This window comes from Croceivirga sp. JEA036, assembly GCF_011882165.1.
Taxonomy (GTDB): domain Bacteria; phylum Bacteroidota; class Bacteroidia; order Flavobacteriales; family Flavobacteriaceae; genus Croceivirga.
Map to the genome: position 1 here is coordinate 634,386 of NZ_JAATON010000001.1, position 115,343 is coordinate 749,728.

103 protein-coding genes and 1 tRNA gene (2 of these 104 cut by a window edge) are annotated in these 115,343 nt (G+C 35.4%); 47 read left to right on the plus strand and 57 right to left on the minus strand.

What is annotated here, in order from left to right; genetic code table 11:
- Positions 1 to 656: the 3' portion of an aminotransferase class IV gene (locus HCO57_RS02420; RefSeq protein WP_167987689.1), read on the plus strand. The gene continues 193 nt to the left of window position 1, outside the view; the window shows 656 of its 849 coding nt (coding positions 194-849); the start codon falls outside the window, past its left edge; its stop codon occupies positions 654 to 656.
- Here the strand turns inward: HCO57_RS02420 and HCO57_RS02425 are convergent.
- The 5 genes from HCO57_RS02425 to HCO57_RS02445 all read right to left on the minus strand — a co-directional run bounded on the left by HCO57_RS02425 (position 643) and on the right by HCO57_RS02445 (position 5,169).
- Positions 643 to 1,203: a YqgE/AlgH family protein gene (locus tag HCO57_RS02425; RefSeq protein ID WP_136950088.1), complete on the minus strand. Its 561-nt coding sequence runs from the start codon at positions 1,201 to 1,203 to the stop codon at positions 643 to 645. The genes HCO57_RS02420 and HCO57_RS02425 overlap by 14 nt on opposite strands.
- Positions 1,204 to 1,318: 115 nt before the next feature.
- Entirely contained in the window at positions 1,319 to 1,591 is a 273-nt protein-coding gene (locus HCO57_RS02430; RefSeq protein ID WP_136950087.1) for an HU family DNA-binding protein, read from the minus strand.
- 177 nt (positions 1,592 to 1,768) lie between these two features.
- Positions 1,769 to 2,725, minus strand: a complete 957-nt coding sequence (gene fmt / locus HCO57_RS02435) for a methionyl-tRNA formyltransferase (RefSeq protein ID WP_167987690.1) — start codon at positions 2,723 to 2,725, stop codon at positions 1,769 to 1,771.
- Positions 2,703 to 4,607: an ATP-dependent DNA helicase RecQ gene (locus tag HCO57_RS02440; RefSeq protein ID WP_167987691.1), complete on the minus strand. Its 1,905-nt coding sequence runs from the start codon at positions 4,605 to 4,607 to the stop codon at positions 2,703 to 2,705. Before HCO57_RS02440 ends, fmt begins: the two co-directional genes overlap by 23 nt.
- A 4-nt stretch (positions 4,608 to 4,611) precedes the next feature.
- The gene (locus HCO57_RS02445; protein WP_317171098.1) at positions 4,612 to 5,169 is read right to left on the minus strand and encodes an ATP-binding protein; all 558 of its coding nucleotides are present in this window, start codon (positions 5,167 to 5,169) and stop codon (positions 4,612 to 4,614) included.
- 89 nt (positions 5,170 to 5,258) lie between these two features.
- On the opposite strand from HCO57_RS02445, the gene HCO57_RS02450 reads away from it, so the two are divergent.
- The 3 genes from HCO57_RS02450 to murA all read left to right on the plus strand — a co-directional run bounded on the left by HCO57_RS02450 (position 5,259) and on the right by murA (position 7,603).
- Positions 5,259 to 5,546: a DUF493 family protein gene (locus HCO57_RS02450; RefSeq protein WP_136950083.1), complete on the plus strand. Its 288-nt coding sequence runs from the start codon at positions 5,259 to 5,261 to the stop codon at positions 5,544 to 5,546.
- A 69-nt stretch (positions 5,547 to 5,615) separates the two neighbouring features.
- Entirely contained in the window at positions 5,616 to 6,278 is a 663-nt protein-coding gene (locus HCO57_RS02455; protein WP_136950082.1) for a DUF4290 domain-containing protein, read from the plus strand.
- A 17-nt stretch (positions 6,279 to 6,295) separates the two neighbouring features.
- Positions 6,296 to 7,603 (plus strand): UDP-N-acetylglucosamine 1-carboxyvinyltransferase, encoded by a 1,308-nt coding sequence (murA, locus tag HCO57_RS02460; RefSeq protein WP_136950081.1) that lies wholly within the window; start codon positions 6,296 to 6,298, stop codon positions 7,601 to 7,603.
- Here murA and HCO57_RS02465 read toward each other — a convergent pair.
- The 6 genes from HCO57_RS02465 to HCO57_RS02490 form a co-directional block, all read right to left on the minus strand.
- Complete coding sequence (locus HCO57_RS02465; protein ID WP_167987693.1) at positions 7,600 to 8,028, minus strand: BLUF domain-containing protein; 429 nt, start codon at positions 8,026 to 8,028, stop codon at positions 7,600 to 7,602. The two genes, murA and HCO57_RS02465, sit on opposite strands and share 4 nt — an antisense overlap.
- 67 nt (positions 8,029 to 8,095) lie before the next feature.
- Positions 8,096 to 8,980, minus strand: a complete 885-nt coding sequence (locus HCO57_RS02470; RefSeq protein WP_167987694.1) for a VOC family protein — start codon at positions 8,978 to 8,980, stop codon at positions 8,096 to 8,098.
- Positions 8,981 to 8,988: 8 nt separating this feature from the next.
- Positions 8,989 to 10,419, minus strand: coding sequence for an amidohydrolase (locus HCO57_RS02475; RefSeq protein ID WP_167987695.1), 1,431 nt, complete (start codon positions 10,417 to 10,419; stop codon positions 8,989 to 8,991).
- 49 nt (positions 10,420 to 10,468) lie between these two features.
- The gene (locus HCO57_RS02480; protein WP_167987696.1) at positions 10,469 to 11,779 is read right to left on the minus strand and encodes a cryptochrome/photolyase family protein; all 1,311 of its coding nucleotides are present in this window, start codon (positions 11,777 to 11,779) and stop codon (positions 10,469 to 10,471) included.
- Entirely contained in the window at positions 11,779 to 12,471 is a 693-nt protein-coding gene (locus tag HCO57_RS02485) for an SDR family NAD(P)-dependent oxidoreductase (RefSeq protein WP_167987697.1), read from the minus strand. The genes HCO57_RS02480 and HCO57_RS02485 overlap by 1 nt, the downstream gene beginning before the upstream one ends.
- Positions 12,472 to 12,477: 6 nt before the next feature.
- The gene (locus HCO57_RS02490; RefSeq protein ID WP_167987698.1) at positions 12,478 to 12,969 is read right to left on the minus strand and encodes an SRPBCC family protein; all 492 of its coding nucleotides are present in this window, start codon (positions 12,967 to 12,969) and stop codon (positions 12,478 to 12,480) included.
- Positions 12,970 to 13,133: 164 nt separating this feature from the next.
- Here HCO57_RS02490 and HCO57_RS02495 point away from each other — a divergent pair, with 164 nt between their 5' ends.
- Together HCO57_RS02495 and HCO57_RS02500 are read left to right on the plus strand one after the other, a co-directional pair.
- Positions 13,134 to 14,306: a hypothetical protein gene (locus HCO57_RS02495; protein WP_167987699.1), complete on the plus strand. Its 1,173-nt coding sequence runs from the start codon at positions 13,134 to 13,136 to the stop codon at positions 14,304 to 14,306.
- A 76-nt stretch (positions 14,307 to 14,382) separates the two neighbouring features.
- Positions 14,383 to 15,225 carry a DUF2911 domain-containing protein gene (locus HCO57_RS02500; protein ID WP_136950074.1) on the plus strand — a complete coding sequence of 281 codons (843 nt, stop codon included), beginning with the start codon at positions 14,383 to 14,385 and terminating at the stop codon, positions 15,223 to 15,225.
- Between the two features lie 46 nt (positions 15,226 to 15,271).
- Here HCO57_RS02500 and HCO57_RS02505 read toward each other — a convergent pair whose 3' ends face one another.
- The 7 genes from HCO57_RS02505 to HCO57_RS02535 form a co-directional block, all read right to left on the minus strand.
- Positions 15,272 to 16,978 (minus strand): sodium:solute symporter, encoded by a 1,707-nt coding sequence (locus tag HCO57_RS02505; protein ID WP_167987700.1) that lies wholly within the window; start codon positions 16,976 to 16,978, stop codon positions 15,272 to 15,274.
- Positions 16,979 to 17,080: 102 nt separating this feature from the next.
- On the minus strand, positions 17,081 to 19,615 hold the full coding sequence (locus HCO57_RS02510) for a PIG-L family deacetylase (RefSeq protein WP_167987701.1): 2,535 nt from the start codon (positions 19,613 to 19,615) through the stop codon (positions 17,081 to 17,083).
- A 78-nt stretch (positions 19,616 to 19,693) separates the two neighbouring features.
- Positions 19,694 to 20,248 carry a mechanosensitive ion channel domain-containing protein gene (locus HCO57_RS02515; RefSeq protein ID WP_167987702.1) on the minus strand — a complete coding sequence of 185 codons (555 nt, stop codon included), beginning with the start codon at positions 20,246 to 20,248 and terminating at the stop codon, positions 19,694 to 19,696.
- Entirely contained in the window at positions 20,245 to 21,195 is a 951-nt protein-coding gene (locus tag HCO57_RS02520) for a septum formation inhibitor Maf (RefSeq protein ID WP_209065960.1), read from the minus strand. Before HCO57_RS02520 ends, HCO57_RS02515 begins: the two co-directional genes overlap by 4 nt.
- A 34-nt stretch (positions 21,196 to 21,229) precedes the next feature.
- Positions 21,230 to 21,829: a Maf family nucleotide pyrophosphatase gene (locus HCO57_RS02525; RefSeq protein ID WP_167987703.1), complete on the minus strand. Its 600-nt coding sequence runs from the start codon at positions 21,827 to 21,829 to the stop codon at positions 21,230 to 21,232.
- Complete coding sequence (locus HCO57_RS02530) at positions 21,822 to 22,349, minus strand: KdsC family phosphatase (protein WP_167987704.1); 528 nt, start codon at positions 22,347 to 22,349, stop codon at positions 21,822 to 21,824. Before HCO57_RS02530 ends, HCO57_RS02525 begins: the two co-directional genes overlap by 8 nt.
- Positions 22,333 to 23,091 carry a Rossmann-like and DUF2520 domain-containing protein gene (locus tag HCO57_RS02535; protein ID WP_167987705.1) on the minus strand — a complete coding sequence of 253 codons (759 nt, stop codon included), beginning with the start codon at positions 23,089 to 23,091 and terminating at the stop codon, positions 22,333 to 22,335. The genes HCO57_RS02530 and HCO57_RS02535 overlap by 17 nt, the downstream gene beginning before the upstream one ends.
- A 132-nt stretch (positions 23,092 to 23,223) precedes the next feature.
- Between HCO57_RS02535 and ccsA the strand changes: the two genes are divergently transcribed.
- The gene (gene ccsA / locus HCO57_RS02540; RefSeq protein ID WP_167987706.1) at positions 23,224 to 26,400 is read left to right on the plus strand and encodes a cytochrome c biogenesis protein; all 3,177 of its coding nucleotides are present in this window, start codon (positions 23,224 to 23,226) and stop codon (positions 26,398 to 26,400) included.
- Between the two features lie 43 nt (positions 26,401 to 26,443).
- Complete coding sequence (locus HCO57_RS02545; RefSeq protein WP_209065962.1) at positions 26,444 to 26,989, plus strand: hypothetical protein; 546 nt, start codon at positions 26,444 to 26,446, stop codon at positions 26,987 to 26,989.
- Between the two features lie 2 nt (positions 26,990 to 26,991).
- On the opposite strand, the gene HCO57_RS02550 is transcribed toward HCO57_RS02545, so the two are convergent.
- Complete coding sequence (locus tag HCO57_RS02550) at positions 26,992 to 28,275, minus strand: M14 family metallopeptidase (RefSeq protein ID WP_167987708.1); 1,284 nt, start codon at positions 28,273 to 28,275, stop codon at positions 26,992 to 26,994.
- 386 nt (positions 28,276 to 28,661) lie between these two features.
- Between HCO57_RS02550 and HCO57_RS02555 the strand changes: the two genes are divergently transcribed.
- Both HCO57_RS02555 and bshB1 read left to right on the plus strand, forming a co-directional pair.
- Positions 28,662 to 29,834 (plus strand): trans-sulfuration enzyme family protein, encoded by a 1,173-nt coding sequence (locus HCO57_RS02555; protein WP_167987709.1) that lies wholly within the window; start codon positions 28,662 to 28,664, stop codon positions 29,832 to 29,834.
- On the plus strand, positions 29,834 to 30,550 hold the full coding sequence (bshB1, locus tag HCO57_RS02560) for a bacillithiol biosynthesis deacetylase BshB1 (RefSeq protein ID WP_167987710.1): 717 nt from the start codon (positions 29,834 to 29,836) through the stop codon (positions 30,548 to 30,550). Before HCO57_RS02555 ends, bshB1 begins: the two co-directional genes overlap by 1 nt.
- A 19-nt stretch (positions 30,551 to 30,569) precedes the next feature.
- Here the strand turns inward: bshB1 and HCO57_RS02565 are convergent, their stop codons facing one another.
- The 3 genes from HCO57_RS02565 to HCO57_RS02575 form a co-directional block, all read right to left on the minus strand.
- Complete coding sequence (locus HCO57_RS02565; protein WP_167987711.1) at positions 30,570 to 32,663, minus strand: tetratricopeptide repeat-containing sensor histidine kinase; 2,094 nt, start codon at positions 32,661 to 32,663, stop codon at positions 30,570 to 30,572.
- 108 nt (positions 32,664 to 32,771) lie between these two features.
- Positions 32,772 to 34,652, minus strand: a complete 1,881-nt coding sequence (locus tag HCO57_RS02570) for a tetratricopeptide repeat protein (RefSeq protein WP_167987712.1) — start codon at positions 34,650 to 34,652, stop codon at positions 32,772 to 32,774.
- Positions 34,653 to 34,752: 100 nt separating this feature from the next.
- A complete protein-coding gene (locus tag HCO57_RS02575) occupies positions 34,753 to 36,744 on the minus strand; it encodes a sensor histidine kinase (RefSeq protein ID WP_167987713.1) in 1,992 nt (663 codons plus the stop codon).
- A 239-nt stretch (positions 36,745 to 36,983) separates the two neighbouring features.
- On the opposite strand from HCO57_RS02575, the gene HCO57_RS02580 reads away from it, so the two are divergent.
- Positions 36,984 to 37,059, plus strand: a tRNA-His gene (locus HCO57_RS02580).
- Between the two features lie 114 nt (positions 37,060 to 37,173).
- On the opposite strand, the gene HCO57_RS02585 is transcribed toward HCO57_RS02580, so the two are convergent.
- Entirely contained in the window at positions 37,174 to 38,727 is a 1,554-nt protein-coding gene (locus tag HCO57_RS02585; RefSeq protein ID WP_167987714.1) for a M28 family peptidase, read from the minus strand.
- Between the two features lie 156 nt (positions 38,728 to 38,883).
- Here HCO57_RS02585 and HCO57_RS02590 point away from each other — a divergent pair, with 156 nt between their 5' ends.
- Entirely contained in the window at positions 38,884 to 39,810 is a 927-nt protein-coding gene (locus HCO57_RS02590; protein WP_167987715.1) for a hypothetical protein, read from the plus strand.
- On the opposite strand, the gene HCO57_RS02595 is transcribed toward HCO57_RS02590, so the two are convergent.
- Positions 39,807 to 40,445 (minus strand): alpha/beta hydrolase, encoded by a 639-nt coding sequence (locus tag HCO57_RS02595; protein WP_167987716.1) that lies wholly within the window; start codon positions 40,443 to 40,445, stop codon positions 39,807 to 39,809. The two genes, HCO57_RS02590 and HCO57_RS02595, sit on opposite strands and share 4 nt — an antisense overlap.
- A gap of 57 nt (positions 40,446 to 40,502) precedes the next feature.
- Between HCO57_RS02595 and HCO57_RS02600 the strand changes: the two genes are divergently transcribed.
- The 9 genes from HCO57_RS02600 (at position 40,503) to HCO57_RS02640 (ending at position 50,072) form a co-directional block, all read left to right on the plus strand.
- Positions 40,503 to 40,925, plus strand: coding sequence for a PaaI family thioesterase (locus HCO57_RS02600; RefSeq protein WP_167987717.1), 423 nt, complete (start codon positions 40,503 to 40,505; stop codon positions 40,923 to 40,925).
- A 2-nt stretch (positions 40,926 to 40,927) separates the two neighbouring features.
- Positions 40,928 to 41,962, plus strand: coding sequence for a chorismate-binding protein (locus tag HCO57_RS02605; RefSeq protein ID WP_167987718.1), 1,035 nt, complete (start codon positions 40,928 to 40,930; stop codon positions 41,960 to 41,962).
- 44 nt (positions 41,963 to 42,006) lie between these two features.
- On the plus strand, positions 42,007 to 43,743 hold the full coding sequence (gene menD, locus HCO57_RS02610) for a 2-succinyl-5-enolpyruvyl-6-hydroxy-3-cyclohexene-1-carboxylic-acid synthase (protein ID WP_167987719.1): 1,737 nt from the start codon (positions 42,007 to 42,009) through the stop codon (positions 43,741 to 43,743).
- Between the two features lie 34 nt (positions 43,744 to 43,777).
- Entirely contained in the window at positions 43,778 to 44,119 is a 342-nt protein-coding gene (locus tag HCO57_RS02615) for a DUF2853 family protein (RefSeq protein WP_136950052.1), read from the plus strand.
- A gap of 58 nt (positions 44,120 to 44,177) precedes the next feature.
- Positions 44,178 to 45,017: a S1 RNA-binding domain-containing protein gene (locus HCO57_RS02620; protein WP_167987720.1), complete on the plus strand. Its 840-nt coding sequence runs from the start codon at positions 44,178 to 44,180 to the stop codon at positions 45,015 to 45,017.
- 155 nt (positions 45,018 to 45,172) lie between these two features.
- Positions 45,173 to 45,772 (plus strand): SPOR domain-containing protein, encoded by a 600-nt coding sequence (locus tag HCO57_RS02625; RefSeq protein ID WP_136950050.1) that lies wholly within the window; start codon positions 45,173 to 45,175, stop codon positions 45,770 to 45,772.
- 2 nt (positions 45,773 to 45,774) lie between these two features.
- On the plus strand, positions 45,775 to 46,683 hold the full coding sequence (menA, locus tag HCO57_RS02630) for a 1,4-dihydroxy-2-naphthoate octaprenyltransferase (protein ID WP_167987721.1): 909 nt from the start codon (positions 45,775 to 45,777) through the stop codon (positions 46,681 to 46,683).
- Between the two features lie 34 nt (positions 46,684 to 46,717).
- Positions 46,718 to 47,479: a LytR/AlgR family response regulator transcription factor gene (locus tag HCO57_RS02635; protein WP_136950048.1), complete on the plus strand. Its 762-nt coding sequence runs from the start codon at positions 46,718 to 46,720 to the stop codon at positions 47,477 to 47,479.
- A gap of 628 nt (positions 47,480 to 48,107) precedes the next feature.
- Positions 48,108 to 50,072 (plus strand): sensor histidine kinase, encoded by a 1,965-nt coding sequence (locus tag HCO57_RS02640; RefSeq protein WP_167987722.1) that lies wholly within the window; start codon positions 48,108 to 48,110, stop codon positions 50,070 to 50,072.
- 4 nt (positions 50,073 to 50,076) lie between these two features.
- On the opposite strand, the gene HCO57_RS02645 is transcribed toward HCO57_RS02640, so the two are convergent.
- On the minus strand, positions 50,077 to 50,871 hold the full coding sequence (locus tag HCO57_RS02645) for an SDR family oxidoreductase (protein WP_167987723.1): 795 nt from the start codon (positions 50,869 to 50,871) through the stop codon (positions 50,077 to 50,079).
- Between the two features lie 42 nt (positions 50,872 to 50,913).
- On the opposite strand from HCO57_RS02645, the gene HCO57_RS02650 reads away from it, so the two are divergent.
- From HCO57_RS02650 to HCO57_RS02665, 4 genes are read left to right on the plus strand one after another with little or no spacing between them, the layout of a single operon-like run.
- Positions 50,914 to 51,966, plus strand: a complete 1,053-nt coding sequence (locus HCO57_RS02650; RefSeq protein ID WP_167987724.1) for an o-succinylbenzoate synthase — start codon at positions 50,914 to 50,916, stop codon at positions 51,964 to 51,966.
- Complete coding sequence (locus tag HCO57_RS02655; protein ID WP_167987725.1) at positions 51,957 to 52,898, plus strand: CPBP family intramembrane glutamic endopeptidase; 942 nt, start codon at positions 51,957 to 51,959, stop codon at positions 52,896 to 52,898. Before HCO57_RS02650 ends, HCO57_RS02655 begins: the two co-directional genes overlap by 10 nt.
- Entirely contained in the window at positions 52,876 to 53,925 is a 1,050-nt protein-coding gene (locus tag HCO57_RS02660) for an AMP-binding protein (protein ID WP_167987726.1), read from the plus strand. Before HCO57_RS02655 ends, HCO57_RS02660 begins: the two co-directional genes overlap by 23 nt.
- A 38-nt stretch (positions 53,926 to 53,963) precedes the next feature.
- Positions 53,964 to 55,310: a M24 family metallopeptidase gene (locus tag HCO57_RS02665; RefSeq protein ID WP_167987727.1), complete on the plus strand. Its 1,347-nt coding sequence runs from the start codon at positions 53,964 to 53,966 to the stop codon at positions 55,308 to 55,310.
- A gap of 12 nt (positions 55,311 to 55,322) precedes the next feature.
- On the opposite strand, the gene HCO57_RS02670 is transcribed toward HCO57_RS02665, so the two are convergent.
- Positions 55,323 to 56,951: an acyl-CoA carboxylase subunit beta gene (locus tag HCO57_RS02670; RefSeq protein ID WP_167987728.1), complete on the minus strand. Its 1,629-nt coding sequence runs from the start codon at positions 56,949 to 56,951 to the stop codon at positions 55,323 to 55,325.
- Positions 56,952 to 57,027: 76 nt separating this feature from the next.
- On the opposite strand from HCO57_RS02670, the gene HCO57_RS02675 reads away from it, so the two are divergent.
- The 3 genes from HCO57_RS02675 to ettA are packed head-to-tail and all read left to right on the plus strand — an operon-like array spanning position 57,028 to position 59,958.
- Entirely contained in the window at positions 57,028 to 58,005 is a 978-nt protein-coding gene (locus tag HCO57_RS02675) for a Gfo/Idh/MocA family protein (RefSeq protein WP_167987729.1), read from the plus strand.
- Between the two features lie 50 nt (positions 58,006 to 58,055).
- Positions 58,056 to 58,232, plus strand: a complete 177-nt coding sequence (locus HCO57_RS02680; RefSeq protein WP_240729766.1) for a CAL67264 family membrane protein — start codon at positions 58,056 to 58,058, stop codon at positions 58,230 to 58,232.
- A 34-nt stretch (positions 58,233 to 58,266) separates the two neighbouring features.
- On the plus strand, positions 58,267 to 59,958 hold the full coding sequence (gene ettA / locus HCO57_RS02685) for an energy-dependent translational throttle protein EttA (RefSeq protein WP_167987730.1): 1,692 nt from the start codon (positions 58,267 to 58,269) through the stop codon (positions 59,956 to 59,958).
- Between the two features lie 59 nt (positions 59,959 to 60,017).
- Here the strand turns inward: ettA and HCO57_RS02690 are convergent, their stop codons facing one another.
- A complete protein-coding gene (locus HCO57_RS02690) occupies positions 60,018 to 60,821 on the minus strand; it encodes an MBL fold metallo-hydrolase (protein ID WP_167987731.1) in 804 nt (267 codons plus the stop codon).
- Between the two features lie 161 nt (positions 60,822 to 60,982).
- On the opposite strand from HCO57_RS02690, the gene HCO57_RS02695 reads away from it, so the two are divergent.
- Positions 60,983 to 61,870: a hypothetical protein gene (locus HCO57_RS02695; protein ID WP_167987732.1), complete on the plus strand. Its 888-nt coding sequence runs from the start codon at positions 60,983 to 60,985 to the stop codon at positions 61,868 to 61,870.
- A gap of 79 nt (positions 61,871 to 61,949) precedes the next feature.
- Here HCO57_RS02695 and fumC read toward each other — a convergent pair whose 3' ends face one another.
- A complete protein-coding gene (gene fumC / locus HCO57_RS02700) occupies positions 61,950 to 63,347 on the minus strand; it encodes a class II fumarate hydratase (RefSeq protein WP_167987733.1) in 1,398 nt (465 codons plus the stop codon).
- A 140-nt stretch (positions 63,348 to 63,487) separates the two neighbouring features.
- Between fumC and HCO57_RS02705 the strand changes: the two genes are divergently transcribed.
- On the plus strand, positions 63,488 to 63,661 hold the full coding sequence (locus tag HCO57_RS02705; RefSeq protein WP_167987734.1) for a hypothetical protein: 174 nt from the start codon (positions 63,488 to 63,490) through the stop codon (positions 63,659 to 63,661).
- A 53-nt stretch (positions 63,662 to 63,714) separates the two neighbouring features.
- Here the strand turns inward: HCO57_RS02705 and HCO57_RS02710 are convergent, their stop codons facing one another.
- The 3 genes from HCO57_RS02710 to prfB form a co-directional block, all read right to left on the minus strand.
- A complete protein-coding gene (locus HCO57_RS02710; protein WP_167987735.1) occupies positions 63,715 to 66,195 on the minus strand; it encodes a TonB-dependent receptor domain-containing protein in 2,481 nt (826 codons plus the stop codon).
- 1 nt (position 66,196) lies between these two features.
- Complete coding sequence (locus HCO57_RS02715; RefSeq protein WP_167987736.1) at positions 66,197 to 66,658, minus strand: hypothetical protein; 462 nt, start codon at positions 66,656 to 66,658, stop codon at positions 66,197 to 66,199.
- Positions 66,659 to 66,755: 97 nt separating this feature from the next.
- Positions 66,756 to 67,857, minus strand: a protein-coding gene (gene prfB / locus HCO57_RS02720; RefSeq protein WP_167987737.1) for a peptide chain release factor 2 whose coding sequence is annotated in 2 segments (ribosomal slippage) — positions 66,756 to 67,793 and positions 67,795 to 67,857 — 1,101 coding nt in all. Because the reading frame shifts where the segments join, the coding sequence is not laid out codon by codon here.
- Between the two features lie 86 nt (positions 67,858 to 67,943).
- Here prfB and HCO57_RS02725 point away from each other — a divergent pair.
- Both HCO57_RS02725 and HCO57_RS02730 read left to right on the plus strand, forming a co-directional pair.
- Positions 67,944 to 70,349 (plus strand): zinc-dependent metalloprotease, encoded by a 2,406-nt coding sequence (locus tag HCO57_RS02725; protein WP_167987738.1) that lies wholly within the window; start codon positions 67,944 to 67,946, stop codon positions 70,347 to 70,349.
- A gap of 8 nt (positions 70,350 to 70,357) precedes the next feature.
- On the plus strand, positions 70,358 to 71,380 hold the full coding sequence (locus tag HCO57_RS02730) for a threonine aldolase family protein (protein ID WP_167987739.1): 1,023 nt from the start codon (positions 70,358 to 70,360) through the stop codon (positions 71,378 to 71,380).
- On the opposite strand, the gene HCO57_RS02735 is transcribed toward HCO57_RS02730, so the two are convergent.
- Complete coding sequence (locus HCO57_RS02735; protein WP_167987740.1) at positions 71,377 to 71,679, minus strand: YegP family protein; 303 nt, start codon at positions 71,677 to 71,679, stop codon at positions 71,377 to 71,379. The two genes, HCO57_RS02730 and HCO57_RS02735, sit on opposite strands and share 4 nt — an antisense overlap.
- Positions 71,680 to 71,868: 189 nt before the next feature.
- On the opposite strand from HCO57_RS02735, the gene HCO57_RS02740 reads away from it, so the two are divergent.
- A complete protein-coding gene (locus tag HCO57_RS02740; RefSeq protein ID WP_136950029.1) occupies positions 71,869 to 72,972 on the plus strand; it encodes an OmpA family protein in 1,104 nt (367 codons plus the stop codon).
- 64 nt (positions 72,973 to 73,036) lie between these two features.
- Here HCO57_RS02740 and HCO57_RS02745 read toward each other — a convergent pair whose 3' ends face one another.
- The gene (locus tag HCO57_RS02745; protein ID WP_167987741.1) at positions 73,037 to 73,489 is read right to left on the minus strand and encodes a thioredoxin family protein; all 453 of its coding nucleotides are present in this window, start codon (positions 73,487 to 73,489) and stop codon (positions 73,037 to 73,039) included.
- A gap of 17 nt (positions 73,490 to 73,506) precedes the next feature.
- The gene (locus tag HCO57_RS02750; protein WP_167987742.1) at positions 73,507 to 73,833 is read right to left on the minus strand and encodes a YbaB/EbfC family nucleoid-associated protein; all 327 of its coding nucleotides are present in this window, start codon (positions 73,831 to 73,833) and stop codon (positions 73,507 to 73,509) included.
- Positions 73,834 to 73,893: 60 nt separating this feature from the next.
- Here HCO57_RS02750 and HCO57_RS02755 point away from each other — a divergent pair, with 60 nt between their 5' ends.
- The 3 genes from HCO57_RS02755 (at position 73,894) to HCO57_RS02765 (ending at position 78,508) form a co-directional block, all read left to right on the plus strand.
- Positions 73,894 to 76,026, plus strand: a complete 2,133-nt coding sequence (locus HCO57_RS02755; protein WP_167987743.1) for a S9 family peptidase — start codon at positions 73,894 to 73,896, stop codon at positions 76,024 to 76,026.
- Positions 76,027 to 76,087: 61 nt separating this feature from the next.
- Positions 76,088 to 77,128 (plus strand): PLP-dependent cysteine synthase family protein, encoded by a 1,041-nt coding sequence (locus HCO57_RS02760; protein WP_167987744.1) that lies wholly within the window; start codon positions 76,088 to 76,090, stop codon positions 77,126 to 77,128.
- 120 nt (positions 77,129 to 77,248) lie between these two features.
- Positions 77,249 to 78,508: an aminotransferase class I/II-fold pyridoxal phosphate-dependent enzyme gene (locus HCO57_RS02765; RefSeq protein WP_136950024.1), complete on the plus strand. Its 1,260-nt coding sequence runs from the start codon at positions 77,249 to 77,251 to the stop codon at positions 78,506 to 78,508.
- 1 nt (position 78,509) lies between these two features.
- Here HCO57_RS02765 and HCO57_RS02770 read toward each other — a convergent pair whose 3' ends face one another.
- From HCO57_RS02770 to HCO57_RS02780, 3 genes are all read right to left on the minus strand, one after another.
- On the minus strand, positions 78,510 to 79,364 hold the full coding sequence (locus tag HCO57_RS02770; protein ID WP_167987745.1) for a fructosamine kinase family protein: 855 nt from the start codon (positions 79,362 to 79,364) through the stop codon (positions 78,510 to 78,512).
- 3 nt (positions 79,365 to 79,367) lie between these two features.
- Positions 79,368 to 80,489 (minus strand): GNAT family N-acetyltransferase, encoded by a 1,122-nt coding sequence (locus HCO57_RS02775; protein ID WP_167987746.1) that lies wholly within the window; start codon positions 80,487 to 80,489, stop codon positions 79,368 to 79,370.
- A 62-nt stretch (positions 80,490 to 80,551) separates the two neighbouring features.
- Positions 80,552 to 81,517, minus strand: a complete 966-nt coding sequence (locus HCO57_RS02780) for a transporter (RefSeq protein WP_167987747.1) — start codon at positions 81,515 to 81,517, stop codon at positions 80,552 to 80,554.
- Positions 81,518 to 81,601: 84 nt separating this feature from the next.
- Here HCO57_RS02780 and HCO57_RS02785 point away from each other — a divergent pair, with 84 nt between their 5' ends.
- From HCO57_RS02785 to HCO57_RS02800, 4 genes are read left to right on the plus strand one after another with little or no spacing between them, the layout of a single operon-like run.
- The gene (locus HCO57_RS02785) at positions 81,602 to 81,862 is read left to right on the plus strand and encodes a DUF4834 family protein (RefSeq protein WP_136950020.1); all 261 of its coding nucleotides are present in this window, start codon (positions 81,602 to 81,604) and stop codon (positions 81,860 to 81,862) included.
- Positions 81,863 to 81,887: 25 nt separating this feature from the next.
- A complete protein-coding gene (locus HCO57_RS02790) occupies positions 81,888 to 84,320 on the plus strand; it encodes a YfhO family protein (RefSeq protein WP_167987748.1) in 2,433 nt (810 codons plus the stop codon).
- Positions 84,320 to 85,600 carry a glycosyltransferase family 4 protein gene (locus tag HCO57_RS02795; RefSeq protein WP_167987749.1) on the plus strand — a complete coding sequence of 427 codons (1,281 nt, stop codon included), beginning with the start codon at positions 84,320 to 84,322 and terminating at the stop codon, positions 85,598 to 85,600. The genes HCO57_RS02790 and HCO57_RS02795 overlap by 1 nt, the downstream gene beginning before the upstream one ends.
- A complete protein-coding gene (locus HCO57_RS02800) occupies positions 85,591 to 87,045 on the plus strand; it encodes an oligosaccharide flippase family protein (RefSeq protein ID WP_136950017.1) in 1,455 nt (484 codons plus the stop codon). The genes HCO57_RS02795 and HCO57_RS02800 overlap by 10 nt, the downstream gene beginning before the upstream one ends.
- A gap of 65 nt (positions 87,046 to 87,110) precedes the next feature.
- Here the strand turns inward: HCO57_RS02800 and HCO57_RS02805 are convergent, their stop codons facing one another.
- The 3 genes from HCO57_RS02805 to uvrA all read right to left on the minus strand — a co-directional run bounded on the left by HCO57_RS02805 (position 87,111) and on the right by uvrA (position 92,756).
- A complete protein-coding gene (locus tag HCO57_RS02805; RefSeq protein WP_167987750.1) occupies positions 87,111 to 88,325 on the minus strand; it encodes a hypothetical protein in 1,215 nt (404 codons plus the stop codon).
- A gap of 170 nt (positions 88,326 to 88,495) precedes the next feature.
- On the minus strand, positions 88,496 to 89,911 hold the full coding sequence (locus tag HCO57_RS16580) for a TPM domain-containing protein (protein ID WP_209065964.1): 1,416 nt from the start codon (positions 89,909 to 89,911) through the stop codon (positions 88,496 to 88,498).
- A gap of 64 nt (positions 89,912 to 89,975) precedes the next feature.
- A complete protein-coding gene (uvrA, locus tag HCO57_RS02815; protein ID WP_167987751.1) occupies positions 89,976 to 92,756 on the minus strand; it encodes an excinuclease ABC subunit UvrA in 2,781 nt (926 codons plus the stop codon).
- Positions 92,757 to 93,007: 251 nt separating this feature from the next.
- Here uvrA and HCO57_RS02820 point away from each other — a divergent pair, with 251 nt between their 5' ends.
- Both HCO57_RS02820 and HCO57_RS02825 read left to right on the plus strand, forming a co-directional pair.
- Entirely contained in the window at positions 93,008 to 93,589 is a 582-nt protein-coding gene (locus tag HCO57_RS02820) for an RNA polymerase sigma factor (RefSeq protein ID WP_167987752.1), read from the plus strand.
- 71 nt (positions 93,590 to 93,660) lie between these two features.
- Positions 93,661 to 93,804 (plus strand): hypothetical protein, encoded by a 144-nt coding sequence (locus HCO57_RS02825; protein ID WP_167987753.1) that lies wholly within the window; start codon positions 93,661 to 93,663, stop codon positions 93,802 to 93,804.
- Between the two features lie 30 nt (positions 93,805 to 93,834).
- Here HCO57_RS02825 and HCO57_RS02830 read toward each other — a convergent pair whose 3' ends face one another.
- On the minus strand, positions 93,835 to 94,500 hold the full coding sequence (locus HCO57_RS02830; RefSeq protein WP_167987754.1) for an endonuclease III domain-containing protein: 666 nt from the start codon (positions 94,498 to 94,500) through the stop codon (positions 93,835 to 93,837).
- A gap of 45 nt (positions 94,501 to 94,545) precedes the next feature.
- On the opposite strand from HCO57_RS02830, the gene bcp reads away from it, so the two are divergent.
- Positions 94,546 to 94,998, plus strand: a complete 453-nt coding sequence (gene bcp / locus HCO57_RS02835) for a thioredoxin-dependent thiol peroxidase (protein ID WP_167987755.1) — start codon at positions 94,546 to 94,548, stop codon at positions 94,996 to 94,998.
- A 28-nt stretch (positions 94,999 to 95,026) separates the two neighbouring features.
- Here the strand turns inward: bcp and HCO57_RS02840 are convergent, their stop codons facing one another.
- Positions 95,027 to 96,487: a TonB-dependent receptor gene (locus tag HCO57_RS02840; RefSeq protein ID WP_136950010.1), complete on the minus strand. Its 1,461-nt coding sequence runs from the start codon at positions 96,485 to 96,487 to the stop codon at positions 95,027 to 95,029.
- 75 nt (positions 96,488 to 96,562) lie between these two features.
- Here HCO57_RS02840 and HCO57_RS02845 point away from each other — a divergent pair, with 75 nt between their 5' ends.
- Complete coding sequence (locus HCO57_RS02845; RefSeq protein ID WP_167987756.1) at positions 96,563 to 97,339, plus strand: MBL fold metallo-hydrolase; 777 nt, start codon at positions 96,563 to 96,565, stop codon at positions 97,337 to 97,339.
- 1 nt (position 97,340) lies between these two features.
- On the plus strand, positions 97,341 to 97,835 hold the full coding sequence (locus HCO57_RS02850; protein ID WP_136950008.1) for a hydrolase: 495 nt from the start codon (positions 97,341 to 97,343) through the stop codon (positions 97,833 to 97,835).
- Here HCO57_RS02850 and HCO57_RS02855 read toward each other — a convergent pair.
- The 5 genes from HCO57_RS02855 to HCO57_RS02875 are packed head-to-tail and all read right to left on the minus strand — an operon-like array spanning position 97,832 to position 103,031.
- The gene (locus HCO57_RS02855) at positions 97,832 to 98,491 is read right to left on the minus strand and encodes an alpha/beta hydrolase (protein WP_167987757.1); all 660 of its coding nucleotides are present in this window, start codon (positions 98,489 to 98,491) and stop codon (positions 97,832 to 97,834) included. The two genes, HCO57_RS02850 and HCO57_RS02855, sit on opposite strands and share 4 nt — an antisense overlap.
- Positions 98,492 to 98,498: 7 nt before the next feature.
- The gene (locus HCO57_RS02860; protein ID WP_136950006.1) at positions 98,499 to 98,834 is read right to left on the minus strand and encodes a hypothetical protein; all 336 of its coding nucleotides are present in this window, start codon (positions 98,832 to 98,834) and stop codon (positions 98,499 to 98,501) included.
- Positions 98,834 to 100,087 (minus strand): dihydroorotase, encoded by a 1,254-nt coding sequence (locus tag HCO57_RS02865; RefSeq protein WP_136950005.1) that lies wholly within the window; start codon positions 100,085 to 100,087, stop codon positions 98,834 to 98,836. Before HCO57_RS02865 ends, HCO57_RS02860 begins: the two co-directional genes overlap by 1 nt.
- Positions 100,084 to 102,000: a BatA domain-containing protein gene (locus HCO57_RS02870; protein ID WP_167987758.1), complete on the minus strand. Its 1,917-nt coding sequence runs from the start codon at positions 101,998 to 102,000 to the stop codon at positions 100,084 to 100,086. Before HCO57_RS02870 ends, HCO57_RS02865 begins: the two co-directional genes overlap by 4 nt.
- Before the next feature lie 35 nt (positions 102,001 to 102,035).
- Positions 102,036 to 103,031 (minus strand): glycosyltransferase family 2 protein, encoded by a 996-nt coding sequence (locus HCO57_RS02875; protein WP_167987759.1) that lies wholly within the window; start codon positions 103,029 to 103,031, stop codon positions 102,036 to 102,038.
- A gap of 82 nt (positions 103,032 to 103,113) precedes the next feature.
- Between HCO57_RS02875 and HCO57_RS02880 the strand changes: the two genes are divergently transcribed.
- Entirely contained in the window at positions 103,114 to 104,526 is a 1,413-nt protein-coding gene (locus HCO57_RS02880) for a glycoside hydrolase family 71/99-like protein (protein ID WP_167987760.1), read from the plus strand.
- Here the strand turns inward: HCO57_RS02880 and HCO57_RS02885 are convergent.
- From HCO57_RS02885 to HCO57_RS02905, 5 genes are all read right to left on the minus strand, one after another.
- Complete coding sequence (locus HCO57_RS02885; protein ID WP_167987761.1) at positions 104,523 to 105,197, minus strand: SGNH/GDSL hydrolase family protein; 675 nt, start codon at positions 105,195 to 105,197, stop codon at positions 104,523 to 104,525. The two genes, HCO57_RS02880 and HCO57_RS02885, sit on opposite strands and share 4 nt — an antisense overlap.
- 38 nt (positions 105,198 to 105,235) lie before the next feature.
- Positions 105,236 to 106,240 carry an LLM class flavin-dependent oxidoreductase gene (locus HCO57_RS02890; RefSeq protein ID WP_167987762.1) on the minus strand — a complete coding sequence of 335 codons (1,005 nt, stop codon included), beginning with the start codon at positions 106,238 to 106,240 and terminating at the stop codon, positions 105,236 to 105,238.
- A gap of 64 nt (positions 106,241 to 106,304) precedes the next feature.
- Positions 106,305 to 106,574, minus strand: coding sequence for a hypothetical protein (locus HCO57_RS02895; RefSeq protein WP_167987763.1), 270 nt, complete (start codon positions 106,572 to 106,574; stop codon positions 106,305 to 106,307).
- Between the two features lie 157 nt (positions 106,575 to 106,731).
- Positions 106,732 to 107,376, minus strand: a complete 645-nt coding sequence (locus tag HCO57_RS02900) for a chloramphenicol acetyltransferase (RefSeq protein ID WP_167987764.1) — start codon at positions 107,374 to 107,376, stop codon at positions 106,732 to 106,734.
- Complete coding sequence (locus tag HCO57_RS02905) at positions 107,377 to 108,864, minus strand: S10 family peptidase (RefSeq protein ID WP_167987765.1); 1,488 nt, start codon at positions 108,862 to 108,864, stop codon at positions 107,377 to 107,379.
- 106 nt (positions 108,865 to 108,970) lie between these two features.
- Between HCO57_RS02905 and HCO57_RS02910 the strand changes: the two genes are divergently transcribed.
- Positions 108,971 to 110,107, plus strand: coding sequence for a Gfo/Idh/MocA family protein (locus tag HCO57_RS02910; RefSeq protein ID WP_167987766.1), 1,137 nt, complete (start codon positions 108,971 to 108,973; stop codon positions 110,105 to 110,107).
- A 24-nt stretch (positions 110,108 to 110,131) separates the two neighbouring features.
- On the opposite strand, the gene HCO57_RS02915 is transcribed toward HCO57_RS02910, so the two are convergent.
- From HCO57_RS02915 to HCO57_RS02935, 5 genes are all read right to left on the minus strand, one after another.
- Positions 110,132 to 111,943, minus strand: coding sequence for a cytochrome-c peroxidase (locus HCO57_RS02915; RefSeq protein ID WP_167987767.1), 1,812 nt, complete (start codon positions 111,941 to 111,943; stop codon positions 110,132 to 110,134).
- 8 nt (positions 111,944 to 111,951) lie between these two features.
- Positions 111,952 to 113,424 carry an alkaline phosphatase PhoX gene (locus tag HCO57_RS02920; protein WP_136949994.1) on the minus strand — a complete coding sequence of 491 codons (1,473 nt, stop codon included), beginning with the start codon at positions 113,422 to 113,424 and terminating at the stop codon, positions 111,952 to 111,954.
- A 120-nt stretch (positions 113,425 to 113,544) separates the two neighbouring features.
- Positions 113,545 to 114,306, minus strand: a complete 762-nt coding sequence (locus HCO57_RS02925) for a TIGR02757 family protein (RefSeq protein WP_167987768.1) — start codon at positions 114,304 to 114,306, stop codon at positions 113,545 to 113,547.
- On the minus strand, positions 114,303 to 114,812 hold the full coding sequence (locus tag HCO57_RS02930; protein ID WP_167987769.1) for a CPBP family intramembrane glutamic endopeptidase: 510 nt from the start codon (positions 114,810 to 114,812) through the stop codon (positions 114,303 to 114,305). Before HCO57_RS02930 ends, HCO57_RS02925 begins: the two co-directional genes overlap by 4 nt.
- 44 nt (positions 114,813 to 114,856) lie before the next feature.
- Positions 114,857 to 115,343, minus strand: the 3' portion of a protein-coding gene (locus HCO57_RS02935; protein ID WP_167987770.1) for an ABC transporter ATP-binding protein. It continues 173 nt past the right edge of the window; only the last 487 of its 660 coding nucleotides appear in the window; its start codon lies off the right edge, out of view — the gene reads right to left on this strand; it ends in the stop codon at positions 114,857 to 114,859.

A 115,343-nucleotide genomic window follows, 5' to 3' on the forward strand; every position in this document is an offset into this window, starting at 1 on the left:
TTACCATGGAATTTCTTGAAGAAGAAATACTAAAAACTCTTGATGATAAGGAAACTTCTACGTATTTGATACGAATATCTGTTGCGAGAAAAGGTGATAATGCGCTTAAAGCAACTACTAATAGGGTGGATTATACCATTACAGCAAAAGTATTGACCGACGCCTTTTACACCTTATCAGAATGTGATTTTGAAGTGGAGTTGTTTAAGGATCATTATGTAAATGCAGATTTACTGTCAACCATTAAAACAACAAATCAACTATTACCCGTAGTTGCTAGTGTTTTTGCAGAAGAAAATGGCTATGATGATTGTTTGTTGGTTAATCAGAATAAACAAGTGATTTCTGGAACCGAAGGAAACTTATTTGTTGTAAAGGGTACCCATATTAAAACAGCTCCACTAGCAGATGGATGCTTCAACACGGTTATCCGTAAGAAATTAATAGAGATGATAGGTGCTTTACCAGAATTTGAATTGGAAGAAGCTTCCATTTCACCGTTTGAACTGCAAAAGGCGGACGAATTGTTTTTACTCACAGAAGTATCTGGTGTACAGGCTATTACAAAATACCGTAAAAAAATATTCACAAATAAAATAGCGTCTGCTTTACAAGGTAAACTTAATGCGCATGTGCGTATGGCTAGTTTAAAATAGGATTTTCTGGAGCGTTAGACCAAATTAAGTAGTCTCCTCCAAGTTCCATCATTTTCTCCTTCCAGAAGGTAAGTGCTGCTTTGTTGATAATGTCACTACGGTAAACGTTACTGGTAACTACCCAAGATTTAGAACTTAGCTCTTGTTTTAACTGCAAAGAATCCCAACCAGAATAGCCTAAGAAAAACCGAATATCCTTAGCGGTTATTGTGCCATCATTTATTAAGGTTATGGTATTTTCAAAATCACCACCCCAGTAAATGCCATCGGCAATCTCTATGCTATTTTCTATAAACTGTGGTACTCGGTGTATAAAGTATAAATTATCTTGCTCTACAGGCCCTCCATTATAGACCTTAAAGCTTTGAGAAATCTCTGGAACAAGTTCAGAGATGTCATAATCTAAGGGTTTATTTAAAATAAAACCCACCGAGCCTTGCTCGTTGTGTTCTGCTATTAGGACGACACTTCTGTTAAAGGATACATCACCAGTTAGGGAGGGTTCCGCTATCAAAAGTCGACCTTTATGTGGCTCCGTGTATGTCATTTTTTGAGGTGTCAGTCAAATAAATGTAAGCTTTTATGTATTAAAATACAAAGGGGGTACAAAAAAAAAGCACCATATCTAAGATAAGGTGCTCATGATAAGAAATAATATTTTTTTAGTTTACAGCGTCGCTTAACTCAGAGCCTGCTTTAAACTTCACAACGTTTTTAGCTGCAATTTTGATAGTTTTTCCAGTTTGTGGGTTTCTACCTTCTCTAGCTTCTCTTCTAGAAACAGACCAAGAACCAAAACCTACTAAAGAAATACGGTTTCCTTTTTTCAAAGATCCTTCAACATTGCCCAAGAAAGACTCCAATGCTTTTTTGGCTGCTGCCTTAGTGATGCCTGCATCAGCTGCCATTGCATCGATTAATTCTGTTTTGTTCATAATTGAATTAAATTAATTGTTGTTAAAATTATTTTAATGCTGAACAAATTTATACGGATTTGCCACCGACGCAAGTAAAATCAAGGGAAATAGGCGTTTTTGTTGATAACTTAGGCCGTTTGTTAATAACGGTATCGACGAAATGCAATCCTTAGGCATCCTAGTAAACACGGGGGTTTACAAGAATTGGGCATCCGCATGGAATGTGAACCCATTTAATATGTCTTTAATTGCCATTTTCCGTTTCCCTGGTAATTGTATTTCTGTAGGTAAAATGTAGCCACCTTCTACCGCAATTTGTATTCCTTTTTTTGTGCTAATAACACTGCCATTTTCTAAATGATGTGTTTCCAAAATTTTATCGGCCTTGTAGATTTTTACAGTTATTTGTTCGTCTCCATTTTTTAAGTAAGACCAAGAAGCAGGGTAAGGACTTAAACCACGTATTAAATTATAAATAGTGTTAATTGGTGCATTCCAATTAATTTGGCAGGTTTCTCTAAAAATTTTAGGTGCAGCTTTCAGGGTTTTGTTTTCTTCTTGTAATGTGGTATTAACTGCATTGTTCTCAATAGCTTGGACGGTATTTAAAATAAGGTCTGCTCCTAAATGCATAAGTCGATCATGTAGTTCTCCTGCAGTTTCAGTGTCTCCAATAGTCGTTTTTTTTGCAGCAATTATTGCACCAGTATCTATTTTCTCGTCTATAAAGAAGGTCGTAACACCAGATTCTTTTTCTCCATTAATTACAGCCCAGTTAATAGGAGCTGCACCACGATATTGTGGTAAAATAGAGGCGTGCAAATTAAAAGTTCCGTATTCAGGAAGTTGCCATACTTGTTTTGGAAGCATTCTAAAGGCAACGACTACTTGCAAGTTGACTTTTAATTGCTGAAGTTCCTTTAAAAATGTTTCTGATTTTAGATTGGTGGGTTGTAATACCTTAATATTGTTTTCTAAGGCATATGTTTTAACAGCACTCATACTTATTTTTCTACCACGACCTGCTGGCTTGTCTGGAGCAGTGATAACACCAACTACATTGTACTGATTTTTAACTAAAATATCCAAACCCGCTACAGCAAAGTCTGGAGTACCCATAAATACTATTCTAAGATTTCTTTTTTTGCTCATAAACGCCATATCTATTATCTGGCTGTAAAGTTACATATCCATCTTCCAATAGTTGTTGTAGCTCTAGTAGAATTTCGGATTGGGTTGCGTTAAGCTCCCCAACAAGCTCCCGTGAGCTTAAAGCTTGTTTTTTAAGGATGGAATAAATTTGTCTTTTGAGACTAATAACGGTTTTATTTTGCTGCCTGCAAACATCACACGTACCGCATGGGGTTACCTGCTTTTCACCAAAATAATCTAAAACATACAATTGCCTACATATTTTTTGCTGTTCTAGGTAGGCTAGCATCTGCTGTAGTTTGTATGTTTTGGTAGCATTTAGTTGTTTTACTTTTTTAGCGAAAGTATTAATGGTTAAATCATCTTCTCTTGGCACTAAAAACTGAAGGGATAAATCTTCTTGAGCTGCTGTATAGGTTATAATTTGCTCTTGTGCTAATTTTTTGAGGGTATCCATTACTTTTGGTAAAACAGCTTCTGATTTTTTACTTATAAGTTGTGGATTAATTGTGGTTTCGTATTCAAATATACCCCCGTAAGTACGTAGTATACTTTGTACCACATTGGTAAGTGAAGGATGGTTGTCTAACCATTGAAATACACGTTCTTTAGTGCAGATAAACTGTATACTTGTTTTTACCTTATAATTTTGAGAAAGCAATAGGACCGAATTTTGGTCTAGCATTTGTAAACCAGCATATACTTTGCCCGGACGCAATTGGTATTGCTCGCAAAATGCATTTAGGTCTAAACCGTAGGTTTGCCCACTGCCTTCGCCATAAGCAATAAGTAAAAAGGAACATAGCTTGCGAAAAAGGAGTTTTAAAAAATCGACTTCTGGCAGATTGGTTAAAAATTGATTTTTAGTCCTAGAAATGGCATCCTCACTCGTTAAAATATAAGCAGCTGCAGGATTGCCATCTCTGCCTGCTCTTCCTGCTTCTTGAAAATAGTTTTCTAAACTATCAGGTATTTGGTAATGGATAACTAAGCGTACATCTGGCTTGTCCACTCCCATGCCAAAAGCGTTGGTGGCGACCATTACCCTAAAATCATTTTGTAAAAAATGCTGTAATTTCTTTGTTTTATCGCTCTGCGAAAGTCCTCCATGGAAAAATTCGGAAGCAATACCTTGCATTTTTAAGTAATTACTAATCTCTAGAGTGCTTTTTCTTGTACGCGTGTAAACAATTGCACTCCCGGTGGTGATGGTAAGTAAATGTTTTAGTTGAAAAAATTTGTCCTCTGCTTCCAGTACATGAAAAGCAATGTTTTTGCGCGCAAAGGAATCTTTAAAAATAGAAACATTCCTCAATTCTAAATGATTTGTTATGTCATTTACAACTTTAGGTGTTGCCGTTGCGGTCAACGCTATGATTGGCGTAATAGGATGTAGCTGCCGTAACACATTGCATTTTAAATAGGCAGGTCTAAAATCTTGCCCCCATTCTGATATACAGTGTGCCTCGTCCACAGCTATTAAATTAACCTGCATTTGTGCAATACGTTCTTGCACTAAGGATTGTTGTAACCGTTCTGGAGATAGGTATAAGAATTTGTAACCACCATATATACAATTGTCTAAAGTATGGTCTAATTCTTCAAAAGACATACCACCAATCAAAGCAGCACACTTTACACCTTTCTCTTTAAGGTTATTAATCTGGTCCTGAATTAAGGCAATCAAAGGGGATACTACAATACAAATACCTTCTTGCGCCAAAGCAGGTATTTGGTAACAAATAGATTTGCCGCCACCAGTTGGTAATAAAGCTATTACATCTTTTTGAGCTAAGAGGGCTGTTATAATGTTGTCTTGAGAACCTCTAAAATCTTGATGTCCCCAGTGTTGTTGTAAAAGTATTTTGGGATTTTCCTGCACAGCATTAAGTTAATGCATTTAGGACAAAATCTATACGTTTTGGGATAGAAGTTTTAGGAACCAAGATAATGTCATAACCAAAACGTTGGTAAACAGCCATTAGGTGCTCATGTAGTTCTTCGGCTTGCTCAAAAGTTTCCAATCTTTCGTTGTCAGAAACATATATTTCTTTCCATGGGGGTACCATGAAAATAGTATCATAGGTGTGCTTTTCGCAGGTTTTGGTAAAGTCCTCACCATAGGCTTGCTCAAAATAGTCCATGTAGCCCAATACGTCTGGCAAACCTCTATCAAAAAAACTAAGTGGTTCTTTGATGGTATCCGATTTTTGATAATGAGCCAGTCTACCTTCTAATAATTGCCTATTAAAAGCCATAGGGTCATCTACAAAAGTTAAAGGATTTACCGTCATAGCATCCGTGTTGCCCTTACTTTTGGCTTCTGCCGTCATAGTACGTATAATTTCATGATAACATGGATAACCTAGTTTTTCTAGCCCTTCTACTAAAACGGTCTTTCCTGTTCCTGGTGCTCCTGTGATAACAATTTTCTTGTGGTTCACAACAATTTTAATTTTTGACGCAAAGTAATGAATTTGAAACATGGGAAAAAAATTGAAGTATTGCCACTATCTTTGCTTAAAATTAATGTATGGACCAAAAGAAATCAGAAGAGTTTTATAACAGATTGAGGGAGCAACTGTGGGATAATACCTCTTGGCCTAGCAAATATTTATATAAATTTATTGTTCCCTCCAATTCTGACGGAGTGACGCAAATCAATACCATATTTGATAATATGGGAGCAGTAATAGGGTCTAAAACTTCTAGCAAAGGTACCTATACTAGCCTATCTATTACAGTGCAAATGAAAGATCCAGATGCAGTTATTGCTAAGTATAAAGAAGTAGAAGGGGTAAAGGGTGTTATTTCTTTATAAATAGTAGTTACTCCTTATAATTTTCTTATTTTGCAGCTAGTTTAATTACCTCCTTAAAAACTTTCCAGTTTGAATTTAGTAGAAAACTTAGAATATAACACGGAGCGTCCACAACTACATATTCCAGAATACGGACGTCATTTTCAGAAAATGGTTGATCAGGCAGTAGCCATAGAAGACCGTGATGAACGCAACAACGTTGCTAAAGCTATTATTAGTGTTATGGGGAATTTACAACCCCATTTAAGGGATGTCCCTGATTTTCAGCATAAGCTATGGGATCAATTGTTTATTATGTCCGATTTTAAATTGGATGTTGATTCTCCTTTTCCGATTACAAGTAAAGAAGTGTTACAACAGCGACCAGAACCTTTAAGATATCCGCAAAACCATCCAAAATATAGATTTTACGGTAACAATATCAAGAGAATGATAGATGTTGCGATAAAATGGGAAAAGGGAGATATGCGAGATGGGTTGGAATATGCTATTGCCAATCACATGAAAAAATGTTTTTTAACGTGGAACAAAGACACCGTAGAAGATAGAGTGATTTTTGAACACCTTAAAGAATTAAGTAATGGAGAAATAGATCTTGCTCCAGAAGGTGAAAGTCTTACCGATAGCGATCAGTTTTTAAAGAACAACGGTAAATCTAACCAACACCGTAGTAATGGTAGACACAACGGTAAAAAGAACCAAAGAAACAATAGAAATAAAAAACGCAACTAAAAAACCTACACCATTAAATGGGGACATTTAGAATCCAAGGGGGAAAAAAACTAAAAGGTGAAATAACCCCACAAGGCGCAAAGAATGAAGCTTTACAAATTCTTTGTGCTGTACTGTTGACACCAGAAAAAGTTACTATCAACAACATACCAGACATTGTAGATGTTAATAAACTTATCGCCTTACTAGAAGATTTAGGAGTTAAAATTCAAAAGAAAGGTAAAGGCTCTTACACCTTCAAGGCAGATGATGTAAATCTAGACTATCTACAATCAGAACAATTTAAAAAAGATGGTAGAGGACTACGGGGTTCTATTATGTTAGTAGGGCCATTGTTAGGTAGATTTGGTAAAGGATATATACCTAAACCGGGTGGAGATAAGATAGGACGTAGACGTTTAGATACGCATTTTGAGGGTTTCATAAAACTAGGGGCACAGTTTAGATATAATAAAGAAGAACATTTTTACGGGGTTGAAGCGGAAGAGCTGCAAGGTACCTATATGTTATTAGATGAAGCATCTGTAACAGGTACCGCAAACATTGTGATGGCAGCAGTATTAGCAAAAGGCACGACAACCATCTATAACGCAGCATGCGAGCCTTATTTGCAACAATTATGTAAAATGATGGTACGTATGGGAGCTAATATTTCTGGTATTGGTTCTAATTTACTAACTATAGAAGGGGTTGAGTGTCTTGGTGGCACAGAGCATACCATGTTACCAGATATGATAGAAATTGGGAGCTGGGTTGGTTTGGCAGCAATGACACGCAGTGAGTTAACCATTAAAAATGTTAGCTGGGAAAATTTAGGTCAGATTCCAGATGTTTTTAGAAAACTAGGAATTACTATGGAAAGACGTGGAGACGATATCTATATTCCAGAACATAAAGATGGTTATGAGATACAAAACTTTATAGACGGTTCTATCTTAACCATTGCAGATGCACCTTGGCCAGGATTTACACCAGATTTACTTAGTATTATATTGGTGATAGCCACACAAGCGAGAGGAGAAGTGGTTGTGCATCAGAAAATGTTCGAGAGTAGATTGTTTTTCGTAGATAAATTATTAGATATGGGTGCTAAAATTATCCTTTGTGACCCTCACCGTGCCACTGTGATAGGTCACGATTTTAAATCGACCTTAAAAGCAACTACCATGACCTCTCCGGATATCAGAGCTGGTGTATCTTTGCTTATTGCGGCCTTATCTGCAAAAGGAACCTCTACAATCCACAACATTGAACAAATAGACCGAGGTTACGAGAATATAGACGAACGTCTTAGAGCCATAGGAGCGGATATTGTAAGAGTTTAATTTTCTTGAAACAAGATTCGATGCACATTTTTAAAAAATGTAGTAGCGAATTCACTAGGTTTATTAAAGGCAGAAGACTTGCTAAAAATGGCGTCTATCTGCCTTAGTTTTTCATGCTTACTGTCCTCAAATTCATCAAACTCATGAAAAGCCATATCCCAGTTTAAAAATAAAGGGGTCTCTATATGTTGCTCTATTAAAGTAGTAACATTATAATGTCTTTTATCTAGTTTTATACTGTCATACAGCGCTAATAGAGCAGATTCTTCTCCTTCTAATAACTGTATAAACGTTTGGTTGTGGTATAAGAGACAGCCCGTTATATTATGGTTATTATTGAATGCTCTTGCTTTACTTAGCATTACATAAACTTCTGGTAAGGAAAATGATGGTTGCGCTACCGAACGGTAGATTAATGAGTACATATTTATTGGTATGTTAGGTCATCATAAAAATACAGATTTCTTATAAACTTAAACAAAACCTAACAAATTATGGTGCGTTATTTACCTCAATCCAGTAACCATCAGGGTCTTGCAAATAGATTTGTTTTACCCCATCAGAACGTATAGAAATTTTGTTTTTAGTGCCTGACCAATCGTAAAAACTTATTTGTAAGTGTTTTAGGTGTGAAACAAAAGTCTCTAATTGTTGGGTGGTTAAAGATAGGTGAATGCTTTTGTTTTTGGTAAAATTTGCGGCCTCTTTTTGTATTAAATGTAATTGTGCAGCTTCTTTTACCAAAAACCATCTAAACTTAGGATTGTTGTCTGGATGGGAAATTTCTTTTAACTGAAAAACTTCTTTGTAAAAATCTCCAGCCTTTTTTAAATCTTGGACTACAATGGCGTAATGATTAAAGTCGAAATAAAATTGTTTTCGCTCGGTAGTAAATTGCGTTTTTAAAAATGTTTGTTGCCACTTACCATCTTCTAAAATGCCTACAACAAACTCGTATGTATAGTCATCTATATAACGCCAATAATCTGTTACTTGGGTACCACCGTAATCGTAGATGTACACGATATCATTGTTGTATACTTCCACTTTTCCACGGGTAGTATTGCCTTCTACATCAAATTCCCAAAAACGTAAACGGCCCGTTTTGGTATCGTATTTTCTTATACCATGGCTACGTTGCCCATAGTTCTTTTGTTCAGGGTCTAAAAAGTCAGTGGTCTCTGTAATTATCAAATTGCTATCTAGAGCTATTTTAAAAGACATTTCTTGCTTAAAGGTACTTCCATTACCCCATGTTCCTTCTGCTTTCCAGATTTTATTTAAAAGTGGAGTAAAAGCTTTTAGAGGTTTATTTTCTTGTGCACTAAGGGGGAAAAGGCCCGCTAATAGCAGGCCTAGCACATAAATTCTAGTCATATAAAGTTTTAATTTTTGCCTATTGGCGGTGGACCATCTATCATAGCCTCGTATTTTTCTTCTCCTTTTCTTGTTTTATATTCTTCTTTAACTTGATTGACCAATTTAGGATTTTCAAACAAATCTACCATAGTCATAGCCATTGCTTTAGAAGCGTAAACCATTCCCTTATGTCCAATACTCATACCTCCACAAGCTACAACGGCCCAAGAATGCCATGGGGTATCTTTTGGTGCGACGGTAACGCTTAAATTAATGTTGGGTACATTCCAACTTACGTCACCCACATCTGTAGACCCGCCACCAGGCAGTTCTTCGGTTTCTCTTAATGGTTTTATACTACTATCCATGCCAACCTCTGGTTTTCCGGTTGCTTTTTGGATTGCTTTCCCAAATTCAATTTCATCTTCAGTATAGCTTATAGGACCTAAAAGTTCTAGATTTTTTTGCATAATGGCACCCCCAGACCTGTTGACCAGAGTTTCATAAATACCAGATACTAATGATATTTTATAATCTACATTAGCCATGATAGCTGCGCCTTCTGCCATCTTTTTTACTTGTTCATAGGTAGGAAGCATAACTTTACGTTTAGGATCCCGTACCCTGACCCAAATTTTAGAATAGTCCGGTACTACATTAACTACCTGACCGCCATCTTGTATATGGTAATGAATTCTTGAGGTTGGTTTTATATGTTCACGGTAATAATTAATACCAGTAGTATACAATTCTAAAGCATCAGAAGCGCTTCTACCATTCCAAGGGTCAGCAGATGCATGTGCTGCCTGGCCGTAAAACTCAACAATAAAATCAATTAAGGATAAGCCACTTTGTACATCTGCTTCTATGTTAGCGCCTGGGTGCCAGCTAATGTTTACATCCACATCATCCCACAGACCAGCCTCTACCATCCAAACTTTTGCAAAATATTTTTCTTCTGCTGGTGTACCTAAAAATTTTACGGTCCCTTTTAATTTTCCAGCTTCAATTTGTTCTTTAATGGCTATCGCAGCCCCTAAGCTTGCGGCACCGAACATGTTATGCCCGCATCCATGACCGGGAGCACCTTCCACCTTAGGATTCTTAGTTGGAGTAGTATTTTGAGATAGTCCCGGAAGTGCATCAAACTCCCCTAAAATGCTAATTACGGGTTTACCACTGCCATACGTTGCGGTAAATGCAGTAGGAATGTTGGCAACACCTCGTTCCACCATTAGTCCATTTTTTTCTGCATAGCTAGCTAGAAGTTCTGCTGATTTTGATTCTTCAAATGCAGTTTCTGCTAAAGCCCAAATAGAATCACTCAAGGTGATTAGGTGTTCTTTGTGATTTTCCACAGCACTAATTACAGCCTGTTTATTTTTACTCACTTTTTGCGCAGAGGCCATCAACGGCACTGCAAGTAGGAGTAAACCGAGTAGTTTTGGTGTTTTCATTTGCTATCGAGTTCTTTGGTTATCCTCTAAAAGTACCAAAAAATCCGATTTACCCCACGGCTTCTTTATAGACTTTTAAACAGCGTTCTCGTGCTTCTTTATGGTCTACCATTTTATTTGGGTAAGTCATTTCTTGTAAATCTTTGACCCATCGGTTAATGTATTTTTTATCCTTATCAAATTTATCTATTTGGGTCATAGGGTTAAAAATTCTAAAATAGGGTGCAGCATCTACACCGCTACCCGCAGCCCATTGCCAGTTACCTACATTACTAGACATTTCATAATCCAAAAGCTTTTCGGCAAAGTACGCTTCACCCCATCGCCAATCTATGAGCAAGTGTTTACACAAAAAGCTTGCTACCAACATCCGCACCCGGTTGTGCATGTATCCTGTTTCATTCAATTGTCGCATTCCTGCATCTACTAAAGCATATCCTGTTTTGCCTTCTTTCCATTTTGTAAATTCCTCCTCATTATTACGCCATTTAATACGGTCATACTTTGCTCTAAAAGCATTGTTTACGGTTTCAGGAAAATGCCACAAAATTTGCATAAAGAACTCTCGCCAAATTAGCTCGTTCCAGAAGGTTTCATTCTTTTCTTCTGTCGCTTTTTTAACCATTTTCCGTACACTTACCGTTCCAAAACGTAAGTGGGGACCTAACTGTGAAGTCCCTGTCTTTAAAGCTGGGAAATTACGAGTGTCTTCGTATTTCTGAATTAAATGAGGCGTTACTAAATAATCTGGTACTTTAATGGTAGCGGTTTTAAAACCGATATCACTCAAACTTAAATTTGGAAGTCTACTGTGGGCAATAAAGTTTTTAAAATTGTCTTTGGTATCATAGGCCACTAAATGTTTAGAACCGTTGAAGTTTTCCTTCCATTTTTTCATGTAAGGTGTGTATACCACATAAGGGTCGCCATCACCTTTGACAACCTCGCTTTTTTCAAAAATAACTTGGTCTTTATAAGTCTTAAAAGCTATCTGGTGCTCTTCTAATAGTTCTTTAATGTTTTGGTCCCTTTTTTTTGCATAAGGCTCATAATCATGATTCGTAAAAACAGTACCAATAGTATACTCTTTTAATAACTGTTTAAAAACCGTCTTTGGAGTATCGTGGAACATAGCAATACTGCTTTTAACCTTTTCTTGCAGGGTATTCCGCATGTTTTGAAGGGTATCAAAAATAAAGGTTACTCTAGCATCGTCTTTTGGTAATTGTTCTAGAATTTCTTTATCAAAAATAAATATTGGGAGAACAGGATTCTCGTCGTTTAAAGCATGGTAAAGACCTACATTGTCTTCCAGTCTAAGATCCCGTCTAAACCAAAAAATATTAACCTTATCTGCCATCAATTTACATTTAAAGTAGATAAGCCACCATCAATACCCATTACTTGTCCTGTTACCCAGGAGCTTTTATCAGAGATTAAAAATACAGCCAAATCTGCAATGTCTTCAGGTTTACCCACACGGTTCAACGGATGTCTTTTAGACATCATTTCTCTTTTTTTATCATTGTTTAAAAGTCTTGTGGCCAAGGGAGTATCTACTAGTGAAGGCGCAATGGTATTCACTCTGATTTTTGGCGCATATTCTGCCGCTAAAGACTTTGCAAAGCCTTCAATAGCGCCCTTTGCTGCGGCTACACTGGTATGAAACGGCATACCTGTGCCAACCGCTACGGTACTAAAAAAGACCATACTACTGTTTTCTGCCATTCTGGGCATAACGGTTTTTACAATGTTAACCATGGAGAAAAAATTAAGTTCCATGTCCTCTTTAAAAGTTTCTAAGGAAAGCATTTTAAAAGGTTTAAGGTTGATGGAACCTGGACAATAGGCAAATCCATGAATTTCTGATGGCAATTCTTCCTCGTTTAATTGGTCGGTAGTAGCATCAAAAGAAATGTGGTTTACATCTAAATTACCTAAATCCTCTTTAGTTCTAGAGGCTACATATACGGTATGGTTTTCTAATAAGGTTTTGGCCATAGCAAAACCTATACCATGAGAACCACCTATTAATAAAATATTTTTACTCATTTTTTTCTATTTAAAAGTTATGGAATTTTGATATCCTTCTAGATGACCAAACAATTCGTTCAATCGTTTTTCCCGATAATTAAAAATGTTTTGTAGTTGCTTTTTTACGATGATGGGGTGCATCAATCGTCCTAAAATACCGAGCGGAAGTTTATAATCTATGATGTCTTCCATTTCTACGCCACCATCTATTTTTTTTATAAAATGCTTATGGTGCCACAATGCATAAGGACCAAAACGTTGCTCATCTACAAAGTATTCTCCTTCTTTAACATGGGTAATTTCGGTAACCCATTTTGTAGGTATATGAGGAAAAGGATAGACTATATATTGAATGATTTGTCCCTGATACATATCCCTATCTGCGCCCGATAAAATTTTAAAGCCCATATGTTCTGGGGTAATCACCTTTAAGTTTCTAGGGTCAGATAAAAAGCTCCACGCTTTTTCCATACTAATAGGAAAACCTTGTTTTGCGGTTAAACGATAAACCTTCATGCAGATTTTTTTAACAAAAGTAGGGTTAATATTGTTTAACTAAAAATATTAAAAGTTAAACAATTTTGAAAAATCGATGTAATTCATCTTAATAAAAGAGCAGTTCTTCCGATGCCGTTGTAAAAGGCTAGGCAACCATTTGGTTTTCAATTATATTTACCCATATGAGAGGATTACAGCTACTATTTTGTTTAACAGCTTTATGGGCTGGTGCACAAACCAACATCAAAGCAATTGGAGACCTGCCAACGGAACTGCAAGAAACCTCTGGATTGGCTTATTGGGACAAGCAAGTTTTAAGTTGCAATGACTCTGGAAATAGTGCAGAAATATTTGTAATGAATCCTGAAACTTTAGAGATAACTGCACGCAAGACCTTAATGGCAGAGAATATAGACTGGGAGGCTTTGAGTATCGATGGTGAATTTGGATATGTAGGTGATTTTGGTAATAATCTTGGTACAAGAAGAGATTTAAAAGTGTATAAGTTTAGGTTGGCAGCTTTGCAAACGAGCAGCCCAATAGTCACGGAGACCATTGGGTTTAGTTATCCAGAGCAGGTTAACTTTGAAGGGCAGGAGCATAGTGATTTTGATGCAGAAGCAATGATAGCAACAGAAAATTATTTGTACATCTTCACGAAGCAATGGAAATCTATGAATACGGCGGTTTATCGTTTACCCAAAATAGCAGGTTCCTATCAGGCAGAATTTGTGCAAGAAATACCTATAAACGGTTTAGTGACAGATGCTACGTATGTAAAGGATGCTAACACAATTATCTTATTGGGATACACCAGTATACTTACACCTTTTCTTTTGAATGTAGAGTTGGATGAAAGGGGGCAATTTGTTGTACAGCAAGAAAAATTGCAGTTGCCGATAGGGATTGCCCAGACCGAGGGTATTACTAAGAATGCCAATCATACCTATTATGTAAGTTGTGAAAATTATCAAAATCCACCTTTTGTTAGCTCGGCCTCCAGATTATTTTCTTTTACGTTGGATAATGAGACGCTCGAAGAAGAAGATGTACCAGAAGATTTTGATGAAGACTTACCTAAGGGAGATGGGGAAGCTCCAGAAGAACAATTAAAGATTGAGCGTCCTCTGGCCTACCAGCCCATGGGAAATTCGGCTTTAGCTTTTAAAATGCCAGTTAACACATTAATACATGGTCTGTCTATATTTGATACCTCTGGGAGGCAAATTGCTTTTTATCAGAAGCAAGAATTAGAAGAATATACCATAAACACTTCTTTCTTAAAACCTTCCATATATTATGCTCAGTTTTATGCAGAAAATGATAGGTGGGTGATTCCTTTTCTAATTCGATAAAATTCTTTTAAGCTTTTCTTAACTTTTGTCAGATTTGTTAATAGCTAGTTTTGCTAAAAAGTAAAAAACACTACAAATGAAAAAACTAGCACTATTGGGTATGCTTTTAGGTGTAATCTTTTCTGGATTAGCACAAATTGCAACCCCACAACCGAGCCCATTATCTACTATGGAGCAACAAGTAGGTTTAACAGATGTTACGGTAGAATACTCTAGGCCTTCTATGAAAGGCAGAAAAGTATTCGGTAACCTAGTTCCTTACGATAAACTTTGGAGAACTGGAGCAAACAAGAATACTATTGTTACTTTTAGTGATGATGTAACTGTAGGAGGAAAGGCAATAAAAGCTGGTTCCTACGCTTTATTTACAAAACCAGGTGAGGCTGTTTGGGAAGTTATTTTTTATGCGGATACCAATAACTGGGGTACTCCACAAAATTGGGATGCATCTAAAGTGGCAGCTTCTGTAAAAGCAGAGGTTTATCCAGTAGAAATGCCGATTGAAACATTTACCATGACTATAGACGACATTCATAATAACGGAGCAATGTTGGGTATTTTATGGGAAAACGTATATGTAGGCGTGAAGTTTGATGTTCCTACACAAGAAAAAGCTATGAAGAGCATTGAAGCAGTGATGGCCGGCCCTAGTGGTAACGATTATTATGCAGCAGCTTCTTATTATTTGGAAGAAGGTAAGGATTTAAATAAGGCAAAAGATTGGATAGAAAAAGCAGTAGCAGCAAATCCACAAGCATTTTGGATGATGCGTAAGCAATCGCTAATCTATGCTAAATTAGGAGATACTAAAGCTGCAATTGCGGCAGCTAAAAATTCTCTAGCGGTTGCAGAAAAGGCTGGCAACGCGGATTACGTAAAAATGAATCAAGATTCTTTAAAAGAATGGGGCGCTAAGTAAGCAAACTATATTTTAAAAATAAAAAGCCCGGTATTTCCGGGTTTTTTTATGTTTCTACAGTATTACTTTTTAAAGTTCTATCTAGGATTTCTAAAGATAAGGCGAAAAGCATAACTAAAGCGCACCCAAAGGCATTTAACCATAAATAAGACATCCAATCTTGGTACCATCCAATGATGACAATTATCTGTGTCACTATAGCGGCTATAAAAACAGCATTGCCTTTTACAAATTTTACAAAGAAGGCCAAAAGAAATATACCTAGTACATTACCGTAAAAGATAGAACCAATGATATTGACAAGCTGTATCAAATTATCGAACAAATTGGCAATGTTGGCTACAACAATAGCAAGCATTCCCCAAATAAAAGTGAAGATTTTGGTCATTCTTATCTCTTCTGTCTGAGAAAGGTTTCTGCCAATATTTCTTTTGTATAAATCCAGCGCTGTAATGGTCCCCAAAGCATTAAGCTCTGACGCTGTAGAACTCATAGCGGCAGATAATATAACAGCTAATAGCAAGCCAATTAATCCCCTAGGTAAATTGGTTAGTATAAAATGGATAAACACATAGTCTTTATCATTAGTTTCTACCTGTGGAGCACCTTCTGCAATAAGCACTTTAGCGGCTTCTCTGTTTCTTTTATCTAGAGTATTAGCTTCTTTTAAGTTTAGTTTTGCTTGTTCTATGGCATTGTAGTCCTTTAATTTTAAGGCCGTTACAAAGTCGTTTTGTGCCATGCGTTTTTCCTTTTCTGCACTGAGATGTCCTTTTTCTAATTGGCGGTAATCTTCTGCCATATTTGAAGCTTTTATAGCCTCCTGAGCGGCAGGATTAAAATTTAAGGGCGATGGATTGTATTGGTAAAATACAAATACCATGACGCCTACCAAAAGGATAAAAAATTGCATGGGGATTTTTAGAATGGCATTAAAGATTAATCCCAACTGACTTTCCCGGACGCTTTTACCAGATAGATAGCGCTGCACTTGACTTTGGTCTGTGCCAAAATAAGCTAACATTAAAAAAAAACCACCTGTTATACCACTCCAGAAAGTATAGCGGTTCTGTGTGTCAAAATCAAAATTTAAAATTTCTAGCTTTTCGTTGGCTCCTGCTATTTTTAAGGCTTCACCAAAAGATACATCGGTAGGCAGGCTCCCTAGAATAAAGAAAAAGGCAAAAAACATACCCACCATAATAACAAACATTTGTTGTTTTTGGGTAATATTTACAGCTTTAGTACCCCCTGTTACGGTATAGATAATTACCAGAATACCAATAATAATATTTAAGGTACTCAAGTCCCAACCTAATACAGCAGATAGGATGATGGAGGGTGCAAAGATGGTTATACCTGCTGCCAGTCCACGTTGAATAAGAAATAAAATGGCAGTAAGTGTTCTCGTTTTTAAATCGAAACGACTTTCTAACATTTCATAAGCGGTGTATACTTTAAGTTTATGGTATAATGGAATAAATACCATACATATTACAATCATGGCGAGTGGTAATCCAAAGTAAAATTGAACAAAGCCCATACCATCATGGAAAGCTTGCCCTGGTGTAGATAAAAAAGTAATAGCACTGGCTTGTGTAGCCATCACAGACAAACCTATAGTCCACCATTTAGTATCACTGCCTCCGCGGACATAATCTTCAACGTTGGCACTGCCTTTTGTTTTGTAAACACCGTAAGCTACAATAAAGAACAATGTACTCGCTAGTACTACCCAGTCTATTGTACCCATATCTAATTATTGGCGTTCATAATGTAAATGAAAAGTAGAATGTAGAAAATATTAAAAGCCAACACTATACTGTATTCTTTTTTCCACACGTATGTTGTGCCTTTAATTTCCTTTTCTTCCATTATCGTTAGCATTATCAGATTTGCCTAAAGATAGCATATTTGCAAACAATTTATAAGCTCCAGGAACACCTGCTGGCAGTTCTCTGAAAAAGCTTAAACCAGTATATATGTAGTGACCTTTACCATAGGGTGCTACTAAGAGACTCCCTTTAGTAGCTTCTTCTCCTTGGTCTGCCATAGATAGGATAGGCGTAAATTCTTTGCTCCACTGATTGGGAAAATACAATCCCCTTTCTTGTATCCAACCGTCAAAATCTGTAGCCTCTATTTTGTTTGGCTTGTTCAAGATGGGGTGATTCTTAGCTAACAATTCAACTTTAGCATATTCATCAGTAACGCGGTCTCTAGAAATGGTAAGGGGGTAGGGAGCTATATTTTCAAATTGAGATTTCCAACGATTAGCCGTGTTGTATTGCACAATCATAGTACCACCATTTTTTACATAATCTAATAAAAGATTTTGTTTGTATTCTAAGGCATCTAAAACATTATAAGCTCGTATCCCTAATACAACACCATCCAAGTGCTGTAGATGCTCTGGTTGTAAGGTTTCTACGGTCAAAAACGTTACGTTATATCCAATTTGGCTTAGACTCTCTGGAACTTTATCACCTGCACCTACAATATAGCCGATATTCTCACCTGCTTTTTTAATGTTTAAACGAGCCACTTTAGCCTCCGACGGGAGTAATACAGATTGTTTTGGAATATGGTCATATTCAATCTCTACTAACGATAGATTATACTTTTGCCCATTTATACTTGCGATAGGTTGTATACTGCCTTCTGAAGTATTGATAGGTGGTGTTACTAGAAAGTTTAGTGTTTGTACTTCTCCTTTTTTAGATAAACTAAATGATTGTTCTCCATTGACCATCCATCCTTGTGGTACTTTCAACGACAGGTTGCCACTAACATTATCTTTACCGGCACGCACGTTAACAGCAACGTTTTTTGCATCGGTTGTTGCAAATAATATAACGTCTTCTGCAACGCTAGTGGTTACAGGAGGCAAGATAACAAATGGACTGTATAATTCTCCTTTTTCTGGTTTGTTAAAATGATGGACGACATCTCTGGTAACCGTTAATTCTTTTCCCTCAATGGAAAAATTAAATGTTGCTTGGTATGCCGCAGGAGTTTCTGGCAATCCAATAAGAGTTGGACTGGATACCTTGTACATTCCAAGTTCTCCTTTTTCTAAAAGCCAATACGGTGAAGTGTAATCGGTATTGTTGGGTATGGAAAATTTTATATCAAAGGTTTCCTTTTGATTGTCTTCTAAAACTTTGTTAACCTTTTTATTTGCTGCATTGTTGTTTAAGCTAACTGAATTCAATCTTATGTTTGTATTAGAACGGTTCACTGCTTCAATTTCTACAGTGATGTCCTCACCTGGACTTGCTGCGCCCATGGCTGTATCAGCCTCTATGTACAATCCTGCCGCTGCCAGTATAATATTTTCTAATAGAGGTAATTTTTTAGCTTTCCAAAATTCGTCTTTACTATTTTTAAGTAAATAATAGGCTGCCAATAAATCTGGTAAATGGATGCTGGGGTCTTTAAAATTGAAATCTTTTTCTACTTTGTTTAAAAGAACACCAATGGCTTCGCCATCTGCTAGTCTGGACCATGTAGTGTTAATACCTTCAAAAATATCGGTTTGCGAATTGGGTTTATCTCCCTTTAAAAATTCAACATAATCCGTTTCACTGCCACGAGTTCCCATTTGTCCAAATCCTTGGCACAAGTGTTGGCTACGCGCTAGAGAAGCAATCTCATTGTTACTCATTCCTAACTCTGGATAAAACACGCCAATATCCATAGAAATGAGGTTAGACTTGTCTGCAGCTTCAAAATTTTCTCTGCTGCCATAAAACCACCACGAAGTGTTAAAAAACAATCTTTTGGGTTGCCATGTAGAGACGGTCTGTAGTTGGTTAGGATAGTTTTGGGCATCTCCTGCTAAGTCAAAAGCTTCAAAGCTCAACATTGCAGAAGCGGTATGATGACCGTGTGTAGAACCCGGTGTTCTGTGGTCAAAACGATTTATGATAACATCTGGGCGTAATTGTCTTATCGCCAAAACAACATCAGATAGCACTTCTTTTTTATCCCAGATGGTCAGAGTTTCATCTGGATGTTTGCTGAAACCAAAATCAACCGCTCTAGAAAAACGTTGATGCCCACCGTCAATTGCTCTAGCGGCCAGTAACTCTTGGGTACGTAGAACCCCTAATAATTCTTTAAGTTCGGGTCCTATTAGATTTTGTCCGCCATCCCCTCTGGTTAGGGAAAGGTAGGTAGTGTTGGCTTTAACTTCATTTGCCAAATAGGCAATCATACGAGTATTTTCATCATCTGGATGTGCGGCTACATAGAGTACGTTGCCTAAAAAATTTAACCGTTGTAATTCGGTATAAATTTCAGAAGAGGTTAGTTTGCTAGGTTGCTGCGCTTGTAGTGAAGAAACTACAATAAAACAGAGGCATAAAAACGCTTTAAACTGCTGCATTATGGTTTTAGGTTTGGAATTTATCAAATATAAAAACTGTTAAAATTAAGGCTGGTCTATTTTAGGTTACTTTAACACCTATAAATGCTGCTCTAAATCTTGATCTGTGGCTACTTGCTTCTGTACTAAGAGTACGCCTTTTTGTAGAATTAGGTTGTTGGGGTAAGTCAATAGCTCTCCCGTATCTTCTTTTATTAGAATTAGGTTGAAGGCTTGTATATCTAAAATAACAGCCTCCTCTGGAAAATCTTTGTCTTGTATACGTATTCTATCTCCAATTTTATAGGGAAAATAAAAAAACAAGATTATACCAGCCGTTACGTTGCTTAGAATAGACCAGTTAGCAAATAGAGCAACACCTAATACAGCAAAAGCGGAAGAAATAACAATACCTACTTCTTTAAAATTTACGCCCCAAATTAGAATTAGCGCCACTGCTAGGACAATAAACAGGCCGAAGCTCACATAGCGAATTACCAAGCGTGTACGCATCTGGTTGATATCACTAATCTTACCAATTCTACGTACTGTTTTTATAGATAAAAATCGTAGAAATATAAAAATTATTAGGGCGATAAAAGTACCCCAAAGTTCATTATTATATTGTGTAAAAAGGTGTTCTAGAGTAATCATAAACCTAAACTATCTCTTAGAATAACATCCTTATTGCTATTCTGGCGCCAATAGGGTGTTTTTAATTGCTTCAACTTTTTGGCTTTACTAGTAATTTTGTTGGCGTTAGTACCGTAACCACTTACAAAGGTTTCTTCCCAGCCTACTATTTCATGTGGAAAAGCTGTGTTGAATTGTATTTTTAATTCACGCTCCTTATTTTGATAAGACAAAGTATAAGTACTTACACCTTCTTCTTTGCTTAAACTAGCATCAGCCATCAGAGCTTTCACTTCCTTATGTTTCAATCTAAAATATTCTAATGAGGGTAAAATTTCTATAGTTCCTACTGGCAGTGTTTCAGGATTTATGCGAATAATGTTCCAAATTTCATTTTCTAAATGTGTTTTGGGTAACTTTATTTCTTGGTCTGCTTCGCTCTCAAAATAACTGTGGCTCACCACTTCAAATTTATCTCGATTATTGAGCTGTGCATAAACTTGACCGCACCATTCTTGCGCAGAGAAACTCGTTTTTAAAGCGTGCTGGTTGTTATACACTGGGTAAAAAGTACTTGCCATGATACTATAAGGGTATATACCAGTAAGATAGTTTTTTGTGGTATTTAGTTTTAACACTGGGATATTATCTGCATTGTTCCCATCTGCTTTTACTTGCTTATTTGGTAAAAAAGGTTCCGTAACATAGATAAGTACAGCACTACCTTTTCTTAGTTCACCGTAACGGGCTTGTTCTAATACGTAACTGGTTATTTCTGCATTACCAGCATACCAATAATTTTTAAATTCTTGAGATAAAGGCTGTTTTGTTTTTTCTAGCGTTGTATCCACCTTCTCTGCTGAAGCGAGTGCAAATGGTTCTTTATCTTCTTGTTCCTTAAGTGATTGTTTACACCCAATAAGTAATACAGATAACAGCGTACTAAATGCGTAAAAAACAGTTTTCATAGCCAAAAATTTTCACAAAAGTAAGCGTATGGCTTTAGTCTGCCATGTCCATTAACGTTTTGTAAACTAGATGTGTGGGTAGGCCAACTACGGTATTGTAGCTGCCTCTAATCTCTTCAACACCAATGCTTCCTATCCATTCTTGAATACCGTAAGCACCCGCTTTATCGTAGGGTTTAAAGGTGTTTATGTAATACCCTATTTCTGCTGCAGTAAGTGTTTTTAACTTTACCTTGGTTTTGGAGTGCACCACTTTCTGTTCAGAAAGGGTGGTAAAACATACTGAAGTAATCACCTCGTGCCATTGACCAGATAGTTTATTAAGCATTTGTGTGGCCTCTTCTTCATCAGCAGCTTTAGCTAAAGATTCGTCATAACACCATACCACAGTATCTGATGTTAATACAATTTGATTGGTTTCTATTTGATTTTTAAATGCAGAGGCTTTAAGCACTGCTAGATAATCCGAAATTTCTGCGCCTTTAAGCTCGGGTGGGTACACTTCATCTACTGGTTTTACGTGAACAGTGTATGGAATCCCTAATTCTTCTAGGAAAGCTTTGCGTCTTGGAGAACCCGAAGCGAGTATAATTTGGTATCCCTCTAGTTTTTTACTCAGTGGATTCTTAATCATTCCCTGCATTAAAATTTAAATCCCAATCGCCTTTAACTTTAAGTACTTGTTCTATAATGTCCCTAACACAGCCGTCTCCACCATTTTTGTGAGACACATAGTCGCAAATGGCCTTCACTTCTGCCACGGCATTTTGCGGACATGTAGCCAGTTGCACTTGTTGCATTGGGGGTATATCTGGGAGGTCATCTCCCATATACAATATGTTTTCTGGTTTAAGATTGTAGATATCCATATACTCTTCCAAGGGTTCACTCTTGTAATGCGCTCCCAAGTATATGTCGGTAATACCTAAACCTCGTAGTCTACTTTTAACGCCTTCATTAGTACCACCGGTAATAATACAAACATTATAGCCTTTTTTTAAGGCTGTTTTTAAGGCCAAACCATCTTTAACGTTCATTTTACGCAACATTTCTCCAGTGGTTGTAATCATAACAGAACCATCGGTAAGTACACCATCTACATCTAAAACAAAAGTTGTGATGTCTTTTAAATATTCTTTATAGCTTTTTTTCATAAGTAGCAATAATACTTTCGCTCATTAATTGATAAATCTTTTTTTGTAAGGGTTCCGTTAACAATGCAATGTGTTTTTGCATAGTCTCAGTATCATTCCGCATCGCAGGGCCTGTTTGTGCTGCTTTGGGAGAAAGTGTTTCTAATTTTACAACAGTCTCTTTTATTAAAGGAAGTAAAATGGCAAAGGGTAAATCTTGTTCTTTGCATAATTCCTCTGCCCAATAAAATAAATGATTGCTAAAATTATTGACCAATACTGCTGCCACATGCAATTGCTTGCGTTGTTCACTATTTACCAAGTGTATGTTCTCCGTAAATTCTTGGGCTAACCGTTTAAGGGTTTCCAATGTTGTTTCCTCATTTGCTTCTAACAAAAATGGAATGCTTCTAAAATCTACTTGCTTGTTTTTGGTAAAGGTTTGCAAGGGATAAAACACGCCAACTTTTGAATTGTTTAAAACACTCATAGGCTGTGTGCCAGAGGTATGTACTATAATACCTTTAAGATGTTTTAATTCTTTGGAAACCTCCGCAATAGCACTGTCTTTCACTGCAATAATACACACATCTGCAGCATATAATTCTTTGTAATTAGTAGTTGTTGCAACTTCAGAAAAAGGTGTTAATGCTTCTGAACTCCTGCCAAAAACCTGTACCAATTTTACGGTATTACTGAGTAATAACTGATGGTATAAATGGCCGGCCACATTTCCTGTTCCTATAAGTACAACGGTAAGCATGTTCAAAAGTACAAAATAGAATAGGGGAGCTAAGAAAAAGATTAACACTTTTTTTGGATTGATATTGCAATGCCACCAAATGGGCAAGTGGCAAAAAGGCCGTATTTTTGCAAGCCAAAGAATACCACTTTTATGTTAGATACGCTTAAGAAGACACTCTTCTCTACACGATTAATGGCTGTTTTATTTATTGTTTTTGCTGCTGCCATGGCCATTGGCACTTTTGTAGAAAGTATGTATAGCACAGAAACTGCACGTATTTACATTTATAATGCGCGATGGTTTGAGCTAATCATGGTGTTTTTTGCGATTAATTTTATTGGTAATATTAAACGTTACCAATTACTAACCTGGAAAAAATGGCCAATTTTGGTATTGCACTTATCTTGGGTATTAATTATTGTAGGTGCTTTTGTAACGCGGTATATCAGTTTTGAAGGGATGATGCCCATTCGTGAAGGACAATCGGAAAACATTTTTTATTCTGATAAAACTTTTCTCACGGCATATGTAGAAGGAGAGATTAAGGGTGAAAGGAAGCGCAAAACCCTGGAAGACGAGCTCTTAGCTACAGAACAGGGGTATAGAGGTTCCTTGCCTTGGAAGGGAGATTTTAACGGAACACCATTTACCATTGCTTATTCTGGTTATATAAGAGGCGTTAAAAAAGGAATGGTGCCAGATGAAAACGGTAATACATACCTCCAAATTGTAGAAGCAGGAGATGGGCAACGGCACGAACATTACTTGGAAGACGGAAAGATTGCTAGCATACACAATGTGCTATTTGCGTTAAATAGAGAAACACCTGGGGCTATTAACATTTTTACTACAGATAGTACATACACTATAAAGTCCCCTTTTGAAGGAAATTTTATGCGTATGGCAGACCAATTTCAGGGTCATGTAACAAAAGATTCTTTACAGCCTTTACAATTACGTTCGCTCTACAATATGGCAAATATGCAATTTGTAATTCCAGAACCCGTGGTAAAGGGTACATATGGTATTGTAGAATTACCAGAAAATGAAATTACCAAAGAAAGCCAAGATGCTCTTATAGTACGTATTAGGGTTGGTGATGAAGAGGTAGAACAAAAAATAATGGGAGGTAAAGGTGGCATGCCCGTTGGCGATAAATTCACTGTAGGTAATTTGGATTTTAGGCTTCGTTATGGTTCAAAAGAACATAAGCTACCTTTTAATGTTAAGTTAAACGATTTTATCGCAGAAAAATACCCTGGCACAGTTAGTAGTTATAAATCTTTTATGAGTAAAGTGACCATAGAGGATGAACGCCCATTCGATTATGATATTTACATGAATCATATTCTAGACCACAAAGGATACCGTTTTTTCCAATCGAGCTTTATGCCAGATGAAAAAGGCACGGTTTTGAGTGTTAATCATGACCAATGGGGAACATGGATTACCTATGCAGGCTATTTTTTGTTGTATTTAGGATTGATGGGAATCATGTTTTTTGGAAAAACACGATTTAGAGACCTAAGTAAGCGTTTAGAAAAGCTAAATGAGAAGCGTAAAAATATGGCTACGTTAGCCTTACTTTTTGTAATTACCTTCGCTAATGCACAGCAAGAAAATCACGACAACCACAATCAACTGCCCACCAAAGCACAAGTAGATTCTGTAATTAAAGCCACAACAGTGAGCAAAGAACACGCAGATAAATTTGGCGCTTTAATTATACAAGATGAAGGCGGTAGAATGAAACCCTTAAATACCTTTACCTCTGAGCTATTACGTAAACTAAGTGGTAAGGCTAAATATGAAAATTTAGATTCTGACCAAGTCTTTATTAGTATGATGCTCAATCCTTCTGCATGGTATAATGTGGAATTTATCAACTTGGGCGAGTGGCAAAATGATAGTATTAGAAGAATAATTGGTGTACCTAAAACACAGAAAAGAGTAAAAGCAACTGATTTTTTTGATGCTGCAGGTATGTATAAGTTAAAGCCTTATTTAGAAGAGGCTACATCAACTACAAATCCAAATAAATTTCAGAAAGATTTTACAAAAGCACACGAGCGGTTTAGTTTATTGAACGCTGCTTTGAGCGGACAAGTTTTAAAGATATTTCCGCTTTTGAATGATGAAAATAACAAATGGATTTCTACCGTAGAATACCGCTCTGGACAACACCAGGTGCAAGATTCTTTGTATGCTAACTTTATGCAAAATGGTGTGCCATACTATTTAAATTCGCTCCAAGCAGCGATAAAAACAGGAGATTATAGTACTGCAGACCGTTTGTTAGAAGCTTTCTATCAAAATCAGAAAAACCACGGAGCAGAAGTGCTGCCTTCTAAAGAAAAGGTACAGACAGAAATTATTTACAACAAGCTAGACATCTTTAACAGGCTATATAAGTATTATGCCCTAATTGGTATATTATATTTTGTGGTATTAATCTTTAGAATATTTAAGGAGCGAGAATTTTTAAAGGCTGCGTCCTATCTATTTAAAGGAACTATAATTATTTTCTTTTTATGGCATACTGCGGGGCTAGTTTTACGTTGGTATATTTCTGGTCATGCTCCGTGGAGCGATGCTTATGAGAGTATTTTATATGTTTCATGGGCAACTTTAGGTATGGGACTTTTATTGGGCTCTCGTAAAAGTGAATTAACCTTGGCTTCCAGTGCTTTTGTAACCTCTATGTTATTATGGATTGCCCACCAAAGTTGGGTAGACCCAGCGGTTGCAAATTTAGTTCCTGTTTTGGATAGTTATTGGCTTATGATACACGTTGCGGTTATTGTAGGTAGTTATGGACCTTTAACGGTAGGCATGATTTTGGGAGTAGTTTCCCTTTTATTAATTCTGCTAACAACAGAAAAGAACCAAAAAAGGATGAAACATAACCTTAATGAACTTACCGTGATTAATGAGTTGGCCTTAACTGTGGGTTTAGTAATGCTTACCATAGGTAACTTTTTAGGTGGCCAGTGGGCTAACGAAAGTTGGGGTAGGTATTGGGGCTGGGACCCAAAAGAAACTTGGGCGTTAATTTCTATTATGATTTATGCTTTTGTACTCCACATGCGATTGGTACCTGGTTTAAGAGGTTTTTGGAAATTTAATTTTGCGTCTGTCATTGCTTTTGCAAGTATTATGATGACGTATTTTGGGGTAAACTTTTACCTTGTTGGTCTACATAGTTACGCCAGTGGAGACCAAGTGATTACACCTACGTTTGTTTATTACACTGTTTTTGGTGTATTTGTACTTGGAGCTTTAAGTTTGGTAAAGCATCGTAAATATTACGCCGGCAAAGCAGCATAGGTTTTTAGTCTATATGGTTTTTTAGTACTTTTCTAGTGTGAAAATGAAACTAAATACCAATACTTTATTAAGCCTTACAGCAATGCTTGTAAGTGTGCTTACGTTGGTTATTTTTATTTACCAGACCAATTTAATGCGCAAACAGAACTATATTTCTATTTTACCCTATGTGCAGTTTGCGGAACGAAACCATAGTTCTGGGAATGTGTATGAATTAAGTCTTAAAAACCATGGTATTGGTCCAGCCATATTAGAAAGCGTACAAATGATATATTACGGAGAGGTAGAATCTCTTACTACTTATGATAACTCCATAGTAACTTACCTAAAAAGTAAAAATAGTGCGCTAGATAGTTTAGATAATTTTACATTTTCTACTCTTAATCCTGGAATTGCCATACCTGCTAATCAATCCTATTCTTTTTTAAAAGTAGCGGAAAGTGCCAAGGATTATGCGTTAATTACAGATGCAATAGCAGAATTGTTGGCAGATGGCTTAGAATATAAAATAGTGTACAAGTCTATCCAAGATGAAAGATGGCAGATCAGAAGTAACCGACCATCGCAAGGTCCAGAAAAGTTAGAATAGTTTTACGGATACTCCTTAAGTAATAATTGCATCAATTCTTCTGCAGCAACAATTCCTTTTTGCTTTAAAAAAGGCCTAGGGGTATTATCTCCCAATTCAAATACTATTGCAGGCATATGGTGTGCTACATAAAAATAGGTTCTAGAAACCATGGTAGGTTCTAAATCTTTAGAAGGTTTTACATTCGTTTGTTTTTGCGGTAATCGTTCACTTATATTTTCTATCCAATTAAAAACGATGTTATTTTCAGGACCTGTTATGGTAGAATCTAATGGGTAATAAATATCATCCCAAGTAGAATGAAAGTCTGCGCCAAAAACAAATCGGTGGCCTTCTTTTTCTTTTCGCTTTAAAAAATCTCGTACGGCTCGGGTTTCTGGCTGATTGAAATTTTGCCAATCTCTATTTAGGTCAATTCCTCCCATGTTATGCCGCCAATGCCCGTTGTCTACCCCATCCGGATTCATTAAAGGAACGTTAAACACGGTAAATTTTTTTCTAAAGGTTTTGGCGAGTTCACTTTCTCCCGCTAGGGTTTCCATAAAAGATTTCATAGCTAGAAAACCAGTAACTTCTGGTGGATGCTGTCTAGAAATTATGAGTATTGCCTTTTTACTATTGTTTTGATTTAACTCTAAAAGATGAAGATCTCTATTTTCTGTAGTTTTCCCTATACTATAGGTTTTGGTAAAAGAATTTGTTGTTAAGGAATCTATCCACTGTTTTACATGGGTTGACGTGTATAATTCCTGTGCAGAAATCCAAGTAGGTTCCGGAGTTACTGTGACCTTAATTTCAATAGCTTCGGGAGCTGCTTTTATTCCAAAATCACCTTCTCCAGGGTTTATTTCTGTATAATTGACGCTATCTATTGCTTTAAATAGAATGCCATCTTTACTGATTTTTGGATAATATCTGCTGCGAATATCTTGATATGTCAATTTAATGATGACTTCCTTTTTGGTGGTGCTCCAAACCTTGAAAGCATACCAAGGACTTACATTTATTGGGGTGTTTTCCGCAGTTATCCAAATGGTATAATGGTCGTTGCCATCATGCACTAATCCGTTTAACCGAGCGCCATCAAACTGATTAGAAAAAAAGACGGTACTATCATTTAGACTCCATGTATTTTTATACTGTTTTTGCACAGGTTTACTCGTTGTAGGCACCACAGGCGATTTTCCCTGTCCTTGGTAACCACTAGGTTTTTCTACCAGTGGAGTAGCATTTTTACAGGCAACAACAATTATGATAAGAAATAGAAAGTACAGTTTGGTTTTCATGAATAGAACTTTAGATTTTGTGTACGTCATTTGCTAATCTAAGTAATATACTTTTTAGGATTGGCATGGAACTGAGAAACCGCTGTTTTTCTTTGCATTTTTGGGTATTCACAAGAAAAGTGAAGCAGAATTAACAGCATACTATAGAAATATAGGTCTCTATGTTATTAGGCACTATTTTTTAAAATTACCAGGATAGTCGTTTTAGTCCAAGAATTTAATTCAGCAAAGGCCGTAATTGAATGATTTATTATATGTACCATCGTCATTAATGGGGAGATTGTTTTAATAAATGCAATGGTAATTAGTTTAAGTCAGGATATTATAAGTAAGTAGAAAGTATATGCTTTTTCGTACTTTTAAAAACTCATTTAACGGATTACAGCATGAAACCAACTAAAAAAGGCTTAAATACCATTTGTACACATGTAGGGGAAGTAAAGGATGAACAGTTTAAGGGAGCAGTATCTCCTATTTATATGAGTTCTTCTTATGCTTATGAAGATGTAGATGTAAAACGATATCCAAGGTATTTTAATACCCCTAACCAAGAAGCGTTAAATAAGAAAATTGCAAGTTTAGAACACACAGAGGCTGCCATGATTTTTGGTAGTGGAATGGCGGCCATAAGCCATTCACTTATGGCTTTTTTAAATGCAGGAGACCATATTGTAATGCAGCAGACACTGTACGGCGGCACCTATAATTTTGCGGTAACACAGTTTGAAAAATATGGTATCTCATACTCGTTTACAGAGGGTTGGTCCGCTGAGGATTTTGAGAGCGAGTTAAAAGAAAATACAAAGGTTATTTATATTGAGACGCCTTCTAATCCACTATTGACCATAACGGACATTGAAGCAGTTGCTCAATTGGCAAAAAAGCGAGGCATCATAAGTATGATTGATAATACTTTTGCAAGTCCTGTGAATCAGAATCCAGCGGATTTTGGTATCGATATTGTGTTGCATAGCGCTACAAAATATATGGGAGGGCATTCAGATATTTGTGCTGGTGCTGTGGCAGCTACAGCGGAGCATATTAAAAAAATATGGGAATCCTCTATCTGTTTTGGTGGTAGTTTAAGTGACCAAACAGTATGGCTTTTAGAACGGAGTCTAAAAACCATGGGGTTACGAGTTAAAGCACAGAATGAGAATGCACAAAATTTGGCAGAATGGCTTTCAACGCAAGAAGCCGTACAGCAGGTTTACTATCCAGGACTAGAAACTCATCCAGACCATGAATTAGCTAAAAAACAAATGCATGGTTATGGCGGTATGTTATCTTTTGAGTTGACTGACGAAATAGACGCTACTGCATTTTTAAAAGCTTTAAAATTAATTAAGCCATCTATGAGTTTGGCTGGAGTAGAAAGTACCATGTTATTGCCTACAAAAACATCTCATTCCCTAATGACTCCAGAAGATAGAGCCAAGCAAGGAATAAAGGATAACCTTATCCGTTTTTCTGTTGGAATTGAAGATGCAGATGATATTAAAGAAGATATAGTACAAGCCTTAGCCGTTGTTGGTGTAAATACAGTGTTAGCATACTAATGAAGTTAGATATTTTAGTTTTTGGTGCCCACCCTGATGATGCTGAACTGGGCGCTGGTGGTACTATTGCAAAAGAAGTAGCCAAGGGTAAAAAAATAGGAATTGTAGATTTAACCCGTGGAGAGTTAGGTACAAGAGGTTCGGCAGAATTAAGAGATAAAGAAGCAGCTGATGCAGCAGAAGTTTTAGGTGTCACTGTACGCGAAAATCTAGCATTTGCAGATGGCTTTTTTACCAACGATAAAGAACACCAGCTGGCAATTATAAAAATGGTAAGAAAATACCAACCAGATATAGTACTTTGTAATGCTGTTGATGATAGGCATATAGACCACGGAAAAGGTTCTAAATTGGTTAGCGATGCTTGCTTTTTAAGCGGTTTAATTAAAATCGAAACAAATCATAATAATAAAAGCCAAGCGCCATGGAGACCAAAATTGGTCTACCATTACATACAATGGAAAAATTTGCAACCAGATTTTGTAGTAGATATAAGTGGCTATATAGAAATAAAAGAAAAAGCAATATTGGCGTATGGGTCACAATTTTTTGACCCTGAAAGTGACGAGCCAGAGACTCCTATTAGTAGCAAAAACTTTTTACAAAGTGTAACTTATAGAGCACAAGATTTAGGTAGGTTGGTAGGCGTAGCTTATGCAGAAGGTTTTACGGTAGAAAGAATGGTAGCTGTAGATAGTCTAGATAACCTTATCTAACGTTATATGCTAACTTTAACTAGCTAGCTTTTTTTAATATTTCTTCTACTTTAGGCACGGTAAAGAAAAATGTAGAACCTTTTTCTAAGGTGCTTTCTACCCAAATTTTACCGTTGTTCTTTTCTATCATTTCTTTGCATAATGAGAGTCCTAGGCCGGTACCTTTTTCATTATTAGTGCCATAGGTAGTATAATTGAGGTTGGGAGAAAAGATTTTTTCCTTAGTTTCATTATTCATCCCTATACCTGTATCTCTTACTTTTATAGTCCAGTAATTTAGATTTTCTTCTGACTCTAAGGATATTAAGCCGTTTTCTGGTGTAAATTTAATAGCGTTACTAATTAAATTTCTAATAACTACATCTATCTGATTTTCATCAATAAATGCAGTACTTTCTTTAGCAACTTCATTTATAATTTTAATGTTTTTAGTATCTGCAAGCTCTTGTAGAAATTGAACATTACCATTCACCAATTTATAAATATTGGTAGGGGATGGGCGGGTAACCGTTCCGTTAAGTTGTGTTTGCCCCCATGATAAAATGTTATTTAAAGTAAATAACATATGGTCCACATCTGTTTTAGCTCTTGCAATAAATTTCTTAGAGTCTTCTAAGGCAATATCACCGTTAACTAACATTTCTAATAACCCTTGTAGTGCGCCTATAGGACTCCGTAAATCATGCCCAATAATGGAAAACAATTTATCTTTTGTAGTATTAGATTTTTCTAATTCTTGTTCTCGTTGCTCTAAATAGGCTGTATTAATTTTTAAATCGTGATAAAGCTTTTTAAGCTTCTTTTGATTTACATATAAAGGAATGGAAAATCCAATCAGAATCACTACAATCAGAAAGCCTAGAGATACAAATATTTTTTGTCTAGCCATGTTTTTTTCATTCTCAGCTATTAAAGCTTCTTTTTGACGCTCATAATTCATTTGCGTCTTTAACATGGTAAGGCTTTTCTTGTTTTCTTCCCTAGTTAAGGTGTCTGTGAGTGACTTAAATACTTCGTGATAATAAAGTGCATTTTTAGAATCTTCTTGTTTCTTGTAATAAGAGTACAGCGTCTTCGCAGAGGCAATTTTACCTTCTAAATCATTTAGCTGATTGGCAGTATCAAAACTTTTTTGCGCATATATTTTGGAAATGCTATCCTTGTTTATACCTAAGTAAGATTCAGATAAATTATTGAGAACAAGAACTCTACCCCTTTCATCGTCTACCTTGTCTTCATGCAAAATACGGCTTTGGTCTAACCAATAAAGAGCCCATTGGTATTTTTTTTGCTTTATATATATTTCACCTTTTACATTGTATGCGTATGCTAACCAGTCGTATTCTTTCAACTTTTCAAAAGTATGTATACTTTTATTTAAATAGTACATGGCCTTTTCATAATCTTCCATGTCACTATATAAAGAACCCAAATTGCTGTTAGTTTGAGCAGAGGCAAAAGGGTCGTTTAGTTTTTCGTTTATGCGAAGTACTTGTTTATAATAAAGAAGGGATTGTTCAAATTCATTTTGATAAGAATACAAGCTAGCTATATTCTCATTTAAAACAGATTGCATGTCTAAAAAGTTGTTCGTTTTAGCAATGTCTAATCCTCTTAAATAACTATCTAAAGATTTTGCAAAATCCCCTGCATATCTATAATGAGAGCCAATATCATTAAAGATACTGCAGGTAAAATATTCTTGTTCTTCTAAGCCTTCTGCTATCATTAAAGCAGATTTTAAATAATATATGGCTTTTTCATCTTCACCCTTATCGGTATAATAAAGCCCAAAATTAACATAAGCTTTAGCTTTGCCTAATGAATACCTAATCTCGTCAATAATACCAATAGCTTCATTATTTAAGGCATAAAGACTATCTACATTTACAAAACGGTATGTTTTTGCCAATGCCACCAAAGAATTAACATATTCTATTTCATCGGCATCCGTTTGGAGTCTTTTAGACTTTAATAATTTAACCCGATGTATTAAGCTGTCTTTAGCACCCTTTTCTATAGCGGCTTTCGCTGGTTGGCAGAATATTACCAACAACGTTAATAGCACCATAATTTGGTTAAAGACTTGGGGTATGTTATTTAAAGTTTTCAATAGCTTAATTATACGGTAAACTTATACTCTTATAACAGATTAAAACAAATTATGTTGTGAACCCCCTTATTTTGTTTGTTTAACGCGGAAAACAGGGTAGTTTATCGATTAAATGATTCCTTTTTTAGATAAAGGGATATTTAATGTGATTTTTGAAACTAGCTGTTTTTGAGGGTAATGAATGGTAAAATCTATGGCGTTAACCGAGCAAATTTCTTTTATAAGGTCTAACTTTACCTTATAATTTTCTAGTGTCTTTACTTGTGGATTTTTTCCTGTATTTGTATTGTCTTCAAAAGACAAGATACAATGTGTTTGGTTAGTGTAACAGTGTACAAATATTTGTGCCTTTTCTTGTGATTTGGCAATCAATAATTGAATTATAGTTTTGACTAAAAGCTCTATATGCTGTTGGTCTAAAAATAAAAGTAACCCTTCTTTACAATCGTTTTTACATTTTAAGTTTAGTCCCTTGGTCTTGTATGGCTTTAATACATCAAAAAGAATGCTTTTTATTAAGTACTCTTTTTTATTGGGTTCAATACCTTTAAGCTTAAATTTTGCCCAGTATAGAACGTCTGTAAGGTCTACTTCGCTCTTAGATAAATTATCTTTTAGATAGGAGGTAAGTTCCTCCATTTCTTCTGCTACAATCTCTTTATTTTCATAAGTGCTCAGCACAATTTTTAAGTCATCTATTGTTTTTTCTAAATCTTTGCCCGCACTAAAAAAAATTTGATTTTGGTTTTGACTTTGCGTTTGTAGGCTATTTTTCGTTTTTAAAAGCGCATATACTTCTCTAAAAATTAGAAGGGCAATTAATAAAATTGTTAATAACAAACAGACTGATGCCAATGTAAAGTTGTTGTCATCTTTTACTACTGCAAAATTGTTGGCATCGTTTTTTTCTTGCTGTGCTTTTAGAGCAAGATCAGTTTGTAATAATCTTAAATTTAGAATACGCTGTTTTTTAGATAGTCTCTTATCTATGCGTTCAGCTTCTAATTTATGTTCAATAGCTTTTGTTTTGTTTTGTTTATAATTCTCTAGGAGAAAAAAGTTGTTATGGGCTAAGGATAGGTAGAGAGAATCATTAATTTTTTTAGCTAAAACCAAAGAACTATCTGCATAAAATTCGGCTTTCTTTAAGTTCCTTTTATCTAAATAAATTTTGGTGAGCAAATTAGCTTGTTTGAGCCAATCTCTATGGTTCTCTACAACATGTAGTAATTTCTCTGCTTTTGTAGTGTAGAAAAGTGCGCTATCTAAATTATTTGTTTCATAATGATACCTTCCATGAATGCCATAGCTACGAGCCATCCACAACATATCTTTTTCTGTAATAAACTGTTTTAAGCTGGCTCTAGCATAGCCTATAGCTTTTTCCGGTTTACCAGCATTAAGAGCATTTAATGCCATATTAGACTTACTGTAGGCTGCTTTTAAGGGCTCGCCAATAGAACGATACAGCTCGTCTGCAATTGTAAATTCTTTATGGGCATCTTCTGGCATATCTACCACCGTAAACATGTAACCCATATTATGCCGAATCAAAGCTTCTTTCTTAATTAATTTATTTTTTTTTGCTATGTTAAGCGCTTGTGTAAAGTTTTTTAGAGCATCTGCATGGTCATAAGATATAGTATAATGGATAGCAATGGTAATTAAAAAGTTAATTTGAACATTAGGGTCATCTACCTCTTTAATAAACTGTTGTAAATCTGCATAAATTGTTGTTGCTTTTTCATAATTGCCGCTATCAGAATAATAATCACCAAGTCTACTTAACGCAATAAGAGTGCCCTGTTTGTAATCTATTTTGGTACTTATATCTAAAGCTTTGTTGGCATATAATAAAACGCTATCAGGGTTGCGAAACCGATATTTGCTAGATATTGTATTGAGCAAATCTACATAAGAGGTGTCATATTTTATCTCAGTAGTATCTTGTTTCTGTGCTATTGAGTCAGCATTCTTAAATAAAATCAAAAAACATATTAAGATAAATAAGCTTTTGCAACTAGGCATTGATGGTCTGCTGTTTTAATACTTTAAAAATAGGTAATATATCTTTTTGGCTGTTAAGGCATTAGTTAAATTTAACCTGTACACAAGTACCTTGGCTTAAGTTGCTTTTAAGTAGTATAGTACTATTATTTGCTTTTGCCAACAAAATGGATGTTTGTAAGCCAACTCCGGTGCCTTTTTCCCTCTGTGTTCCTGGCAACGGGTCTAGTGTGATGTTTTTATAAATGTTATTTATTTTCTCCTGAGGAATTCCTGGTCCCGAGTCGCAAATTTCTATATACTTTTCTTCAGTATTACTGATAAGTTTGATAGTTATGATAGACGACGGTTCACTGTATTTTTTGGCATTAGAAAGTATATTGTCAATAATAACGGTCAAGTGGTTTTTGTCTATTTTAACCACTAAATAATCCTTCTGTAACCACTGAATTTTAATATTTTTTTCCTTCAATACGGTCTGCCTTTCTTTTAAAATCTGGTTGCATATATCGTATACATTAATTTTTACTTTAGTGGTTTTTAGGTTCCCCATATTGGCTTGTGCCCAAAGTTGTATATTTTTTAATGTAAAAGAGCTGTAATTAATGTTAGATTTCATTCGCTCTAAAACCTTTAAAACATCATCAGAAGAGATATAATTAGCTTTATATAATTCTAACGATTGTTGTAAGGTAAATATGGGAGAAGTTATGTCATGACCAATAATAGAAAGCAATTTGTTCTTATTGGCTACCTCTTGGTCTAGTTTTTTGTTTCTTTCTTGTTGTTTTCTTTTGGTAGCATAGATAAAAACAGAGAGTAAGATTAGATGTACAGCCAGCAGAATTATAATATTCCGGTAAATTTTATTGTTTGCAATCTTGTTATTGGCTTTTTCTTCTTCCTTTAATCGCTTTGCTTTATAACTTTCCTTCGCTTCTAAGATGAGCATGTTGGCATGGCTTTCTGAATTTAAAAGCGAATCGGATAATTTTTTTGATTCTTGTAAGTAGGCTAATGCACTTTCGGTATTTTTTGTTGCTAAAGCAATTTTATAACAGAGTTCAATACTTTGAACTTTGTTTAATAAATTTTTAGATGTTGTAGCAAGTTCTAGGGCTTTTGTTGCGTTTGCAGAGGCTAGATTAAATTCGCTTCTCTTTAAGTATATTTCCGCAAGACCTAAATAATTCTCTACTTTACGATCCCCAATATCTACCTGATTAAAATAACTGTTTGCCTTGTTAAAATACTTTTCAGCTTTTTCTAAATCGTTTTTATATAAATAAATGTAGCCAAGATTATTGTAGTTAAAAGTTATCCATGCAATCTCGTTTAAAGGATTTAATAGAGTTAGTGCATCTTTTGCCGCTTTTTCAGCTTTATGATAAGCCTTGTTGTGATATAAAATGAATGCTCTATTGCTTAAAACTTCTGCTTTAATAAAAGCATTATGGTAATCATCAAAAACGGCTAAGGCTTTAGTGTTGTAGTACAAAGCCTTATCGTACGCTCTTAATAGACTAAAAATGGTGCCAATATTCATGTTAAAAGTGGCAATCATTGCTTTGTCATTAATCTTTTGAGCCATGGTAAGACCTTCTTTAGCGGAGAGATAGGCTTTAGTATAATCTTGGGTAATAAATGCAACAATTAGTCTAAGGTTGTATATTTTAACTAATGTTGATGACGCATTTATGTCTTCTGCATTACAGATGGCGTCTTCAATAAAACGTGTTGCTTCTTTTTTATGTCCTTTTACAAAATGATAAAAACCTACATTGAGTTTGCCTAGTGCGATAGCATTTTTATCTGCGTGCTGTTTGCCATCTATAATTAGCTTTTCACCGTAAATTCTAAGGCTGTCATTGTTACGGTAGAGGTAGGTTTTACCAATTAGATACCGCAATTCAAAATAGGTGGAGTCACTTTTGTAATTAGGATTTTTCTTTTTTAGTTTTTGAATTTCTAGTTGTAAACTATCCCTTATTGCTGTTTGAGCGTTAACGGTTATACAAAAGCAAAAGAATAAACCAATACAAAGACTCAAAATACGTATTCCCCCAAATAGCATTCAGTTCTGTTTGTAATTAGTCTTAGAAGATTTAAAGTACTATTTTTTAATTTGATGCAGCGTATTTACCTCATATTTATTTAGCAATGGAAATGTAGTACAATTGCTTAAGAATGTTTGTAGGATAAAATGGTTATTTAATTAGTTGTAAACTAATACATTATAATTATTGGATTTAAATATTTTCTTTTTTTTGATAGAAAATAAAAAAAATAATTACCTTTGCATCCGCTTTAAATGGTGGTTGTAGCTCAGTTGGTTAGAGCGCCGGATTGTGGTTCCGGAGGTCGCCGGTTCGAACCCGGTCTTCCACCCTTGGTGAAACAAAAATCCTGACAACAATTGTCAGGATTTTTTATTTTATATCAACTTTTGAAACCAAATAAGCCCACTGCAGAGTGGGCTTATTTAGTATTTGAGTTTTCTTGGTTATTCTGCTTTATCTACTACTAACCTATTAGGTTTATTAGCAATTTCCCAAGCAGTATAAAAAACCAATTGCGTTCTATTTCTTAACAAATCGTAATTTATCTTATCTGGGGTATCTCCTGGTTTATGGTAATCTTCATGGGTACCATTAAAATAAAAAATAATTGGGATATTATTTTTAGCAAAATTGTAATGGTCACTTCTATAATAAAAACGATTAGGGTCATTCTCATCGTTATAGGTGTAATCTAATTCAATTTGCATGTATTTTTCATTGATGTTTTCTGATAATTCGTGCAATTCAGTACTTAATTTATCAGAACCAATAAGGTAAATGTAATTTCTGTTCCCTTCTCGTTTTGGGTCTATACGGCCAATCATATCAATATTTAAATCTACCACAGTTTGATTTAATGGAAAAATTGGGTCAAAATCTGTGTAATATTTGGAACCAAGAAGGCCTTTTTCTTCCCCTGTAACATGCAAAAAAACAATGGAGCGTTCTGGACCATGACCTTCGTCTTTAGCTTTTTTAAATGCTTGTGCCAGTTCTAAAAGGGCCACAGAACCAGAGCCATCATCGTCTGCACCATTATTAATCTGACCATCTGCAGAAACCCCAATGTGATCTAAATGAGAGGAAAGCACTACATATTCATTTGGTTTTGTTCTACCCTTAAGTATAGCCACTACATTTTCAGAATCAATAGTATCGTCTGTACTTTTTACATCTAGGGCAATGGATTTTTTAATAGTCTGAGTTTGGTCTATTGTTCCAATATTAGGAAGAATAGCCTTTACCATGTCGTCATTAAGCAATACAAGAAAGTTTTCTTTCACGGCTGCTTTTAGTTCCATCTTACCGCTATTATTAGTTTTCATGTAAGTGTAATATTGCTTAAATCGCGGATAATTTACTGGGTCATAATATAACAGGCCTACAGCACCATTGTCAAATGCTGCCTTAGAACGTAAACCTATAGACTCAGACATGTTACTCCAAGTAGATGTTTCTTGATTACCACTTATAATATAATTGCCTTCTGAGTTTTTTGGTTCACCACTTTTAACGAGTACCAGTTTACCTGTAACGTCTAAACCATTGTAATCAGAATAATTCTCGGTTTGTATGCCATAACCAGCGTAGACAATTTCATCACTATTGTAAATTGCTTTTGCCATGCTTACAAAGTCTGTACCTATGGTATATGTTTTACCTTCTATAGTAATGCTTCCTTCTGGAACTTTGCTTACTGCTAAGGGTACCTTCTGAAAATAATCGCCATCTTTTTTTGCTGCAGGAATACCTAATTCTTCATAAGCTGCTTTTAAATAGGCTATCGCTTTTTTCTGGCCTGGAGTTCCAGTTTCCCTACCTTCAAATTCATCAGAGGCATAGGTGTATAAATGGGTTTTTAAATCTTGTTCCGTAATAGTATTTGCATACGGTACAGGGTCTAATGCTTTAGTTTCAGTGCTATTTTCACTTACGGTAGGTTGTGAAGAATTACAACTAACAAGTAAAATAGCAAGTCCAAATAATGTTCTTTTCATATTCAAATTATCCTAATTTGTGCTAAAATAGCTAAATGTAAATGATTTACATCCACAAAAAATCATCAAAATTGGTTTTGTATCAGGATAAAAATATAACGATTACTTTCTGTGCTAAATGTTTTTAAATGCCAATTTTGCTTGTAATTTTGAACTATGATAAAAAACTACCAAGCAACTCTATTATTTTTTACTCTTTTGATTTTTAGTTTAGGTGCACAAGAAATTAAAACTTTTTCTACCCAAGATTTTGAGCTTAAGGGTAAGGTTAAATCTTGCCAAATTATTACTGATTATGGTAGCGAAATTTTGGATTTTGATGTTGATGGTCAGTTGGTAAAGTCTACTACTTCTTACAGTGAACAAGATAAGGATATTACCTATTACCGTTTTAAGGAGGGTTTTCTAAAAGAAATACGTTTAGAGAGTTATAAGGATAACACATTGGATCAGAGTTCTTCTATGGCTTATATCTATTCTATAGACACTACAGAAACAAAAAAAATAGTAGAACAAGTTATTTCTTACGATAAAGAATTTTTTGAAGCTCAGGAATACCAGTACAATAAGGAAGGTAGGTTGGTTAAAATTATTTCGTCTCATCAAAATGCTGTGGATGAAACTGTGGTAGAATATACCACTTTTAAAGACGAAGAAACTATTACGTATATAGAAAATGGCGTGTTACAAAACTCCATAAGAACTTCTTATAAAAAAGTGAGTCCTACAGCCAAACATAAAATTGTATTATCTAAAAATTTTGTTGATGGTGAACCTATGGAAGCAAATGAAAAAGTTTATGGGCCTAAAGGGAATTTATTAGCTCACCAACTTTTTAAATTTGACGGTAAAGAACAACAATTTAAACCTATTGAAAAACACACTTTTGTCTATGACAAAGAAGATGTGCTTCAAAAAGAGGTCATTATTGCAGGGAACGTTACATCTAAAAAAGAATATATTTTTCAGTTTGATAATAACACGCCCAAAAACTGGGTAAAAAAGATTTGTACACCAGGCAATGATTATACTACCCGAAAAATAACCTATTACCCAGAAGTAATAGAAAAACAGGTAGATTAAATTAAGCTCGGTAAGAGATTTTCGGGCATTTTATGGCCGCCCTGGAACGTTTTAATCGTACTGGTATTTCCAAATAATTTGTAGAGTTTTTCCTTTTCTAACACCGCTCTTTTGGAAGTAATGTATTGGTCTTCATCGCCATAAATCATTGTTACTTTAGTGTTTTTTAAATAATTAAAATCTTCAGGTTTTAATTCTTGTGGTATACTTCCTGCAATCAAAAAAAGATGTTGGGGTTCAAGTTTATTCTTAGACATCCACCGGAGTAATACAGATACTCCTTGAGAAAAACCTAAAAACACACTGCCAGATATAAATTTAGCTTTCTCCTTATCCCAAACCGCATTAAGGTAGCTATTTACATTTTGCATTTCTCTATCTGTGTATTCTTTGGTAAGCCAACTTGCGCCTACATATTTGTAATCATCCTTTAAATAGTATTTAGAAGGTGCTTCTGGGCAAACTATATAATTTTGCCCTTGTTCTAAGCCATTAAAATGTCTTAGAAAATAGCGACTTAAATACCCTATGCCATGTAAAACAAGCCAACTGTTCTTAGTTTTGGTAGTGTAAGCATTTAAGGTTTGGTAATGATTGCTGTGTTGGTAGGTAACTAATCTAGTTTCTGTGCTCATAGTACGCAAAGGTACTTGGGTTTGTCTTCTTAATCCGTAATTTTACAAAAAATACCTATGGAAACGCATAAAGAAAAAATACTTAAAGTTTGTAATGAGGTTTGTAAAAACACCCTTATGGAGACTTTAGATATTTCTTTTATAGATGTTGGTGAGAATTTTTTGATGGCAAAAATGCCAGTAACATCTAAAGTGTATCAGCCAGATGGAGTGTTGCACGGTGGGGCAACGGTAGCGCTGGCAGAAAGTGTAGGTAGTGCTGCTACATATATTTTTATGGACCAAAATAAATACATGATTAGGGGTTTAGAAATAAGCGCAAATCATGTTAAAAGTGTAAAGGATGGTTTTGTATATGCCAAAGCATCCATAATTCATAAAGGACGTACTACCCAACTATGGGAAATTAAAGTCACTAATGAAGCAGGGGGCTTAGTATCCTTATGCAAATTAACTACCATAGCCTTGCCAAAGCAGTAACTATGTGGTCACAATTAAAAGAAATTGCAGCTCAAGGATTGCCTTTTGTTTGTTTTAGAATGCCAAACTCTAATTTAATTAAGGTATATCAACAAAAAGATACAGCTTTAAACATTTTAAAAGATTTTGATAAAGTAGGCTTTGTTTTTGCTCCCTTTGATACTACCGAATTACCTACTATTTTCTTAACTAAAGATGCTACTTTAAGTTTTGAATATAGAATAGAAGAACCGAGGCGAAGCAACACTACGACAGATTTTCTAGAATCCGATAAGACCTCTTATCTCAATCGAATTAAAAAAGCGGTAACAGCAATTAAAGGGGGAGGCTACCAAAAAATAGTTTTATCTAGATCCATACAAGCACAGCTAAATAAAGATGCAACAACACACTATAAATCTTGTTTAGACAGCTATACTAATGCTTTTTGTTATTTGTTTTATCACCCCAGAGTTGGCACTTGGTTAGGGGCCACCCCAGAGCGTTTATGTAAGTTAAAGGGCAATACCATAAAAACAGCTTCTTTAGCAGGCACATGGGTTGCGGAGAATTCTTCTCTGCCAAATTGGGGGCAAAAGGAACTGGAAGAACAGCAAATGGTTACAGATTACATTATAGCCGCATTAAAACCTTTTTCAAAATCTGTTTCTGTTTCTAAAGTGCAGTCCGTAAAAGCAGGGAACTTATGGCATTTAAAAACCAATATAGAAGGGCAATTGCTAACCTCCCAATCTCTTTTACAAGTGGTGCAAGACCTGCATCCTACACCTGCGGTCTGCGGTATTCCAAAAATGGATGCTAAAAAATACATTTTACAAAATGAAGGCTATTCTAGAAGCTACTACACGGGTTATTTAGGTCCAGTAAATTCTTTGCATGGAGAAACAGAAATTTTTGTGAATTTACGTTGTATGCAGCTGTCTGCAACGGATGCTACTATTTATGTTGGTGGTGGTATTACTAAAGACTCTATACCAGAAAATGAATGGGAAGAAACACAGGCAAAGTCCAAAACAATGGGGGCATTACTTTCCTAAAAACTACTAGTAAAAGCAGTAAGTAGGTTGTATTTTTGTACGGCATGAAAATATCTAACATCCCTTCCGCACAAGCCTTAGTAAAAGCTTGTAAGTTTTATGGAATAGAACATATTGTTATTTCTCCAGGTTCAAGGAACGCTCCGCTTACTATTAGCTTTACCAAAGACAATTATTTTACCTGTTTTAGTATTGTAGATGAACGTAGTGCAGCATTTTTTGCCTTAGGGATGGCGCAGCAATTAGTTAAACCTGTTGCTATTCTTTGTACCTCTGGCAGTGCTTTGTTAAATTACTATCCAGCAATAGCAGAAGCTTTTTATAGTGAAGTTCCTATTCTAGCGTTGACTGCTGATAGGCCTCCATATAAAATTGACGTAGGGGATGGGCAAACCATTAGACAAGACCACGTTTTTCATAGACATATTGGGTACTCTGCAAATCTAAAAATAGACGTAGACCATGCTACAGACCGATTGCAAAGATATGCACCTAACTATTTACAACAAACACAAGAGCAAATAGAGGATTATAACAGACAAGAAACGGCAAAGGCTTTTTCTGTGCTGTTTAAACAAAAACTACCTGTACATATAAATATTCCTTTTGAAGAACCTTTGTATGGCACTACAACCCTAGAAGCTAAGGATGTGCCATCAATATCATTAGTTAAGACTCCGGAGACAGAAGTTTTTTCTAAAGACGATGTAGCGTATTGGTCCAAAAGTCAAAAAAAAATGGTGTTGGTAGGGGTAGATTCTCCTAATGCCGTGGAACAGCAATGGATAGATAAATTGGCAAAAGACCCTTCTGTGGTCATATTTACGGAAACCACGAGTAACCTGCATCATCCAAATTGTTTTTACAGTATTGATAGCATTTTATTTCCAATTGAAAAATCAAGTAATAGAACTGAACTTTCTGAAATGCTTCAACCAGATATCCTTATCACTTTTGGCGGGTTGGTCGTTTCAAAAAAAATCAAAGCTTTTTTAAGAGAATATCAACCTAAAAAACATTGGCATCTGGGGGGTGTAAAGGCTAATGATACTTTTTTTTGCTTAACTAGGCATTTAAAAGGGAATGTTAATAGTTTGTTGAATCAATTGATATCTAATACAAAGTACTCAACAAGTGAATATTACCCATTTTGGTCTCTAAAAAGGCAAGCATATCAACAAAAAAGAACCACTTATCTAAAAAAAATCCCGTTTTCAGATTTCAAAGCTTTCAGTATCATTTTTTCACATCTAAACAGTCCAAAACAGGTGCATTTATCTAATAGTTCTACAGTACGGTATGCACAGCTTTTTCCAGTACATAAGGATTTAGAGGTCTATTGCAATAGAGGAACAAGTGGTATAGATGGTAGTTCTAGCACTGCAGTTGGTGCCGCAGTATTTGCCGAAAAACCAACGCTACTTATTACTGGAGACTTAAGTTTTTTATATGATAGTAATGCATTTTGGAATCATTATCTAAGGAAGGATTTTAAGGTAATAGTAATTAATAATGGTGGTGGCGGTATTTTTAGAATTTTACCAGGGTTTGATGGTTCTGAAACATTTTCTACTTATTTTGAAACACAACATAAGTACGCGGCAACGCATCTATGCGCACATTACGGTATGGAATATTTTAGTGCTGCAGATGAAACAACCTTGTTGAATAATATAGATTCGTTTTTAGATTGGGAAAATTCACCCGCATTGTTAGAAATTTTCACACCTACAGAAGAAAACAACAAAATTTTGCTTGATTATTTTGATTTCATATCTTAGAAGCATTGATAAACATTTAAAAACACTAACAATCATGAGTAAAAGAGACGAATTAATAGAAAAGTACGCTGCAGACATTAAGGAGAAATTTGGAGAAACTCCAGATATGGACTTGTTAACTAAAGTTGCAATAGGTTTAGGGCCAGCTATCTATAATAATGACGCCTCTAAAGTTTCTGGTAGTGATGATAAGGAGCTAGAGACGGTAAAGAAGAACTTTTTAATGAAAAAATTAGGTCTTGCAGATAGCCCAGAATTGATGGATGCAATCCATTCAGTGATAGAAAAATATGGTAAATCTGTAAAGAGCAAACACAGAGCTGTAGTATATTATCAATTAGCAAAGCATTTTGGTAAAGAGTCTATCTACAACTAAGAAAGACTTTATATAATTTTGGAACCGTGCCCAAGGGCACGGTTTTTTTTTTAGAAATATGATAAAAATAGGTGATTACAATACATTAGAGGTTTTAAGAAGTACCAGTGTGGGTATTTTTTTAGGTGATGAGGAGGGTACAGAAATTCTGTTGCCCAATAAATATGTACCAGAAAACATAGAACAAGGGCAAATGCTTACCGTTTTTTGTTATTTAGACCATATGGAGCGGCCCATTGCAACAACCTTAAATCCTTATATAAAGCGTGGCGATTTTTCTTTATTAGAGGTAGTAGAAATAAATAATATTGGAGCATTTGCAGATTGGGGTTTAGAAAAACAATTATTAATCCCTTATAGAGAGCAACAAACCAAAGTTGAGGAAGGTAAAAAGTACATAGTACATTGTTTTATGGACGAAAAAAGCTTTCGTCTGGTAGGTAGTACTAAAATTGATAGGTTCTTAGTCAATGCTGAAATGGATCTAGAAGTAGGGCAAGAAGTAGCTATTTTGGTTTATAAAAAAACAGAATTAGGCTGGTCTGTAGCCATAAATGATAAACACCAAGGTTTAATATTTGCAAATGAAGTCTTTAAACAAATTGCCATAGGTGACCGCCTAACAGGCTATATAAAACAAATAAGAGAAGACCAAAAGGTAGATGTGAGTTTGCAACCGACAGGGGTTCAGCTTTTAGATGCTGCTGCAGATACTATATTATCTAAATTAAAGCAAGGACACGGTTTTTTGCCACTGCATGATAAATCTTCTCCGGATGAAATAAAAAGGGAGTTGGAGCTTAGTAAAAAAGCTTTTAAAAAGGGAGTGGGAATTTTATATAAAAAGCGTTTAATAGTTTTGGAAGAAGATGGCATTCGTCTTTTAGCAGAAGATTAAGTTTGTTTGCATAATTAATTCATAACTATTATTTTAGAAATAGACTAGTATATTTTTTAACTTTTCTTAAAAATTCTAATTTTGCAACATAATGCTGTTGTAATATAAAATATTAGAGAGCGAAGAGGAGTAGAACGAATAACCCCCAGAACAAGATGCCATTTATAGAAGAAAATGATTTATTAGACTTACATAAGGATATAGAAAAGTCTCAAATTATAAATGAAAGATTACTTGATCAAATTAAGTTCAAGAATAAAGATTTAAAGAAAATCCGAATTCAACGTAATATTCTTGTGGGCATTACTACACTTTTTGTCTTAGGATTAATTGGTATAACTTCTTTTTCTGCTGGCTTAGGAATAAGCAAATCTAACAGAAATCAAAACAACCTTTTGGTTTCCATAGACAGTTTAGATGCAATTAAAGCCAGAATAGATAATCTTAAAGAGCAAAACCAAGAATTGAGTTTGGTTAACGAATTTTATTTAGCCAAGCAATACTTAGAAAAGGAAAAAATTTACTCGGTTCAGATAAAGTCTTTTGTAGAAAACAACGCTACTTTAGCATCAGAAGCATTAACTAACACCCTTTTTGTTAAGACCAATCCATTTTATGCCTATTCTTTGGGTACATTTGAAACACTAGAAGAAGCTCAAAAGTTTAGAAAAGAACTAGTAGATTTAGGCTTTAATGATGCCTTTGTGGCATCCTATCAAGATGGTAAAAGATTACAAATAGAAGACCCCTACTAGAATTGAAAAAAGTTAAGGCTTGGTTAAGTGCAGCGCGCCTTCGTACGCTGCCTTTATCCGTATCTGGAATAATAGTTGGCACAGCCATTGCTAATTACAAGGGTTTTCAGGACAATTTACTTTTTACACTTTGTTTGCTCACTACAATAGCATTTCAAATATTATCAAACTTTGCCAATGACTATGGTGATGGTGTAAAGGGTACGGATAATGAGGAGCGTTTAGGTCCAGCTAGGGCTTTACAAAGTGGTTTGTTGACGGATAAGGAATTGAAAAAAGGTATTATTACAACGGCAATAATTAGTCTTGTCTTAGCCGTAAGTTTAATTTTATGCGCCTTTAATTTAAACGAACTCCTTTTTGTTTTACTCTTTCTATTTCTTGGTATGGCATCGGTTTGGGCGGCAATTAAATATACAGTAGGAGATAATGCATACGGCTATAGAGGAATGGGCGATGTATTTGTTTTTTTATTCTTCGGATTGTTGGCTGTACTGGGGACCATTTTTTTGTATGAAAAGGGGATAGATTGGGCAGCTGTTTTACCAGCCATAACCATAGGATTTTTGTGTGTTGGCGTACTCAACTTAAATAATCTTAGAGATGTAAACTCAGATACTAAAAGTGGTAAGCAAACCTTGGTTGTAAAAATGGGTTATAGGAACGGTAAAATTTACCATACTTTACTCGTTTTTATTAGTCTTATTTGTTTGCTAGTTTATTGGTGTCTAAGTTTAAATTCTGTAGCAATTCTCTGGATTTTTATACCCTATATAGTTATAGGCTTGCACCTTAGCAAAGTCTGGCGAACTGCTGCACCTAAGGATTTAGATCCAGAGCTTAAAAAATTAGCATTGAGTACCTTTGGTCTTGCAATGTTAATTTATTTTGCTATGAATTATTTTTTGTAATTTTGATGTTAAACATATCTAAAACCATCCTATTTTGGAACATCCTATAAAGATACTTATTGTAGAGGATAATGTAATCATCGCAGATGATATGCAATCAATGTTAGAAGAGATTGGATATGAGGTTGTGGACAATGTAATTGTATATGAGCAAGCAGTTGAAGTGCTTAAGAACAATCACGTAGATCTTGTATTGATAGATATCATTTTAGCATCAGATAAAACTGGTATTGATTTAGGGAAGCATATACGTAAGAACTATAACATACCATTCATTTTTGTAACCTCTAACTCTGATAAAGCAACTGTAGAAAATGCTAAGACGGTTAAACCAGACGGCTACTTGGTTAAACCTTTTGAGCAGCAAGATTTATATACTTCTATAGAAATAGCATTATCTAATTTTAATTATGCCCAAAAGGCTGCAGAAAAAACTGATTTAGAAAACAAGGCAGGAGAAGAAGGATTTACTTCTAATTCTGTACTTAAGGATTCTATTTTCGTTAAGAAACAACATTTATACTATAGAATTCAGTTTGGCGATATTCAATTTATAAAGGCGGATAATGTGTATTTAGAAGTAAATACGGTAGATAAAAAGTTTTTAGTACGTTCGCCTTTAAAAGATTATTTAGAGAAACTACCAAAGGATAAGTTTTTTAGAGCACATAAGTCTTATATTGTTAATGTAGACCACATTGATGCTATTAATTCTAAAGACATAATGATTAATAATCAATTGATTCCAATTTCCAAAGAATTTAAAGAATTCATTATCTCTAGTATGAATTCGTAAACTAATACCACTTAAAAAGTATAAAAAGCACCTAAGTAATTAGGTGCTTTTTTTATTTAAAATCAACTTTTATAAGCTACACCACAACTTACCATTCCTTTGCAACATATATTATTTTAAAATGGTATGTGTAGGTACTTTTGGAGTGTAATTAAAATTCTAAAAAGAAGTATAATTTTTTCATTTTCATATAGTGTTCTCGTAAGAAAGGTCTCGTTGGTAAAGCGAGACCTTTCTGTTTTTAATTACAAACAAAAGCTCTTTTTATAGCGTTGAAAACCGACCAAAAGCAAGACTAATTCTGTGCTGTTACCTTTCACAACAAAATAACTCTCTTTCACAACATATTAAAGGATGCCTTTCTAAATAGGCCTACTTTTGATACTGTTCTTAAGGAACACCCAAATCTTATCTTTAAATATTAATTGAATGGCAGACTGTGCATCTTGCATGCACAGTCTTTTTTTAAGGACTTTTTGGCTTTAAAATAGACGTCAGGATGTTAATTTTGCGCAAATTTTCCCTCTAAAGCTATGTATTGGCACTTAAAATGATAAAAGTGAACATTTTATCACAAGTTTTTATGTCAATTGACAATAATTGAACACAGTATTACGTAGACTATTATATGAAACCAAAACAACAAACAGTACTAACCTTCTTCTTCTCTTTTATTTTTGGAGGATATCTGCTTTGTGCGCAAACGACCAACAAAACAGAAAATCCACTAGACCAATTTCAAGAGTTTACCAGTCCAGAAGAGAAACTAGATTACTTTTTTAAAACTCCTAATAGATATACACAAAGTTCTGCTTATGATTGGTTAGAATCTGTACGTGTTTCCTTAAACACTTCAGAAAAAACCAATGATAGCACAGGTATATTGGCATATAAACTTATGGAGGCCAAGTTGTATAGTGATATTGGGGATAATGATAAAAGTATTGCGATAGCAAAAGAATTGTACAATAAAACTGATACGGTCGATTTAAATAAGATGACCTTATTATTAGAGCTAATGGATGAGAATTACCATAAGCTGCAGATGTACGATAAGCAGATAGAGATTAGAGAACTAAAAAAGGGATTAGGCCTCACAGAAAATGTAGCGTTCTATGATATTTATGCTAGTATGGGTCTGTATAGACAAGCCATGAAGCAATATATAATGGATGTTAAACCTACCATCCCTGATAATGATTATTATGCATTTGCAGAGTTTTATAATAAAGTTGGGTACTATTTATATCAAGATAAAAGTGCACCTACCGCTTTAAATGAGTTTAATAAATCTATATCGTTTTTAAATTTATATGTAAATGATATCTCAATTCAGAAATCTGAAGGTGAGATATTTAAAGCGGAAGCATTACGCGCAGAAGTAGAAGGAAATATAGGGAAGAGTCAAGTACTGTTAAAACAATATATAGAGGCAATACCTAACTTAAATAGTAGTATTAAAACCTTTAAAGAATTTAATCAGGGAGAATTTAGCCCTGCGATTGTTGAAAATACTTTAAATCTGGCAGAAGCACATCTGCAATTAGATAATAACAAAACAGCAAAAAAACTTTTAGAAGAAGAGTTTGAAGTTATTAATGTTGAGCAGCAAATCAAAAGAAATAGACTTTTGGCTGCATATTATGACAAGATAGAAAACTATAAAAGTGCAGCACAATTTTATAAGAGAAACGCTTTTATAAAAGATTCATTAAAAGCTACAGAAGTATCTATTTTAAAACAGCAGTTGGTGGCTATAGTTGGGACTTCTGATTTAGAAAATTCTAGAAAACTGATTAACGAGCAAAAAGTTGCCAACGAAAAAATTAGAAACGACCTTAAAGCAAAGGACGAGCGTATTTATTTGGTTCTTATATCCTTGGTATTTACTGTTTTAGGATTGATAGGATTAGTATATGCTTATGCAAAAAGTATAAAAAACCAAAGATTAATTGCAGAGCAAAAGCATTTTATAGAAGATTCTTTGAAAGAGAAAGAATCCCTACTAAGAGAAATACACCATAGAGTTAAAAATAACCTACAAATGGTTTCTAGCTTATTGAGTTTGCAAACTAGAAACACCAAAAGCAAAGCTGCTATAGAGGCTTTGGAAGAAGGTAAAAGTAGGGTGAAGGCTATGGCCCTGATTCACCAAAAACTTTATCAGAATGAAGACCTTTCATACATTGAAATGCAAGGCTATATAGAGAGCTTGATTAATAGTGTACAGTCGGTTTACAAAAAAGGAGGACATAACATAAACATTACTGTAGATGCAGAGGGAACAGAGCTAGACATAGACCGTGCTATTCCGTTTGGATTAATTTTAAATGAATTGGTTTCTAACACGTTCAAATACGCTTTTCCAGAAGGAGATGACAATGGTAAAATTTATATCCACCTTAGAAAAGAAGGGGATCAAGGTTATTTTGAATATTCAGATAATGGAATTGGCTTACCAGAAGACATGGACGAGCGTAGTAACTCATCCATGGGCTTTAGATTGATGAACCGTCTGGTAAATCAGCTTAAATCTAAATTAAATGTAGACCGTACTACGCAAGGGGTACGTTATTGGTTCAATTTTTATTAAAGGTTCAACGTACCGCACTTTTTAAAACTATTCTGTGTAACAGCTTGGGAAAGAAACGTTTTAGGAAAATTCCTTTTGTTTCTTTTCCTCCTATATATACCTCGAATTTTTGTTTTTCTAAAGCACGTACCATTTGTGTTGCAAAGCTATTGGGTGGCATTCCATTTGCTGTTGCGTCGTCATTTTTACCTTGTTTAGAACCATCACCAACAACCGCATTCTTAGCAATTTCGGTAGCTACAAATCCTGGGCATACTAAGCATACCTGTATACCATCTTTTTCATGTTCCATTCGTAATGCATCGAAAAAACCGTGTAGTGCATGTTTAGCACCGCAATAACCAGACCTATAGGGAGAGGCAAATTTACCCATCAAACTAGTTATTACAGCAAATTGGCCAAATCCTTGTTGTACAAAATAGGGGAGTAGTGCTTTGCTTAATGCTATAGTACCTAAGTAATTAACATCCATAAGCTTTTTATACACGCTTAGTTCGGTCTCTAAAATAAGAGAGCGTTGGCTAATGCCAGCATTGTTAATCAAAACATCAATCTTACCAAAAAAAGATAATGCCTTTTCCGCCAGTATAGGAAAAGTAGCTACTTGTTCTAAATCTAAAGGCAATACATAATTATCGTCTGGATTGGTACAGTTTTTACGAACTTTTTCTAGTGCTTCAAAATTCCGAGCAGACAAGATAAGTTTACAATTCTTAGCACTTAAATGTAGTGCAAGTGCTTTTCCAATTCCGGAAGATGCCCCAGTTAGCCAAACTACTTTACCGTCAATTCTATTCATGGTACAATTTTGCTGCAGAATATAGTTAAATTTGCTCTTGCTATGAAAGCTACCTATAAAAAATACATTTTAGATTTTAAGAGACCTAGCGGAACTTCTAGGGGTGTTCTAACACAAAAAGAAACTTGGTTTATCCTGTTGCAAAACAATACTAAGATTGGTATTGGTGAATGCGGATTATTAAGAGGATTAAGTATTGATGACCGCCCAGACTATGAAGAAAAGTTGAAATGGGTATGCGCAAATATCCAATTAGGATTAGACAGTCTGCTGGCAGAATTAACCGCTTTTCCATCCATACAATTTGGTTTAGAACAAGCTTTTTTGTCAGTCCATTCTAGTGACCCATTTTTGCTTTTTAAGTCTGATTTTACGCAGAAAGAAGTCCCAATCCCTATTAATGGTCTTATTTGGATGGGAGACACAGATTTTATGCTACAGCAAGTAGAAGAAAAGTTAAAGTCTGGCTTCAAATGCATTAAAATGAAGATTGGCGCTATAGATTTTGATTCAGAACTAGCCATTTTAAAAGGTATACGTAGCATTTACGATGCTAATGCCATTGAATTACGCGTAGATGCTAATGGTGCTTTTGCTCCTGAAGAGGCTATAGGTAAATTAAAAAAATTAGCTGTATTTAATTTACATTCTATAGAACAGCCTATAAAACAAGGTCAATGGCAAAACATGACATCGTTATGCAAGGAAACTCCAATACCTATAGCACTGGACGAGGAACTTATAGGTGTCTTTGACGAAACAAAAAAGGAAGAATTATTGCAAACTGTAAGACCGCAGTATATTATTTTAAAACCCAGTTTAATAGGTGGTTTTAAAGGAAGTTTGGAGTGGATACAACTAGCCAATAAATTAAACATTGACTGGTGGATTACCAGTGCTCTAGAAAGTAATATTGGGCTTAATGCTATTGCACAGTGGACCGCTACGCTAAACTCAACTATGCCTCAAGGACTGGGTACGGGTAGCTTATTTACCAATAATTTTAAATCTCCTCTAGAAGTAAGTAATGGTAAGTTGTTTTATAGAAAAGAGTTAACTTGGCAGGCAGACTTAATAAATAATTTATGTACGTAGAACAAGGGTATAAAAGCAAACTTCCTGGTTTGTGGAAGTATATTGTCATACCAGCAGGTTTTATTGGTTTTATGATTTTCAATTACATTGTAACCATCAATTCGGATATTAATGTGGATGATGCCATGGCAACAATGATAAATCAACTAGGAAAAAACCTAGTGTTAATTGTGCTTTTATTGCCATTGGTTGTTGGTCTTTTTGTGGTTCTTGGGTGGACATGGCTTGTTCATGGGCAATCCCTAACATCCTTAACGACCTCTAGAAAAAAGATTGATTGGAAACGTATAATATTTGCATTTGGCCTCTGGGGGTTATTAACTATTGTATTAACCATGGTAGATGTTTATGCCTCCCCAGAAGATTACAAACTTACGTTTGAGCTAAAAAAGTTTATCCCATTGGCAATTATAGCAATTGCATTGGTGCCACTACAAACTAGTTTTGAGGAGTATTTATTTAGAGGGTATATGATGCAAGGCTTAGGCCTATTTGCAAAAAATAGGTGGGTACCTTTAGTAGTAACATCTACACTATTTGGTTTAATGCATATTGCTAATCCAGAAGTTGAAAAACTGGGATTTGGTATTATGGTTTATTACATAGGTACAGGTTTCTTTTTGGGAATTATGACGCTTATGGATGAAGGTTTAGAATTGGCATTAGGTTTTCATGCTGCTAATAATTTAATCACAGCGTTACTAGTAACCGCGGAGTGGACGGCTTTTCAGACCGATTCAATTTATACAGACGTTTCAGAACCTATTCTAGGATGGGACGTAATGATTCCGGTTTTTGTAGTTTTTCCTTTCTTGCTTTTTGTATTCAATAAAAAATACAAATGGCAGAATTGGAAAGAAAAACTATTTGGCCGCGTGCTTAGCGAACAAGAATTTCTTGCTTTAGAAAATGGAGATTCATCCCAACTTTAAATTAGACGATATTGCATACGATGCTAAAGGTTTACTTGCCTTGGCAAAGAATTATAGAACTTCAGAAATTGACTATAGGAGGGACATCGGTGATTTTTTAATGCAATGGTTAGCAGATTCTACAACTATTGAGGTACAAACCTCTGGTTCTACAGGCGCTCCTAAGTTAATCCGTTTGCAAAAAAAACATATGGTAAATTCTGCCATGGCAACAGGAGCCTATTTTAATTTAGGACCTAATAGCAGAACGCTGCTATGTTTACCTGCACAATATATTGCCGGTAAGATGATGTTGGTTAGAGCCTTGGTACTGGGGTGGAATATAAGCATAGTATCTCCTAGTTTAACGCCATTAGCTGCGCTGGAAGGCAGGTTTGATTTTGTTGCGATGATTCCTGCACAAGTAGAACAATCTTTGAAAGAGTTACACCGGGTGGAATCGGTTTTAATTGGTGGTGCAGCAGTTTCCGAGTCGCTTAGAAAAAAACTAGTAAGTCTTCCTTTAGAAAGCTATGAAAGTTACGGTATGACGGAAACGATAACACACATCGCCCTAAAAAAAATTAATCAAGATTATTTTACCTGTTTACCGCAAGTAAGCGTAAGTAAAGATGATAGAGGATGTTTAGTAATTAACGCTCCAAAAGTTGCAGACACACCTATTATCACCAATGATATAGTAGAGCTTGTATATCAACATAAATTTAAATGGCTAGGAAGGTGGGATAATGTTATAAATTCTGGCGGAGTTAAATTAATTCCAGAACGCATTGAAAAAAAATATGCCGAAGTACTTAGCCGTCGTTTTTTTGTAGCGGGTTTACCCGATGATACCTTTGGCAACCAACTGGTATTGTTAATGGAGGGGAACCCCACAATGGAAGAAGAAATTTTAGCCAAGTTAAATTCGCTTCAATCTCTTGAAAAATTGGAGTACCCCAAAAAGATTTTCTTTACACCTCAATTTATTGAAACAGAGACGGGAAAGATAAATAGAGGTAGAACTTTAGAATTGGTTTTTAGTTAAGGGTATTTTGTATCTTTCGCTAAAACCAACTTTTACATATGAAAATCAAACTATTTGCATTGCTTTTAGTTGTACCTATTATTGTAATAGGGCAACAAATACTACCAGAACGTGAACGCGCAGAGCTATTGGATGAAATTTTAGAAGAACGCTTTAATGTGCTCTTACCAAAATTAATGGACCAAACCAATATAGACATGTGGCTGGTTATTTCTAGGGAGTACAATGAAGACCCTGTAATAAAAACTATGCTGCCCGCAACATGGCTCAATGCTAGAAGAAGAACCATATTACTTTTTTATAGAGACAAGGCTAAAAATTCTATCGAAAAATTGGCTGTTGCACGGTACAACATAGGTAAAAGCATTGAGTCTGCATGGGATAAAGAAAAGCAGCCTAACCAATGGCAACGCTTGGTAGAGCTTATAGAAGAACGTAATCCTAAAACTATTGCTCTAAATTATTCTACCGACCATAATATTGCAGATGGATTGGTTAAAACTGATTATGATGAATTACTAGCAGCGTTACCTAAAAAATATCACTCTAAAATAAGTTCTGCAGAACAATTAGCTGTGCGTTGGATAGAAACTAGAACCGAGCGCGAAATGGTTATTTACAACCAACTGGTAGATGTAACTCATGATATTATTGCGGAAGCTTTTTCAGAAAAAGTAATAACTCCTGGTTATACAACTACTGCAGACGTTGTTTGGTGGATGCGACAAAAAGTTACTGATATGGGATTAGAAACATGGTTTCACCCAACGGTAGATGTGCAACGTAGTAGTGAAAATTCTGATACTAAGTTTTACTCTTTTTCGGGTAAACCAGAAGATAGTGTAATAATGCCTGGTGATTTGGTGCATTGCGATTTTGGTATTACCTACTTGCGTCTAAATACGGATTGTCAGGAATTAGCCTACGTCCTTAAACCAAATGAAAGAGTGGCTCCCAAATTTTTGGTAGATGCTTTAAAGGATGGAAATAGAGTACAAGATTTTTTGACTAGCAACATGGTAAAGGGTAGAACAGGGAATGAAATTCTTTCTAAATCTCTAGCAGATGCTAAAGCTGCAGGATTAAGGCCTGCCATTTACACCCATCCACTGGGTAGCTACGGACACTCCGCGGGTACCACTATAGGCATGTGGGATTCTCAAGGAGGGGTATTTAAAGATGATGGAGAAAATTATCCGCTTAACACTAATACAGTTTACGCTATAGAGTTAAATACAACGGTAACTATTCCAGAATGGAATAGAGATATTCGTATAATGCTAGAGGAAGCTGGTTTTTATGGAGAAAATGGCCATAGATACGTTAATGGTAGACAAACAGAATTATTACTTATACCAAGAGTTAAAACACATCAGGGTAATTAATATAAAAGGGTGCTACACTTGTAGCACCCCCATATTAAATTGATTTTCTATTGGCGCATGATTAGCTGCTTCAATCCCTGTAGAAATCCATTTACGAGTATCTAAAGGGTTTATTACCGCATCCGTCCATATTCTTGCGGCAGCATAATAGGGAGAAATTTGATTATCATAACGTGCCTTAATTTTATCATACAACGCTTTTTCTTTGTCAGCATCAAAAGTCTCTCCTTGTTTTTCTAAAGAGGCTTTTTCTATCTGCAAGAGTACTTTTGCAGCCGAGTTACCACTCATAACTGCAAGTTCTGCACTGGGCCATGCAGCTATTAATCTAGGGTCGTATGCTTTACCGCACATGGCATAATTACCTGCACCATAACTATTGCCAATAACTATGGTAAATTTTGGCACTACAGAATTACTAACTGCATTTACCATTTTAGCACCATCTTTAATGATGCCGCCATGCTCACTTTTACTGCCAACCATAAAACCCGTAACATCTTGTAAAAAGACCAACGGAATTTTCTTTTGGTTGCAATTAGCAATAAATCGTGTGGCTTTATCTGCGGAATCGGAATAAATTACGCCTCCAAATTGCATTTCTCCTTTGCCGGTTTTTACCACTTTACGCTGATTAGCAATAATACCAACGGCCCAACCATCAATTCTTGCATAGCCTGTTAGTAAGGTTTTACCGTAATCTTCTTTGTATTGTTCAAACTCAGAATTATCTACTAACCGGTGGATAATATCTAGCATGTTGTATTGGTCTCCTCTGGATTTTGGAAGTATACCAAAAATATCCTCTGGATTTTCTTTAGGTAGTTTTGCTTCTTTTCTATTAAAGCCTGCTTTGTCAAAATCCCCAATTTTATCCATTAGTTTTTTTATTTTGTCTAAAGCATCTTTATCATCCTTTGCTTTATAGTCGGTAACCCCACTTATTTCACAATGTGTGGTTGCTCCACCTAAGGTTTCGTTATCTATAGATTCCCCAATTGCTGCTTTTACCAAATAACTACCCGCTAAAAAAATACTTGCAGTTTTATCTACAATTAGTGCTTCATCACTCATAATAGGTAAGTAGGCACCACCTGCCACACAACTCCCCATAACAGCCGCTATTTGTACAATACCCTTACTGCTCATGACAGCGTTGTTCCTAAATATACGTCCAAAATGCTCCTTGTCTGGGAAAATTTCGTCTTGCATGGGTAAATAAACACCAGCACTATCTACTAGATATATTATTGGTAATCTATTCTCTATAGCTATTTCTTGTGCTCTTAAATTCTTTTTCCCTGTAATAGGAAACCACGCCCCAGCTTTTACCGTAGCATCATTGGCGACAATAATACACTGTTTGCCTTGTACATGGCCAATTTTAACTACGACACCACCAGAAGGACAACCACCATGTTCAGCGTACATACCATCCCCTGCAAATGCGCCGATTTCTATAGCCTGCTCATCATCATCTAATAGATAATCTATACGTTCTCTTGCAGTTAATTTACCTTTTGCTTTATGTTTTTCAATTCGTTTTTGACCACCACCTAATTTTACCTTAGCTAATTTGCGTCTTAGGTCAGATAGTAAAAGCTTATTGTAATCCTCGTTTTTGTTAAAGTTAATATCCATTCAGTGCTAAATCTTTTATAAGCTTCGTAAAGATAAGGAGGATTATTGAGTAACTTTAAGTCTATAAATACTAAACATGGAGAAAATTAAATGGGGTATAATAGGCCTTGGAAATATTGCGAATAAATTTGCGAACGATTTAAGTTTAGTTCCAGACGCAACTTTGGTTGCAGTTGCTTCTACTAGTAAAGAACGCGCTCAAAATTTTGCTAGTAAGTACGATGTAAAAACTAGTTATGGCTCCTATGACGAATTGTTTAACGACCCCGATGTTTTTGTAGTTTACATCGCAACACCTCATAATTTACATGCCGAACTAAGTATTAAGGCAATGCAAGCGGGTAAACATGTGCTATGTGAAAAACCAATAGCGGTAAATATGAGCGAATTTAAAACGATGCGTAAAGTAGCTCGTGAAAACAACCGATTTTTAATGGAAGCCCTATGGACACGTTTTAACCCATCCTTAAATAAATTGCATAGCCTAGTAAAGGATAATATAATTGGCAAACCTAGTTACGTAAATGCAGATTTTACTTTTTATGCTTTGGATAGGGGGGATAATAAACGCCTTTTAAATCCTAATTTAGCGGGGGGCTCGTTATTAGATATTGGGCTATATCCGGTATTTTTTGCCTATTTATTATTAGGAAAACCTTCTAAAATAATTGCTACGGCCAATTTTTATAAAACGGGAGCAGAGAAACAGGTATCCATAATTTTTGATTACCCAGACGCGCAAGCAGTTTTACATTCCGGCTTTTCATCAGATTTACAAGCAAGTGCAAAAGTCGTTGGTCCTAAAGGCTGTATTGGCTTGTTGCCGTCCTGGCATAAAGCAGAAGGATATTTTATGGAGCTTGATAAAAACAAAGAAACTTTTAAATTACCCCTAAAGGGATTAGGCTACGTACACGAAATTATAGAGGTGCATCAGTGCTTAAGGGCAGGTAAATTAGAAAGTACACAATGGAGTTTAACAAATACAGAAGATTTGTTAGAACTATTAGATAAAATAAGAAAAATCATTGGGGTTAAATTTCCTTTTGAGTAAAATATCATAAATTCGGATATTTGTCGACTTTTTAAAGAATTAAAATAATGATGGATAAGAATAAAGTGTTGGCGATAGCCACCATAATAATGATTGTAGTAGGTCTAGGGATGATAGCCCTTGGAGTTTTTAAGTATGATGAAGTAGCAGGATATGGTTTTGCTGCCGTAGGAATCGGTTTTTTTGCAGTAGCATGGGTTTTCAATGCTTTAAAAGGAAGAGTGTAGCAATAAGTAGTTATAAATTAATCAGCATACAAACATGTCAGACGATAAAAAAGTAATTTTTTCCATGTCCGGGGTCACAAAGACCTATAAAAATGCAAATACGCCGGTCTTAAAAAATATTTACCTGAGTTTCTTTTATGGTGCCAAAATTGGCATTTTAGGTCTTAATGGCTCTGGTAAATCTACCTTGTTAAAAATTATTGCTGGGGTTGATAAAAATTTTCAAGGAGATGTTGTTTTTTCTCCCGGGTACACGGTTGGTTATTTGGAGCAAGAGCCACAATTAGACGAGGATAAAACAGTCTTAGAGGTGGTTAAAGAGGGTGTGGCAGAAACGGTTGCTATTCTAGATGAATACAATAAGATTAACGACATGTTTGGGCTTCCAGAAGTTTATGAAGATGCAGATAAGATGCAAAAGCTAATGGATCAGCAAGCTAAATTACAAGATCAAATAGATGCCAGTAATGCGTGGGAATTAGATACTAAATTAGAGATTGCTATGGATGCTCTTCGTACGCCAGACGCCGATAAAAAAATAGGTGTTTTGTCTGGAGGGGAAAAAAGAAGAGTTGCATTATGTAGATTATTACTTAAGGAGCCAGATGTTTTGTTATTAGATGAGCCGACTAACCACTTGGATGCAGAGTCTGTACACTGGTTAGAGCATCACTTAGCCCAATACAAAGGAACGGTTATAGCCGTAACGCACGACCGTTATTTCTTAGATAATGTTGCAGGCTGGATTTTAGAGTTAGATAAAGGTGAAGGGATTCCGTGGAAAGGAAATTACTCTGGATGGTTAGACCAAAAGGCAAAACGTTTAGCACAAGAAAGTAAACAAGCTTCCAAACGTCAAAAAACTCTAGAGCGAGAGTTAGATTGGGTTAGACAGGGGGCTAAAGGTAGACAAGCTAAGCAGAAAGCACGTTTAAAAAATTACGACAAACTAGCAAGTCAAGACCAGAAACAGTTAGAAGAGAAACTAGAAATATATATACCTAACGGCCCAAGATTAGGTACTAACGTAATTGAAGCTAAAGGCGTAAGTAAAGCCTATGGGGATAAATTACTATACGAAGAATTGAACTTTAACCTACCACAAGCAGGTATAGTGGGGATTATTGGTCCTAACGGTGCAGGTAAAACCACCATTTTTAGAATGATAATGGGTGAAGAAACTCCAGATAAAGGAGAGTTTGTAGTAGGTGAAACTGCTAAAATTGCCTACGTAGACCAAAATCACAGTAACATAGACCCAGAAAAAACAATTTGGGAAAACTTTAGTGATAGTCAAGAATTAGTAATGATGGGGGGTAAACAGGTTAACTCAAGAGCTTATTTAAGTCGTTTTAATTTCTCTGGTAGCGAGCAGAATAAAAAGGTAAATATGCTTTCTGGAGGGGAACGTAACCGTTTACATTTAGCAATGACCTTAAAAGAAGAAGGTAACGTTTTGTTATTAGATGAGCCGACGAATGATTTGGATGTAAATACGCTACGTGCCTTAGAAGAGGGTTTAGAAAATTTTGCGGGCTGTGCGGTAATTATATCTCACGACAGATGGTTTTTAGATAGAATTTGTACGCATATCTTGGCTTTTGAGGGAGATTCTCAGGTTTATTTCTTTGAAGGATCTTTCTCTGATTATGAAGAAAATAAAAAGAAACGTTTGGGAGGCGATTTAATGCCAAAGCGCATCAAATACAAAAAATTAGTTCGCTAGGTTGTAGTGACTTATATTTTAACAAAGAAAGCCAGCAAAACTGCTGGCTTTCTTTTTTTTTATGGTTTGGGATACCAATCTAAAAATGTTACCTCTATAGCTTCATCACCCTTATTGACAATATTTTTAAAATGCTCTATATCACTTAAACCTTTCGGGCCACGATAATGATAAGGATACACTAGTTTAGGTTTAAAATCTAATACAGCAGATGCGGCGCTCTCTACTGTCATTGTATAGGGCAAATTCATACAAACAAATGCTTTATCTATATTTTTTAAAGCTCGCATTTCAGGAATGTCTTCAGTATCTCCAGAAATATAGATTCGCTCATTATCCCAATTTATTACGTAGCCATTACCTCTTCCTTTTTCATGAAATTTTAGCGCTTCTTCTCTTAAGTTATACATTGGTATTGCCTCTACCAATACATTTTCTAGTAACGTTTTGGTTTCATCGTTATTAATTATCGTTGCTTTGTTTTTCAATGCTTCGGGTAATTGAGCAGCTACAGCCATTGGGACTAATAGTTGCGTCTGTTTTTTTACCACGCCTTCTAAGGTTTCTATATTTAAATGGTCACCATGTATATCTGTTACCAATATTATTGTAGCAGCGGTTTGGTCATCATATTTGGCGTTACCCCCAACCGGGTCAACATAAATAACGACACCATTTTTCTCTAAAATCATACTGGCATGTTCTATGGGAATTATGTTAATTGCTTCCGATTCTTCTATGATTTTAGTTTCAGTCATGGCAGAATTCTTATTTTCTGCTACTTTTTTTTCATTTTTTTTATCGCCGCAGGATAAAAAAAACATCACCATGAATATGAGGTAAAAACTTGATTTACAATTCATAATAGTCCTTTGTTTTTGTTTTTTCTTTTCTAATATATTAACTATTAAAAAATAAATTAACGTTTTTAATGTATTAAAAGATCTAAATGTTAAACCGCAACGTATATACACAAGACACTAACAAATGTATATTTGTTTAAAGCGTTTTAAAACTTAAGATTATGAGTGAAACAAAAAGCAACAACAGTTTAAAGGTAATAGCAGGTCTATTGGGTGTTATCTTAGTAGCAACACTTATTTATACCGTAAGCTTATACCAAGACAAACAAAAAACTACCACTGCATTAACACAGGAGAAAGATATGGTAGTTGAGGATTTAAATAGCCTTAAATCTGAATACGATAAGGCAATTTTAGAAAGTAATGCAACTAATGAGGAGTTAATTGCTGCACGTGATAATATTGCTAAGTATATTGATTCTGTAAAGGCCATGAAAGCAGATATATCTACCTTGTCTAGATACAGAAGACAGGTTAGTGTATTAAAGGCAGAGAGAGAACAACTTTTAAAGCAGGTAGATAGCTTAACACAAAGCAACTCCTTATTAGCAATGCAAAGGGATAGTACGTATTCAGAACTAGAGAAACAAACCGTTTTTAATGATTCTTTGGTAGTACAGAATACGCAATTAGCAGACGCTGTAGAAAGAGGTTCTGCATTAAACTTGTCTACATTTAAGGTAGATGCAGTAAAAGAAAGAAGCAGCGGTAAATTAGTTTCTACGTCTAGAGCAAGAGCTACGGATAAATTTAAAGTATGTTTTACAGTTGCCGATAATGCTATTGCACAAGCAGGTGACCGTGAGTTCTATATAGAAGTATTGGACCCACAAGGCAATGTTTTAGGAGAAAGCTTTACTAAAAGCAATGACAATGGAGCAAGTATTACATACAGTAAAGGGACTAGTTTTTACTATGAGAATGGTTCTTTAGATGTATGTGATTATATAAATAAGCCAGCGGGCGATTTCCAAAAAGGAAATTATATGGTGAATGTGTATGATGATGGTTTAAAACTGTTAGGAACTTCTAAGTTTGAGTTAAAATAAACAGCACTATCCACTATTACTTAACTAAAAAAGGGCATCGATTTTCGATGCCCTTTTTATTTTTGACTATGTTATAATGTTACTTTAGGCTACCAACCATATCTTCTGGTTTTACCCAAGCATCATATTCTTCTGCTGTGACATAACCTAAATTAATAGCTTCTTCCTTTAAAGTAGTACCATTTTCGTGTGCAGTATTTGCTATTTCAGCAGCCTTGTAATATCCAATTTTAGTATTCAAAGCAGTGACAAGCATTAAAGAATTATTTAGTAATTTTTTAATTGTGGTATGGTTAGGTTCAATACCTGATGCACAATTTTCTTCAAAACTTACACACGCATCACCAATAAGTTGTGCAGATTGTAAAATATTGGCAGCCATTAATGGTTTAAAAACATTAAGTTCATAATGTCCTTGAGTGCCACCAACCGCAATGGCTACATCATTCCCCATTACCTGAGCGCAAACCATAGTTAAAGCCTCACATTGTGTAGGGTTAACTTTACCAGGCATAATAGAACTCCCTGGTTCATTAGCCGGGATTATAATTTCTCCAATACCAGAACGTGGACCAGATGCCATTAAACGGATATCGTTTGCAATTTTATTCAAACTTACAGCTAACTGTTTTAACGCACCATGACTTTCTACAATGGCATCATGTGCCGCCAAAGCTTCAAATTTATTTTCTGCGGTAACAAAAGGAAGCCCAGTGAACTCTGCTATATATTTTGCTACTAATACATCATATCCTTTAGGAGTATTTAACCCAGTCCCCACAGCAGTACCGCCCAATGCTAATTCTGCTAAATGTGGCAGCGTGTTTTTGAGCGCCTTTAATCCATGGTCTAATTGAGAAACGTAACCAGAAAATTCCTGACCCAAGGTTAGGGGAGTAGCATCCATTAAATGGGTTCTACCAATTTTTACTACATCCTTAAACTCAGTTGCTTTTTTGTGTAAAGTGTCCCGCAATTGCTGTACCCCAGGGATGGTAGTTTCTACAATCTTTTTGTAGGCAGCAATATGCATTCCCGTAGGGAAAGTGTCATTGGAAGACTGAGATTTGTTTACATCATCATTAGGTTGAATGGTTTTATCGCCCTCACCAATTTTTTTACCGGCAATTTCATGAGCTCTATTCGCTACTACCTCATTAACATTCATATTGCTCTGGGTTCCAGAACCTGTTTGCCATACCACTAAAGGAAATTGGTCATCGTGCTGTCCTGCTAGAATTTCATCGCAAACTTGAGCAATCAAATCTCTTTTAGACTGGTCTAACACTCCTAATTCGCAATTGGTGTAAGCGGCAGCTTTTTTAAGATAAGCAAAACCATAAACAACTTCTAAAGGCATAGAAGCAACAGCGCCTATTTTAAAATTATTTCGAGAACGCTCTGTTTGGGCACCCCAGTACTTGTCTGCGGGTACCTTCACTTCTCCCATGGTGTCTTTCTCTATTCTGTATTCCATTATGATAATTCTTTGTTTGTTAACAAAGGTAACGGTTAGGGACTTTATTTTTAACTGATTTTTGTTAGTTCACATAAATTTTAAAAGGCATTTGTAATTTTTGAATTTTTATAGGTATTTTTGTGTTCAAATTGATATTCATGGTAGAGTTTGACCAATATTTAGGATTTTTAGCGTTTTTGACCATTTTAACAATCGGTTTTTGGTTAATGATTTTCTTATTGACTTTCGTAATACCATATTGGTTAGGTGGTAACCTTCTTGAAATCTGGAAAGAGAAAAGAGAGGCTAAAAAAGCTAAATCAAAAGCATAAAAAAAGGAGCGTTTATCGCTCCTTTTTTATTTTTTTATCTTTTTAAAAATGGATTAACCTTCCATTTCAAACTCTCCATCGCCATCACCTCCTCTGTTATTCTGTCTATTATTGCGGTCATTTTTAGATTGATTGAATCTGTATAGGAAAGAAAGGGTTACTTGCCTTCTTCTCCATTGGAATTCACTGTTAGAAGTAAAAAATTCCGTTTCTGTAAAAGACCTACGCTTTCTACTATTTAGTAAATCACTCACATTTAAACTTACCGTGGCATTATCTTTAAAGATGTCTTTACTAAATGCCATATTCAAAGAGAAAATGCCTTCGGTTTCCGTTTGTGCGTTTTGTCTTGGTCCAAAATAGAAGGCATTGGTTTGCCAACTAATTTTAGCTGGTAAATTAACCTTAGAACCTAAACGGGTAAAGAAACTATTATTTTCTGCACCATAATCTACTCCATTAAAGCTACCTTCTGTAGCAAATCTAAAAAAGTTAACGCTGCTTGTAAGTCGTATCCACTTAGCAGGATTAAGCATTACAGATGCTTCTGCACCATAACGGTTGTTTGTAGATAAATTAATAGGTATAGACCGTACAATTTCAATACCATCTGTAGTGGTTTGCCCTGTGGATTCTTGTACACGTTCAAAAGAATTAGTTTCTCTTTGGTAATACACAGATGTTGTTAAGGTTACTTTTTTCCATCGTTTCAAATAACCAACATCAAAAGCATTGGAATAAGCAGGGTCCAAATCTGGATTTCCTTGAAAAATATTGGTTCTACTAGACCTTGATGGGAATGGGTTTATGAACCATCCTCGTGGTCTATTAATTCTACGATTGTAACCTATGGATACATTTTCTGTATCTGTAATTTCATAAACTAAATTAAGTGTAGGGAAAAGTCCCAGATACTTCTTGTCAAAATTAACATCTACATCTACACCTAATTCCTGTTCTAGTGCCTCTGGGTCAAATTCTGTATCTACTTGCCCTTTAAGCTGGGTATGTTCTAAACGTAAACCGGCTAAAACAGAAAATTTACCAAACTTATCCCCATATTGCGTATAGACTGCGTGTACATTTTCATCATACGTAAATTCGTTCGTAAGGTTTTCATTAATAACAAACTGATTTCTAGCTTGGTCTAATGAATCCAATTGATAATCGGTTATTTCTTGTTTTAAAGTGCTTCTAAATCCAGCCTCAAATTGTGCGTCTCCCATGGGTAAAACATAATCTGCCTGTATTAGATACTCGTTTTCGGTCTCTTCTTCTAATACATTTTCTAAAGCAATCAGGGCATCGTTAGGTAAGGTTTCATTCTCTTCTATTCTTGAAACAGTAGTTTGGTTGTCTCTAGAATATTGAAAGTCTGCAGTTAACTTATGACCGTCTTCATTAAACTTGTTTACGTAATTTATAGAGACTTGGTAGGTGTCGCTCTCTTCTTCTTCATCTTCTTCTCTAAAAGTTTCGTTTTCCTTTGCACCCAAATTAAATCGTTGATTGGTATTTTCTGTGAGGTCGTTACCATCAGACCGGCGATAGAATAGGGCGGTGGTTAAAGAAGATTTGTCGTTTATAAAATATTCCGCACCTAAATTGGCATTAAAATTTTTATTAAGTCTATTGTATTCTCGGTCTTCTATAATACGGTCAAAACTACCAGAAGTGTAGGTGTTATCATAAAAAGCATTACCAGGAGCATCTCTGTAACGGTATCCCAATGTGCTAAAAATGTTTAATTTATCTGTTCTAAGATTTCCGTTTATGGTAGCTCCAGAATTGGTAGGATGCCCAATAAACACATTTGCAGAGCCGTTAAAACCCAATGTTTTTTCTCTTTTAAGAACAATGTTTAAAATTCCGGCAGTTCCTTCTGCATCATAACGGGCAGAAGGACTGGTAATAACTTCTACCTTTTCTATGGCATCTGCAGGTAATTGTTGTAGCGCCTCACTAGAACCGAAACCAGCCAATGCAGATGGTTTACCATTAATTAAAATACGCACATTTTCATTACCCCGTAAACTTATTGCGCCTTCTACATCTACATCTACAGAGGGGATGTTGTTTAGTGCATCTGTTATAGTAGCACCACTATTAGTTAAGTCTTTACCTACGTTATAGATTTTCTTATCTAATCTTACTTCTACAGTAGTTTTTTCACCGACAACTTCTACAGCTTCTAACTGATTTACATCTAGCGTAAGTCCAATTTTACCAAAGTCTTTGGAACTAGTTATGTTTTGGTTGTTAAGTGTTACGGATTTGTACGAAATATATTCGAACTTAATATGGTAATTACCGGGGTCTATAGCTACATTAAACTTACCATCTAAGTCTGTAATACCACCTGTTACTGAATTTGGATTTTCTACGGATTGTACTACAATAGTGGCAAATTCTAGCGGTTGGCCAGAATCTTTATCTATTACTGTTCCTGTTAAGGTTATGGATTTGTTGGTTGGTCTTTGGGCTTGGGTCAATAAACTGCTTAAAATAAAAAGCGATAGGAACAGTTTCTTCATACTAGGTTTTGGTTTTCTTTTTTTTGCGTTGTTTTCGTTTGGTTTTGGACGGATTTTCCCTCATACTTAAATACACCTCGTATTTTTCTTGGGGTAAAGCCGCTTTTAATTCCTCATCTTGCTCCTTTTGAATTTTTTCAAATTCTTCCCTCATTTTTTGAGGTTCTAGTTTCAAAATTTGGAGTTCCATACGTTTTTGAACTGCTTTTACAAAAGATGTTCTTACCACTGCCTCCTCAAAAGGGTCTAAACCCATAGTCTCTTTAATCTGGGGCATTTGTTGGTCTACCACTTGTTCCGCGGTCAATTTCTCTGGTTCTTTTTCTGGGGTTTTTGCTTGCGGAATACTGCTTCTACCGCCATAACCAGAACCATATCTATTACCATAGCCATATTGAGCGTAGCTTTGGAAGCCAACGGCCATTAAAAAAAGTAGTAAAGTCTTTCTTATAAGCGTTTTCATTTGTACGGAATTTTCAAATTTAACGTTCGTGTTATGTTACATTTACTAAAGCTTTGTTAATTGGTAAAGCCCTAGGAGTTCTTTAAGGTTTTGTTAACTAGGCATCATTTTCTTTTTGCCCCATCATCATAAGGTACGATTTTAAAAACGCATCTATATCACCATTCATCACAGCATCCACATTACCAGTCTCTTCACTAGTTCTTACATCTTTTACCAACTTATAAGGATGCATTACATAATTCCGAATTTGGGAGCCCCATTCAATCTTCATTTTAGAAGATTCAATTTCTTCTCTTGCTTCTTGTTTTTTCCTCAATTCAATTTCATACAACTGAGACTTAAGCATTTTCATTGCAGTAGCTCTATTATCATGCTGCGATCTAGAATCAGAACAAGATATTTGTATGCCAGTAGGTTTGTGTACTAATTGTACTTTAGTTTCTACTTTGTTTACATTTTGCCCCCCAGCGCCACTAGAACGTGCTGTAGTAATTTCAATTTCTGATGGGTTAACTTCTATCTCTATAGTATCATCTACTAAAGGATATACATATACGCTAGCAAAAGATGTATGCCTTTTTGCATTACTATCAAACGGAGATATACGTACGAGTCTATGTACACCGTTTTCTCCTTTTAACCATCCAAAGGCAAATTCGCCTTCTATTTCTAGGGTTACCGTTTTAATACCCGCGACATCACCTTCTTGATAATTGAGTTCTTTTACTTTATAGCCATTTTTCTCTGCCCACATCATATACATACGCATGAGCATGCTGGCCCAATCACAACTTTCTGTACCCCCGGCGCCAGCAGTTATTTGCAGTACTGCTGTAAGCTCATCACCTTCATCAGAAAGCATATTTTTAAACTCTAATTTTTCTATTAAAGCTTTGCTTTGCTCAAACTTGGATTCTACTTCTTTAGCATCAACTTCACCCGCTTGAAAAAATTCTAGCAATACTTCTAAATCGCCTACTAAGGTTTCTCCCTCACGGTATTCTTCCACCCACTTTTTTTTGGATTTTAAAGCTTGCATTTGTTTTTGAGCTTCTTGTGGGTTATCCCAAAACGTAGGTTCTAAGGTTTTTTCTTCCTCATTCTCTATTTCAATAAGTTTGGCATCAATGTCAAAGATACCTCCTTAACGCACCAAGGCGCTCAATAAGATCTTTTTGCTGATCTGTAGTTATCATACTTATATTTATTTAGCGCAAAAATAGCGTTTCATTGTGGCTGTACAACAATTTGCCTAATTTTAGAAATCCAAATAACTAACTCCATGCAAAAAACATTCCATTTACTTTTAGTAGCGGTACTTTTATGTAAGGTAAGTGCCGCACAAAGCTTTAAAACAACCGCAGATTACCAAAAATTCAACGGCTATTTTGATTTTTATTATGATGATGAAAAAGACAAAGTTTTCATTGCAGTAGAAAAACTGAAACAAGACTTCTTATACGTTTACTCTCTAAGTAGTGGTGTAGGGCATAATGATATAGGATTGGATAGAGGTCAATTGGGGAATGAACAAGTAGTACATTTTAAAAAAGCAGGTAATAAGTTATTATTAGTACAGCCCAATCTAACGTACAGAGCCAATACTTCAAACCTTCTAGAAAAAAGGTCTGTAGAACAAGCTTTTGCTAAATCGGTTTTATTTGGGTTTCCCATTATAGAAGAGCTTAAAGGAACTTATTTAATAGACGTGACTGACTTTTTGATGCAAGATGCGCATGGAGTTGCAGACCGTTTACAAAATAGAGGACAGGGCACGTATAAGCTAGATAAAAGCAAAAGTGCTTTTGCATTAGAAAGAACCAAAGCTTTTCCTGAAAATATTGAGTTTGATGTGCTACTAACCTTTGCAGGCAAGGCAAAAGGGAACTTAATACGTTCTGTTGCGCCGAATCCTGATTTGGTAACTGTTGCACAACACCATTCCTTTATAAAATTACCAGAACCTGGGTTTGAGCTGAGAAAATTTGACCCAAGAAGTGGTTCTTATCCTTTTACTTTCTATGATTATGCTACACCTGTGGAAGAATCTTTAGTAAAACGATACATTCCTAGACATAGGTTAGAAAAGAAAAATCCAGAAGCAGCAATGAGTGAAGCTGTGGAGCCTATAATTTATTACTTAGATAATGGTACGCCAGAACCTGTTCGTTCTGCACTTTTAGAAGGCGGGCGTTGGTGGAACCAAGCTTTCGAAGCTATAGGATACAAAAATGCATTTCAGGTCAAAATGTTGCCAGATGATGCTGACCCTATGGATGTTCGGTATAATGTGATACAATGGGTGCACCGCTCTACAAGAGGATGGAGTTATGGCGCTAGTGTACGTGATCCACGTACAGGAGAAATTATAAAAGGGCATGTAAGTTTGGGTAGTTTACGTATTCGCCAAGACTTTTTAATCGCACAAGCGCTAATGAATCAACCCTTTAAAGAAAGTGACACCAATAGTGAGCCAATGTTGCAAATGGCCATTGCGCGTATAAGACAGTTATCCGCACATGAAATTGGACATACGTTGGGTTTTGCACACAATTTTGCTGCGAGTACCAATAACCGAGCATCGGTCATGGATTATCCACATCCGTATTTAGAATTTAAAAATGGTCAAATGGATTTTAGTAATGCGTATGCCACAGGAATAGGGGAATGGGACAAGGTTACCGTAGCCTATTCTTATAGTGATTTTCCTAAAGGAACAGACGAAGGTGCTGCACTAAACAAAATTCTTGAAGATGCGACAGATAAAGGCTTACGCTATTTATCGGATCAAGATGCGAGACCAACAGGTAGTGCTAGTGGAGATGCGCATTTGTGGGATAATGGTACTGATATTCCAGAAGAGTTAAGCAGACTACTGACTGTTAGAAAAAAAGCCATCTCAAATTTTTCGGAGGATAATATTAAAACTGGAGAGCCATACTCAATATTGGAAGATGTTTTTGTACCGCTCTATTTTCTACATAGATACCAAACCGAAGCTGCTGTGAAACAAGTAGGAGGAGTAGATTACAGTTACAGAGTGAAAGGCGATAATCAGGCATCGGTTAAATCAGTAGCCAAAACACAACAAGAAAAAGCACTTACAGCTGTACTGACAACTTTGAGCGCAGAAGAATTGGCTATACCAGCAGAAAAATTAGGTTTATTTGGTCCACGAAGTATAGGTTACAACCGTTCTAGGGAATCTTTTGAAAGTAAAAATGGCGTTGGTTTTGATGCTTACGGAGCTGCCGAAACTGCAGCAGACATGAGTCTTTCGCTATTATTGCATCCAGAACGTGCCAATCGTTTGGTACAGCAAAAAGCTATTGATGAGAACCAAATTGGATTGGAAGAGGTGTTGAACATGCTTGTAGCTAAAACGATTACCAGAAAAGTTAAGAATGGGTATTTACAAGAGGTACAGTTTGTAATCAATAATGCAACTTTAAAGGCAATTATGAAATTGGGAGCTTCTGAGCAAACCTATCCACAAGTTAAGGCAGTAGTCATTTCTAATCTTAGGGAGCTTAAGAAAACATTATCTGGAAAAACTAGTAATAAAATGGATGAGCTAATAGTTAATGAGATAGACCAATTTATGGCTAACCCAGATACCTATAAAAACGAATTTAATGCCCCTAAAATTCCTGATGGTTCACCTATAGGGATGGATTGTATGAATTAATACGAGTTATGGAAATAAATTTAATCAGTGATACAGTAACTAAGCCTACCGCTGAGATGATGTATGCAATGACCCATGCAGATGTAGGAGATGATGTTTTTAAAAATGACCCTACCATCAACGCTTTAGAAGCTAAGGTTGCACAGCTTTTTGGAATGGAAGCAGCCTTGTATTTTCCAAGTGGAACCATGGCTAACCAAACCGCAATTAAAATACACACCCAACCGGGAGACCAAGTTATTTGTGATAAATATGCGCATATTTTTAATTATGAGGGTGGCGGTGTGAGCTTTAACAGCGGCGCCTCTTGTAAATTGGTAGACGGCCATCGCGGTATGATGACTGCAGAACAAGTGGAAGCCGCAATCAATCCACCAGATTTTTACCACAGTCCATTAACACGTTTGGTTGCCATAGAGAATACTACTAATAAGGGAGGTGGAGCTTGTTGGGACTTTGAAGAATTAACAAGAATTAAAGCAGTTACTCAGAAGCATAATTTGGGATATCATTTAGATGGAGCTCGTTTGTGGAATGCCCTGGTTGCAAAAAAGGAAACTCCAGAACAATACGGTGCTTTATTTGATACCATTAGTGTTTGCTTAAGTAAGGGATTGGGTTGTCCTGTAGGTTCTGTATTAGTGGGTACAGAGGAGGCAATGCAAAAAGCACTGCGTATCCGTAAAATATTTGGTGGTGGTATGCGCCAAGCAGGATTCTTAGCGGCTGCAGGTATTTACGCTATAGATAATCATATAGAACGCCTTGCAGATGACCATAAACGAGCTAAAGAATTGGGTAAAGCGTTAAACGCTTTAAAAGTGGTAAAAAAAGTGGAGCCAGTAGAGACTAATATTGTGATTTTTGAAATTGATACCCACACTATGTCAGAAGCAGATTTTTTGGCTAAGCTTAAAGAAAATAATATAAGTATTATAGGTATGGGGCAAGGTAAATTACGTATGGTTACGCATATGGATTATACGGCAGAAATGCATACTATTACTTTAGCCATTTTAAAAACAATCTAGGCCTTTTGTAAAGCTTCTTTAAAGTTTTTAATTCCATTTTCCATGCCTGCTTCAGACAGGTATGGATTACTCGTTCCTAAAATTTTGCCTTGAGTAGATTTAAATTTAAATTGAAATTTACCGTTTGGCATCGTTTTACGTTCTATTTGACGTTCATTTGTGTTGTGTTTAAATTCTTTCAAATTTTGTTGTATTTCATTTTTATCATCAAAGATTTTACTAGTAAAAAGGACTTCTCCTGAGTGGGATTTAACGCAAAATTGATAATTTCTTTCATTTTTAGTTATGATTTCTATCATCGTACCTTATAATTTAAACTTCTTGAAAAACAAGTGATTATATCGCTTTTAAATTTTAATTATTCGTAACACTTTTCTTACATTTGTTAAAAATATATCAAAAATTGTGACTTTTTTAAGATAATGGTTTCTTACTTACAAATCGAAATTTCAATAGTTTAAAATTAATTTAACAAACACTAACAAATTATGAAAAAAGTTTTGTCTTTCGCTGCATTTTTTGCAGTTGTTGCTTTTGCTCAAGCACAGGATTTACCAGCAAATCCAGAGCCAGGTAAATGTTACGTAAGATGTACCACACCAGATGTGTATACCAATGAGACTGTAACAGTAACCGTTAAGCCTGCTTATAAAGTGCTAAAAACAGTACCAGCAACCTACAAAACAGTTACAGAACGTGTTTTAGTAAAAGAAGAAGGGAAGAAATTAGTAGTTGTACCAGCAAAATGGGGTACAGAAACAGTTTCTTATGTTTCTAAGGAAGCTGGGAGTTCTTTAAAAGTTATTCCTGCAAGCTTTGCGCCTAGTTCAGAAACTGTAGAGATTAAGCCGGCTTACGCACAATGGGAACTAGGTTCTCCTGCTCCTGATTGTGCTTCTGGGAACCCTGATGATTGCCGTTATTGGTGTTATAAAGGATATCCTGCAGAGTTTACTACGGTAAGTACTCAGGTATTATCTAACGATGCAAGCTTTGAAAGAATTAGTGGTTCTGCTAAGAATGCTAGCTATACAAAAAGAGTTATGTTAGAGCCAGCCAAAGTTGTAGAAGAAGTGATTCCAGCAGAGTACACTACAATTACTAAAACGGTTTTAGATAAGGATGCTTATACGGTAGAAGAGGTTATTCCAGCGGTAACTAAAACAGTAACTAAAGAAGTATTACAATCTAAAGGTGGTTTAACTTCTTGGAAAGAGGTTGAATGTTCTTTGGTAGAATACCAAGCTTTACCAATTAACTGGAACTTGGGTAGTGCTACTTTAACTGCAGAAGCTAAAAGAATTATAGATTCTAGATTAATGCCAGTTTTGTCTCAAAACCCAGGAGTTAAATTAGAAATTGCTTCTCACACAGATGCTAGAGGTTCTGCAACTTCTAACCAAGATTTGTCTGATAGAAGAGCAAAAGCTGTTGCAGATTACTTAATTTCTAAAGGTGTTAACTCTAGTTTATTAGTAGCTAATGGTTACGGAGAAAAGAGATTAAAGAACAGATGTGCAGATGGCGTTTCTTGTACAGAAAGAGAGCACGCTGCTAACAGAAGAACAGAGTTCAGATTAATTAACAACTAATTTAATGTTGTTTTAAAATAAAAAAGCCCTCGGGAAACCGAGGGCTTTTCTTTTGTGTAAAATCTTATTTATTACGCTTTAGAAATTCTAAATGGTATTGTACTTCTCCATTCATACTATAACCAGAATATTCATCTAAAACTTTCTCTTTAGGTGATAAAGCTACCAATAATGGAAACACACCCTTCTTATTATACTTGCTAATTAGCTTTTTATTTTTTTCAAATTCGTCTGCGGTTAATAAATCTCGGTTTCTAGGATAGTCCACATACAACAAAACATAATTCTTAGATACCTCTGCAAAATCACGAGTTTCAAATAAATCCTTTTTTAGTTGGATGCAGGGTGTACACCAGTCACTCCCAGTAAAGTAAACCAAAACATTTTTATTCGATTTTTTAGCAGCCTTTAGAGCTTTTTCATAATCGGTTTTCCAATCTAAGCTATCTTTTGATTCTACGGCTACACCATTGGTAAATAAGAGTACAACTAAGGAAAATAGTGCTACAAACTTCATTTTAATCAATTTTGTTTCTACTTAAATAACGAATCCATTCCAGGAATATTGGGCATGCCATCTTTTGCTACTGCAGCCAATTCTGTTTCATTAACCTTTGTAGCACGTGCAATTGCCTTATTAAGTGTTAAGACCAAATAATCTTCTAGTTGCTCTTTATCTGCTAATAATTCATCTGCTACTTGAATGCTTTTGAGCTCTCTATTGGCTGTAATTGTAATTTTCAACAATCCATCAGTAGACGCTTCATCTAAAAGAACCGTGTCTAATCTTTTTTTTGTCTCTTCTACTTTTTGTTGGGTTTCTTTGAGTTTACCCATCATTCCCATAATATCTCCGAACATGATTATAAATTTTTATAATGTCAAAATTAGTAAATTACCCTGCCACAATACTTTAAAACTATGTCAAAACAAATTATTCTTGTCTGTATAATCTATATTATTTTTGCAAGCTCTTGTAAAACTAAAAGTAAAGAAACAATCGTGCCAAAACCACCTATAGCAAAGAAAATAGCCAAAGAACTCGTAATGCATGAAGATGTTAGAGTAGATAATTATTATTGGCTTAATGACCGTGAGAACCCGGAGGTAATAGCGTATTTAGAAGCAGAGAATGCTTATTATAACGAAATGACTGCCCATACCATGGATTTCCAAGAAACACTTTTTGAGGAAATGAAAGGGCGTATTAAAGAAGACGATGCTTCTGTTCCCTATAAGCTAAATGGGTATTATTATATAACCCGATACGAGGTAGGGAGCGAATATCCTATTTATTCTAGAAAAAAGGGAACTTTAGATGCCGAAGAAGAAGTGCTATTTAATTGTAATATACTAGCTAAAGGGCACGATTATTTTAATTTAAGAGGTGTTTCTGTTAGTCCAGATAACAAAAAGGCTGCATTTGGTGTAGATACGGTATCTAGAAGACAGTACACCTTACAATTTAAAGATTTAGAAAGCGGAGAAATACTTGAAGAAAAAATAGAAAACACTACTGGCAGTGCAGTTTGGGCAGCAGATAATAAAACGGTTTTCTACACAAAGAAAGACCCAGTAACTCTGCGTTCAGATAAGATATATCGTCATAAATTAGGAACACCTGTAACCGCGGATGTTTTGGTTTATACTGAGGATGATGACACCTACAATACTTTTGTTTATAAAACCAAGTCTAGAGATTACATTGTAATTGGTTCTTCTAGTACTATGACTACTGAATATAGATTTATTAAAGTTACTGAGCCAGAAGCTGACTTTAAGGTGTTTTCTCCTAGAGAAAGAGGGTTAGAGTACTCGATTTACCATTTTAAAAATGACTTCTACATTCTTACAAATAAGGATGGCGCAACTAACTTTAAGTTAATGAAAGCTAAGGAAGGAGCAACACATTTTACGGATTGGGAAGAGTTTATTCCACACAGGAGTGATGTATTGCTAGAAGACATAGAAATTTTTAAAGATTACTATGTGCTAACAGAAAGAGAACAGGGGTTAAGTAAAATGAAAATTGTGAGATGGGATGGTACGGATAGCTATTATTTACCTTTTGATTCTGAAACGTATGTTGCTGGGCCTACCACCAATTTAGATTTTGATACTCTTAAATTTAGATATGTTTACAGTTCAATGACATCGCCCTATGCAATCATAGAGTTTGATATGTACTCTAAGGAAAAAACCATTCTTAAAGAACAGGAGGTTCTTGGCGGGCAATTCCATAAAGAAAATTACAAATCTAAACGGGTTTGGGCAACAGCCCAAGATGGTAAAAAGGTGCCTATTTCTATGGTTTATCATAAAGATACCCCTTTAGATGGGACTGCACCTCTTTTACAATATGCCTATGGTTCTTATGGATCCACCATAGATCCCTATTTTTCTACTTCAAGATTAAGTCTGTTAGACCGTGGTTTCATTTATGCAATAGCGCATATAAGAGGTGGGGAGTATTTGGGGAGACCTTGGTATGAAGACGGTAAATTGTTCACCAAGAAAAATACATTTACGGATTTTATTGATTGTTCTAAGTTTTTGATTGAAGAAAATTATACAACTACAGAACATTTGTATGCTATGGGAGGGTCAGCAGGTGGACTATTAATGGGAGCCATTGTTAACATGGCACCAGAACTTTACCACGGCGTAGTAGCACAAGTACCCTTTGTAGATGTAATCACTACTATGTTAGATGATTCTATACCCTTAACAACGGGCGAATATGATGAGTGGGGTAATCCAAATGACAAAGATTATTACACCTACATGAAATCTTATTCTCCGTACGATAATGTAACCGCAAAAGCCTATCCTAATATGTACGTAAGTACGGGTTTGCATGATTCTCAGGTGCAGTATTGGGAGCCGGCAAAATGGGTTGCTAAACTAAGAGATTTAAAAACGGATACTAACGTACTCTATTTAGACACTAATATGGAGGCTGGTCATGGTGGTGCTTCTGGGCGTTTTGAAGCCTTAAAAGAGACCGCTAAGGAGTACGCTTTTTTATTAGATTTAGAAGGAAAAATCCGATAAAAATTAAAAATACTATTTTTGCACTTGGTAAGTTTAAGACTTTCCTTTAAATGTTTTCCCTATGAGAAACCAAATTAAAGCCTACGATAGTATTTTAGACTTAGTAGGTAATACACCACTTATAAGGTTACAAAAGCTTACAGCAGATATGGCTGGTGAGTTCTTTGCCAAGGTAGAGGCATTTAACCCAGGACATTCTGCAAAGGACAGGATTGCCGCTCATATTATTGCTCAAGCTGAAAAAAATGGAATTCTTAAAAGGGGGAGCACCATAATAGAAACTACTTCTGGTAATACAGGTTTTAGCCTAGCCATGGCAAGTATGGTAAAAGGTTATGAGTGTATTTTGGCAGTAAGTTCAAAATCTTCTCCAGATAAGATAGATATGCTACGTGCTATGGGAGCAAAGGTTTATGTTTGTCCAGCTCATGTTAGTGCAGATGATCCAAGGTCTTATTATGAAGTTGCTAAACGATTACACAAGGAGACCCCTGGTTCTATCTATATTAACCAATATTTTAATGCATTAAATATAGAAGCGCACTACGCATCTACAGGTCCAGAAATTTGGGAACAAACAGCAGGTCAAATTACGCATTTAGTTGCATGTAGTGGTACTGGTGGTACTATATCTGGTACGGCACGCTTTTTAAAAGAACAAAACCCAAATATTAAAGTATTGGCAGTAGACGCCTATGGTTCTGTTTTAAAAAAGTATCACGAAACTGGGCAGTTTGACCATAATGAAGTATACCCGTACCGTATAGAAGGTTTAGGTAAAAATTTGATTCCCTCTGCCACAGATTTTAATGCTATAGACCGCTACATTAAAGTTACAGATGCAGAAAGTGCACATATGGCTCGTAAAATTGCATCAGAAGAAGGTATGTTTGTGGGGTATACTAGTGGTGCAGCGATGCAAGCTTTAATGCAGTATCACTTAGAAGGCGAATTTGATGCTCAAAGCAAGGTTGTTGTTATTTTTCCAGATCATGGGTCTCGTTATATGAGTAAAATTTATAGTGATGAATGGATGGAAAATCAAGGATTTTTTGAAGGTGATAAAATGCCAAAACCAAAGGCAATAGAATATATTAAATAACAAATTTTACGCTAATAACTTAAAAGACAATGTGTTTTGCATTGTCTTTTTTGTTGGTAAAAACAAATTGCTCAGTGAGATAAAAATCATATTTTTGCAAGTAAAATCAATTTTAGGTAGATGAGGGATATTTTTGATAGAATCATTGAAAACAAAGGTCCATTAGGTAAATGGGCATCTCAAGCAGAAGGATATTTTGTATTCCCAAAATTAGAAGGTCCAATCTCTAATAGAATGAAGTTTAGAGGTAAGGATGTAATTACTTGGAGTATTAATGATTACTTAGGGTTAGCCAATCTACCTGAAATAAAGAAAGTAGATTCTGATGCGGCTTTAGAGCATGGAACTGCCTACCCTATGGGGGCTAGAATGATGAGTGGTCACACTAACTATCATGAGCAATTAGAACAAGAACTGGCCGCCTTTGTAAATAAAGAAGCATCTTATTTATTAAACTTTGGATACCAAGGGTTCATGTCTGTTATAGACGCGTTGGTTTCTAAAGATGATATTATAGTTTATGATGTAGATTGCCACGCTTGTATTATAGATGGGGTTCGTTTACACGTAGGTAAGCGTTTTACCTTTATGCATAACGATGTAGAAAGTTTAGAGAAAAACTTGGAGCGTGCTACTAAAATGGCTAATGAAACCGGTGGTGGTATTTTGGTTATTTCTGAAGGCGTTTTCGGGATGCGTGGTGAGCAAGGTAAATTAAAAGAAATTGCTGCGTTAAAAAAGAAATTTAAGTTTCGTTTATTAGTGGATGATGCCCACGGTTTTGGTACTTTAGGCAAAACAGGTGCTGGAGCGGGAGAAGAGCAAGGTGTACAAGACGATATAGACGTATACTTAGCAACTTTTGCTAAATCCATGGCTGGTATTGGTGCATTTGTAGCTGCGGATAAAGGAATTATAGAATACTTAAAGTACAACATGCGTTCTCAAATGTTCGCTAAGTCATTACCTATGGTGTTTGTAAAAGGGGCTTTAAAACGTTTGGACATGTTGCGTACAATGCCAGAACTTAAAGCTAAGCTTTGGGAAAACGTAAATGCGTTGCAAAGTGGTCTGAAGGAAAGAGGTTTTGATATTGGCACAACTCAAAGTTGTGTAACACCAGTATACCTTAATGGTAGTATTCCAGAGGCAATGGCCTTAGTAAAGGATTTACGTGAAAATTATGGTATCTTCTGTTCCATTGTAGTTTATCCGGTAATTCCTAAAGGATTAATTTTATTACGTTTAATCCCAACGGCTACCCATACAATGGAAGATATTAAAGAAACCTTAGATGCGTTTTCTGCAATAAGAGATAGATTAGAAAATGGTACTTACAAACGTTTATCAGCTGCTGTAGCCGCTGCAATGGGCGAATAACTTATAGAAAATAACGCTTTAGTAGTTCAACAACTCTGCTTCGATAGCTGTTGCCAAACATATTTAAATGCACTAATAGGTAGTATAATTGGTATACTTCTGTTAGTGCATTTTGATTTTTATGCGGTGGGATATTTTCATGATAGCCTTGATAAAAGTTATTGGAAAAGCCACCAAATAGTTTAGTCATTGCTAATTCCATTTCGTTATGGCCATAGTAAACAGACGGATCAATAAGATAAGGAGTGCCGTTCTCATGTATTAGGTAATTTCCACACCACAAATCTCCATGCAATAAAGAAGGTTTGGTGTTATCAGCTATCGTGGTCATTACTTTTTGTATATTATCCAAGTTGGGAATCTCTTCTTTTAATAGATATCCCAATTTTCTGGCTATCCCTAATTGTGGATATAAGCGTTGTAGAGCGTAGAAAGTACTCCAACTTGGGTTTATGGTGTTGTTTTGAGGTAAGTTACCAATAAAGTTATGTTCTTTTGCCCCAAAGTAGGTGGTTTCTGTTGTTGAATGTAACTGTGAAAGTTGTATACCCAAGGTATGCATAGCCTCTTGGTCCGCGTTTTTAGTGGGTATCCATTCTAATATTAGATAGGCGTTATTTTCTATTTTACCGTAGGAATGAATTGCAGGTGTTTCAATAGTATTTGTTGCTTTTATTTGATGCAATCCGTTTACTTCGGCTTTAAAATATACTTCAGCATTTTTCTCATAATTGCATTTTACTACAAAAACATCGCTTGTAGTTACTACTTTAAAAACTTGAGAAACATTACCGCCGCTTAGCGAAGTAATAGATTTAATATCGCCCTTAAAAAGCTCATAAATCCATTTCATCATACCTTAATTCAATGCTTTACGGTAGGTTCTTCTTCTTTTGTGGGTAATGGGATTAAAATGTTTCCACATTTGTCTAATAGCGGTATTTTCTTCTAGTTCAGGAGTTCTAATACAGTTTTCTACTCCTTTTTCTTTAAAAGTGTGGTAATACTCATTAAATATTATAGCAGTAATACCTTTGTTTTGATATTCTGGTCTAATGCCAATAAGGTAAAAAATGACGTCTTTGCTATTTTTTCTTGCTTGTAATAGATGGTAAAATCCAAAAGGGAAGAGTTTTCCTTTAGCTTTTTGTAACGCCTTAGAAAAAGATGGCATAACAATGGCAAAAGCAACCAGTTCATCATCTTTATCAACAACAAACTTTATATATTCTGGATTGATGAATGAAATGTATTTCTTTTTAAAATATTCTTTCTGTACATCTGTAATTTTCACAAAAGAAGACAACTTAGCATAACTCTCGTTAAACAAATCGAACATTTTATCTACCCATGGCATTATATCTTCACTCTTAGTAAAGTTTAATTCGCGCAGTTGAAATCTTCTTTTGATTAAAGTGTTGGCTTTTTCAAACAATTTAGGGTCTGCGGCGGCTGCCTTAAACTTGTTTTCTAGATATTCTTTTTCCTTTGTAAAACCATGAGCTTCGTAATGGTTTTGGTAATACGGGTGGTTATACCAAGTAATCATTGTGCCAATATGGTCAAAACCTTCTATTAAAACACCAACTTTATCTAAATTGGTAAAACCAACAGGTCCTTCCATGTAATCTAAGGCGTTTTCTGCTCCTATGCTCGCTACTTTTTGTAATAATGCTTTAGAAACTTCTAAATCATCAACAAAATCAAACCATCCAAAACGCATTTTTTTAAGTCCTTGCTCTTTAACTTCTAACCAGTTAATAATTGCGGCAACTCTACCCACAATTATATTTTCTTTATAAGCTAAGAAAAAGCGTGCTTCTGCATTAGCAAAAACGGGATTTTTATTTTGATCAAAAGTTTCTAGTTCGTCCTTAATAATTGGTGGAACCCAGTAGGGATTGTTTTTGTAGAGTGAAAATGGAAATTTCACAAAAGCCTTTAAGCCTGCTTTATTGGTAACCTCTTTTATGCTAATCATTCTGCGTATAAATAACTACGCAATATTAACAAATATTAAAAGGAGTACTAAGCAAATAAGTCTTAGAAATCTAACTTATCTTTCTTGTTTTTCTTTTTCTTAGATTTCATACTACCTTTTTTAATTTTATTTTTTGGCTTCTGCTTGTTGATAGGCACTAATTTATCTTTATGAAAATCTAAACGGTAAGATAGCCCTGTTCTACCAAAAAGGCGCATTGGCGTGTCTTTTAGGCTCCCACCAAGACTAAAATCTACCTGAAAATTTGGGCTAAACAAATGAGCAATGCCAGTACGGAGTAATAGGTCAGAATGCCTGTCGCTCTTAATACCTTGGTGCTCTACAAAAATACTCCACTTTGGGTTTCTAAAAGCTCTAGAGTATGATATAGCGTAGCTTAATTCTGGAAAATCTGTAGTTATGCGGTCGTAAGCAATATTGGTAATCAACACTTGCTTAGGACTAAGCCTACTCTGCGTGGCAATCATACCTCTATAGCTTATGGTGCCATCTTCAGGATAAAAAGGATTGTCTCCTAAATTAAATGTGGCTCCTGCAAATAAGGAAACTGCTGGTATTAAATTTTTTAGTTGAAATTTATTGTTTGCTCTCCAACTATAAATATTGGGTTTATTAGCTTCTGGATTTTTGTAAGGATCAAATATTAAATATTTAATTCCCAATCTATTTCTGGTAAAATCGGAACGTGTTTCTTCAAAATCAAAATTCTCATAAGTTATAGCCTCTTTTACATATGTCCCTTCGTATATAAGTTCTAATTGTTCAAATAAAAACCCATACCTAAGCGCTATTTCGCCTCCTAATCTGCTACCATTGGTATTTAGTAGGGAGTGGTCTCTTCTTTCATATAAAAATCCAGCTTCTCCTTGCACAACTCCGGTACCCACTGAGTAGGCGCTTACCGCAATACCTGGTCTATTAGAGTTAATAACATCTGTATATTGGGCATTTATAAAAAATGGAATGCTTACTAAAATGAAAATGAATTTGTAAGGTAATTGGGCCATAGCCAGAGTTTTAATACTATTTTATGAAACGAATACCGATAAACTGATACTAACAATGTAATTTTGATGCAATAGCGAGATACTATGGTTTTATTACAAACGATATTAATCCTTATAATCGTATACTACGGGATAAAATTCCTTCTAAAATTATTTATGCCAAACATTATACGGTATGCCTCTAAAAAGGCAGAAGAAAAGTTTGGACAACAGTTTGGAGGATTTCAACAACGGACAGCAGAACACCAAGAAGAGGGTAAAACAACCGTCTATAAAAAATCCAATACAAAGAGTAACCCTTCAAAAAAAGTTGGAGAATATATAGAATTTGAAGAAATTGAGTGATCTTTAGCCACTCAAAATATAATTGATGAAGCTTTCTACCAAAGCATTTTTTACGCATTTAGCTGTTCTTCTGTTTTTTATGATAGCCGCACTGGTCTATTTTTATCCTGTAATACAAGGTAAAGGTATTTTTCAGTCAGACATAGCCCAATACAAAGGCATGGCTCAAGAAAGAAATTCCTTTAAAGAAGATACAGGCGAAGAATCTTATTGGACAAATAGTGCTTTTGGTGGCATGCCAACATACCAATTAGGCGCTAACTATCCGCACGATTACGTTAAAAAATTAGACCGATTAATTCGGTTTTTACCAAGACCAGCAGACTATCTATTCCTTTATTTTATAGGTTTTTACATTTTAATGTTAAGTCTTAAGGTAGACTATAGGCTTGCAATCTTAGGTAGCTTAGCCTTTGGTCTATCTACCTACTATATAATAATACTAGGAGTAGGGCACAATGCTAAAGCTCACGCCATTGCCTATTTACCTATGTTGTTAGGCGGGATAGTATTGGTTTTTAGAAAAAAATACGTCTTAGGATTTATTGTTACAGCCTTGGCAATGGCCTTAGAAATAAGTGCTAATCATTACCAAATGACCTATTATTTCATGTTATTGGTTCTTATTCTGGGCGTAGTGCAATTGGTGTATGCTATTATAGATAAAAAGTTAAAACATTTTTTTATATCTGTAGGCTTATTGATTGTAGCTGTTATTTTAGGTATTACCACCAATGCTACAGGTTTAATGGCTACAAAAGAATATGCAGATTGGAGTACTAGAGGAGAGTCTAATTTAACCATTAATCCGGATGGTAGTCCTAAAGCCAAAACCTCTGGCTTAGATACAGATTATATAACACAATACAGTTATGGAATAACGGAGTCTTTAGATTTATTTGTTCCTAGAATGTTTGGGGGTTCTAACAGTGAAAAATTGGGAAAACAATCCAACACCTATGATTTTTTAACTTCTCAAGGTCTTTCTTCCTCTAGGGCACTGGAATTCTCAGAAAATTTGCCTTTATATTGGGGAGATCAACCTATTGTTGCTGGTCCTGCCTATCTTGGAGCTGTTGTTTTATTTCTATTTTTCATTGGCTTAATTCTAGTTAAAGGAAAACGTAAGTGGTGGTTGCTTGCTGGCGTAGTTGTGGCTCTGGTTTTATCTTGGGGGAAGAATTTTTCAGTACTTACAGACTTTATGATTGCCAATTTCCCAATGTACAATAAGTTTAGAGCGGTATCGTCAATACAGGTAATAGTGGAACTATGTGTGCCAGTTTTAGCCATTTTAGGGTTAAAACAACTATTCCGGAAAAAGGTTACTTTATCGCAAAAATTAAATGCTGTAATATGGTCTGGAGTAATATCCCTTGGGTTAATTGTTATCATCTTTTTATTAAAAGGGACGTTTTCATTTGAAAGCCTAAATGATGGAAATTATCTACGGTATTACGGAGAAGAATTGATGGCTTTGATTCGTTCCGATAGAGAGGCTGTCTATGTAAATGATACTCTTAGAACATTACTGTTATGTTTTCTAACTTTTATATTGTTGTTTTTGTATGCAAAAGGGAAATTGAATAAAAATTTTACCATCGTAGCCCTAGGCGTACTAGTAGTAGTGGATTTAGGTGGAGTTGCCAAACGCTATGTAGATGCGGATGATTTTGTTAGTATGAGGCAAATTAATAGGCCCTTTAAAGCCACTGATTTAGATAAGCAAATTCAACAAGACCCTGGAATATTTAGAGTATTTGACCCAAAAGAAGGATTAAATGGGGCTAGGACTTCTTTCTTTCATAAGTCTTTAGGAGGGTATCATGCAGCAAAACCCAAACGGATTCAAGATTTATTCGAGTTTCATTTATACAACAATAATGTTGAAGTCTTGAATATGTTAAATGCTAAATATATTATTCAAGAAGATGAAGAGGGTAGGAGTTTCCCTGCTGTAAATCCAGATGCTAACGGGCCAGCATGGTTTGTACAAGAATTAGTACCAGTAACATCAGAAAATGAAGAAATTAAAGCGTTAGATGGGATAGATACCAAAACCACGGCGGTTTACAATGCTTCCAAGTTCAAAATTGATAGAAATGCCTTTGTGAAAGATTCAACAGCTAAAGTGGCTATCAAGGATTATAGACCTAATCTCATCACCTATAATACCCATAGTGAAAAAGATGGTTTTATAGTTTTTTCTGAAATGTACTATACTGATGGGTGGAATGCTTATCTAGATGGTAAACTAGCTCCACACATAAAAGTGAATTATGCCTTGCGTGGTATGGCTATACCTACTGGTGCTCATACTATTACTTTTAAGTTTGAACCAGGGGTAATTAAAAAAGGAAGTACCATTGCATTAATTAGCAATATTTTACTAGGCTTAATAATAATATGTGGTTTAGGCTTTTTACTAAAACCTAAACGGGATAAAGCAGTTGCTTAATGCAAAAGGTGCTAATTATTGCCTACTATTGGCCTCCTGCAGGAGGGCCCGGAGTACAGCGATGGCTCAACTTTGTAAAGTATTTACCAGAGTTTGGAATTGAACCAATTGTCTATGTTCCGGAGAACCCTACTTATCCTATACAAGATGAAAGACTAGTAGCAGATATACCAAAAGAAGTTACCATTTTAAAACAACCCATTTTTGAGCCGTATGGTTTAGCTGCACTTTTTGGAAAAAAACAAACCAAGCAAATCAGTTCTGGTCTTATTCCTAAGCAAAAGAAACAAACCTTTTTAGAACGACTTTTACTGTGGATACGTGGTAATTTATTTATTCCAGATGCGCGTAAATTTTGGGTAAAACCTTCTGTAAAATATTTAACAGGGATTATAAAACAGCAACAGATTACAACTTTAATTACTACAGGACCGCCACATAGTGTGCATCTTATAGGTCAAAAACTAAAGCGTAAATCTGGCGTTACTTGGTGGGCAGATTTTAGAGACCCATGGACCACAATTGGTTATCATAAAAAGTTAAAGCTTACTAGATTGGCAGCCAATCAACATAAGCGTTTGGAACGGCAAATATTACTTGCCGCAGATGGTCTTTTGGTAACTAGTGATAAAACCAAGCTTGAATTTCAAAACATCACTAAAACACCCATTCATGTTCTAACAAATGGGTACGAAATAGAGCCGAAACCAACAATTTTGGACCAAAAATTTACACTTGCGCATATAGGTTCCTTATTAACAGATAGGAACCCAATAGCATTATGGCAAGCATTGTCTGAGTTGGTGAAAGAAAACTACCATTTTGCCCAAGAATTACAACTTAACTTAATTGGAGTAGTGGGGGAAGATATAAAAGATAGCCTTGCATTTTATCAATTAGAGGATTACGTAACGTATTTAGGCTATTTAGGACATGAGGAGGTATTGGAACATCAAGCTAAATCTCAAGTGCTATTACTATTAGAAATAGATTCACCAGAAACTCAGGGAATCATTCCAGGTAAATTATTTGAATATTTAATTGCAAAACGTCCTATTCTTGCCATCGGACCTAAATACTGGGAGGCTGGTGAGCGAGTTGAAAGGCACCAAGCTGGTAGGTACCATATCGCTACAGATAAAGATGGTATAAAAGAAAATTTAGTACTTTGGTTTAATGCATTTCAAAACCAGTCTTTAGAAGTGAATCCTATAAATATTGCACAATACCACAGAAAAGCGCTAACCAAAAGATTAGCACAATTACTAGCATGGGCATAGTTCTAAGACAGTCTTTTAAAAATACCTTGATAACCTATATGGGGTTTGGAATTGGAGCCATTAACATTCTTTTTTTGTATACGCATATACTGTCCGATACGTATTTTGGTCTAGTAAATTTTATATTAGCTACAGCGGCGATTTTAATGCCCTTATTAGCTTTTGGTGTACATAACACCTTAGTTAAATTTTATACAGCACAAGAAGAAGCAGAAAAGGACGGCTTTTTAACACTTATGCTTTTAAGTCCATTGCTGAGTAGCATCCCATTAGCATCGCTGGTGTATTTATTTTATGATTCACTAGCTGTTTACTTATCACAAAAAAATATTCTAGTTAAGGATTATATCTGGTATCTTTTTTTAGTTGGCTTTGGCATGGCTTATTTTGAGGTGTTTTACGCTTGGTGTAAGGTGTTTTTAAAGTCGGTTTTTGGTAATTTTATGAAAGAAGTTTTTGCCAGACTTTGTGTGTTGATACTCTTACTTTTCTTGTATTATAATTGGATATCCGTAGCTGTATTTTTAAAAGGATTGGTAGGGATTTACCTTTTAAGGTCTTTGATAATGATGTTCTATGCGTACTCCTTACGTAAACCTAAATTAAGCGTAAGATTCCCTAAAGCTACGAAAGAAATCATGAGCTACAGTATGCTCATTATTTTAGGTGGTTCTGCATCTTTAGTGCTTTTAGAGATTGATAAGTTTATGATTAATCAATTTAAGACCATTGAAAATGTTGCTTATTATAGTGTGGCAGTTTTTATTGCAACTGTAATTATTGTACCCTCTAGGGCTATGCATCAAATAACATATCCATTAACGGCTACCCTAATTAACACTAACGATACAAAAGAGTTGAATGTTCTTTATAAGAAATCTTCTCTGACCTTGCTTATCGCTTCTGGTTTATTGTTTTTGCTTATTGTTTTAAATTTAAATGAGCTTTACCAATTATTACCAGAGGAGTATGCAAAAGGTTTTTCTATTGTTTTTATAATAGGATTAGCTAAGGTATTAGAATCTTCTGGTGGAAATATCAATTCTATACTATACAATTCTCAGTACTATAAATCGGTATTAGTAATCGGAGTTTTACTGGCCATAGCTACTATTCTTCTCAATTTATGGCTTATTCCAAAGTATGGAATATATGGTGCAGCTCTGGCAAGTTTTATAGCACTATTTATTTTCAATGTTGTAAAAGTATTATTTGTAAAATGGAAATTACAGCTGTGGCCATACAGTATAGCAATTTTAAAAACCCTTATCCTATTAGTTGTTTTAGGAGCAGCTTTTAGTGTAGTAATCTTACCGTGGCATCCTATTTTGGCAATTTTAGTCAAATCAATTGCCATTATCGTATCTTATGTAAGTGCGCTTTATCTTTTTAAAATTTCTGAAGATATCACAGCGCTATTACAGAAGTTGTTTGTTAGAAAATAAAAAAAGGCCCCACATAGATAAATCTAATGCGGAGCCAAACAACTAACCAACCTAAAAACTAATTCTTATAATCGTCCTCTTGTACTTCTAGTACTAGTAGTACTTCTTCTAGAGGTATTGCTTCTTACAGGTGTGCTTTTTCTTGATACGGTTGTACTTCTGCTCACTGTTGCTCTTTTACCGTTGTTAGTACTTTTTCTTATAGTTGTACTTCTATTAACTGTAGCGCTGTTGCCCTTAGTTACCCTAGTATTTGGTTTCTTATACGTTGTACTACGCTGAGTTACCGTTCTGCTACTTGGCGTTCTTGTAACTTCTCTTTTTGTTACCGTAGTGCTTCTAGGAGTCCTAGTCACAGTTCTTTGAGTAACTTGTGGACTTCTAGAATTACTTCTACTTTGAACACTATTTCTTCTGTTAGAAGAGGCATTATTGTTTCTGGCAACTTCGGACCTTCTATCAGTATTTCTCACCGCATTGGATGATTTTCTAGAATAGCCTTGGTTACTAGTACGTGCTATTGTGCTTCTTCTACTATAATCCTTGCTACTTCTACCATAATCGGCGGACCTTCTTATACTTCTGTTATCTCTTACAACTACGCGCTTATCGTTTCTGTAGATATTATCTCTTCTACCTTTATTATATCTGTACTCTCTACCTACATTAGCGTAGACTCTTCTGTTGTTATTTCTGTAGGGACGGTACCAAGTATATCTTACAGGAGTGTAGTATCTTCTATATGGTCTGGTGTATACATTGCAAAACCCTACTGCAGGTCTAGCAAAATACCGGTGAAATGGTCTATACACATAACCTCTGTTGTATACGTTAATAAATCCAGTATAATGACTGATAACACCTCCGTTGTAGTAAATATTTAGCCCGCCTACACGTCTAACTCTGTTATTTCTATACCAAACATCTACGTCTCCAATTTGGGTAACTCTACCATAATAGTCATAAAATATGGGAACATTCTCTACTTGAATTACCGCTCCATAATCGTCATACTGTACAAAAGGATTATAATCCCAACCAGAATTAAAGGTTATGCCCACATTCCCGAAGCGTGCACCCATCCCTACATTAACTCTATTGTCTATGTAAAAATCAAATTCACCATCAGGATATACAGAAAAGGTAATACCACCTTCTGTAAAAATAAATGAGTTGCCGTATGCATAAGACCTTACTGCTGTGCTCTCTTTTGTTGTAGTGGCAAAAGAACTACCAGTTCCTAAAACCACCGCTACCAATAATAGTACTAACTTTTTCATACGCTCTGATTTAAGTTTTGAATGCAACTATTTACATCCTGATTTAAACTTACCAAACAGCGTGCCAAAAAATATATCTTTACTTAAATAGCTGAATTGTAGTGTTTTGTATTTTTTGTTTTCTTGGAAGAATATCATTTTAAAAAAATAGGACAAAGTAATTTCTGGGTTCACCAGCTAACACCAGCACCACCACCGCCAGAACTACCCCCACCAAAACTGGAGCTAGAACTAGAACTTGAACTAAAAGAGCTAGAAGAAGAAGAACTGTTAGACTCTTGTTTTTGGGGAATAATTATTTCTTTTTCTTCTGTATAGTTGCAGTTCTTACACAGATAATGCTCTACTTTTAAACCATCACTCGAGTAGGTTGCAGCACTTATATAATCTGTGCGGTCTAATCCAAATGTTCTAAAGGAACATTTTTTACAGTTACTGTATTTGGTGTAGGCTTTTCCTGGATATTTTAATATTCTTATATCAGAGTGGTCTTTTACTATCCAAACATCATAATCTTGAGATTGTATTTCTTCTTCTACTAATTGATGCTTCTCTAAAAAATCTATCTCATCATAATTGTTTAATAACGCCATAGGTTTGCCGTTAACTTTACTATATCTGGGTGCTTTACGGTAGTGTGCTAGTCTTCTTTTTGCCATTCTGTGGTAGAAAAATAGCGGTAACGGAAATATAAATTGCAGACAGCCAGCTTTGGCATCGTCTAAACGTAAATACTTATCGTAATAATCGTCTTGTGAATTATGTATGGTATAAGCTTTAGTATAAAAATAAAGGGCTAATAAAATGGAAATTATTAAATAGCTTATAAGTAAAGGGAAAATCCATTTTTTTGACACACTGCTAGTCGATTGAATAGAGGTATTTGTGTCATAGATTTCTTGAACGCTTTCTGGATGTCTAATAATCTCAGTAATACGGTCAGTTGCACGCATTAAACCCAATCCAAAATAACCATTTCTAAAATGAGGAACTATTTCTTGTGTACCAATACGATAACAAATAGCATCAGTTAAATAAGGCTCTAAACCATAACCTACTTCAAATTCTGTCCGTCTTTGGTCCATTACTGTAAGGATGAGTAAACCGTTGTCTGTTTTTTCCTTACCAATTTTCCAAGTATTGAATAACGAAACCGCAAATTCTTTAGGTATTTCGTTTCCTATACTAGGCAGAAATACAATAGTAACTTCTGCAGTTGTTTCTTGTTCTAAATGGTACAGCTCTTGGTTTAAATAGCGTTCTTCAGTTTCTGAGATATAGTCCAAGGGGTCAGACACATAACCAAAAATTCCAGTTCCCCTAGGGGAGGGTACTTCTGTTACAGTGTAAATGGATTTAGGCATTCCATAATTAGGAGCAATAAATTCAGGATAATTTAAAATTTCTGAATTTGTAGCTCCATCAAAATTTATGGACAAGGAGTCTGGTTGCGCTACTTCTATCTCTAAAGATTTTAAAATAGAATCCTTAAGTACCTTTACGCTAGTCTCTTTCTGAGAAAAAACGCAACTGATGAAAAAGAATAGTACCCCTAAAGAAAAGAACTGAGTTTTAAATTTTATCATATTCAGTTCATAACGGTTATATTTAAACTATATATTTTTATTTGAACCAATTAACCGAGGTCTTTTAAAGTTTTTCTTTTAGATATTTAGCGGTAAAAGATTTTTTGTTTTTAATCACTTCTTCTGGGGTGCCTTCTGCGAGTAAATTACCCCCATTTTCACCACCTTCTGGACCTAAATCAATTAAATAATCAGCACATTTTATTAAATCTATATTGTGCTCTATTACTATTATGGAATGTCCTTTATCTATAAGTTCATCAAAAGATTTCAATAATTTTTTAATATCATGAAAATGCAAACCTGTAGTAGGTTCATCAAATATAAAAAGCGCTTTGTCCTTAGTTGCTCCTTTAACTAAAAAAGAAGCCAATTTAATACGCTGTGCCTCACCGCCAGATAGGGTAGAAGAGCTTTGCCCTAAAGTAACATAGCCTAAACCAACATCTTGCAATGGTTTTAATCGTTGTACTATTTTCTTTTGTTCGTGTTGTTTAAAATGGTCAATAGCATCGTCTATAGTAAGGTTTAAAATATCGTTAATATTCTTTCCGTCAAATTGAACTTCTAAGACTTCTCTTTTAAAACGTTGACCATTACATACATCACATTCTAAGTGTACATCTGCCATAAACTGCATTTCTACAGTTATTTCTCCTTCCCCCTTACATTTTTCACACCTGCCACCATCTACATTAAAAGAAAAGTGTTTGGCTTGGTAACCTCTTAATTTACTTAGCTTTTGCGATGCAAATAAAGACCTAATCTCATCATACGCTTTTATATAGGTAACAGGATTGGAACGGGAGGATCTGCCAATGGGGTTCTGATCAACGAATTCTACATGTTTAATCTGAGAATATTTGCCTTCAACATCAGAAAATTGCCCTGCTTTTTCTCCGTATCCACCCGTAGCTTTGAGCATGCTGGGGTATAGAATTTTCTTTACTAAAGTGCTTTTCCCACTCCCAGATACTCCAGTAATTACGGTTAGCTGGTTTAACGGAAAAGTTACATCTATATTTTTAAGGTTGTTTTCTCTTGCGCCTATAATCTTAATGTAGTTTTTGGAATGTCTACGCTCTTTTGGCACGGCAATTTCCATGGAACCATTAAGATATTTAGCAGTTAGCGATTCTGCAGTAAGTATGGTATTAAAATCCCCTGTAGCAACCACTTTACCACCAAGTGTCCCTGCTTCTGGCCCAATATCTATAATTTCATCTGCGGCTTTCATTATATCCTCATCATGTTCAACAACAATTACGGTGTTACCTAAGTCGCGTAATGATTTTAGTACATCTATCAAGTTTTCTGTATCCTTGGGGTGTAAGCCAATACTAGGTTCATCTAAAATATACATGGAACCTACTAAGCTACTCCCTAAGCTAGTTGCTAAATTAATTCGCTGGCTTTCGCCACCAGATAGGGTATTGGATTTTCGGTTTAGGGTTAGATAACTTAGACCTACCTTTTCTAAAAACTCCAGTCTAGTGGTAATTTCTTTAAGTAAACGTTTAGCAATAACAGTATCATGCTCATTAAGCTGTAATGAATTAAAGAATGGCGCTAATTTTTTAATGGGTAATTCTATTAAATCAGAAATAGAATTACCATTTATTTTTACATAATCAGCTTCTGGACGTAATCGTTTTCCGTTGCAGACTTTACATTTTGTTTTACCTCTGTATCTAGACAGCATTACCCGGTTTTGTATCTTATAGCTCTTTTCTTCTAATTGTTCAAAAAACTTATGAATGCCAATAAAGTGCTGATTACCTTCCCATACCAATTGTTTTTGCTTTTCGGTAAGTTCAAACCAGGGTTTATGTATGGGGAAATCAAATTTGTATGCACTGTTTACTAATTGTTCTCGGTACCAGCTCATACTTTCTCCACGCCATGGAAATACTGCCTCTTCATAAATTGAGAGTGCTGTATTAGGAATTACCAAATCCGGGTCTATACCAATTACATCACCATAACCTTCACATTTTGGACAAGCGCCATAGGGATTATTAAAACTAAAAAGATGCACATTAGGCTCTAAAAATTTTAAACCGTCTAATTCAAATTTATTACTAAACGTTCTTTTTGTATCCGCTAATAATTCTTCAATTGCGCATTCACCTTTGCCTTCAAAAAAGGCATTATCTACGGCATTACCTAACCGATTTAGAAAATCTTCATCTTCATTTTTAACTATAATCCGGTCTACCACCAGTTCAAAATTGCGCTCCATATTTTCTGGCGCTTGGTCTATACGCAACACTTCTCCTTTATACTTTATCCGCGCATACCCTTGTTTAGAGAATAATTCTAAGGATTTGTAAACATCACGGTCTTCCTTAATATGTATGGGAGCTAGTAAAAGTAGTTTGGTACCTTCTTCAAAAGTCTTTACATAATCTACAACATCAGATACGGTTTCTTTTTTTACTTCGTTACCAGATATAGGAGATATGGTTTTACCAATACGCGCAAATAATAGTTTAAGGTAATCGTAAATTTCTGTCGTTGTGCCAACGGTAGACCTAGGATTGGTAGAATTCACTTTTTGCTCTATAGCAATTGCAGGGGCTATACCTTTTATATAGTCTACTTTGGGTTTATCTAGTTTACCCAAGAATTGTCTTGCGTAAGAAGAAAGACTTTCCACATAACGGCGCTGACCTTCTGCAAAAAGAGTATCAAATGCTAGAGAAGACTTGCCAGAACCAGACAAACCAGTAATCACAACCAGTTTATTACGGGGTATCACAACATCTATATCTTTAAGATTGTGCAATTTGGCACCTTTTATGATGATATTCTGCTTTGGATCTACAGCTGAAAGTGAAGTCATTTTCGTCTTAATTAAAGAATAAAGATACTATTGAATGCAGTTTATACCAATATTATTAACTTTGACATCACAAATACCGCAAATCACAACATAGTTTTTTGGCAGGTATACTGAATATCTATATTTGATGTGTAATTAAATCTCTGATAGGCCTATACAGTAAATAATTACTTTTTTAATTAATAACCCAATAACACAAAGACTTTGTTCCCAAAGGAGCGTGGTCTGTTATAACCAAAAAAGTAATTTGTATGGAACTGCAATTAGATGACTCAGTATTAGTAAAAAACTATATTAACGGTGACGAGAAAGCCCTTGAAGTGTTGATTAATAGACACAATCAAAAAATTTCTAGCTTTATCTACTCTAAAGTTTTAGATAAAGACATTACAGAAGATATTTTCCAAGACACATTTATTAAAGTAATTAAGACTCTTAAAAGAGGGTCTTATAGCGAAGAAGGTAAATTTTTGCCTTGGGTAATGCGTATAGCACATAATTTAATTATTGATCACTTCCGTAAAAACAAAAGAATGCCAAAGTTTGAAGGTAGTGATGACTTTAACATTTTCTCTGTTATCCATGATGATAAATTGAATGCAGAGAAACAAATGATTAAAGATCAAATTGACTCAGATTTATCTAGTTTAATAGATGAATTACCGGATGACCAACGAGAAGTGTTGATTATGCGCATCTACAAAGACATGAGTTTTAAAGAAATCTCTGAAAATACAGGGGTAAGTATAAACACGGCTTTAGGTAGAATGCGTTATGCATTAATTAACCTAAGAAAGATAGTAGAACGCAATAATATCGTTTTAACGAATTAATTGGTCATAGGTCGAAGCCTGCAATAAATCCGTTTTACTGGCGTTATACTATTGAATTTAAACGCTAGGATATGGAAAAAATTTACTCTGAAGAACCTACGGTTTGCAGAATTGCTAAGGCTAGACCAGAAACCGTGAAATTTTTATTAGGATACTCTAAATCCTTAAATGTTATCAATTACAATAACATGCAGTTCGACAATGTTCTTAACTAGGACATTAACCATACAATATTAAAAAGACCGTTACTTAGCGGTCTTTTTCTTTTTATAATACTCATTGAGCACTGTTTTTCTGCCAATAGTCTTGGTAATGATATCTTTTTCTAAATTCCAACCCCTGGCTTGGGAGTATTCTCTACCGTACCAAATTATTTGTAAATGAAGTCTATTCCATTCTTCTCTAGGAAATAACCTTTTAGCGTCTTTCTCTGATTGCACCACATTTTTACCGTTAGAAAACCCCCATCTATATAACAATCTATGTATGTGTGTATCTACGGGAAAAGCGGGTATCCCAAAGGCTTGTGATACCACTACGCTAGCGGTTTTATGTCCAACGGCAGGTAATTCTTCTAGCAGTTCTATTTCTTTAGGTACTTCTCCATTGTATTTATCAATTAATATCTGAGACAAACCGTGTATACCTTTAGATTTCATAGGGGATAGCCCAACTGGTCTAATAATATCTCTAATTTCTTCTACGGATAGCTTTACCATATCAAAAGGATTGTCTGCCCTAGCAAAGAGTAACGGGGTTATTTGATTTACTCGTACATCTGTACTTTGGGCAGATAATAGCACGGCAACGAGCAAGGTGTAGGGGTCTTTATGGTCTAAAGGAACAGGTATTGTAGGATAAAGTTCATTCAACTTGTCCAAAACAAATTGAACTTTCTCTTGTTTAGTCATTAATGTTTAATTTTGAAGAAAAAGTAGTTAACAAAATTTAATGCTATGAATATGTTACAAGCAGGTGATAAAGTACCTGAATTTTCTGCAAAAGACCAAGATGGCAACACAATTTCCTTATCAGATTATAAAGGTAAAAAGTTAGTTGTCTTTTTTTATCCTAAAGCGAGTACACCCGGCTGTACTGCGGAAGCCTGTAATTTGAGAGACAATTATCAAGAATTACAAGCGCAAGGGTATGATTTACTTGGAGTTAGTGCTGATTCTGAAAAACGTCAAGCTAATTTTAAGAATAAATACGAATTTCCTTTTCCGTTATTGGCAGATGAAGATAAGACTGTAATAAACGCATTTGGAGTTTGGGGGCCAAAAAAGTTTATGGGTAAAGAATATGATGGTATCCATAGAACAACTTTTATTGTAAATGAAGAAGGCGTTGTTAAAGAGGTAATTACAAAGGTCAAAACAAAAGACCACGCTGCTCAGATTTTAGCATAAAAAAAGCCCTCCATTGAGGGCTTTTTTTTTATTTTTCTTCTTTTGCTAAAGGTAATTCTTTACGAACAAAAAGATTTTTTTCTTTTATTATCTCAGCAATTCCTTCGGGTAGCATCTCTTCCCAACCTTCTTCTCCTTCAATAATTCTGCGTAACACATCTCTAGAGAATACATGTAAAATATCTGGGTCATAATCAATAATGTCCATAACCTTACCATTGTATTTAAAGAATTTGTACAATTCCTTCATTCTAGGGTGTACCCTTACATTGTTACTTGTTAATATCTGACCAGTTTCTGGGTCTTTCATAGGATACAAGTATACTTTTAAATCTTTAAAGAAAAGTTTGCCAAAGGCTTCAAGAATGCCACCACTTAAATGACGGTAATATTTTTCATCAAAAACGTCTACCATGTTATTGACACCCATGGTTAAACCAATCTTATTTTTGGTGTAATTATTAAAATACTCTACAAGTTTGTAGTATTCCTGGAATTTAGAAATCATTACAGTATGGCCTAGTGAGCATAGGAGTTCTGCTCGATCCATAAAATCCTGCTCATCTATCTCTCCAGAAGCTTTTAAGTTAGATAGCGTTATTTCAAAAATAACTATGGTATTGTCAAAATCTACGGTCTGTTCTCGTATAAATATGTCGTAAGATTTCTTAAACATATCCATATTAACCTTAGTCACTGGTCTAAAACTACCACGTAATGCTAGAATGTTTTTCTTATATAATACTGCTGCGGGTAATAAGTTGTGCCCATCAGGACCAAACATTACTGCATCTGTCATGTTGTTCTTAATAAGTTGTAAACTCATTAAGCGGTTGTCTACATGGCTAAAACTAGGCCCCGTAAAATTAATCATATCAATTTCTAGGGTGTCCTTATCTATATGATCATATAGGTATTTTAAAATTTTCTTGGGCTTATCAAACTTGTAAAAGGCGCCATATATTAAGTTAACTCCTAGAATACCTAGTGTTTCTTGTTGTAAACGGGCTTCATTTTGTTTAAAGCGAATATGTAAGATAATTTCATCATATTCCTTTTGGTTTGGATCTAGTTGAAAACGTAGTCCAACCCAACCATGGCCTTTGTATCGCTTAGAAAAATCTATGGTTGCAACAGTGTTGGCGTATGTAAAAAACAAGTAGTTAGGATTGTCTTCTCTAGAAATACGTTCTTCTACTAAATCCATTTCATAAGACAACATTTTACGTAATCTAGATTGTGTTACGTAACGGCCATCGTCCTCAATGCCATAAATAGCATCACTAAAAGCTTTATCATAAGCACTCATTGCTTTTGCAATAGTACCAGAAGCACCACCAGCCCTAAAAAAATGTCTTGCGGTTTCTTGTCCGGCCCCTATTTCTGCAAAAGTTCCGTAGATATCCCTATTTAGGTTAATACGCAAGGTCTTTGCTTTTATAGAGGGTATATTCTCAAATTCATTCTCTGTATGAGGAGCAATGGGCATAACAACTATTTTATTGGATCAAAGTTAATAAGTTATATAAACCTTTTAAACAATTATGTTATAATTTTGAAAACAATGAACCAAGGTTTACAAGTTACATTTTTAGGCACCGGTACTTCACAAGGTATTCCCATAATAGGTAGCACGCATCCTGTTTGCTTAAGTACGGACCCAAAGGATAAACGTTTAAGAGTCTCAGTTCTTATATCTTGGGAAGGATATAATTATATTATTGATTGTGGTCCTGATTTTAGGCAACAGTTATTGGCAAACCCAATTTCTAAATTAGATGCTATTCTATTTACGCATGAGCATTCTGACCATACGGCTGGTTTAGACGATATAAGGCCATTTTTTTTTAGACAAGGTGACATCCCTATTTATGCAGATGAACGTGTGATAGCTTCTTTACGTAGACGTTTTGATTATATTTTTGCTGATGAAGATAGATATCCTGGCGCTCCTGCAGTACAGATACATCAGATTGATAAAAATACTGAGTTAGATTTACACGGTTTGACAGTAATACCGATTGAAGCTTTCCATAATAGATTGCCAGTATTGGGGTTCAGATTTAAAGATTTTGCTTATTTGACGGATGTGAAAAGGGTAGAGGCACCAGAAATAAAAAAATTGAAAGGCCTACAAGTATTAGTAGTAAATGCTCTGAGAGAAGAACAACACTATTCTCACTTTAATTTAGAGGAAGCCATTGCTTTTGCTAAACAAGTTGGAGCAAAAACTACCTATTTTACGCATATTAGTCACCTGTTGGGTTTTCATAAAGAGGTAGAAGCCAAACTGCCAGAGGGTATACATTTAGCCTACGATAATTTAAAAATTACCATTTAGAATGAAAAAGAATATATTCCTTTATCTGTTTGTGTTTGCTAGTTTAATAGCACTATACGCAATAGTCAACGGCAATAAAAAATCTAAGGCTAACGAAGCAGAAATAGCAGATTTAAAAACAGAAGTACAGCAATTAAAAGACTCCGTAGAAGCCGGTAAGATAAGGCAATTAGAAATGCAGTATTTTTCATTAGAGAACAATGATGATGCTTTAGCTTATTATGACCATCTTAATTTAGAAAACCCAGCCAACTATATAGCAGATAAGTTGTTAGAAACAAATGAAAAAAAAGGAGACAATCCGTTGATACCTTATGAGGGAATGGATAGTGATTTTAAAATAAATAAAATTAAAGTCATGAACCACCGCTGGATAGTTACCGATTTTAGTGACGGTAAATATTGGGGTGATTTAATTCTGAAATATGAGCTTAAAGATGATTTAAGTGTTGATTTTACGTTAGTAGACCATCTTTTGTATACCCGCAGTAACTAATTATTTTCTAACCAATTTTTGAAAGAATAGAAGTTCTGTGGAGCAACACCGTGCCCTACCGGAAACTCTTCGTATTTATGTTTAATACCCAATTCTTGTAGTAAAATAGGAGCTTTTTGGGCCCATTCTACAGGAATAACTTGGTCTACTGATCCGTGAGAAGCGTAAAACGCCAATTGGGTAAAGTCGTTTTTTTGGTAGTCTTTTTTTAGAATGGCTTCATTAATATATCCACTTAATGCAATAACCCGTTTTACTTTTTCTGGATAGGAGAGTGCTACGGCATAACTTAAAATAGTTCCTTGGCTAAAACCAAGCAACGTTACCCGTTCTTTATCTAGATGATAAGCTTCACAAGCCTCATCTATAAAAGCAGCAATTTTATCTCTAGATTCAATAGCTTGTGCGTCATCACTCCATTTACCCTGCTCTGCATCAAAATTGATAGCGTACCACGCATGGCCAAAAGGCTCTAGATTATAGGGAGCACGTACAGCTATTACAAATAAGTTCTCTGGTAATTCTGGAGCAAAAGAAAATAAATCCTCTTCATTACTACCATAACCGTGGAACATAAATAACACAGCTGGTTTTTCACCAGTATTTTTAGCATTAGGTTGTATTAAGTGCTCTAGGGATAAAGATTGGGTTGTCATTTGTATTTTAATTTATAAATGTAAACCACTTTTGAAAAAGTGGACCTAAAAAGGGTAGTGGTTTTGTAGATAAATTTAAAGCTTGTACAAATCCGAAAATCCACATAGCCATATACAGCAAATAAAGCACGGTTGTAGCAGAGGCTACAGCTATACCCGCATAAGTTGCTACAATAGCCATAGCGTGAAAAAGAATATGAATGCCAAAAGCTTGCCTGATATGAAAGCGAGCAAATGTATTTTTAGGCTCTAAATTCATGGTAATTGCGATAAGGCATCCTACTAATGTTAAATAAGCTACTATGGCTGTTGTTTTTCCTTTCTGTGCTTCTTCTGTCTGCATTATTTAACAAGCAATTTGTTATTGTTAATACTACCGTATACTTTGCCTTTAAGTACCTCACCCAAATAGGCGCAATTTTTAGAGGTAGATAGTAGGTTTTTTGAAGTAAAAGTGTATTCTTCCTCAGGATTAAAAAGCGATAGGTTAGCTTCTGCCCCAACTTCTAGTTTAGGTTCTTCTATGCCGTACCTATCTCTACCCTTGGTTAAAAGTGCAACACTTTTCTCTATGCCAAAAAGAGAATTTGCAACACCAAAAGCCGCCTCTAAGCCTATACTGCCATACGCAGCATTATCAAACTCTATACGTTTTTGCTCAATGTCTATAGGTGTGTGATCTGTAGTAATAAAATCTATGGTGCCATTTTCTACAGCTTTTTGTAAAGCGTTGCGGTCTTTAGCGGTACGCAAGGGAGGACTCAATTTAAAATGCGTATCAAAATCCGTTAGTTTATCATCTGTAAACCACAAGTTTTGTAAAGCAACACTACAACTTATATTTAAGCCTTTTTTCTTAGCATCAGCGACTAATTTTACCGCGCCAGCAGAAGATATTGTAGGTATGTGTAATTTACCTCCTGTATAAGTCAATAAAAAAATATCTCTTGCTATTTGCAATTCTTCTGCCAATGCAGGTATGCCTTTGAGACCTAGAGTTGTAGAAACAACACCTTCATTCACTACACCTTTACCTTTAATACTTTTATCTAAAGGATGGGAATATAACAAGCCCTCAAAATTTTGAGTGTATAACAATCCTATTTTTAGCAAGTTAGCGTTGCTAATAGGGCGCTTATAATCGAAAAAACCAACAGCCCCTGTATTGTACATATCGTACAATTCTGCCATATCTTTACCTTCTGCATCCACCGTAAAATTACCAAGCGGATACAAATCTGTAAGATGTCCTTTTCCTCGTTCTTTTAAGAAAACAATAGTACTACTCGTATTTGGTGTAGGATTACCATTAGGGTTAACTACTACAGAAGTAAATCCACTAAGTGCTGCAACTCGTAATCCATTACTTATAGTTTCTCTTTCTTCATAACCTGGCTCACCGAAAGCCACACTAGAATCAAACCATCCTAAACTAACATGCAAGTTGTCTAGTACTAGGTTTTTGACTTCATTATTTTCAATAGTAGGTTCAATAGCTGAAATCTTTCCATTTTTAATAAGAATATCCCGTGTTTTTAAGTGGTATTCTTTAGCGTTTGGAGCAACTATCTTGGCCGATTTTAAGAGTACGTTCATTTAATGAATTTTTGGATAAGAATTTCCAGTAGGGCAAAGACCAGCGCAAAAATAACAAACCATTTCCAATAAGATACTATGTTGCGGTCCTGTTCTAAATTGTAAAATAAGTTAGGTATACTTTCTGCAATAGAAAAGGCTTTAAAATTAGAAACATTTGTATAATTTAATTTGCTTTCCTGTCTAGCGTAATTAAAACTTAGTAACCCTATGTCTTCTTCTTCCTTTTTAATCGTATAAGTACCACTTTCCTCTGGACCATTTTTAAAATCTAGGGAAGTAAAATTGGCGTAAACTTGTTGTAGAGGAATAAATTCTGCTTCACTTTTTTGCAGACTAAGAATACTATTTTCTTCTAGTGTATACGGCACATCTAATTTAGCGTTAGTGCCTATCTTAAAATATAACGGAGGGAGTTTAAAACTTTGCAATCCCATATTGTAAAGTGAGGGCACAATTAAGGGAGAGTTGGTGAAATTATTGTTTATTGGCTCAAAACTAGCCGTGAAAATATATAATTGTGGTTGTGTTAGTAAAAAAGGCTTTCCATTATTAAGCTTAAGAGCAGCACTACCGCTGCCTTTAATATCTATATAGTTCTGTAAGGTTGGTGCATCAAAATTAGAGACGTTTCTACTAAAAACATTTTTGTAAATAGGATGCTCAAAAACAATGGTATTTATTTGCTGTTCAGAATTAATGATTCCAGAAACGCTTAAATTCCCCAGCGAGCTAAGTAATCTATTATAACTAGATATGTTTGGCGTAACCGATGGAATTAAAACTATGCTGCCACCGTTATCCTTAAATGATTTTAAAGCGATGATTAGATTGTCTGGAAATTGCTCTAAATTGTTAAGAATGATGAGATGTTGCTCTGCTATGGCACTATAATTTGCTTGTGCTAAAGACTGCTTATTAAAATCAAATTCATCATTGGTATAAATACGATTAAGGAAATCATCAGTCCCTTCCGATAAGGAAAGAACTTTAATTTTTTGGCCTACATTAATTGAAAAGTAAAATTGATTATCGTATTGAAGTCCATTATCATCCAAAACTAGCTTACCGCTAATAGCGTCTTTTTCTGTTAATGTTATAGTAGTTTCTGCAATTCCATCTCGAACGCCAGAAATTGCAGTTTTTGCAATTAGTTTATCTTTATTATATAAAGAAACCGGTGCATTTTCATTCTCTGGAATTCCACTTGCCAAAATTTTTAAATCTTTTTGACCAGCGTTATCTATTAAATAAAGAGAATCTAAACTATAATTAGTAGTGTATTCTGGGCGTAAAGGCACCAAATAAGTTTCAACATTAGGTATGCTATCGTTATTCCATTTCAATCGATTTTGAAAATCAGAAAAAACCAACAATTGTTTTAAGGTAGTTTTAGATGTAGTAAAAAGCGAGTTTGCTTTTATTTTAATTTCATTTTTAGTGAGTTGCTTAGCCGTGTGGGATAGCTGTAGTAATTGATTTTCCACAGCATCTAACCTTACATTTTTATAGGTGTCTGTATTCGTAAAAAGGCTAAAACTAGCCTTTTCTGGTAAATTTTGTATAAATTCTTGCACTGCCTTTTCTAGTAAAGATATGCTGCCGTCTTTGGCTTGCATGCTAAAACTATTATCTATGTATACCACAATTTCTTGTGTGGTCATAGCCTTTTTATTAGCTAAAAAGGGTTGTGCAAAAGCAATTACAAGGCAACCTAACAAAAGTAGTCTGGTTACTAATAAAAGCCATTTTTTAAGAAGGTTACTTTTTCTAGAATTGGCTTGTACTTTTTGCAACATTGCTACATTGGTAAAAGCTGTTTTTTTAAACTTACGTAGTTGAAAAAGGTGAATAAGGATAGGAATAATGAGTAAGAGTAAGCCCCAAAGAAGTTCTGGATATTTAAACTGCATTCCTAGTTTTAATTATCAAAGATACGCTTTTGGCATTAGCAGAAAAAGAAATAATCTAATGCCTGTTCTTGGTTTTGTTGGCTTAGAAATTTTCTAATTTCTTCTTGTGCTTTGTCGTTAGCAACGGTAATAATACTTTGAGGTTCCTCTAAAGATTCAATTAAAGAAAAATGTTGTAATTCCGTACCATAAATATGTTTGCCAATTTTATTTGGGTTGTCACAAACCCAAATAAATGGAATATTTTTTTTGGTTAGTTTTTTTGCTATAGTTTTACCCTTATAGCCAGCACCCCAGATTACTAACGTTCTTTTAGTGTTGTATTCCAATTTTAGAAAATAATGAAGTTTAATCTCTAAAAAATAGTTTTGCGCGTAATGTTCATGAGTTCTAGAGGTTCTAGTTCCATAATCGCGCCACAGATGCAATACCTGTTTGCAAGGTATAACTTTAAGATGGTTAGCGTAAAACCTAAAAGTTAAGTCATAATCTTCTGGATATCTAGTAGGGTTAAATGCATCGCACTTTTCAAAATCTGATTTGTGAACCATCCAACAAGGAGAAGGAATCACACATTCCTTATAAATTTCTGTATAATTAGTTCCCTTGGCGGTCAGTTGGTTTAACCAACGCTCATACCGTGTATAACCATCGCTAATGCCTTCTTCAGAAAAATATTTAACTTGCCCTACCGCTACGTGGCCGTGTCCATATAACCTTAAGGATTGTACCATGACCTCTAAACGGTACGGCACCATAATATCATCAGAATCCATCCGAGTAATAAATTGGCCCTTTGCATGTCGGTAGCCTGTTTGTAATGCAGGTATAATACCATTACCTGTATTTAAGATGTAGTGAATGTTAGGATGCAGTTTAGCATATCCTTCAACTATATCCTTGCTATTATCAGTAGAACAATCATCAACCGCTAGTATTTCCCAATCTTTATAAGTTTGCTTTAAAATGGATTCTAAACAGGCGTTTAAATAGGCTTGCGTGTTTTTGAACGGTATAAGTATGCTAATCATCGATGTTAAATATACCATTTATCGAATACATTGATAAAAATGTAGTCCAATTCTTACTTTTGATGCTTCAAAAAATCCACCAATGAATAGAAATTACCGTTTACGTTCCGTATTAATTATTATTAGTTTCGTTTTTTTCTTCTCTTGTGAGAAAGAGGAGGTATCAACCACATCAGAAACTAAAGAAGTTGATGTAGCGTTTTCAGAATCTGACTTGTCTGCCGCAGAATTAAAGCAATTGCTGGCAGAAGAAGATAGCTTGTTATTATTAACAGATACTGCCAAAATCATGGATGTTTCTGGGATGGAAGTCGTAAAAACTAATCCTAAAAAGGTTTTTGCTCATTACATGCCTTGGTTTCAGAGTAAACCAGTGGATGGTTACTGGGGAAATCACTGGACCATGGCAAATAAGAATCCGGATAACATTGATGAAAACGGGAAGCGTGAAATTGCTTCGTTTTATTATCCATTAATAGGACCTTATTCTTCTGTTGACCCAGATTTACAAGAATATCATTTTTTAATGATGAAATTAGCGGGTATTGATGGAGTTATATTTGACTGGTATGGAAGTAGAGATTTTTACGATTATCAGGTAATTAAAGAGGCTACAGAATCCTTTATGTGGCGATTAGAGGATTTGGGGTTAGATTTTTCTGTGATGTACGAGGATAGAACTGCTGTACAAGCTGTGGAATTAGGTTTTGCACCTAACAAAATTGAAGCTGCTAAACATGATTTTAATTACATTAAGGACACTTATTTTACGAATCCAAGGTATATGAAATGGCGTAATAAACCTTTTCTCTTTGTTTTTGGACCACACCTTATACAAGAACCAGAAGCTTGGGACGAAATATTTAGTGTTTTTTCTCCTGCCAACAAACCTAATTATTTAAGCATTTGGGGAACTGCAGCCAATTGGGTGGGCGAGAGTGCCAGCGGTGAATTTACGTGGGTAGACCGTACGCATTTAGAGGCTCACGACCATTATTATTGGTATTATCCTCAATTTAATAAAATGACAGTGGGTAGTGCTTACCCTGGGTTTATTAATTATAGCGAAGAAGGTGGTTGGGGCTTGCAACACGATTGGCAAATACTGCATAACGCTGGAGATACCTTTGTGGAGACCTTAAATTATACCCATCATAAAGATGCCGATTTTATACAATTAATAACTTGGAATGATTTTGGAGAAGGTACCATGATAGAACCCACAGAAGAATTCGGATTTCTATATTTACAATTATTACAACAATATACTGGGGTTTCTTACACGCCAGAAGACCTGCAAACTGCCTTAGAATTATATCAATTACGTAAGGCTCTAGCGTCAAATGAAACCACAGCAAAAACTAAGACAATAAAGGATAAGGATGGGCCTAAAAAATATTTAGACCGTGCGTATTTCTACATGAAAAAAGGAAAAACTAAACGCGCCAAAGCTTTATTAAAGGCCGTACGTTTATATCATCTAGAAAACAATTAAAGCTGTTGGTTTAAGCAATTGGTAACAAGTTTTTCTAACTTTTTATAGCCCTCTTTGGTAAGGTGTACTTCATCATAAGAAAGTTCTTTGGGGAGTCCGTTTCTTTCATCTGCCAAAGGGGTAAAATAGTCTAAGTATACGGCTCCCGTATTGTTGCAAACTTCTTGGAGCAGCAAATTTAGCTTAGGTATTTTAATATTAGGTTGCAGACCTGGTCTCCAAGGATAATCATATGCTGGAAGTACAGAACATACAATGGGTGTTATATCATTTCGCTGAGCCATTTCTACCATAGATAACATGTTATCTCTAATCTGCTCCAAGGTCATAGGCCCTGTATTACCTGCAATATCATTAGTGCCCGCCAAAATCACCACTGCTTTTGGTTGTAGTGCAATAACATCTTGTCTAAAACGCAATACCATTTGGGGTGTGCTTTGTCCACTAATACCACGATTAGCATAGTTATTATTAGCAAAAAAGTCTGGATTTACGTTGGCCCAGCCTTCTGTAATACTATTGCCCATAAAAACCACAGACACGTTTTCTGCTTCTGCATTGGCTTTTTGGTATTTAGCAAGATTAGGCCAATCTTGTTCTTGTGCTTTACTGTTTTGTGATATTCCTAGAATTGAAAGCATGATAATTAAAAACGTTTTGGTCAATTTCATATGTTGTGCAGTTTAAGCACTTAAGATAAAACAATTAATTAGACCATTACCATTTGTTGTAAAATTGCAGCGCTATACGTATACGATTTTTTTCTTGCCTCATGGTCGTAAATATTGGTGGTAACAATCAATTCTTTAATTTTAGTTTTCTCAATAAACACTTGTAATTGTTCTCTAATGGTGCTAGGAGACCCAATAAATGTATAATGCATCATATTTTTAATAATCATTTCTTGCTCTAACGTCCATAGCTTATCCATACTTTTTACAGGCGGTGGCAAAGGCCTTCTAACATTGGTAATTATCCCCATAGCAAATTGATAAAAACTGGTAGCTAAATAGTGTGCTTCTTCATCCGTGTCCGCGGCAATCACATTAACACACGCCATGGCATAAGGTGTACGGCATTGTTTGCTAGATTTAAAGTTTAAAGAATAATCATGTAAGGCGGAAAACAAATGCGTTGGAGCAAAATGACTAGCAAAAGCATAGGGTAAACCTTGCTCAGCAGCCAAATTAGCAGAAAAGTTGCTAGAACCTAATAAAAAGATAGGGATATTAGCACCTTCCCCTGGAAATGCACGTACCTTACTATCCCAATTATCCTCTGATAAAAATAGCTGTAGTTCTGCCACTTCTTTTGGAAAATCTTGTACAGTTTCTTGAATACCGCGCCTAAGCGCATGAGCGGTTACTTGGTCAGTTCCTGGTGCTCTACCTAGAGCTAAATCTATTCTGTTTGGATGCAATGCTTCTAAAGTTCCAAATTGTTCTGCAACTACTAAAGGAGCGTGGTTAGGTAACATGATGCCACCAGAACCAATTCTTATCTTTTTTGTTCCTTGTGCTAAGTGGCTCAAAACAACAACTGTAGCAGAGCTAGCTAAACTAGGAGTGTTGTGGTGTTCAGACACCCAAAATCTGGTATAACCCAGTTGTTCGGCATACTGTGCCAAATCCAAACTTTTATCTAATGCTATTTTGGTGGTATCACCCTCAGTTATAGGAACTAAGTCTAATACCGAATATTTTAAAGATTCCATACGTCAATTACTCCTCTTTCTTTTCTAGTATAATAGTACGGAAAAAGACGTAAAACTTACAGTTTTAAAGAGTATAAACTAAATAGAAAAGCAACAGTCCTAGGGCAATGGGTAGAACAATACTGACCAAATTCCAAAAACGAGCTACACGTCTATTTTTACTTATAACCTTTTCTACTTTGGCCATAGCTGCAGGGGAACTTTGAGTAAAATTTAACTCGGTTTTACCACGCATAGATTTATTTCCATACACATCTTTGTAATCTAAATGTGCTCTAGATTTTAGTTGATTTAAATTGAATTTTACACTTTTTGATGCACTAGAGAAACCCATATTGATAGATTTTAAGATTGATGAATAACCTTATTAAATAACATCAGTGAACTAATAATCTAGAATATTTAACCATTTGCCAAGGCCGATGCTTCTTAAGAAGAATTACATATTTGTATGTAAAATCATCAATTCGTTACAAAAAATCTATTAATTTTTAAAAATTACTGGTTATATTAAAATTGTTTAGAAATTCGTCAAACATGGTAAAGAATTTACCCATATGGCTGCCATCCACTAAAGCATGATGAGCCTGTACACTCAATGGCATTAACATCTTGTCATTTTGTTCAAAAATCTTTCCCCAAGAAATACGTGGTACAGAATCGTGGGGATGATAGTTCATAGCGTGTTGCATGCTGGTAAAACTAATCCAAGGTATGGCAGACATAAAAAGATAATCATCCCTTCCCACTTCATCTTCAAAAGAAGGATTGGCAATCATTTGTTGTTGAACTTCTTCTGCTCTTTTTAAGAAAGTGGTGTAATCTGGGTGATATGGTACTGTACAAAAGCTAAAAACATCTTCATTAGCTACAGGTATTGTATAAGAAGGTTGTACCGTTGGGTGTTCTACAATCTTGTTATCACGTATTCGCCATCTAAACTCTGGTAGTGTATTTGCGGTATGTGAAAGCAAATAAACAATACTTTGATTTAGTGGTAACTTATTTGCTTTAATAATTGATAAAAAATAGGTAACATCCACATTTGCAGTAAGCTGAAAATGTGGATGACTCATTCCATTAAAAAAATCAAAATGTTTTTTTCTATGCGGAGAAGTAAAAGTTATTTTCTTCATTTAATACTTGGCACTAGCACCCTTGGTTGTTGTTCTGTTAATAAAAGCTCGGATATCGTCATTTGCTTTTTTCAAGTCTTCTCTACGCAAGTACATCATATGTCCAGAACGGTATCCTTTAAACTCAAACCGGTCTTTCATTCTACCACTTGGATCTACCTGCCACATAGTGTATTTGGCATTAAAATAAGTAGTAGCCCCATCATAAAAGCCGGATTGGACTAAAACATTTAAATAAGGGTTTTGTGCCATAGCTTGGCGCAGATTGTCTCTTGTATTATCATTTTCATTGTTCCAAGGATGTACAGGACCAAACATATTGTATTTTACATCGGTCTTAAAATTTAATTCTTCTTGTAGGTAATAATTGATTGCAGGAGTAAAGCTATGCAGCCAAGAAGTAATTTCTGAGTTGTAGTCCGGACGGTCTCCAAAACGTTTTTTATCAATGCCTAAATATCGGCTATCTAATCTACCAACGGTATATGCTCCTTTATCTTTTAAAAGATTTTTCCAGAAAAAACCGGTAGGTACGTCAAGATTGTGGTCTAATATGTCTTGTTTGTTTAAGCCTGAATATTCGGCCATTTTGCTGGCAATTGCATTTTTTTCTGTTTCGCCAATAAATCCGCCTTTGGCTATTGCGGGTATCAATTCATTGATAGTAAAATCTTCTACAGTGGGTAAAACCTCTAACAAATCTTTAGCTTGTAGCGATGATGGCAATGCTTTGTGATGCCAGGCTGCAGCAGCAAAGTAGGGCAGGTTTAAAGCAGAGGAAACAGGACCGCCCACGCGTATAACTTTATAATCTGCAGGGGACACCATGATTACCCCATTTAGATACATCCATTGTTGGTTTTGTAAAGCCAAGGAAAGCCCCATAACGCGGGTACCACCGTAACTTTCGCCAATAATATATTTTGGAGAACGCCAACGGTTGTTTCTGCTCACAAAAGTATTCATCCATTCTGCCAAATATTTAATATCTGCATTAATGCCAAAAAACTTATCACGGTCTACTTCTTTACCACTTTCTGGAATAGTCCTAGAATAACCCGTATTTACAGGATTTATGTAAACGATGTCTGTAACATCTAGTACAGAATAGGGGTTTTCTTTTACGCCGTAAGGTTGTACGGGGTATCCTTCATCGTCTATCTTTAATATTCTAGGTCCTGTATAAGCCAAATGCATCCATACAGAACCAGATCCGGGACCACCATTAAACGAAAAAAGTAATGGTCTATTTGTATTGTCTTTTACACCATTTTTTGTGTAGTAGGTATAATGTACAGCAGCAATGGGTTTACCGTTTTCATCCCAAACGGGTTGTGTTCCAGTTGTTGCGGTATAATTAACAGGAGAACCGTTAATGGTTACGGAATGCTGCGTAGTCACAGAAGTGTCTATGGGTATAGTGCGTTGTTGCCCTAAACACAATGTAGTTACTATTAGGGTTACTGGGAATAGAAGTTTTTTTATCATTTTTTGGGTCTAATTAGTTACTTCCGAAAATAATCAATTTTTAAACGAATTGAGTTTAAACCTATAGCGCGATTCTCTTTATCTTTAGAGAAAACACTAAAAGCTTATGAAAAAGTTGTCTAGGCGTAACTTCAGCTCTAAAATGGCAATTGGTGCTGGTGGAACTTTACTCTCCGCCAACCTGCCTTTGGGATTAACGCCACTAAAAATGGATAAAAAGAAACTAGGTATAGCCTTGGTAGGTTTGGGTAGTTATAGCACAAACCAATTGGCACCTGCTTTGCAGGATACTAAAAATTGTTACCTCGCTGGTATAGTTACGGGAACACCCCAAAAAGAAGATGTGTGGGCTAAAAAATACAATCTTCCTAAGGGTAATATTTATAACTACGAAAATTTTGACTCCATTAAAGACAATGACGAAATAGATGTAGTGTATGTAGTGCTGCCCAACGCTATGCATGCCGATTTTTGTATACGCGCGGCAAAGGCAGGTAAACACGTAATTTGTGAAAAACCTATGGCGGTTTCTGTAGCTGAATGTGACCAAATTATTGCGGCCTGTAAAGAGGCTAGCGTAAAATTGGGAGTCGGCTATAGGTTGCATTCAGAACCCTATACCCAACAAGTAAAGGAATTTGTGAAAAAGAAAACCTATGGCGATGTAACCTTTGTTTCTGCGGAAGCAGCTTACCGTTCTACGGGGAATCCAAGTCAATGGCGATTAAATAAAGAATTGTCTGGTGGTGGCGCGTTACTAAATATGGGTGTTTACGCTATACAAAGTGCTATTTACGGAACAGGTGAGAACCCCATTTCTGTTTCTGCTCAAGAATTCTCTACACGACCAGAATATTTTAAGAATACGGATGAGACTATTACAGCTCAATTAAATTTCTCCAGTGGAGCGATAGCCAACATTACCACCTCTCATAATTTTAGTGCCAACAGCATATATGTAGCAGGTACCAATGGATGGTTTAAATTGCAGCCAGCTAACAATTATGGTCCTTTAAGCGGTAGTACTTCTGATGGTAAAATTTTGGATTTTCCGCATGAAAGTCAACAAAAATTACAAATGGACGATTTTGCCGCTCATATTTTGTATGGTACTACCAATTTGGCACCTGGAGAAATGGGTAAAAGAGATATGATTATTGTAAGTGCTATTTATGAATCTATAGCTAAAGGAGGTAAAACAATAGCTTTAGATATCCCAGAAAACTATGGTTTTTCAACTTAAAAGCCCCGTTCAGGGGCTTTTAAGTTATAAATTGGAGTCCGTTAAGGATTCCATAAAATCCACTAGTGCCTGTTGTTCTTTTATGCTTAATTGCAACGGGTCTGGTGGTAAGGTCTGTAAGGGTAGATTTATACCTATGCCAGCACCGCCACCGCGATTATAAAAATCTACTACTTCTGCTAATTCTGGGTATACTCCGTTGTGCATATAAGGTGCTGTTAAAGCAGCGTTCCTTACCGTTGGCGTTTTAAAAAAGTATTTACGCTCTTCCGTACCAAATAAATGAAAACCACCCAAATCCGCATCTACAACGGCATTAATAGTATCATTTTTTGCTGGGACCCCTAAAAGTTCTACCTCAGTTTCATTGTATGCGGGTGGAATAGTGCCATTAAATACCGGTGGAAAGTGACATGTTGCGCATTTACCTTTCCCCATAAATATGTTGAAACCCAGTTTTTCACTTTCTGTAATCGTATTTTCTAAACCATTTATGTTGTTATCGAATTTAGAATTAAATGGAGACAGGCTGCGGATGTACTCAGCCATAGCATTACGAATGGTAAAGTCAGTAACTTTGCCATTATATATACTATCAAATAGTGGTTTATATACCTTGTTTTGCTTTACTTTTTCTAATAAAAAGTCTAAATCTGCATGAAACTCTGTTTGATTAGTTACAACTGCCACAATTTGTCCTTCTAAACTACCCGCCCTAGTATCATAGAAGAATTTTTGCTGTAAGGCGGCATAGGTGAGGGTAGGGGCATTTCTTTTTTGACCTTTAGAAACTTTTAATCCATCTGTAAAAGCCTTGTCTTTGTGGTGACATGTAGCACATCTCATGTTCCCTTTTTTAGACAAATTAGGGTCATTAAATAGTAGTTGACCTAGTTGTAAAACAGCATCACCTGTTTTAGGATTTTTTAAATCCGTAAAGTGTTTTGTATTAAACGTGGTATTAGAAAAAACCGAAGTAGCATCATTGTTAATGGCCATGGTAAACGGAAATTTCACCTCCCAATCTACTACTGTTTTGTTAAAAAGCGTTAGTTGTTTGTTGGTGTGATTTTTTATAAAATCGAATCGGTCAAAAGAGACAAATTCTCCTTCATTTAATACTTGTATGGTTTGGTTTATTTCGGTTAACCAAGCCTCATATAGAGTTTTATCTTGGAATTTTGTTTGGGCCGCCATCAAAACATCTTTAAGAGTTTGATACACCGTTGCACTTTCTGAAAGTGAAGCCTCTAGAACAGGAGAATCATATCCTGTAATTCCAGTTAATGCTACACGCAGCAAGGCATCACGAAGCATCCATAAAATGTGATGGTCTTTTAAGTATGATAAATCTGTATTTTTTTCTAGAAGTTTAAGACGTTGAGTTATAAGATTTGCAGCTCCATGAATGGTCTGTATATCCAATTCATTTGCATAAATGCTTTCTTCTAAAGTTTGGAAACTCTTAGGGTCATTAATACGAATATTAGTTAAATCCTCTTCTTCTATCTTTAAAATATTTGGAGCATTTAAAAAGGTATAATTACTAACATCTTGGAACGCCAATATGGGTTCTACAGCTTTAAAAAGAGAACGCGCTTCTAAGTAGTAGCGTTCAAGGTCTTTGGTGTTTTCTGTATGTTGTATACTATCTACATAAGCAGCACAACGTAGCAAATCGTCCTTGTAAATTTGAGCAATTCGCAAGTTAAACGGTTGTTTTACATTGGTAATTTCTTGGTCTTTACTTGTGTTTTTACAAGAAGTAGACACAATAGCAAAGAGGCTTATGCAAGCATAAACCCCTTTGGTAATAGTTCTAAAATGATATTTCATAGTACTAATTAGTTAGCCAATCCCTTCACTACGAACATTTGGCTTCCTTCTTTTCTTGAGTTAGGGTCAGTACTTGCCATAGGATCTGTGAAAGCAGAACCGTCTGTTGGCTCCCAACCGTGATTTTGAGTGATCATGATAAACGTATCATCCATTCCTATAGTTTCAGAAATGTCTATCATACCTGTAATTTCCCAAGTTCTATTTTCTACACCAACACCGTTGGCAGCTGCTGCTACTTGGTCACACTCTAGTACTGTTTTTATTTCTCCAGTATTTAAGTTATACTGATATAAACGTGCATAGTGTGCCTTGTCATCGGTATCAGGATAACCATTTGGATCTTCTTGAATGTAAGCATAGTTTTTAGTAACTACAATGTTATCTGGGCTATGGAATTCTTTAGCCTTACCATCTAATTTGTCACCATCTAATACACAAGAAATAGTAGCTTTAGTTGGGTCGTCTTCACTTAAAACAACTTTGTAAACTCTACCGTAAAGGGTTCCTTTACCAACTAAACCATCTTTTTTTCTACCTGTAACAGCAAAATAGATTTCTCTTTGGTTAGCGCCAATACCTCTTCTCCAGTCTATATCTTCTAATCTAGAAAAGCCCATAGCTCCTTTTTCTTTAGCCTCAGCATCTAAAAGGTCAATAGTTCTTTCTTCCATTTCTATAAACTCAGCTTCGTAAGTTTCGCCCTCTACCATATCCATTTCGTAGTTGATGCCTTCTGTCATTACTTTTAATGTATATAGTTTACCACCGTTTAAATCGCCATGGTCACCCACATACATACCTAATTGTCCAGAAGGAACTTCGTTATCAGAATGGTCATCACCTATAAAAGCTACTGTTTTACCAGGAAAAGCATCTTTACCAATAACAACAGCATTCTCTGTAGACCACTGTCCAAAATTTGGTAGTAAAGAAGCTACTCCTGCGTTAGTAGTACTTTTATAAGGGTCAGTTGCAAAAACACCTTTAGAAGAACCACCCCATTCCCCACCAGAAAGGTAGATAGGACCAAAACCGTGTTCTTCTGGCGTAATTAAAGAACCAGAACATTGAGCAGTGTAAGCCGTAGCCTCTGCATTAAGAATGTATTCTCCTTTAACTGGCTTAAAGGTTTCGTCTAGTGTAATTCTGGCTATAGAGTAGTCTGCTTCTATATTGTTAATTAAAGTAAAAGTACCATCCTCTTCTGCGATAAGACCTGCACCATCTGCCATAGATCCGTACACAAAATTGGGAGAGTCTGGCAATTGATCTCCAGAACTTAATAAAGAATAAATTTCTACGTTTTCAAAACCAGGCATGGTTTTAAAATAAGCAGCGGTGTTAGAGTGGTTAGCTAAAGTAATCCCCTTTGGCTCCTCTCCTTCATTGTCTCCACCGCCTACAAAATCGTCTAATCTATCACAAGACGCAAAGGCCGCAATGCCCGCAAGAATTAATGTGTTTTTAAGTGTTCTCATTTAAATGTGGTTTGCTTTTTAAAATTTTCTTAAAAGTATCGCCACATTATTAAGCGTTTCTTAATCCCATATTTTCTTTGGATTAAGAGAAGGTTTAGAATATTACGGTTATGTTACTATTTAGAATGATTCAAAAACACCAAGTCCAAAGAGAGAAAAATCGTACTTTACTGGGTCTATTGGGTCTAATTTTTGTAGGGATGTATCTAACTCTTGTAACGCCTTAGCGTCGTTTTGTTTTCGTTTTAAGAGTTTTAATTTTCTAGCTACATTTCCAGAATGCACATCTAATGGGCAAGAAAGTTTAGCGGTAGAAATATCCCAAAGTCCAAAATCCACTCCTTTAGTATTGGGCCTAATCATCCAACGTAAAAACATATTAATACGTTTGGCGGCAGAACCCTTGGCCGGGTCGCTAACATGTTTTTGGGTTCTAGATAAATGTTCTGGCTCAAAAAACAAAAGTTTTAGCTGGCTAATGGCAGGTTGTAAACTTGTTTTAGATTGATGAGATTTAAATACATTCTCTAAACCACCATATTCCTTGTATATATGATGTAATCCTTTAATAAAAAAACTAAAATCATCTCCATTAAAAGTGCGATGAACAAAAGACTGTAAGGCTAATAGGTCTTTATCTTTATGATTCATAACAAAATCATATGGTGCTTGATCTAAAAAGCGCATCATTTTTTGCGCGTTGTTGATGATACTTTTTCGATTACCCCAAGCAATGGTAGCTGTTAAAAACCCGCTAATTTCTATATCTTCTTTACGCGTAAAGGTGTGCGGAATCTGTATAGGGTCGGTTTCTAAAAACTCAGGATTCTCATAAAACGCAGCTTTCTCATCTAAAAATGATTTTAATTCGGTTTTTGTCATGCTAAACCCTGAATTAATTTTATAAAAAGAAATGGTCCCACCAAAATACCATTAAATAAAGCATGCAATGCTATAGAATACATAAGACCGAGCTTAATCCGTGCATATCCTAAAAAAATTCCAGTGACCAATTGGGGTGCCACTAATAGTGGTGCAAACCACAGAGCATCGTCATAGTTCTGATAGTTAAACATGTGCATGATGCCAAATAGAAAGGACAAAAGGTAGAATACATATTTAAATCTGCTCCATTTTCTAAAAAAGTATAAAGGTCCCCTAAAAATTACCTCTTCTAGAATAGGAGCTAAAACCACTGCAAAAAGTAATAATTGTAAGCCAGAATATTCTTCTAAAAGCTTTGTTACTGAGTGTTCTCCAAAGTCTAATGCCAGTAATTTTTGTAATACCCCTGCAAACATACCAATACTTATCGCAAACAATAATTGCCAACCTAGAAGACTATAAAGGATACGTTTTTTAAAAGAAGTACTAATCCGTAATGGCAAATAGCAAGGATTTATAAAAAAATACCATACTTTTTTTAATAACCTCATACAATACGCCCATCTACCATAGTTAAACAGCGGTCTGCCATTGCCGCTAAATCTTTGTTATGCGTAACCAACACAAAGGTTTGTTCAAATTCTTCTCTAAGTTTAAAAAATAATTGATGTAGATTTTCTGCACTTTCTGAATCTAAATTACCACTAGGTTCATCTGCAAACACAACAGAAGGACTGTTTATTAGAGAGCGGGCTACTGCTACACGTTGTTGTTCTCCACCAGATAAGGTATTGGGCTTGTGTTCAAACCTATGGCTAAGGCCTAAAAAATCTAAAAGTTCTTTAGCTCTTTTCTCTGCTTCTTTTTTATGGGTTTTTTTGATGAATGCAGGAATGCAAACGTTTTCTAAGGCAGTAAATTCTGGTAATAACTGATGAAATTGAAAAATAAATCCTATATGTTCATTTCTAAACTTAGCTAAATTTTTATCGTTTAATCCATTTACATTTACGCCATTTATTTCCAAACTACTT

Coding starts and splice junctions, on each gene's coding strand:
- HCO57_RS02425 (WP_136950088.1), bottom strand. CDS start 1,203: ATGACATACACGGAGCCACATAAAGGTCGACTTTTGATAGCGGAACCC.
- HCO57_RS02430 (WP_136950087.1), bottom strand. CDS start 1,591: ATGAACAAAACAGAATTAATCGATGCAATGGCAGCTGATGCAGGCATC.
- fmt (WP_167987690.1), bottom strand. CDS start 2,725: ATGAGCAAAAAAAGAAATCTTAGAATAGTATTTATGGGTACTCCAGAC.
- HCO57_RS02450 (WP_136950083.1), top strand. CDS start 5,259: ATGGACCAAAAGAAATCAGAAGAGTTTTATAACAGATTGAGGGAGCAA.
- murA (WP_136950081.1), top strand. CDS start 6,296: ATGGGGACATTTAGAATCCAAGGGGGAAAAAAACTAAAAGGTGAAATA.
- HCO57_RS02465 (WP_167987693.1), bottom strand. CDS start 8,028: ATGTACTCATTAATCTACCGTTCGGTAGCGCAACCATCATTTTCCTTA.
- HCO57_RS02470 (WP_167987694.1), bottom strand. CDS start 8,980: ATGACTAGAATTTATGTGCTAGGCCTGCTATTAGCGGGCCTTTTCCCC.
- HCO57_RS02475 (WP_167987695.1), bottom strand. CDS start 10,419: ATGAAAACACCAAAACTACTCGGTTTACTCCTACTTGCAGTGCCGTTG.
- HCO57_RS02480 (WP_167987696.1), bottom strand. CDS start 11,779: ATGGCAGATAAGGTTAATATTTTTTGGTTTAGACGGGATCTTAGACTG.
- HCO57_RS02485 (WP_167987697.1), bottom strand. CDS start 12,471: ATGAGTAAAAATATTTTATTAATAGGTGGTTCTCATGGTATAGGTTTT.
- HCO57_RS02490 (WP_167987698.1), bottom strand. CDS start 12,969: ATGAAGGTTTATCGTTTAACCGCAAAACAAGGTTTTCCTATTAGTATG.
- HCO57_RS02495 (WP_167987699.1), top strand. CDS start 13,134: ATGAGAGGATTACAGCTACTATTTTGTTTAACAGCTTTATGGGCTGGT.
- HCO57_RS02500 (WP_136950074.1), top strand. CDS start 14,383: ATGAAAAAACTAGCACTATTGGGTATGCTTTTAGGTGTAATCTTTTCT.
- HCO57_RS02505 (WP_167987700.1), bottom strand. CDS start 16,978: ATGGGTACAATAGACTGGGTAGTACTAGCGAGTACATTGTTCTTTATT.
- HCO57_RS02510 (WP_167987701.1), bottom strand. CDS start 19,615: ATGCAGCAGTTTAAAGCGTTTTTATGCCTCTGTTTTATTGTAGTTTCT.
- HCO57_RS02515 (WP_167987702.1), bottom strand. CDS start 20,248: ATGATTACTCTAGAACACCTTTTTACACAATATAATAATGAACTTTGG.
- HCO57_RS02520 (WP_209065960.1), bottom strand. CDS start 21,195: ATGAAAACTGTTTTTTACGCATTTAGTACGCTGTTATCTGTATTACTT.
- HCO57_RS02525 (WP_167987703.1), bottom strand. CDS start 21,829: ATGATTAAGAATCCACTGAGTAAAAAACTAGAGGGATACCAAATTATA.
- HCO57_RS02530 (WP_167987704.1), bottom strand. CDS start 22,349: ATGAAAAAAAGCTATAAAGAATATTTAAAAGACATCACAACTTTTGTT.
- HCO57_RS02535 (WP_167987705.1), bottom strand. CDS start 23,091: ATGCTTACCGTTGTACTTATAGGAACAGGAAATGTGGCCGGCCATTTA.
- ccsA (WP_167987706.1), top strand. CDS start 23,224: ATGTTAGATACGCTTAAGAAGACACTCTTCTCTACACGATTAATGGCT.
- HCO57_RS02545 (WP_209065962.1), top strand. CDS start 26,444: ATGAAACTAAATACCAATACTTTATTAAGCCTTACAGCAATGCTTGTA.
- HCO57_RS02550 (WP_167987708.1), bottom strand. CDS start 28,275: ATGAAAACCAAACTGTACTTTCTATTTCTTATCATAATTGTTGTTGCC.
- HCO57_RS02555 (WP_167987709.1), top strand. CDS start 28,662: ATGAAACCAACTAAAAAAGGCTTAAATACCATTTGTACACATGTAGGG.
- bshB1 (WP_167987710.1), top strand. CDS start 29,834: ATGAAGTTAGATATTTTAGTTTTTGGTGCCCACCCTGATGATGCTGAA.
- HCO57_RS02575 (WP_167987713.1), bottom strand. CDS start 36,744: ATGCTATTTGGGGGAATACGTATTTTGAGTCTTTGTATTGGTTTATTC.
- HCO57_RS02585 (WP_167987714.1), bottom strand. CDS start 38,727: ATGAAAAGAACATTATTTGGACTTGCTATTTTACTTGTTAGTTGTAAT.
- HCO57_RS02590 (WP_167987715.1), top strand. CDS start 38,884: ATGATAAAAAACTACCAAGCAACTCTATTATTTTTTACTCTTTTGATT.
- HCO57_RS02595 (WP_167987716.1), bottom strand. CDS start 40,445: ATGAGCACAGAAACTAGATTAGTTACCTACCAACACAGCAATCATTAC.
- HCO57_RS02600 (WP_167987717.1), top strand. CDS start 40,503: ATGGAAACGCATAAAGAAAAAATACTTAAAGTTTGTAATGAGGTTTGT.
- HCO57_RS02605 (WP_167987718.1), top strand. CDS start 40,928: ATGTGGTCACAATTAAAAGAAATTGCAGCTCAAGGATTGCCTTTTGTT.
- menD (WP_167987719.1), top strand. CDS start 42,007: ATGAAAATATCTAACATCCCTTCCGCACAAGCCTTAGTAAAAGCTTGT.
- HCO57_RS02615 (WP_136950052.1), top strand. CDS start 43,778: ATGAGTAAAAGAGACGAATTAATAGAAAAGTACGCTGCAGACATTAAG.
- HCO57_RS02620 (WP_167987720.1), top strand. CDS start 44,178: ATGATAAAAATAGGTGATTACAATACATTAGAGGTTTTAAGAAGTACC.
- HCO57_RS02625 (WP_136950050.1), top strand. CDS start 45,173: ATGCCATTTATAGAAGAAAATGATTTATTAGACTTACATAAGGATATA.
- HCO57_RS02640 (WP_167987722.1), top strand. CDS start 48,108: ATGAAACCAAAACAACAAACAGTACTAACCTTCTTCTTCTCTTTTATT.
- HCO57_RS02645 (WP_167987723.1), bottom strand. CDS start 50,871: ATGAATAGAATTGACGGTAAAGTAGTTTGGCTAACTGGGGCATCTTCC.
- HCO57_RS02650 (WP_167987724.1), top strand. CDS start 50,914: ATGAAAGCTACCTATAAAAAATACATTTTAGATTTTAAGAGACCTAGC.
- HCO57_RS02655 (WP_167987725.1), top strand. CDS start 51,957: ATGTACGTAGAACAAGGGTATAAAAGCAAACTTCCTGGTTTGTGGAAG.
- HCO57_RS02660 (WP_167987726.1), top strand. CDS start 52,876: ATGGAGATTCATCCCAACTTTAAATTAGACGATATTGCATACGATGCT.
- HCO57_RS02665 (WP_167987727.1), top strand. CDS start 53,964: ATGAAAATCAAACTATTTGCATTGCTTTTAGTTGTACCTATTATTGTA.
- HCO57_RS02670 (WP_167987728.1), bottom strand. CDS start 56,951: ATGGATATTAACTTTAACAAAAACGAGGATTACAATAAGCTTTTACTA.
- HCO57_RS02675 (WP_167987729.1), top strand. CDS start 57,028: ATGGAGAAAATTAAATGGGGTATAATAGGCCTTGGAAATATTGCGAAT.
- HCO57_RS02680 (WP_240729766.1), top strand. CDS start 58,056: ATGGATAAGAATAAAGTGTTGGCGATAGCCACCATAATAATGATTGTA.
- ettA (WP_167987730.1), top strand. CDS start 58,267: ATGTCAGACGATAAAAAAGTAATTTTTTCCATGTCCGGGGTCACAAAG.
- HCO57_RS02690 (WP_167987731.1), bottom strand. CDS start 60,821: ATGAATTGTAAATCAAGTTTTTACCTCATATTCATGGTGATGTTTTTT.
- HCO57_RS02695 (WP_167987732.1), top strand. CDS start 60,983: ATGAGTGAAACAAAAAGCAACAACAGTTTAAAGGTAATAGCAGGTCTA.
- fumC (WP_167987733.1), bottom strand. CDS start 63,347: ATGGAATACAGAATAGAGAAAGACACCATGGGAGAAGTGAAGGTACCC.
- HCO57_RS02705 (WP_167987734.1), top strand. CDS start 63,488: ATGGTAGAGTTTGACCAATATTTAGGATTTTTAGCGTTTTTGACCATT.
- HCO57_RS02710 (WP_167987735.1), bottom strand. CDS start 66,195: ATGAAGAAACTGTTCCTATCGCTTTTTATTTTAAGCAGTTTATTGACC.
- HCO57_RS02715 (WP_167987736.1), bottom strand. CDS start 66,658: ATGAAAACGCTTATAAGAAAGACTTTACTACTTTTTTTAATGGCCGTT.
- HCO57_RS02725 (WP_167987738.1), top strand. CDS start 67,944: ATGCAAAAAACATTCCATTTACTTTTAGTAGCGGTACTTTTATGTAAG.
- HCO57_RS02730 (WP_167987739.1), top strand. CDS start 70,358: ATGGAAATAAATTTAATCAGTGATACAGTAACTAAGCCTACCGCTGAG.
- HCO57_RS02735 (WP_167987740.1), bottom strand. CDS start 71,679: ATGATAGAAATCATAACTAAAAATGAAAGAAATTATCAATTTTGCGTT.
- HCO57_RS02740 (WP_136950029.1), top strand. CDS start 71,869: ATGAAAAAAGTTTTGTCTTTCGCTGCATTTTTTGCAGTTGTTGCTTTT.
- HCO57_RS02745 (WP_167987741.1), bottom strand. CDS start 73,489: ATGAAGTTTGTAGCACTATTTTCCTTAGTTGTACTCTTATTTACCAAT.
- HCO57_RS02750 (WP_167987742.1), bottom strand. CDS start 73,833: ATGTTCGGAGATATTATGGGAATGATGGGTAAACTCAAAGAAACCCAA.
- HCO57_RS02755 (WP_167987743.1), top strand. CDS start 73,894: ATGTCAAAACAAATTATTCTTGTCTGTATAATCTATATTATTTTTGCA.
- HCO57_RS02760 (WP_167987744.1), top strand. CDS start 76,088: ATGAGAAACCAAATTAAAGCCTACGATAGTATTTTAGACTTAGTAGGT.
- HCO57_RS02765 (WP_136950024.1), top strand. CDS start 77,249: ATGAGGGATATTTTTGATAGAATCATTGAAAACAAAGGTCCATTAGGT.
- HCO57_RS02770 (WP_167987745.1), bottom strand. CDS start 79,364: ATGATGAAATGGATTTATGAGCTTTTTAAGGGCGATATTAAATCTATT.
- HCO57_RS02775 (WP_167987746.1), bottom strand. CDS start 80,489: ATGATTAGCATAAAAGAGGTTACCAATAAAGCAGGCTTAAAGGCTTTT.
- HCO57_RS02780 (WP_167987747.1), bottom strand. CDS start 81,517: ATGGCCCAATTACCTTACAAATTCATTTTCATTTTAGTAAGCATTCCA.
- HCO57_RS02785 (WP_136950020.1), top strand. CDS start 81,602: ATGGTTTTATTACAAACGATATTAATCCTTATAATCGTATACTACGGG.
- HCO57_RS02790 (WP_167987748.1), top strand. CDS start 81,888: ATGAAGCTTTCTACCAAAGCATTTTTTACGCATTTAGCTGTTCTTCTG.
- HCO57_RS02795 (WP_167987749.1), top strand. CDS start 84,320: ATGCAAAAGGTGCTAATTATTGCCTACTATTGGCCTCCTGCAGGAGGG.
- HCO57_RS02800 (WP_136950017.1), top strand. CDS start 85,591: ATGGGCATAGTTCTAAGACAGTCTTTTAAAAATACCTTGATAACCTAT.
- HCO57_RS02805 (WP_167987750.1), bottom strand. CDS start 88,325: ATGAAAAAGTTAGTACTATTATTGGTAGCGGTGGTTTTAGGAACTGGT.
- HCO57_RS16580 (WP_209065964.1), bottom strand. CDS start 89,911: ATGATAAAATTTAAAACTCAGTTCTTTTCTTTAGGGGTACTATTCTTT.
- uvrA (WP_167987751.1), bottom strand. CDS start 92,756: ATGACTTCACTTTCAGCTGTAGATCCAAAGCAGAATATCATCATAAAA.
- HCO57_RS02820 (WP_167987752.1), top strand. CDS start 93,008: ATGGAACTGCAATTAGATGACTCAGTATTAGTAAAAAACTATATTAAC.
- HCO57_RS02825 (WP_167987753.1), top strand. CDS start 93,661: ATGGAAAAAATTTACTCTGAAGAACCTACGGTTTGCAGAATTGCTAAG.
- HCO57_RS02830 (WP_167987754.1), bottom strand. CDS start 94,500: ATGACTAAACAAGAGAAAGTTCAATTTGTTTTGGACAAGTTGAATGAA.
- bcp (WP_167987755.1), top strand. CDS start 94,546: ATGAATATGTTACAAGCAGGTGATAAAGTACCTGAATTTTCTGCAAAA.
- HCO57_RS02840 (WP_136950010.1), bottom strand. CDS start 96,487: ATGCCCATTGCTCCTCATACAGAGAATGAATTTGAGAATATACCCTCT.
- HCO57_RS02845 (WP_167987756.1), top strand. CDS start 96,563: ATGAACCAAGGTTTACAAGTTACATTTTTAGGCACCGGTACTTCACAA.
- HCO57_RS02850 (WP_136950008.1), top strand. CDS start 97,341: ATGAAAAAGAATATATTCCTTTATCTGTTTGTGTTTGCTAGTTTAATA.
- HCO57_RS02855 (WP_167987757.1), bottom strand. CDS start 98,491: ATGACAACCCAATCTTTATCCCTAGAGCACTTAATACAACCTAATGCT.
- HCO57_RS02860 (WP_136950006.1), bottom strand. CDS start 98,834: ATGCAGACAGAAGAAGCACAGAAAGGAAAAACAACAGCCATAGTAGCT.
- HCO57_RS02865 (WP_136950005.1), bottom strand. CDS start 100,087: ATGAACGTACTCTTAAAATCGGCCAAGATAGTTGCTCCAAACGCTAAA.
- HCO57_RS02870 (WP_167987758.1), bottom strand. CDS start 102,000: ATGCAGTTTAAATATCCAGAACTTCTTTGGGGCTTACTCTTACTCATT.
- HCO57_RS02875 (WP_167987759.1), bottom strand. CDS start 103,031: ATGATTAGCATACTTATACCGTTCAAAAACACGCAAGCCTATTTAAAC.
- HCO57_RS02880 (WP_167987760.1), top strand. CDS start 103,114: ATGAATAGAAATTACCGTTTACGTTCCGTATTAATTATTATTAGTTTC.
- HCO57_RS02885 (WP_167987761.1), bottom strand. CDS start 105,197: ATGAAATTGACCAAAACGTTTTTAATTATCATGCTTTCAATTCTAGGA.
- HCO57_RS02890 (WP_167987762.1), bottom strand. CDS start 106,240: ATGGAATCTTTAAAATATTCGGTATTAGACTTAGTTCCTATAACTGAG.
- HCO57_RS02895 (WP_167987763.1), bottom strand. CDS start 106,574: ATGGGTTTCTCTAGTGCATCAAAAAGTGTAAAATTCAATTTAAATCAA.
- HCO57_RS02900 (WP_167987764.1), bottom strand. CDS start 107,376: ATGAAGAAAATAACTTTTACTTCTCCGCATAGAAAAAAACATTTTGAT.
- HCO57_RS02905 (WP_167987765.1), bottom strand. CDS start 108,864: ATGATAAAAAAACTTCTATTCCCAGTAACCCTAATAGTAACTACATTG.
- HCO57_RS02910 (WP_167987766.1), top strand. CDS start 108,971: ATGAAAAAGTTGTCTAGGCGTAACTTCAGCTCTAAAATGGCAATTGGT.
- HCO57_RS02915 (WP_167987767.1), bottom strand. CDS start 111,943: ATGAAATATCATTTTAGAACTATTACCAAAGGGGTTTATGCTTGCATA.
- HCO57_RS02920 (WP_136949994.1), bottom strand. CDS start 113,424: ATGAGAACACTTAAAAACACATTAATTCTTGCGGGCATTGCGGCCTTT.
- HCO57_RS02925 (WP_167987768.1), bottom strand. CDS start 114,306: ATGACAAAAACCGAATTAAAATCATTTTTAGATGAGAAAGCTGCGTTT.